This window comes from Pseudomonas sp. I8001 (assembly GCF_013385345.1).
Taxonomy (GTDB): Bacteria; Pseudomonadota; Gammaproteobacteria; order Pseudomonadales; family Pseudomonadaceae; genus Aquipseudomonas.
The window spans coordinates 106,823-212,768 of sequence record NZ_JACAQC010000009.1 but is presented as its reverse complement, the minus strand read 5'-3'; the positions used below and the strand labels follow the sequence as shown (position 1 = coordinate 212,768).

109 protein-coding genes and 4 tRNA genes are annotated in these 105,946 nt (G+C 59.5%); 79 read left to right on the top strand and 34 right to left on the bottom strand.

Translation table 11 applies throughout. The features are described from left to right. Nucleotides 1–201 precede the first annotated feature (201 nt). From birA to bfr, 49 genes are all read left to right on the top strand, one after another. Nucleotides 202–1,161 carry a bifunctional biotin--[acetyl-CoA-carboxylase] ligase/biotin operon repressor BirA gene (gene birA / locus HX839_RS09485; protein WP_003210105.1) on the top strand — a complete coding sequence of 320 codons (960 nt, stop codon included), beginning with the start codon at nucleotides 202–204 and terminating at the stop codon, nucleotides 1,159–1,161. Then, nucleotides 1,151–1,900 (top strand): pantothenate kinase, encoded by a 750-nt coding sequence (locus HX839_RS09480; protein WP_008436414.1) that lies wholly within the window; start codon nucleotides 1,151–1,153, stop codon nucleotides 1,898–1,900. The genes birA and HX839_RS09480 overlap by 11 nt, the downstream gene beginning before the upstream one ends. A gap of 7 nt (nucleotides 1,901–1,907) precedes the next feature. Beyond that, nucleotides 1,908–2,354, top strand: a complete 447-nt coding sequence (locus tag HX839_RS09475) for a hypothetical protein (protein ID WP_003210101.1) — start codon at nucleotides 1,908–1,910, stop codon at nucleotides 2,352–2,354. 143 nt (nucleotides 2,355–2,497) lie between these two features. Then, nucleotides 2,498–2,582, top strand: a tRNA-Tyr gene (locus HX839_RS09470). A 23-nt stretch (nucleotides 2,583–2,605) separates the two neighbouring features. Beyond that, nucleotides 2,606–2,679 (top strand) — tRNA-Gly (locus tag HX839_RS09465). Between the two features lie 26 nt (nucleotides 2,680–2,705). Next, nucleotides 2,706–2,781: transfer RNA gene (locus HX839_RS09460), tRNA-Thr, on the top strand. A gap of 163 nt (nucleotides 2,782–2,944) precedes the next feature. Continuing rightward, nucleotides 2,945–3,020 (top strand) — tRNA-Trp (locus HX839_RS09455). Nucleotides 3,021–3,065: 45 nt separating this feature from the next. Then, nucleotides 3,066–3,434 (top strand): preprotein translocase subunit SecE, encoded by a 369-nt coding sequence (gene secE, locus HX839_RS09450; RefSeq protein ID WP_003210099.1) that lies wholly within the window; start codon nucleotides 3,066–3,068, stop codon nucleotides 3,432–3,434. Nucleotides 3,435–3,443: 9 nt separating this feature from the next. Next, a complete protein-coding gene (gene nusG / locus HX839_RS09445; RefSeq protein WP_003176436.1) occupies nucleotides 3,444–3,977 on the top strand; it encodes a transcription termination/antitermination protein NusG in 534 nt (177 codons plus the stop codon). A 117-nt stretch (nucleotides 3,978–4,094) separates the two neighbouring features. Then, nucleotides 4,095–4,526: a 50S ribosomal protein L11 gene (gene rplK / locus HX839_RS09440; protein ID WP_003210097.1), complete on the top strand. Its 432-nt coding sequence runs from the start codon at nucleotides 4,095–4,097 to the stop codon at nucleotides 4,524–4,526. After that, on the top strand, nucleotides 4,526–5,221 hold the full coding sequence (rplA, locus tag HX839_RS09435; RefSeq protein WP_003176434.1) for a 50S ribosomal protein L1: 696 nt from the start codon (nucleotides 4,526–4,528) through the stop codon (nucleotides 5,219–5,221). Before rplK ends, rplA begins: the two co-directional genes overlap by 1 nt. Nucleotides 5,222–5,419: 198 nt before the next feature. After that, nucleotides 5,420–5,920, top strand: coding sequence for a 50S ribosomal protein L10 (rplJ, locus tag HX839_RS09430; protein ID WP_003210095.1), 501 nt, complete (start codon nucleotides 5,420–5,422; stop codon nucleotides 5,918–5,920). Nucleotides 5,921–5,998: 78 nt separating this feature from the next. After that, a complete protein-coding gene (rplL, locus tag HX839_RS09425; RefSeq protein WP_003210093.1) occupies nucleotides 5,999–6,364 on the top strand; it encodes a 50S ribosomal protein L7/L12 in 366 nt (121 codons plus the stop codon). Nucleotides 6,365–6,584: 220 nt separating this feature from the next. Next, a complete protein-coding gene (rpoB, locus tag HX839_RS09420; protein ID WP_008436421.1) occupies nucleotides 6,585–10,658 on the top strand; it encodes a DNA-directed RNA polymerase subunit beta in 4,074 nt (1,357 codons plus the stop codon). A gap of 64 nt (nucleotides 10,659–10,722) precedes the next feature. After that, nucleotides 10,723–14,922: a DNA-directed RNA polymerase subunit beta' gene (gene rpoC / locus HX839_RS09415; RefSeq protein WP_003210090.1), complete on the top strand. Its 4,200-nt coding sequence runs from the start codon at nucleotides 10,723–10,725 to the stop codon at nucleotides 14,920–14,922. Between the two features lie 216 nt (nucleotides 14,923–15,138). Further along, nucleotides 15,139–15,510 (top strand): 30S ribosomal protein S12, encoded by a 372-nt coding sequence (rpsL, locus tag HX839_RS09410; protein ID WP_002555494.1) that lies wholly within the window; start codon nucleotides 15,139–15,141, stop codon nucleotides 15,508–15,510. A gap of 118 nt (nucleotides 15,511–15,628) precedes the next feature. Next, on the top strand, nucleotides 15,629–16,099 hold the full coding sequence (rpsG, locus tag HX839_RS09405; protein ID WP_002555493.1) for a 30S ribosomal protein S7: 471 nt from the start codon (nucleotides 15,629–15,631) through the stop codon (nucleotides 16,097–16,099). Nucleotides 16,100–16,129: 30 nt separating this feature from the next. Next, on the top strand, nucleotides 16,130–18,235 hold the full coding sequence (gene fusA / locus HX839_RS09400; protein ID WP_003210087.1) for an elongation factor G: 2,106 nt from the start codon (nucleotides 16,130–16,132) through the stop codon (nucleotides 18,233–18,235). A 30-nt stretch (nucleotides 18,236–18,265) separates the two neighbouring features. Continuing rightward, complete coding sequence (gene tuf, locus HX839_RS09395; RefSeq protein ID WP_003210085.1) at nucleotides 18,266–19,459, top strand: elongation factor Tu; 1,194 nt, start codon at nucleotides 18,266–18,268, stop codon at nucleotides 19,457–19,459. A 141-nt stretch (nucleotides 19,460–19,600) separates the two neighbouring features. Continuing rightward, nucleotides 19,601–19,912 carry a 30S ribosomal protein S10 gene (rpsJ, locus tag HX839_RS09390; RefSeq protein ID WP_003210084.1) on the top strand — a complete coding sequence of 104 codons (312 nt, stop codon included), beginning with the start codon at nucleotides 19,601–19,603 and terminating at the stop codon, nucleotides 19,910–19,912. 81 nt (nucleotides 19,913–19,993) lie between these two features. Beyond that, the gene (gene rplC, locus HX839_RS09385) at nucleotides 19,994–20,629 is read left to right on the top strand and encodes a 50S ribosomal protein L3 (RefSeq protein WP_003194649.1); all 636 of its coding nucleotides are present in this window, start codon (nucleotides 19,994–19,996) and stop codon (nucleotides 20,627–20,629) included. Nucleotides 20,630–20,641: 12 nt separating this feature from the next. Next, complete coding sequence (rplD, locus tag HX839_RS09380) at nucleotides 20,642–21,244, top strand: 50S ribosomal protein L4 (protein WP_003210082.1); 603 nt, start codon at nucleotides 20,642–20,644, stop codon at nucleotides 21,242–21,244. Beyond that, nucleotides 21,241–21,540: a 50S ribosomal protein L23 gene (rplW, locus tag HX839_RS09375; RefSeq protein ID WP_002555488.1), complete on the top strand. Its 300-nt coding sequence runs from the start codon at nucleotides 21,241–21,243 to the stop codon at nucleotides 21,538–21,540. The genes rplD and rplW overlap by 4 nt, the downstream gene beginning before the upstream one ends. A 14-nt stretch (nucleotides 21,541–21,554) precedes the next feature. Continuing rightward, on the top strand, nucleotides 21,555–22,379 hold the full coding sequence (rplB, locus tag HX839_RS09370; RefSeq protein ID WP_003210080.1) for a 50S ribosomal protein L2: 825 nt from the start codon (nucleotides 21,555–21,557) through the stop codon (nucleotides 22,377–22,379). A gap of 16 nt (nucleotides 22,380–22,395) precedes the next feature. After that, nucleotides 22,396–22,671, top strand: a complete 276-nt coding sequence (gene rpsS, locus HX839_RS09365; protein WP_002555486.1) for a 30S ribosomal protein S19 — start codon at nucleotides 22,396–22,398, stop codon at nucleotides 22,669–22,671. 13 nt (nucleotides 22,672–22,684) lie between these two features. After that, nucleotides 22,685–23,017 (top strand): 50S ribosomal protein L22, encoded by a 333-nt coding sequence (rplV, locus tag HX839_RS09360; protein ID WP_003210077.1) that lies wholly within the window; start codon nucleotides 22,685–22,687, stop codon nucleotides 23,015–23,017. Nucleotides 23,018–23,030: 13 nt separating this feature from the next. Continuing rightward, on the top strand, nucleotides 23,031–23,717 hold the full coding sequence (gene rpsC / locus HX839_RS09355) for a 30S ribosomal protein S3 (protein ID WP_003176422.1): 687 nt from the start codon (nucleotides 23,031–23,033) through the stop codon (nucleotides 23,715–23,717). 12 nt (nucleotides 23,718–23,729) lie between these two features. Beyond that, entirely contained in the window at nucleotides 23,730–24,143 is a 414-nt protein-coding gene (rplP, locus tag HX839_RS09350; RefSeq protein ID WP_003210075.1) for a 50S ribosomal protein L16, read from the top strand. After that, nucleotides 24,143–24,334, top strand: coding sequence for a 50S ribosomal protein L29 (gene rpmC / locus HX839_RS09345; protein ID WP_002555481.1), 192 nt, complete (start codon nucleotides 24,143–24,145; stop codon nucleotides 24,332–24,334). The genes rplP and rpmC overlap by 1 nt, the downstream gene beginning before the upstream one ends. Nucleotides 24,335–24,336: 2 nt before the next feature. Then, nucleotides 24,337–24,603, top strand: a complete 267-nt coding sequence (gene rpsQ, locus HX839_RS09340) for a 30S ribosomal protein S17 (RefSeq protein ID WP_003176419.1) — start codon at nucleotides 24,337–24,339, stop codon at nucleotides 24,601–24,603. Nucleotides 24,604–24,626: 23 nt separating this feature from the next. Continuing rightward, nucleotides 24,627–24,995: a 50S ribosomal protein L14 gene (rplN, locus tag HX839_RS09335; protein ID WP_002555479.1), complete on the top strand. Its 369-nt coding sequence runs from the start codon at nucleotides 24,627–24,629 to the stop codon at nucleotides 24,993–24,995. 11 nt (nucleotides 24,996–25,006) lie between these two features. Continuing rightward, the gene (gene rplX / locus HX839_RS09330; protein WP_003210072.1) at nucleotides 25,007–25,321 is read left to right on the top strand and encodes a 50S ribosomal protein L24; all 315 of its coding nucleotides are present in this window, start codon (nucleotides 25,007–25,009) and stop codon (nucleotides 25,319–25,321) included. A 20-nt stretch (nucleotides 25,322–25,341) separates the two neighbouring features. Then, nucleotides 25,342–25,881, top strand: coding sequence for a 50S ribosomal protein L5 (gene rplE, locus HX839_RS09325; RefSeq protein WP_003210069.1), 540 nt, complete (start codon nucleotides 25,342–25,344; stop codon nucleotides 25,879–25,881). Between the two features lie 13 nt (nucleotides 25,882–25,894). Then, on the top strand, nucleotides 25,895–26,200 hold the full coding sequence (gene rpsN, locus HX839_RS09320) for a 30S ribosomal protein S14 (RefSeq protein ID WP_003176414.1): 306 nt from the start codon (nucleotides 25,895–25,897) through the stop codon (nucleotides 26,198–26,200). A 208-nt stretch (nucleotides 26,201–26,408) separates the two neighbouring features. Further along, complete coding sequence (gene rpsH, locus HX839_RS09315; protein ID WP_003186040.1) at nucleotides 26,409–26,801, top strand: 30S ribosomal protein S8; 393 nt, start codon at nucleotides 26,409–26,411, stop codon at nucleotides 26,799–26,801. Between the two features lie 12 nt (nucleotides 26,802–26,813). Further along, a complete protein-coding gene (gene rplF, locus HX839_RS09310) occupies nucleotides 26,814–27,347 on the top strand; it encodes a 50S ribosomal protein L6 (protein ID WP_003176412.1) in 534 nt (177 codons plus the stop codon). A 10-nt stretch (nucleotides 27,348–27,357) separates the two neighbouring features. Beyond that, nucleotides 27,358–27,708: a 50S ribosomal protein L18 gene (rplR, locus tag HX839_RS09305; protein WP_003186037.1), complete on the top strand. Its 351-nt coding sequence runs from the start codon at nucleotides 27,358–27,360 to the stop codon at nucleotides 27,706–27,708. A gap of 3 nt (nucleotides 27,709–27,711) precedes the next feature. Then, on the top strand, nucleotides 27,712–28,212 hold the full coding sequence (gene rpsE, locus HX839_RS09300) for a 30S ribosomal protein S5 (RefSeq protein ID WP_003186035.1): 501 nt from the start codon (nucleotides 27,712–27,714) through the stop codon (nucleotides 28,210–28,212). Nucleotides 28,213–28,214: 2 nt separating this feature from the next. Next, nucleotides 28,215–28,391, top strand: a complete 177-nt coding sequence (gene rpmD / locus HX839_RS09295; RefSeq protein ID WP_003186033.1) for a 50S ribosomal protein L30 — start codon at nucleotides 28,215–28,217, stop codon at nucleotides 28,389–28,391. Between the two features lie 4 nt (nucleotides 28,392–28,395). Beyond that, nucleotides 28,396–28,833 (top strand): 50S ribosomal protein L15, encoded by a 438-nt coding sequence (gene rplO, locus HX839_RS09290; protein ID WP_003210066.1) that lies wholly within the window; start codon nucleotides 28,396–28,398, stop codon nucleotides 28,831–28,833. Further along, nucleotides 28,834–30,162 carry a preprotein translocase subunit SecY gene (gene secY, locus HX839_RS09285; protein ID WP_003210064.1) on the top strand — a complete coding sequence of 443 codons (1,329 nt, stop codon included), beginning with the start codon at nucleotides 28,834–28,836 and terminating at the stop codon, nucleotides 30,160–30,162. 27 nt (nucleotides 30,163–30,189) lie between these two features. Then, nucleotides 30,190–30,306: a 50S ribosomal protein L36 gene (rpmJ, locus tag HX839_RS09280; protein WP_002555468.1), complete on the top strand. Its 117-nt coding sequence runs from the start codon at nucleotides 30,190–30,192 to the stop codon at nucleotides 30,304–30,306. A gap of 129 nt (nucleotides 30,307–30,435) precedes the next feature. Beyond that, complete coding sequence (rpsM, locus tag HX839_RS09275; protein WP_003210063.1) at nucleotides 30,436–30,792, top strand: 30S ribosomal protein S13; 357 nt, start codon at nucleotides 30,436–30,438, stop codon at nucleotides 30,790–30,792. A 30-nt stretch (nucleotides 30,793–30,822) separates the two neighbouring features. Beyond that, entirely contained in the window at nucleotides 30,823–31,212 is a 390-nt protein-coding gene (rpsK, locus tag HX839_RS09270; protein WP_002555466.1) for a 30S ribosomal protein S11, read from the top strand. 18 nt (nucleotides 31,213–31,230) lie between these two features. Continuing rightward, nucleotides 31,231–31,851 carry a 30S ribosomal protein S4 gene (gene rpsD / locus HX839_RS09265; protein ID WP_003210056.1) on the top strand — a complete coding sequence of 207 codons (621 nt, stop codon included), beginning with the start codon at nucleotides 31,231–31,233 and terminating at the stop codon, nucleotides 31,849–31,851. 22 nt (nucleotides 31,852–31,873) lie between these two features. Further along, a complete protein-coding gene (rpoA, locus tag HX839_RS09260; RefSeq protein WP_003176403.1) occupies nucleotides 31,874–32,875 on the top strand; it encodes a DNA-directed RNA polymerase subunit alpha in 1,002 nt (333 codons plus the stop codon). Nucleotides 32,876–32,916: 41 nt separating this feature from the next. Next, a complete protein-coding gene (gene rplQ, locus HX839_RS09255) occupies nucleotides 32,917–33,303 on the top strand; it encodes a 50S ribosomal protein L17 (RefSeq protein ID WP_003210053.1) in 387 nt (128 codons plus the stop codon). Nucleotides 33,304–33,550: 247 nt separating this feature from the next. Further along, nucleotides 33,551–34,999 carry a catalase gene (locus HX839_RS09250; protein WP_008436430.1) on the top strand — a complete coding sequence of 483 codons (1,449 nt, stop codon included), beginning with the start codon at nucleotides 33,551–33,553 and terminating at the stop codon, nucleotides 34,997–34,999. 155 nt (nucleotides 35,000–35,154) lie between these two features. After that, nucleotides 35,155–35,619: a bacterioferritin gene (gene bfr, locus HX839_RS09245; protein WP_003210048.1), complete on the top strand. Its 465-nt coding sequence runs from the start codon at nucleotides 35,155–35,157 to the stop codon at nucleotides 35,617–35,619. 68 nt (nucleotides 35,620–35,687) lie between these two features. On the opposite strand, the gene uvrA is transcribed toward bfr, so the two are convergent. Beyond that, the gene (gene uvrA, locus HX839_RS09240) at nucleotides 35,688–38,522 is read right to left on the bottom strand and encodes an excinuclease ABC subunit UvrA (RefSeq protein WP_003210046.1); all 2,835 of its coding nucleotides are present in this window, start codon (nucleotides 38,520–38,522) and stop codon (nucleotides 35,688–35,690) included. 178 nt (nucleotides 38,523–38,700) lie between these two features. Between uvrA and HX839_RS09235 the strand changes: the two genes are divergently transcribed. Both HX839_RS09235 and HX839_RS09230 read left to right on the top strand, forming a co-directional pair. Next, on the top strand, nucleotides 38,701–40,095 hold the full coding sequence (locus HX839_RS09235) for an MFS transporter (protein ID WP_008436436.1): 1,395 nt from the start codon (nucleotides 38,701–38,703) through the stop codon (nucleotides 40,093–40,095). A gap of 9 nt (nucleotides 40,096–40,104) precedes the next feature. Next, complete coding sequence (locus tag HX839_RS09230) at nucleotides 40,105–40,623, top strand: single-stranded DNA-binding protein (protein WP_003210042.1); 519 nt, start codon at nucleotides 40,105–40,107, stop codon at nucleotides 40,621–40,623. Nucleotides 40,624–40,714: 91 nt separating this feature from the next. Here the strand turns inward: HX839_RS09230 and HX839_RS09225 are convergent, their stop codons facing one another. After that, complete coding sequence (locus tag HX839_RS09225) at nucleotides 40,715–41,623, bottom strand: LysR family transcriptional regulator (protein WP_177040910.1); 909 nt, start codon at nucleotides 41,621–41,623, stop codon at nucleotides 40,715–40,717. A gap of 103 nt (nucleotides 41,624–41,726) precedes the next feature. On the opposite strand from HX839_RS09225, the gene tam reads away from it, so the two are divergent. Further along, a complete protein-coding gene (gene tam / locus HX839_RS09220) occupies nucleotides 41,727–42,488 on the top strand; it encodes a trans-aconitate 2-methyltransferase (RefSeq protein ID WP_177066978.1) in 762 nt (253 codons plus the stop codon). Here the strand turns inward: tam and HX839_RS09215 are convergent. Beyond that, nucleotides 42,472–43,413 carry a LysR family transcriptional regulator gene (locus tag HX839_RS09215; RefSeq protein WP_177020906.1) on the bottom strand — a complete coding sequence of 314 codons (942 nt, stop codon included), beginning with the start codon at nucleotides 43,411–43,413 and terminating at the stop codon, nucleotides 42,472–42,474. The genes tam and HX839_RS09215 overlap by 17 nt on opposite strands. A gap of 176 nt (nucleotides 43,414–43,589) precedes the next feature. On the opposite strand from HX839_RS09215, the gene HX839_RS09210 reads away from it, so the two are divergent. Genes HX839_RS09210 through HX839_RS09180 form a run of 7 tightly spaced genes read left to right on the top strand, consistent with a single transcriptional unit; the run spans nucleotide 43,590 to nucleotide 53,162 of the window. Continuing rightward, nucleotides 43,590–45,263, top strand: a complete 1,674-nt coding sequence (locus HX839_RS09210) for a DUF1302 domain-containing protein (RefSeq protein WP_256344700.1) — start codon at nucleotides 43,590–43,592, stop codon at nucleotides 45,261–45,263. A 38-nt stretch (nucleotides 45,264–45,301) separates the two neighbouring features. Beyond that, nucleotides 45,302–46,651, top strand: coding sequence for a DUF1329 domain-containing protein (locus HX839_RS09205; RefSeq protein WP_177066977.1), 1,350 nt, complete (start codon nucleotides 45,302–45,304; stop codon nucleotides 46,649–46,651). Next, nucleotides 46,651–47,706, top strand: coding sequence for a YCF48-related protein (locus tag HX839_RS09200; protein WP_177020908.1), 1,056 nt, complete (start codon nucleotides 46,651–46,653; stop codon nucleotides 47,704–47,706). The genes HX839_RS09205 and HX839_RS09200 overlap by 1 nt, the downstream gene beginning before the upstream one ends. Beyond that, nucleotides 47,703–50,123, top strand: a complete 2,421-nt coding sequence (locus HX839_RS09195; protein ID WP_177066976.1) for an RND family transporter — start codon at nucleotides 47,703–47,705, stop codon at nucleotides 50,121–50,123. Before HX839_RS09200 ends, HX839_RS09195 begins: the two co-directional genes overlap by 4 nt. Further along, entirely contained in the window at nucleotides 50,120–51,349 is a 1,230-nt protein-coding gene (locus HX839_RS09190; protein ID WP_177066975.1) for an MFS transporter, read from the top strand. Before HX839_RS09195 ends, HX839_RS09190 begins: the two co-directional genes overlap by 4 nt. 26 nt (nucleotides 51,350–51,375) lie before the next feature. After that, nucleotides 51,376–52,374, top strand: coding sequence for a fumarylacetoacetate hydrolase family protein (locus HX839_RS09185; RefSeq protein ID WP_177020911.1), 999 nt, complete (start codon nucleotides 51,376–51,378; stop codon nucleotides 52,372–52,374). Beyond that, on the top strand, nucleotides 52,371–53,162 hold the full coding sequence (locus tag HX839_RS09180; RefSeq protein ID WP_177066974.1) for a cyclase family protein: 792 nt from the start codon (nucleotides 52,371–52,373) through the stop codon (nucleotides 53,160–53,162). The genes HX839_RS09185 and HX839_RS09180 overlap by 4 nt, the downstream gene beginning before the upstream one ends. A 35-nt stretch (nucleotides 53,163–53,197) precedes the next feature. Here HX839_RS09180 and HX839_RS09175 read toward each other — a convergent pair whose 3' ends face one another. After that, nucleotides 53,198–53,752, bottom strand: coding sequence for a cysteine hydrolase family protein (locus HX839_RS09175; RefSeq protein WP_177066973.1), 555 nt, complete (start codon nucleotides 53,750–53,752; stop codon nucleotides 53,198–53,200). Between the two features lie 95 nt (nucleotides 53,753–53,847). Here HX839_RS09175 and HX839_RS09170 point away from each other — a divergent pair, with 95 nt between their 5' ends. The 3 genes from HX839_RS09170 (at nucleotide 53,848) to HX839_RS09160 (ending at nucleotide 56,851) form a co-directional block, all read left to right on the top strand. After that, nucleotides 53,848–54,828 carry a GlxA family transcriptional regulator gene (locus HX839_RS09170; protein WP_177066972.1) on the top strand — a complete coding sequence of 327 codons (981 nt, stop codon included), beginning with the start codon at nucleotides 53,848–53,850 and terminating at the stop codon, nucleotides 54,826–54,828. A 171-nt stretch (nucleotides 54,829–54,999) separates the two neighbouring features. Continuing rightward, nucleotides 55,000–56,109, top strand: a complete 1,110-nt coding sequence (locus HX839_RS09165) for a DUF3182 family protein (RefSeq protein ID WP_177066971.1) — start codon at nucleotides 55,000–55,002, stop codon at nucleotides 56,107–56,109. Next, a complete protein-coding gene (locus tag HX839_RS09160) occupies nucleotides 56,099–56,851 on the top strand; it encodes a S9 family peptidase (RefSeq protein WP_003210032.1) in 753 nt (250 codons plus the stop codon). Before HX839_RS09165 ends, HX839_RS09160 begins: the two co-directional genes overlap by 11 nt. On the opposite strand, the gene HX839_RS09155 is transcribed toward HX839_RS09160, so the two are convergent. The 5 genes from HX839_RS09155 to HX839_RS09135 all read right to left on the bottom strand — a co-directional run bounded on the left by HX839_RS09155 (nucleotide 56,838) and on the right by HX839_RS09135 (nucleotide 62,206). After that, entirely contained in the window at nucleotides 56,838–57,818 is a 981-nt protein-coding gene (locus HX839_RS09155) for a lysylphosphatidylglycerol synthase domain-containing protein (RefSeq protein WP_003210030.1), read from the bottom strand. The two genes, HX839_RS09160 and HX839_RS09155, sit on opposite strands and share 14 nt — an antisense overlap. Continuing rightward, nucleotides 57,796–59,094 carry a cardiolipin synthase ClsB gene (gene clsB / locus HX839_RS09150; RefSeq protein WP_177066970.1) on the bottom strand — a complete coding sequence of 433 codons (1,299 nt, stop codon included), beginning with the start codon at nucleotides 59,092–59,094 and terminating at the stop codon, nucleotides 57,796–57,798. Before clsB ends, HX839_RS09155 begins: the two co-directional genes overlap by 23 nt. Then, nucleotides 59,091–59,867: an endonuclease/exonuclease/phosphatase family protein gene (locus tag HX839_RS09145; RefSeq protein ID WP_003210026.1), complete on the bottom strand. Its 777-nt coding sequence runs from the start codon at nucleotides 59,865–59,867 to the stop codon at nucleotides 59,091–59,093. The genes clsB and HX839_RS09145 overlap by 4 nt, the downstream gene beginning before the upstream one ends. Next, nucleotides 59,864–60,790 (bottom strand): DUF72 domain-containing protein, encoded by a 927-nt coding sequence (locus HX839_RS09140; RefSeq protein ID WP_177020918.1) that lies wholly within the window; start codon nucleotides 60,788–60,790, stop codon nucleotides 59,864–59,866. The genes HX839_RS09145 and HX839_RS09140 overlap by 4 nt, the downstream gene beginning before the upstream one ends. Nucleotides 60,791–61,003: 213 nt before the next feature. Continuing rightward, nucleotides 61,004–62,206: an MFS transporter gene (locus tag HX839_RS09135; RefSeq protein ID WP_177035943.1), complete on the bottom strand. Its 1,203-nt coding sequence runs from the start codon at nucleotides 62,204–62,206 to the stop codon at nucleotides 61,004–61,006. Between the two features lie 177 nt (nucleotides 62,207–62,383). Between HX839_RS09135 and HX839_RS09130 the strand changes: the two genes are divergently transcribed. Further along, nucleotides 62,384–64,498 carry a mechanosensitive ion channel family protein gene (locus HX839_RS09130; RefSeq protein ID WP_177066969.1) on the top strand — a complete coding sequence of 705 codons (2,115 nt, stop codon included), beginning with the start codon at nucleotides 62,384–62,386 and terminating at the stop codon, nucleotides 64,496–64,498. Nucleotides 64,499–64,629: 131 nt separating this feature from the next. Here the strand turns inward: HX839_RS09130 and HX839_RS09125 are convergent, their stop codons facing one another. Further along, nucleotides 64,630–68,910 carry a DEAD/DEAH box helicase gene (locus HX839_RS09125; protein WP_177066968.1) on the bottom strand — a complete coding sequence of 1,427 codons (4,281 nt, stop codon included), beginning with the start codon at nucleotides 68,908–68,910 and terminating at the stop codon, nucleotides 64,630–64,632. Nucleotides 68,911–69,318: 408 nt separating this feature from the next. On the opposite strand from HX839_RS09125, the gene HX839_RS09120 reads away from it, so the two are divergent. The 4 genes from HX839_RS09120 (at nucleotide 69,319) to HX839_RS09105 (ending at nucleotide 73,497) form a co-directional block, all read left to right on the top strand. Then, nucleotides 69,319–70,209, top strand: a complete 891-nt coding sequence (locus HX839_RS09120; protein ID WP_008436463.1) for a sugar nucleotide-binding protein — start codon at nucleotides 69,319–69,321, stop codon at nucleotides 70,207–70,209. Between the two features lie 243 nt (nucleotides 70,210–70,452). Then, on the top strand, nucleotides 70,453–71,577 hold the full coding sequence (locus HX839_RS09115) for an ATP-binding protein (protein ID WP_177066967.1): 1,125 nt from the start codon (nucleotides 70,453–70,455) through the stop codon (nucleotides 71,575–71,577). A gap of 90 nt (nucleotides 71,578–71,667) precedes the next feature. Then, on the top strand, nucleotides 71,668–73,128 hold the full coding sequence (locus tag HX839_RS09110) for an ATPase domain-containing protein (RefSeq protein WP_177066966.1): 1,461 nt from the start codon (nucleotides 71,668–71,670) through the stop codon (nucleotides 73,126–73,128). A gap of 6 nt (nucleotides 73,129–73,134) precedes the next feature. Beyond that, entirely contained in the window at nucleotides 73,135–73,497 is a 363-nt protein-coding gene (locus HX839_RS09105; protein WP_177008878.1) for a response regulator, read from the top strand. A gap of 98 nt (nucleotides 73,498–73,595) precedes the next feature. Here HX839_RS09105 and HX839_RS09100 read toward each other — a convergent pair whose 3' ends face one another. The 5 genes from HX839_RS09100 to HX839_RS09080 all read right to left on the bottom strand — a co-directional run bounded on the left by HX839_RS09100 (nucleotide 73,596) and on the right by HX839_RS09080 (nucleotide 77,661). After that, a complete protein-coding gene (locus HX839_RS09100) occupies nucleotides 73,596–74,294 on the bottom strand; it encodes an OmpW family protein (protein ID WP_008436467.1) in 699 nt (232 codons plus the stop codon). A 96-nt stretch (nucleotides 74,295–74,390) separates the two neighbouring features. After that, entirely contained in the window at nucleotides 74,391–74,912 is a 522-nt protein-coding gene (locus HX839_RS09095) for a DUF3299 domain-containing protein (protein ID WP_177066965.1), read from the bottom strand. An 11-nt stretch (nucleotides 74,913–74,923) separates the two neighbouring features. Continuing rightward, nucleotides 74,924–76,189, bottom strand: a complete 1,266-nt coding sequence (locus HX839_RS09090) for an ABC transporter permease (protein WP_177066964.1) — start codon at nucleotides 76,187–76,189, stop codon at nucleotides 74,924–74,926. Nucleotide 76,190: 1 nt separating this feature from the next. Next, entirely contained in the window at nucleotides 76,191–76,901 is a 711-nt protein-coding gene (locus HX839_RS09085) for an ABC transporter ATP-binding protein (protein WP_008436477.1), read from the bottom strand. Between the two features lie 148 nt (nucleotides 76,902–77,049). After that, a complete protein-coding gene (locus HX839_RS09080; RefSeq protein WP_102369990.1) occupies nucleotides 77,050–77,661 on the bottom strand; it encodes a DUF2796 domain-containing protein in 612 nt (203 codons plus the stop codon). A gap of 135 nt (nucleotides 77,662–77,796) precedes the next feature. Here HX839_RS09080 and HX839_RS09075 point away from each other — a divergent pair, with 135 nt between their 5' ends. Then, the gene (locus tag HX839_RS09075) at nucleotides 77,797–78,144 is read left to right on the top strand and encodes a hypothetical protein (RefSeq protein ID WP_003209997.1); all 348 of its coding nucleotides are present in this window, start codon (nucleotides 77,797–77,799) and stop codon (nucleotides 78,142–78,144) included. A gap of 3 nt (nucleotides 78,145–78,147) precedes the next feature. Here HX839_RS09075 and trxA read toward each other — a convergent pair whose 3' ends face one another. The 3 genes from trxA to HX839_RS09060 all read right to left on the bottom strand — a co-directional run bounded on the left by trxA (nucleotide 78,148) and on the right by HX839_RS09060 (nucleotide 80,284). Continuing rightward, nucleotides 78,148–79,020, bottom strand: coding sequence for a thioredoxin (trxA, locus tag HX839_RS09070; RefSeq protein ID WP_003209995.1), 873 nt, complete (start codon nucleotides 79,018–79,020; stop codon nucleotides 78,148–78,150). A gap of 152 nt (nucleotides 79,021–79,172) precedes the next feature. Beyond that, nucleotides 79,173–79,829 (bottom strand): methyltransferase, encoded by a 657-nt coding sequence (locus tag HX839_RS09065; RefSeq protein WP_177021476.1) that lies wholly within the window; start codon nucleotides 79,827–79,829, stop codon nucleotides 79,173–79,175. Next, the gene (locus HX839_RS09060) at nucleotides 79,826–80,284 is read right to left on the bottom strand and encodes a YbaY family lipoprotein (protein WP_003209991.1); all 459 of its coding nucleotides are present in this window, start codon (nucleotides 80,282–80,284) and stop codon (nucleotides 79,826–79,828) included. Before HX839_RS09060 ends, HX839_RS09065 begins: the two co-directional genes overlap by 4 nt. A gap of 139 nt (nucleotides 80,285–80,423) precedes the next feature. Between HX839_RS09060 and nrdR the strand changes: the two genes are divergently transcribed. The 10 genes from nrdR to HX839_RS09010 all read left to right on the top strand — a co-directional run bounded on the left by nrdR (nucleotide 80,424) and on the right by HX839_RS09010 (nucleotide 87,842). Next, nucleotides 80,424–80,894 (top strand): transcriptional regulator NrdR, encoded by a 471-nt coding sequence (gene nrdR / locus HX839_RS09055; RefSeq protein WP_003209990.1) that lies wholly within the window; start codon nucleotides 80,424–80,426, stop codon nucleotides 80,892–80,894. Then, nucleotides 80,891–82,027 (top strand): bifunctional diaminohydroxyphosphoribosylaminopyrimidine deaminase/5-amino-6-(5-phosphoribosylamino)uracil reductase RibD, encoded by a 1,137-nt coding sequence (gene ribD / locus HX839_RS09050; protein WP_003209989.1) that lies wholly within the window; start codon nucleotides 80,891–80,893, stop codon nucleotides 82,025–82,027. The genes nrdR and ribD overlap by 4 nt, the downstream gene beginning before the upstream one ends. A gap of 34 nt (nucleotides 82,028–82,061) precedes the next feature. Beyond that, the gene (locus tag HX839_RS09045; RefSeq protein WP_003209988.1) at nucleotides 82,062–82,739 is read left to right on the top strand and encodes a riboflavin synthase; all 678 of its coding nucleotides are present in this window, start codon (nucleotides 82,062–82,064) and stop codon (nucleotides 82,737–82,739) included. Between the two features lie 16 nt (nucleotides 82,740–82,755). Continuing rightward, on the top strand, nucleotides 82,756–83,847 hold the full coding sequence (ribBA, locus tag HX839_RS09040; RefSeq protein ID WP_003209987.1) for a bifunctional 3,4-dihydroxy-2-butanone-4-phosphate synthase/GTP cyclohydrolase II: 1,092 nt from the start codon (nucleotides 82,756–82,758) through the stop codon (nucleotides 83,845–83,847). A gap of 90 nt (nucleotides 83,848–83,937) precedes the next feature. Next, on the top strand, nucleotides 83,938–84,414 hold the full coding sequence (gene ribE, locus HX839_RS09035) for a 6,7-dimethyl-8-ribityllumazine synthase (protein WP_003209986.1): 477 nt from the start codon (nucleotides 83,938–83,940) through the stop codon (nucleotides 84,412–84,414). Further along, nucleotides 84,411–84,911: a transcription antitermination factor NusB gene (gene nusB / locus HX839_RS09030; protein ID WP_003209985.1), complete on the top strand. Its 501-nt coding sequence runs from the start codon at nucleotides 84,411–84,413 to the stop codon at nucleotides 84,909–84,911. Before ribE ends, nusB begins: the two co-directional genes overlap by 4 nt. Before the next feature lie 18 nt (nucleotides 84,912–84,929). After that, nucleotides 84,930–85,883, top strand: coding sequence for a thiamine-phosphate kinase (thiL, locus tag HX839_RS09025; protein ID WP_177066963.1), 954 nt, complete (start codon nucleotides 84,930–84,932; stop codon nucleotides 85,881–85,883). Nucleotides 85,884–86,011: 128 nt separating this feature from the next. After that, nucleotides 86,012–86,629 carry a GTP cyclohydrolase II gene (ribA, locus tag HX839_RS09020; RefSeq protein ID WP_003209983.1) on the top strand — a complete coding sequence of 206 codons (618 nt, stop codon included), beginning with the start codon at nucleotides 86,012–86,014 and terminating at the stop codon, nucleotides 86,627–86,629. Next, nucleotides 86,626–87,045 (top strand): nuclear FMR1 interacting 1 family protein, encoded by a 420-nt coding sequence (locus HX839_RS09015; RefSeq protein ID WP_008436498.1) that lies wholly within the window; start codon nucleotides 86,626–86,628, stop codon nucleotides 87,043–87,045. Before ribA ends, HX839_RS09015 begins: the two co-directional genes overlap by 4 nt. Then, the gene (locus HX839_RS09010; protein WP_177066962.1) at nucleotides 87,045–87,842 is read left to right on the top strand and encodes a cobalamin-binding protein; all 798 of its coding nucleotides are present in this window, start codon (nucleotides 87,045–87,047) and stop codon (nucleotides 87,840–87,842) included. The genes HX839_RS09015 and HX839_RS09010 overlap by 1 nt, the downstream gene beginning before the upstream one ends. Before the next feature lie 107 nt (nucleotides 87,843–87,949). On the opposite strand, the gene HX839_RS09005 is transcribed toward HX839_RS09010, so the two are convergent. The 7 genes from HX839_RS09005 to HX839_RS08975 all read right to left on the bottom strand — a co-directional run bounded on the left by HX839_RS09005 (nucleotide 87,950) and on the right by HX839_RS08975 (nucleotide 95,742). Further along, nucleotides 87,950–89,845 carry a TonB-dependent receptor domain-containing protein gene (locus HX839_RS09005; protein ID WP_177066961.1) on the bottom strand — a complete coding sequence of 632 codons (1,896 nt, stop codon included), beginning with the start codon at nucleotides 89,843–89,845 and terminating at the stop codon, nucleotides 87,950–87,952. A 142-nt stretch (nucleotides 89,846–89,987) separates the two neighbouring features. Then, nucleotides 89,988–91,886, bottom strand: coding sequence for a 1-deoxy-D-xylulose-5-phosphate synthase (gene dxs / locus HX839_RS09000; RefSeq protein ID WP_177066960.1), 1,899 nt, complete (start codon nucleotides 91,884–91,886; stop codon nucleotides 89,988–89,990). Between the two features lie 110 nt (nucleotides 91,887–91,996). Next, on the bottom strand, nucleotides 91,997–92,884 hold the full coding sequence (gene ispA / locus HX839_RS08995; RefSeq protein ID WP_177028978.1) for a (2E,6E)-farnesyl diphosphate synthase: 888 nt from the start codon (nucleotides 92,882–92,884) through the stop codon (nucleotides 91,997–91,999). After that, nucleotides 92,881–93,123, bottom strand: coding sequence for an exodeoxyribonuclease VII small subunit (locus HX839_RS08990; protein ID WP_003209964.1), 243 nt, complete (start codon nucleotides 93,121–93,123; stop codon nucleotides 92,881–92,883). Before HX839_RS08990 ends, ispA begins: the two co-directional genes overlap by 4 nt. 88 nt (nucleotides 93,124–93,211) lie before the next feature. After that, entirely contained in the window at nucleotides 93,212–94,351 is a 1,140-nt protein-coding gene (locus tag HX839_RS08985; RefSeq protein ID WP_177051304.1) for a Fic family protein, read from the bottom strand. 415 nt (nucleotides 94,352–94,766) lie between these two features. Next, nucleotides 94,767–95,159 (bottom strand): MerR family transcriptional regulator, encoded by a 393-nt coding sequence (locus tag HX839_RS08980; protein WP_177066959.1) that lies wholly within the window; start codon nucleotides 95,157–95,159, stop codon nucleotides 94,767–94,769. Then, complete coding sequence (locus tag HX839_RS08975; protein ID WP_177066958.1) at nucleotides 95,098–95,742, bottom strand: NAD(P)H-dependent oxidoreductase; 645 nt, start codon at nucleotides 95,740–95,742, stop codon at nucleotides 95,098–95,100. Before HX839_RS08975 ends, HX839_RS08980 begins: the two co-directional genes overlap by 62 nt. Nucleotides 95,743–96,142: 400 nt before the next feature. Between HX839_RS08975 and HX839_RS08970 the strand changes: the two genes are divergently transcribed. After that, nucleotides 96,143–96,454: a DUF6124 family protein gene (locus HX839_RS08970; RefSeq protein ID WP_003219377.1), complete on the top strand. Its 312-nt coding sequence runs from the start codon at nucleotides 96,143–96,145 to the stop codon at nucleotides 96,452–96,454. A gap of 123 nt (nucleotides 96,455–96,577) precedes the next feature. Here the strand turns inward: HX839_RS08970 and fic are convergent, their stop codons facing one another. From fic to eat, 9 genes are all read right to left on the bottom strand, one after another. Next, a complete protein-coding gene (gene fic / locus HX839_RS08965; RefSeq protein WP_177008863.1) occupies nucleotides 96,578–97,699 on the bottom strand; it encodes a protein adenylyltransferase Fic in 1,122 nt (373 codons plus the stop codon). Between the two features lie 506 nt (nucleotides 97,700–98,205). Beyond that, the gene (locus tag HX839_RS08960; RefSeq protein WP_177021485.1) at nucleotides 98,206–98,982 is read right to left on the bottom strand and encodes an XRE family transcriptional regulator; all 777 of its coding nucleotides are present in this window, start codon (nucleotides 98,980–98,982) and stop codon (nucleotides 98,206–98,208) included. A 214-nt stretch (nucleotides 98,983–99,196) separates the two neighbouring features. Next, nucleotides 99,197–99,724, bottom strand: a complete 528-nt coding sequence (ppa, locus tag HX839_RS08955) for an inorganic diphosphatase (protein ID WP_003176323.1) — start codon at nucleotides 99,722–99,724, stop codon at nucleotides 99,197–99,199. A gap of 93 nt (nucleotides 99,725–99,817) precedes the next feature. Beyond that, nucleotides 99,818–100,648 (bottom strand): zinc-dependent peptidase, encoded by an 831-nt coding sequence (locus HX839_RS08950; RefSeq protein WP_177066957.1) that lies wholly within the window; start codon nucleotides 100,646–100,648, stop codon nucleotides 99,818–99,820. Between the two features lie 6 nt (nucleotides 100,649–100,654). Then, the gene (locus HX839_RS08945) at nucleotides 100,655–101,311 is read right to left on the bottom strand and encodes a DedA family protein (RefSeq protein ID WP_003219387.1); all 657 of its coding nucleotides are present in this window, start codon (nucleotides 101,309–101,311) and stop codon (nucleotides 100,655–100,657) included. Nucleotides 101,312–101,551: 240 nt separating this feature from the next. Then, nucleotides 101,552–102,010, bottom strand: a complete 459-nt coding sequence (locus HX839_RS08940; protein WP_003219389.1) for an N-acetyltransferase — start codon at nucleotides 102,008–102,010, stop codon at nucleotides 101,552–101,554. Nucleotides 102,011–102,102: 92 nt separating this feature from the next. Continuing rightward, on the bottom strand, nucleotides 102,103–102,951 hold the full coding sequence (gene eutC, locus HX839_RS08935; protein WP_087692359.1) for an ethanolamine ammonia-lyase subunit EutC: 849 nt from the start codon (nucleotides 102,949–102,951) through the stop codon (nucleotides 102,103–102,105). Further along, the gene (locus tag HX839_RS08930; RefSeq protein WP_008436522.1) at nucleotides 102,948–104,342 is read right to left on the bottom strand and encodes an ethanolamine ammonia-lyase subunit EutB; all 1,395 of its coding nucleotides are present in this window, start codon (nucleotides 104,340–104,342) and stop codon (nucleotides 102,948–102,950) included. The genes eutC and HX839_RS08930 overlap by 4 nt, the downstream gene beginning before the upstream one ends. 64 nt (nucleotides 104,343–104,406) lie before the next feature. Beyond that, nucleotides 104,407–105,855 carry an ethanolamine permease gene (gene eat, locus HX839_RS08925; protein WP_003219395.1) on the bottom strand — a complete coding sequence of 483 codons (1,449 nt, stop codon included), beginning with the start codon at nucleotides 105,853–105,855 and terminating at the stop codon, nucleotides 104,407–104,409. Between the last annotated feature and the right edge of the window lie 91 nt (nucleotides 105,856–105,946).

Genomic DNA, 105,946 nt, shown 5'->3' with positions numbered 1-105,946 from the left:
GTTTCCCCATGTGAGAGTAGGTCATCGTCAAGATTAAATTCCGAAACCCCTGATTGCTTATGCAGTCAGGGGTTTTGTTTTGGGCGGTCGGAAAATTTGGGCGGTCGAATTTCAAGCATCTTCAATGCTAACGTCCTGCCTTTCTATGCAATGGCCTAATGCATGGCTATCATGCGTGCCTCATTGTGAGGCGAGACCTGCATGCTGACGTTGTTGAAACTTCTAAAAGATGGTCGATTCCACTCCGGGGAGGCGCTCGGTGCTGCCTTGGGTGTCAGTCGCAGTGCTGTATGGAAGCAGCTTCAGCATCTCGAGGCGGAATTGGGTCTACCTATCCATAAAGTGCGCGGCAGGGGGTATCAGTTGGCTGCGCCCCTGATACTGTTAAGTGCCGATGAAATAGCTCGGCATGTACCTGTTCCTGCATGGCCTGTTCATATCTCTGACTCCATTGACTCTACCAATGCCGAGGCATTGCGGCTGATTGAATCGGGTCGCACTGCGCCATTTCTTGTGCTTTCAGAACAGCAAACTGCAGGCAGGGGAAGGCGCGGACGAAAGTGGGTCAGTCCTTTCGCTCAAAACGTCTACTACAGCCTTGTGATGCGGATCGAAGGCGGCATGCGTCAGTTGGAAGGGCTAAGCCTGGTGGTCGGACTTGCAGTTATGCAGGCGCTGCGCGACGCGGGTGTTCGTGGTGCAGGGTTGAAGTGGCCAAATGACGTTTTGGTCGGGCAGAAAAAGATCGCCGGAATTCTCCTGGAACTGGTCGGGGATCCCGCTGACGTCTGTCACGTCGTTATTGGTATCGGCATCAACGTGAACATGCAGAAGGCGGATGAGGTCGATCAGCAATGGAGCTCCGTACAGTTGGAGAGCGGCAGTGCTGTTGATCGCAACTACCTGGTAGCGCGTCTTGGAGTGCAGCTGCAGGCTTATCTTGAGCGTCACCAGGCATCTGGCTTTTCGGCAATCCAGGGTGAGTGGGAGCAAAGCCATTTATGGCAGGGCCGGCCTGTATCGCTCATCGCGGGCGTGAACCAGATTGACGGCGTGGTGCTGGGGGTCGATGGGCAAGGTGCATTGCGGTTGAGCGTGGATGGTGTTGAGAAAGTATATAGCGGTGGTGAGCTAAGCCTGAGGTTGCGTGATGATTCTTGAGCTCGACTGTGGGAATAGCTTTATCAAATGGCGGGTACTTGAGTCGGATAAGGCTCGTATCTTTGCCGAAGGTGTCGTTGGGTCGGATGCCTCGCTGATCGACAGCCTGTTCGCGCTCCCGGGGCTCGCGTTAAAAGACTGCCGGCTGGTGAGTGTTCGCGCTTCGGATGAGACAAGTCAACTGGTCGCTACCTTGGTCGAGGCATTTGGCGTCAAGGTGCTGTGTGCTGCTTCGGCGAGGCAGATGGGTGGGGTGCGGAACGGGTACGAAGATTTCGAGCGCCTGGGACTGGATCGTTGGCTCGCGATGCTGGGTGGGTTTCAGCTGGCGTCGGGCGCGTGCCTGGTGCTCGATTTTGGCACCGCCGCAACAGCAGACTTCATTTCCGCAGACGGTGAGCATCTCGGCGGTTTCATTTGTCCGGGGATGCCGCTGATGCGTAATCAGCTTCGAACACATACCCGCAAAATACGCTATGACGATATCGCCGCTGAACGGGCTCTTGAGGCGCTGTCTCCAGGGCGCACAACTGTGGAGGCGGTAGAGCGCGGCTGTACGCTCATGCTGAGGGGTTTTGTGTTGACCCAGCTGGAGTTGGCTCGAAGCTATTGGGGGAGCGATTTTACCGTCTTCCTTACCGGTGGGGACGCTGAGCTCGTGGCTGACGCTGTGCCTCACGGTAGGCTTGTTCCTGATCTGGTTTTTGTTGGCTTGGCGATGGCGTGCCCTTTGTCCTGAGGTTTTTATGCGTTGGCTGTTTCTGCTTTTGCTGGTCCTCAATGTCTTCTATTACATCTGGCATCAGCAGGAGGCCCCTCTGCGCGCTAAAGATGTCACGCCTTTGGCTCTCTATCGTGGTTCTCAGCAAGATATCCGCCTGTTGAGCGAATCGGCTGATGCGATGGTTCGGCGAGACAGGGCAAAAGCGCCTGATGCGCAGGCGATGTGCTTGTATATCGGCGGTTTGCCTGATCAGAAAGAGGCTCAATCCGTTGAGCAGCGCCTCACGAGCCTGGATATCAAGGTCAGGCTGCAGTCTCTGAACCTGCCTGATGCGTCGGGATACTGGCTGCGAGTGGCCCCTGAAAGCAGGCGTCTGGCCGATGATCTGCCCTTTGAAAACCTTGCTAATGAATTCAATGAGTTAAAACATAAAATAATGCCGTGCGAAGGCATTGCAACCTTCGAATAGTTTGCATAGAATGGCGCCCGCTTCGCAGTGAAGACCTTCTAGGTCGACAGGGTGAAGTGAAGGTCAACGCAGCTAACCTCATATTTTTTAATGAGAAAATGCTTGACAGAAGGCTGGCATGATGTAGAATGCCGGCTCGCTTAGGAGGGGTTCCCGAGCGGCCAAAGGGATCAGACTGTAAATCTGACGTCTACGACTTCGAAGGTTCGAATCCTTCCCCCTCCACCATTTTAGCGTGAGCTGCAAGCTCCGCGGGTATAGTTTAGTGGTAGAACCTCAGCCTTCCAAGCTGATGATGCGGGTTCGATTCCCGCTACCCGCTCCAAGTTTGCAGGTTGTGCAAGTTGTTTCGCTCTTGTAGCTCAGTTGGTAGAGCACACCCTTGGTAAGGGTGAGGTCAGCGGTTCAAATCCGCTCAAGAGCTCCATATAACAAGGCAGATATGAAAATATCTGCCTTTGTTTTAACAGCTACCTCCGGTTGAATATGCCCTCTCTCGCTGTTTTGTTTGGGTGGGTTTCAGGTCTGCAGGGGTTTGTTGTTGTAAAGTCTTTTTCAGATCGGCATAATTGTCGGCCTGATTTTGTTTTAGGTCAGTAGCTCAATTGGCAGAGCGACGGTCTCCAAAACCGTAGGTTGGGGGTTCGATTCCCTCCTGACCTGCCAGATTCACTTGGTGTGTCTGGCTTTCTTTTCACAGGATCTTCATAGATGACTCCTAAGGCTGAAGCTCAAGGCTCTCGCTTCGATCTGCTCAAGTGGCTTGTAGTAGTCGCTGTTGTGGTTGTAGGCGTTGTTGGTAACCAGTACTACTCTGGGTCGCCAATCCTGTACCGTGTCCTCGCATTGCTCGCCCTTGCTGCTGTTGCTGCCTTTGTTGGCCTGCAGACTGCAAAAGGCAAGTCGTTTGCGGTCCTGGTGAAGGAAGCTCGTACCGAGATCCGTAAAGTCGTTTGGCCGACTCGCCAAGAAACCACGCAGACCACGTTGATCGTGGTAGCTGTTGTTCTGGTTATGGCGTTGCTGTTGTGGGGGCTTGATTCCCTGCTCGGCTGGCTTGTTTCCTTGATTGTTGGCTAAGGGTGTCCCGTGGCTAAGCGTTGGTACGTTGTGCATGCTTACTCGGGTTACGAGAAGCATGTCATGCGCTCTTTGCTAGAGCGCGTAAAGCTGGCAGGCATGGAAGATGGCTTCGGCGAAATTCTGGTTCCCACTGAAGAAGTGGTTGAAATGCGTAATGGCCAGAAACGCAAAAGCGAACGTAAGTTCTTCCCTGGCTACGTGCTGGTTCAAATGGACATGAATGAGGGTACTTGGCACTTGGTCAAGGACACTCCTCGCGTCATGGGTTTCATCGGCGGTACCGCTGATAAGCCTGCTCCGATCACTGACAAAGAAGCAGAAGCAATTCTGCGTCGCGTTGCTGATGGTAGCGACAAGCCCAAGCCGAAGACGTTGTTCGAGCCGGGTGAGGTTGTTCGTGTCACAGATGGTCCGTTCGCTGATTTTAACGGCACCGTCGAAGAAGTTAACTACGAAAAGAGCCGGATCCAAGTGGCAGTGCTCATTTTCGGTCGCTCTACTCCGGTAGAGCTAGAGTTCAGCCAGGTCGAAAAAGTCTAGCTGAGCAAGCATCCCAACCCCGCAGCCTTAGGCTGTGGGGTTTTGTCGTCACTGGGATAAACGCGCAAGTAACCGGGGAGCCTTTCGAGGCGTTCGAACCCGTAATTGGAGTGCCTCATGGCCAAGAAGATTACCGCTTACATCAAGCTGCAAGTGAAGGCCGCTCAGGCCAACCCAAGCCCACCTGTTGGTCCAGCTCTGGGTCAGCACGGCGTGAACATCATGGAATTCTGCAAGGCCTTCAACGCCCGTACTCAGGGTATTGAGCCAGGTCTGCCGACTCCAGTGATCATCACTGTATACAGCGACCGTAGCTTCACCTTCGAAACCAAGTCGACCCCGGCTTCGGTTCTGTTGAAGAAAGCTGCTGGTCTGACTAGCGGTTCCGCTCGTCCTAACACCGTTAAGGTTGGCACCGTGACCCGTGCTCAGCTGGAAGAAATCGCGAAAACCAAAAACGCGGATCTGACTGCAGCTGATATGGATGCAGCCGTGCGTACCATCGCCGGTTCTGCTCGTAGCATGGGCCTTAACGTGGAGGGTGTGTAATGGCTAAGCTGACCAAGCGCCAAAAGGCTATCGCCGGCAAAATCGAAGCGGGCAAGTCCTACAATTTTGTAGACGCTGCTGCTCTGCTGACCGAGCTGTCGACTGTCAAGTTCAGCGAGTCTGTTGACGTTGCTGTAAATCTGGGCGTTGACCCACGTAAATCCGACCAGGTCGTTCGTAGCGCTACTGTGCTGCCACACGGTACTGGCAAGACCGTACGTGTAGCTGTCTTCACCCAAGGCCCAGCAGCTGAAGCTGCTCTGGCCGCCGGCGCCGATCGCGTTGGCATGGACGACCTGGCTGCCGAAATGAAAGGCGGCGACCTGAACTATGACGTCGTAATTGCTTCCCCGGATGCAATGCGCGTTGTAGGTCAGCTGGGTCAGATCCTTGGTCCACGTGGTCTGATGCCTAACCCTAAAGTCGGCACCGTGACTCCAGACGTAGCTACCGCGGTTAAAAACGCCAAGGCTGGTCAGGTTCGTTATCGCACCGACAAAAACGGCATCATTCACACCTCCGTTGGCAAAGTCGGCTTTGATGCCGTCAAGCTGAAGGAAAACGTTGAAGCCCTGATCGCTGATCTGAAGCGTATCAAGCCAGCTTCCTCGAAAGGTATCTACGTCAAGCGCGTTACCCTGAGCACCACTATGGGCCCAGGTCTGGTCATCGACCAAGGCTCGCTGGACGTATAAGACACAAATTGGCGCAAGTAATTGCGCCAATTGAAAGATTGGGGTCCCTGCCTGGCGGGGGCTATCCAAGACCGTAGGCGACGCAAGTCTTAAACCACAAGCCTACGCAGATGGTGCTCCCGGTTCCTTACCGAATCAGACACCAAAACGACATCCGGCCCAGGCCAGATGAAACGGTAACAAGCAGGAGTTAAACCCGTGGCAATTAATCTCGAAGACAAGAAGGCCATCGTCGCTGAAGTCAACGAGGCTGCCAAAGCTGCTCTGTCCGCTGTCGTGGCTGATGCCCGTGGTGTGACAGTAAGCGCTATGACCGGACTCCGTAAAGAGGCTCGTGAAGCTGGCGTATACGTACGTGTTGTACGTAACACCCTGCTCAAGCGCGCTGTTGCTGACACTGAATACAGTGTCCTCAACGACGTGTTCACTGGCCCGACCCTGATTGCGTTCTCCAAGGAACATCCTGGCGCTGCTGCCCGTTTGTTCAAGGAATTCGCCAAGGGTCAGGATAAGTTCGAGATCAAGGCAGCTGCGTTCGAGGGCAAGTTCCTCGCAGCTAACCAAATCGACGTACTGGCAACACTGCCGACCCGTAACGAAGCTATTTCTCAGCTGATGAGCGTGATTCAAGGCGCTACCAGCAAGTTGGCTCGTACTCTGGCCGCAGTTCGCGAGCAAAAAGAAGCTGCCGCAGCCTAAGGCTGAGCATCTCCTCTCGCGTATTTTTGTTTATTTCGATGGCCGCGTAGGCCGTCCCCCAATTCAGGAATTACAGCAATGTCTATCTCCCAAGACGATATCCTCAACGCCGTAGCTGAAATGTCGGTTCTGCAGGTTGTTGAGCTGATCAAAGCTTTCGAAGAAAAATTCGGTGTTTCCGCTGCCGCTGCTTCGGCTGGCCCAGCTGTTGCCGCTGTTGCTGCTGAAGAGCAAACCGAATTCAACGTCATGCTGCTGGAAGCTGGCGAGAAGAAAGTAAACGTGATCAAGGCAGTACGTGAACTGACCGGTCTGGGCCTGAAAGAAGCCAAGGCAGTAGTTGACGGCGCCCCTGCCCAGGTTCTGGAAGCAGTGTCGAAAGACGCAGCTGACAAAGCTAAAGCAGTGCTGGAAGAAGCAGGCGCTAAAGTCGAGCTGAAGTAAGCATCGACCTTGCGTCTCCAGCCCAAGCGTTAAGCTGAAGGCTGATGGCTGGTGGCTCTTGCCACCGGCCTTTTTCCGTTATTGGCAATCGACTCGGTCGTCGCCTATAACGCGCTGTAACCACCCGATGCGGTGGCGCAAACCATGGGGTTTGCAAGATTTTCTGGCTGCTCCCGTCGGGAGGGGCCAAACAAGCAGGTGACCAAGCTGGGGAACGCTGATGGCTTACTCATATACTGAGAAAAAACGTATCCGCAAGGACTTTAGCAAGTTGCCGGACGTCATGGATGTCCCGTACCTTCTGGCTATCCAGCTGGATTCGTATCGTGAATTCTTGCAGGCGGGAGCGACCAAAGATCAGTTCCGCGACGTGGGCCTGCATGCGGCCTTCAAATCCGTTTTCCCGATCATCAGCTACTCCGGCAATGCTGCGCTGGAGTACGTCGGTTATCGCCTGGGCGAACCGGCATTTGATGTCAAAGAATGCGTGTTGCGCGGTGTTACGTACGCCGTACCTTTGCGGGTAAAAGTCCGTCTGATCATCTTCGACAAAGAGTCGTCGAACAAAGCGATCAAGGACATCAAAGAGCAAGAAGTCTACATGGGTGAAATCCCCCTGATGACTGAGAACGGTACCTTCGTTATCAACGGTACCGAGCGCGTTATCGTTTCCCAGCTGCACCGTTCCCCGGGCGTGTTCTTTGACCACGACCGCGGCAAGACGCACAGCTCCGGCAAGCTCCTGTACTCCGCGCGGATCATTCCGTACCGCGGTTCGTGGTTGGACTTCGAGTTCGACCCGAAAGACTGCGTGTTCGTGCGTATCGACCGTCGTCGCAAGCTGCCGGCCTCGGTACTGCTGCGCGCGCTCGGCTATACCACTGAGCAAGTGCTGGACGCTTTCTATACCACTAACGTATTCCACCTGAGCGGCGAAACCCTCAGCCTGGAGTTGGTGCCTCAGCGCCTGCGTGGTGAGATTGCCGTTCTGGACATCCAGGACGACAAAGGCAAGGTCATCGTTGAAGCCGGCCGCCGTATTACCGCGCGCCACATCAACCAGATCGAAAAAGCCGGTATCAAGACGCTGGAAGTGCCTCTGGACTACGTCCTGGGTCGCACCACCGCCAAGGTCATCGTGCACCCGGCCACCGGCGAAATCCTGGCTGAATGCAACACCGAGCTGAACACCGAGATCCTGGCGAAAATCGCCAAGTCCCAGGTTGTTCGCATCGAGACCCTGTACACCAACGACATCGACTGCGGCCCGTTCGTCTCCGACACCCTGAAGATCGACTCCACCAGCAACCAATTGGAAGCGCTGGTCGAGATCTATCGCATGATGCGTCCTGGCGAGCCACCAACCAAAGACGCTGCCGAGACCCTGTTCAACAACCTGTTCTTCAGCCCTGAGCGCTATGACCTGTCTGCGGTCGGCCGGATGAAGTTCAACCGTCGTATCGGTCGTACCGAGATCGAAGGTTCGGGCGTGCTGTGCAAGGAAGACATCGTCGCGGTACTGAAGACCCTGGTCGACATCCGTAACGGCAAAGGCATCGTCGATGACATCGACCACCTGGGTAACCGTCGTGTTCGCTGCGTAGGCGAAATGGCCGAGAACCAGTTCCGCGTTGGCCTGGTACGTGTTGAGCGTGCGGTCAAAGAGCGTCTGTCGATGGCCGAAAGCGAAGGCCTGATGCCGCAAGACCTGATCAACGCCAAGCCAGTGGCTGCGGCGGTGAAAGAGTTCTTCGGTTCCAGCCAGCTCTCGCAGTTCATGGACCAGAACAACCCGCTTTCCGAGATCACCCACAAGCGCCGTGTTTCCGCACTGGGCCCGGGCGGTCTGACTCGTGAGCGTGCAGGCTTTGAAGTTCGTGACGTACACCCGACTCACTACGGTCGTGTATGCCCGATTGAAACGCCGGAAGGTCCGAACATCGGTCTGATCAACTCCCTGGCTGCCTATGCGCGCACCAACCAGTACGGCTTCCTCGAGAGCCCGTACCGCGTGGTGAAAGACGCACTGGTCACCGACGAGATCGTGTTCCTGTCCGCCATCGAAGAAGCTGATCACGTGATCGCTCAGGCTTCGGCCACGATGAACGACAAGAAAATGCTGATCGACGAGCTGGTAGCTGTTCGTCACTTGAACGAGTTCACCGTCAAGGCGCCGGAAGACGTCACCTTGATGGACGTTTCGCCGAAGCAGGTAGTTTCGGTTGCAGCGTCGCTGATCCCGTTCCTGGAACACGATGACGCCAACCGTGCGTTGATGGGTTCCAACATGCAGCGTCAAGCTGTACCGACCCTGCGCGCCGACAAGCCGCTGGTAGGTACCGGCATGGAGCGTAACGTAGCTCGTGACTCCGGCGTTTGCGTCGTGGCTCGTCGTGGCGGCGTGATCGACTCCGTTGATGCCAGCCGTATCGTGGTTCGTGTTGCCGATGACGAAGTTGAAACTGGCGAAGCCGGTGTCGACATCTACAACCTGACCAAATACACCCGCTCCAACCAGAACACCTGCATCAACCAGCGTCCGCTGGTGAGCAAGGGTGATCGGGTTCAGCGCAGCGACATCATGGCAGACGGTCCGTCCACCGATATGGGTGAGCTGGCACTGGGTCAGAACATGCGCATCGCGTTCATGGCCTGGAACGGTTACAACTTCGAAGACTCCATCTGCCTGTCCGAGCGTGTGGTTCAGGAAGATCGCTTCACCACGATCCACATTCAGGAACTGACCTGTGTGGCGCGTGACACCAAGCTTGGGCCAGAGGAAATCACTGCAGACATCCCGAACGTGGGTGAAGCTGCACTGAACAAGCTGGACGAAGCCGGTATCGTTTACGTAGGTGCTGAAGTTGGCGCAGGCGACATTCTGGTAGGTAAGGTCACTCCGAAAGGCGAGACCCAACTGACTCCGGAAGAGAAGCTGTTGCGTGCCATCTTCGGTGAAAAAGCCAGCGACGTTAAAGACACTTCCCTGCGTGTACCTACCGGTACCAAGGGCACTGTCATCGACGTACAGGTCTTCACCCGTGACGGCGTTGAGCGTGATGCTCGTGCGCTGTCCATCGAGAAGACCCAACTCGACGAGATCCGCAAGGATCTGAACGAAGAGTTCCGTATCGTTGAAGGCGCGACCTTCGAACGTCTGCGTTCCGCCCTGGTAGGCCACAAGGCTGAAGGCGGCGCAGGTCTGAAGAAAGGTCAGGACATCACCGACGAAGTACTCGACGGTCTTGAGCACGGGCAGTGGTTCAAACTGCGCATGGCTGAAGATGCTCTGAACGAGCAGCTCGAGAAGGCCCAGGCCTACATCGTCGATCGTCGCCGTCTGCTGGACGACAAGTTCGAAGACAAGAAGCGCAAACTGCAGCAGGGCGATGACCTGGCTCCAGGCGTGCTGAAAATCGTCAAGGTTTACCTGGCAATCCGTCGCCGCATCCAGCCGGGCGACAAGATGGCCGGTCGTCACGGTAACAAAGGTGTGGTCTCCGTGATCATGCCGGTTGAAGACATGCCGCACGATGCCAATGGCACCCCGGTAGACGTCGTCCTCAACCCGTTGGGCGTACCTTCGCGTATGAACGTTGGTCAGATCCTTGAAACCCACCTGGGCCTCGCGGCCAAAGGTCTGGGCGAGAAGATCAACCGTATGATCGAAGAGCAGCGCAAGGTCGCAGACCTGCGTAAGTTCCTGCACGAGATCTACAACGAGATCGGCGGTCGCAACGAAGAACTGGACACCTTCTCCGACCAGGAAATCCTGGATCTGGCGAAGAACCTGCGCGGCGGCGTTCCAATGGCTACCCCGGTGTTCGACGGTGCCAAGGAAAGCGAAATCAAGGCCATGCTGAAACTGGCAGACCTGCCAGAAAGCGGCCAGATGCAGCTGTTCGACGGCCGTACCGGCAACAAGTTTGAGCGCCCGGTTACTGTTGGCTACATGTACATGCTGAAGCTGAACCACTTGGTAGACGACAAGATGCACGCTCGTTCTACCGGTTCGTACAGCCTGGTTACCCAGCAGCCGCTGGGTGGTAAGGCTCAGTTCGGTGGTCAGCGTTTCGGGGAGATGGAGGTCTGGGCACTGGAAGCATACGGTGCTGCTTACACTCTGCAAGAAATGCTCACAGTGAAGTCGGACGATGTGAACGGTCGGACCAAGATGTACAAAAACATCGTGGACGGCGATCACCGTATGGAGCCGGGCATGCCCGAGTCTTTCAACGTGTTGATCAAAGAAATTCGTTCCCTCGGCATCGATATCGATCTGGAAACCGAATAACACGTGACGCGAATCGAGAGCGGGGCTGTTTAGCCCGCTCTCTGCTCCGCCAGGAGGAAAGGCCTTGAAAGACCTACTGAATTTGCTGAAAAACCAGGGTCAAGTCGAAGAGTTCGACGCCATCCGTATTGGGTTGGCATCGCCTGAGATGATCCGTTCGTGGTCGTTCGGTGAAGTTAAAAAGCCGGAAACCATCAACTACCGTACGTTCAAACCAGAGCGTGACGGCCTGTTCTGCGCCAAGATCTTTGGCCCGGTAAAGGATTACGAGTGCCTGTGCGGTAAGTACAAGCGCTTGAAGCACCGTGGTGTGATCTGCGAGAAGTGTGGCGTTGAAGTTGCACTGGCCAAGGTTCGTCGTGAGCGCATGGCGCACATCGAGCTGGCTTCGCCGGTTGCCCACATCTGGTTCCTGAAATCACTGCCGTCCCGTATCGGCTTGCTGATGGACATGACCCTGCGTGATATCGAGCGCGTTCTCTACTTCGAGAGCTATGTCGTTATCGATCCAGGCATGACCACCCTTGAAAAGGGTCAGCTGCTGAACGACGAGCAGTACTTCGAAGCGCTGGAAGAGTTCGGCGACGATTTCGATGCCCGCATGGGTGCCGAAGCTGTCCGCGAACTGCTGCACGCTATCGACCTGGAACACGAGATTGGCCGTCTGCGTGAAGAAATTCCGCAAACCAACTCCGAAACCAAGATCAAGAAACTGTCCAAGCGTCTGAAGTTGATGGAAGCCTTCCAGGGTTCCGGCAACTTGCCAGAGTGGATGGTGCTGACCGTTCTGCCGGTTCTGCCGCCAGACTTGCGTCCGCTGGTACCGTTGGATGGTGGTCGCTTCGCGACTTCCGACCTCAACGACCTGTACCGTCGCGTGATCAACCGTAACAACCGCTTGAAGCGTCTGCTCGACCTGTCCGCTCCGGACATCATCGTGCGCAACGAAAAGCGTATGTTGCAGGAAGCTGTCGATGCCCTGCTCGACAACGGTCGTCGTGGCCGCGCTATCACCGGTTCGAACAAGCGTCCTCTGAAATCCCTGGCTGACATGATCAAGGGTAAGCAAGGTCGTTTCCGTCAGAACTTGCTCGGTAAGCGTGTTGACTACTCCGGTCGTTCGGTAATTACCGTAGGCCCGACCCTGCGTCTGCACCAGTGCGGTCTGCCGAAGAAGATGGCTCTCGAGTTGTTCAAGCCGTTCATTTTCGGCAAGCTTGAAATGCGTGGTCTCGCGACTACCATCAAGGCCGCCAAGAAAATGGTCGAGCGCGAACTACCTGAGGTTTGGGACGTTCTCGCTGAAGTGATCCGTGAACACCCGGTTCTCCTCAACCGTGCACCGACCCTTCACCGTCTGGGTATCCAGGCGTTTGAACCGGTACTGATCGAAGGTAAGGCTATCCAGCTGCACCCGCTGGTCTGTGCTGCGTACAACGCCGACTTCGACGGCGACCAAATGGCCGTGCACGTACCGCTGACGCTGGAAGCCCAGCTGGAAGCGCGTGCGTTGATGATGTCGACCAACAACATTCTGTCGCCAGCCAACGGTGAGCCAATCATCGTTCCGTCGCAGGACGTTGTATTGGGTCTGTACTACATGACTCGTGAAGCGATCAACGCCAAGGGCGAAGGTCGTGTGTTCGCGGATCTGCAGGAAGTTGACCGTGTGTTCCGTGCCGGCGAAGCCGCACTGCACGCCAAGGTTAAAGTCCGCATCCACGAAACCATCAACGATCGTGACGGTGGCAGCGTCAAGAACACCCGTATCGTCGACACCACTGTCGGCCGTGCGCTGCTGTTCCAGGTTGTTCCACCTGGCCTGTCGTACGACGTGGTCAACCAGCCAATGAAGAAAAAGGCGATCTCCAAGCTGATCAACCAGTGCTACCGCGTGGTTGGTTTGAAAGAGACCGTTATCTTCGCTGACCAGTTGATGTACACCGGTTTTGCTTATTCGACCATTTCCGGCGTTTCCATCGGTGTTAACGACTTCGTTATCCCGGACGAGAAAGCCGCCATCATCGGTGCTGCCACCGATGAAGTGAAAGAGATCGAAAGCCAGTACGCCTCCGGCCTGGTAACCCAGGGCGAGAAGTACAACAAAGTGATCGACCTTTGGTCCAAGGCCAACGACGAAGTGTCGAAGGCGATGATGTCGAACCTCTCGAAAGAGCGTGTTATCGACCGTCATGGCGTGGAAGTCGATCAAGAGTCGTTCAACTCGATGTACATGATGGCCGACTCGGGCGCACGGGGTTCTGCTGCGCAGATCCGTCAGCTCGCCGGTATGCGTGGCCTGATGGCCAAGCCGGACGGTTCCATCATCGAAACGCCGATTACTGCGAACTTCCGTGAAGGTTTGAGCGTACTTCAGTACTTCATCTCGACTCACGGTGCTCGTAAAGGTCTGGCGGATACCGCGTTGAAAACCGCTAACTCCGGTTACCTGACTCGTCGTCTGGTAGACGTTGCGCAAGACTTGGTTGTGACTGAAGTTGACTGCGGCACCGAACACGGTCTGCTGATGACTCCGCACATCGAAGGCGGCGACGTTGTAGAACCGTTGGGTGAGCGCGTACTGGGTCGAGTAATCGCCCGTGACGTATTCAAGCCAGGTACCGAGGAAGTCATCGTTCCTGCCGGCACCCTGGTAGACGAGAAGTGGGTCGAGTTCATCGAACTCAACAGCATCGACGAAGTGATTGTTCGCTCGCCGATCAGCTGCGAAACCCGCTACGGCATTTGCGCCAAGTGCTACGGCCGTGACTTGGCTCGTGGTCATCAGGTGAACATCGGTGAAGCGGTCGGCGTTATCGCTGCCCAGTCCATCGGTGAGCCGGGTACCCAGCTGACCATGCGTACGTTCCACATCGGTGGTGCGGCAAGCCGGACCTCCGCCGCCGACAGCGTTCAGGTGAAGAATGGCGGTACCGTCCGTCTGCACAACCTGAAGCACGTTGAGCGAGTGGATGGCCACCTGGTTGCTGTGTCCCGTTCCGGTGAGCTGGCAATCGCTGATGACTACGGTCGTGAGCGCGAGCGTTACAAGCTGCCGTACGGTGCTGTGATTTCGGTTAAAGAAGGTGACAAGGTCGACGCTGGCGCAATCGTGGCCAAGTGGGATCCACACACTCACCCAATCGTTACCGAAATGAAAGGTACCGTGACCTACGTGGGCATGGAAGAAGGCATCACGATCAAGCGTCAGACTGACGAATTGACCGGTATGACCAACATTGAAGTACTCGACGCCAAAGACCGTCCAGCTGCAGGCAAAGATATCCGTCCTGCCGTGAAGATGGTTGATGACAACGGCAAGGATCTGTTGCTGCCAGGCACTGACGTTATCGCTCAGTACTTCCTGCCAGCCAACGCCCTGGTCGGTGTTGCGGATGGTGCGAAGATCGCGATCGGTGATGTTATCGCTCGTATCCCGCAAGAAACTTCGAAGACCCGTGACATCACCGGTGGTCTGCCGCGTGTTGCCGACTTGTTCGAAGCTCGTCGTCCGAAAGAAGCGTCGATTCTGGCTGAAGTCAGCGGCACCATCGCGTTCGGTAAAGAGACCAAGGGCAAGCGCCGCCTGGTTATCACCCCGAACGACGGTAGCGATCCGTACGAAGAGCTGATTCCGAAGTGGCGTCACCTGAACGTTTTCGAAGGCGAACAGGTAAACCGCGGCGAAGTTATCTCCGACGGCCCGAGCGATCCACACGACATCCTGCGTCTGCTGGGTGTGAGTGCGCTGGCCAAGTACATCGTTAACGAGATCCAGGACGTTTACCGTCTGCAAGGCGTGAAGATCAACGATAAGCACATCGAGACCATCCTGCGTCAGATGCTGCGTAAAGTTGAAATCGCTGAATCCGGCGATTCGAGTTTCATCAAGGGCGACCAGATGGAACTGACTCACGTACTGGTAGAGAACGAGCGCCTGGCGAACGACGAGAAATTCGTTTCCAAGTTCACTCGTGTGTTGCTGGGTATCACCAAGGCGTCGTTGTCCACTGAGTCGTTCATCTCGGCGGCCTCCTTCCAGGAGACCACTCGCGTACTGACCGAAGCAGCGGTAACCGGCAAGCGCGATTACCTGCGCGGCCTGAAAGAAAACGTGGTTGTGGGTCGTCTGATCCCGGCCGGTACCGGTTTGGCCTACCACAGCGAGCGTAAGCGTCGCCGTGAACTCGACAAGCCGTTGCGCGTAAGCGCCAGTGAAGTGGAAGCTGCACTGACCGAAGCGCTGAACTCAAGCGGTAACTGAGTTCTGCGGTAAATAAGACCGGGCCCTGGCAGCCCCGTTCGTCGGATCGAGACAGATTTGTCCCGGTTCGATGGAAGGGGAGGTCGGGGCCTTGCCTTGACTGGGGACAAGATCCTCTTTAGACTCTTGTACCCCTAAATTTGGCGGGAATTCGTTCCTGCCATTTTGCTTTTCTTGCAAGACAATAGCGTCGCAAGACAACAGTGGAGCTAGTAGATGGCAACTATCAACCAGCTGGTACGTCAGCCGCGTAAGCGTATCGTCGAGAAATCCGACGTGCCTGCGCTGCAGAACTGCCCGCAACGTCGTGGCGTATGCACTCGCGTGTATACCACTACGCCGAAAAAACCTAACTCGGCACTGCGTAAAGTATGCCGTGTGCGCCTGACCAACGGTTTCGAGGTTTCCTCGTACATCGGCGGTGAAGGTCACAACCTGCAAGAGCACAGCGTGGTACTGATCCGCGGCGGTCGTGTAAAAGACTTGCCAGGTGTTCGTTACCACACCGTACGCGGCTCCTTGGATACTTCCGGCGTTAAAGGTCGTAACCAGGGTCGTTCGAAGTACGGTACCAAGAAGCCTAAGTAGTAGCGGCTTTTTGTAAAACTGAATCATCTTATTTTCTGAGTCGATAAGAGTAAGGTCGGAGGCGTCCCGAAAGGGCACCGATTCCGAGCGAACCTGAAGACCGTTTGAGGGCTTATCCATGCCAAGAAGACGCGTAGCAGCCAAGCGCGAAGTGCTTGACGATCCAAAATACGGAAGCCAAATCCTGGCCAAGTTCATGAACCACGTAATGGAAAGCGGCAAGAAAGCCGTTGCCGAGCGTATCGTTTATGGCGCGCTGGAAAAGGTTAAAGAACGCAAGAACAGCGACCCCCTGGAAATCTTCGAGAAAGCTCTCGACGCCATCGCTCCGCTGGTCGAAGTGAAGTCGCGCCGTGTAGGCGGTGCTACTTACCAGGTTCCGGTTGAAGTTCGCCCGTCCCGTCGTAACGCTTTGGCAATGCGCTGGTTGGTAGACTTCGCCCGTAAGCGCGGCGAGAAGTCTATGGCCCTGCGTTTGGCTGGCGAACTGTTGGACGCTGCTGAAGGTAAAGGTGCTGCTGTTAAGAAGCGTGAAGACGTGCACCGTATGGCTGAAGCCAACAAAGCTTTCTCGCACTACCGCTTCTAATTCTAGCTTCACTAATTTTGCGAGGGCTTTATGGCTCGTACTACTCCGATTAGCCGCTACCGTAACATCGGTATCGTTGCTCACGTGGATGCTGGTAAAACCACCACCACCGAGCGCGTACTGTTTTACACCGGCAAAAGTCACAAAATGGGCGAGGTGCATGACGGCGCCGCGACCACAGACTGGATGGTTCAGGAGCAGGAGCGTGGTATTACCATTACTTCTGCTGCTATTACCGCCTTCTGGAAAGGTTCCGAGAAGCAGTACAAGGACGAGCACCGCTTCAACGTAATCGATACCCCGGGCCACGTAGACTTCACCATTGAAGTTGAGCGTTCCCTGCGTGTACTCGACGGCGCTGTCGTTGTGTTCTGCGGTACTTCGGGTGTTGAGCCTCAGTCGGAAACCGTATGGCGTCAGGCCAACAAGTACGGCGTTCCACGTCTTGTTTACGTAAACAAGATGGACCGTGCTGGTGCCAACTTCCTGCGCGTGATCGGTCAGATCAAACAGCGTCTGGGTCACACTCCGGTGCCAATCCAGTTGGCTATCGGTTCCGAAGACAACTTCCAGGGTCAGATCGATCTGATCAACATGGAAGCTGTTTACTGGAATGACGCTGACAAAGGCATGGTTCCTGTTCGTAAGCCTATCCCTGCAGAACTGCAGGAGCTGGCTGACGAGTGGCGTAACAACATGGTTGAGGCTGCTGCCGAAGCCAGCGAAGAGCTGATGAACAAGTACCTCGAAGGTGAAGAACTCACCAACGTGGAAATCAAGGCCGCTCTGCGTCAGCGTACTATCGCTGGTGAGATCGTTCTGGCTGTTTGCGGTTCTTCCTTCAAGAACAAGGGTGTTCCCCTGGTTCTCGACGCCGTTATCGACTACCTGCCTGCTCCAACCGACATTCCTGCTATCAAGGGTACCAACCCTGATAACGAGGAAGAAGAGATGGAGCGTCACGCCGATGACAGCGAGCCGTTCTCGGCTCTGGCGTTCAAGATCGCTACTGACCCATTCGTGGGTACTTTGACCTTCGTCCGCGTTTACTCGGGCGTGTTGGCCTCCGGCGACGGCGTGATCAACTCGGTTAAAGGCAAGAAAGAGCGTGTGGGTCGTATGGTGCAAATGCACGCAAACGCCCGTGAAGAGATCAAGGAAGTACGCGCTGGTGACATCGCGGCCCTGATCGGCATGAAGGACGTCACCACTGGTGAGACTTTGTGCGACGCTGCCAAGCCAATCATCCTGGTTCGCATGGACTTCCCGGAGCCGGTTATTTCGGTTGCCGTTGAGCCTAAGACCAAGGATGACCAGGAAAAAATGGGTATCGCTCTGGGCAAGCTTGCTCAGGAAGATCCATCTTTCCGCGTCAAGACTGATGAAGAGACTGGTCAAACGATCATCTCCGGCATGGGCGAGCTTCACCTGGACATCCTGGTTGACCGGATGCGCCGTGAGTTCAACGTCGAAGCCAACATCGGTAAGCCTCAGGTTTCCTATCGTGAGCGCATCACGAAGAACTGCGAAATCGAAGGCAAATTCGTTCGTCAGTCCGGCGGTCGTGGCCAGTTCGGCCATTGCTGGATCCGTTTTGCTCCTGCTGATGAAGGTCAGGAAGGTCTGCAATTCGTGAACGAAGTAGTGGGCGGTGTTGTTCCTAAGGAATACATCCCGGCTATCCAGAAGGGTATCGAAGAGCAGATGAAGAACGGTGTTGTTGCCGGCTATCCGCTCATCGGCCTGAAGGCGACCGTTTTTGACGGTTCTTACCACGACGTCGACTCCAACGAGATGGCGTTTAAGGTGGCTGCTTCCATGGCTACCAAGCAACTGGCCCAGAAGGGCGGTGGTGAGTTGCTTGAGCCAATCATGGCAGTAGAAGTCGTTACGCCTGAAGACTACATGGGTGACGTGATGGGCGACCTTAACCGTCGTCGCGGCATGATCTTGGGTATGGAAGATACGGTTTCCGGCAAAGTGATTCGTGCCGAGGTTCCGTTGGGCGAGATGTTCGGTTATGCGACCGACGTTCGTTCCATGTCTCAGGGTCGCGCAAGCTACTCTATGGAATTCAAAAAATACAACACAGCTCCGGCGCACATCGCTGAAACTGTATCCAAAAAACAAGGCTGATTCAGTCCTTTAGGCAAGGAGTTAATTGTCGTGGCTAAAGAAAAATTTGATCGTTCCCTACCGCACGTAAACGTTGGCACTATCGGCCACGTTGACCACGGTAAAACCACTCTGACCGCTGCTCTGACTCGCGTCTGCTCCGAAGTTTTCGGTTCGGCTCGTGTTGACTTCGACAAGATCGACAGCGCACCAGAAGAAAAAGCTCGTGGTATCACCATCAACACCGCGCACGTTGAATACAACTCGCTGATCCGTCACTACGCTCACGTTGACTGCCCAGGTCACGCTGACTATGTGAAGAACATGATCACCGGTGCTGCCCAGATGGACGGCGCGATCCTGGTTTGCTCGGCCGCTGATGGTCCGATGCCGCAAACCCGTGAGCACATCCTGCTGTCCCGTCAGGTAGGCGTTCCGTACATCGTGGTTTTCCTGAACAAGGCTGACCTGGTAGACGACGCTGAGCTGCTGGAACTGGTTGAGATGGAAGTGCGCGATCTGCTGAGCACTTACGACTTCCCAGGCGACGACACTCCGATCATCATCGGTTCTGCTCGTATGGCTCTGGACGGTCTTGACGACAACGAAATGGGCACCACTGCCGTTCGTAAACTGGTTGAGACTCTGGACAGCTACATCCCAGATCCAGTTCGTGTTATCGACAAGCCGTTCCTGATGCCAATCGAAGACGTATTCTCGATCTCCGGTCGTGGTACTGTTGTGACTGGTCGTATCGAGCGCGGTATCGTTAAGGTTCAAGATCCACTGGAAATCGTTGGTCTGCGTGACACTACCGTCACCACCTGCACCGGTGTTGAAATGTTCCGTAAACTGCTCGACGAAGGTCGTGCAGGCGAGAACTGCGGCGTTCTGCTGCGTGGTACCAAGCGTGACGACGTTGAGCGTGGCCAGGTTCTGGTCAAGCCAGGTTCGGTTAAGCCGCACACTACCTTCGAAGCTGAAGTGTACGTGTTGAGCAAAGAAGAAGGCGGTCGTCACACTCCGTTCTTCAAAGGCTACCGTCCACAGTTCTACTTCCGGACCACTGACGTGACCGGTAACTGCGAACTGCCGGAAGGCGTTGAAATGGTAATGCCAGGCGACAACATCAAAATGGTTGTCACCCTGATCAAAACCATCGCAATGGAAGATGGTCTGCGTTTCGCTATCCGTGAAGGCGGTCGTACCGTCGGCGCTGGCGTCGTAGCCAAAATCATCGCTTAATAAGTGATGACTTGAAAAAGCCCCCGCTCAGCGGGGGCTTTTTTATTGAGTTGACACCCATATGGGGCGTCTATAGAATTGCGCCTCCTTTTAACGGGCGTGTTGCGCTCGCTGGGAATAGCAGCCGGAGTCTGAAATCCAATGGCAAATCAGCAAATTCGTATCAGGTTGAAGGCTTTTGACCACAAACTGATCGACCAATCCACCCAGGAAATCGTGGAAACCGCGAAACGTACTGGTGCTCAAGTGCGTGGTCCAATTCCACTGCCTACCCGTAAAGAGCGGTTCACCGTTCTGGTCTCCCCGCACGTCAACAAAGACGCGCGTGACCAGTACGAGATCCGTACTCATAAGCGCGTGCTGGACATCGTCCTGCCAACGGATAAAACCGTTGATGCACTTATGAAGCTTGATCTGGCGGCCGGTGTGGAAGTACAGATCAGCCTCGGCTAAGACTTGGGTCTTAGTCGTGTAACGCTCTGAAATGGGCGGCCATAGCGGGTGAAAGCCCCGTACACTCATGAGGTTTACAACATGACTATTGGTGTAGTCGGTCGTAAATGCGGTATGACCCGTATTTTCACCGAAGAAGGTGTCTCCATTCCGGTCACGGTCATTGAGATCGAACCGAATCGCGTCACCCAGTTTAAAACTGAAGAAACCGATGGCTATCGTGCAGTGCAAGTCACTGTCGGCGAGCGTCGTGCTTCGCGTGTGACTGCTGCTCAAGCAGGTCACTTCGCTAAAGCAAACGTTGCAGCTGGTCGTACTGTCATGGAGTTCCGTCTTGAAGACGGCGACTACCAGGCTGGCGATCTGATCAACGCTGAAATCTTCGCCGCTGGTCAACTGGTTGATGTAACCGGTCAGTCCAAGGGTAAAGGCTTCCAGGGTACGATCAAGCGTTGGAATTTCCGTGGCCAAGACAACACTCACGGTAACTCCGTTTCCCACCGCGTCCCGGGCTCTATTGGCCAGTGCCAGACTCCTGGTCGTGTATTCAAGGGCAAAAAAATGTCCGGTCATATGGGCGCTGAGCGCGTGACCGTGCAGTCCCTCGAAGTAGTGCGCGTCGACGCTGAACGCAATCTGTTGTTGGTCAAGGGTGCTGTTCCTGGCGCTACTGGCGGCAACCTGGTTGTACGTCCAGCGGCCAAGGCTCGCGGTTAAGGGGAAGCTGACATGCAATTAAACGTAAATGACGCTCAAGCGATCGAAGTTTCCGAACTGACATTTGGCGGCGAATTCAACGAGACGCTGGTTCACCAAGCAGTCGTGGCCTACATGGCCGGCGGCCGTCAAGGTAGCAAGCAGCAAAAGACCCGTTCCGACGTTCGTGGTGGCGGTAAGCGCCCTTGGCGTCAGAAAGGTACTGGCCGCGCTCGTGCCGGTACTATCCGTAGCCCAATCTGGCGTGGCGGCGGTACCACTTTCGCAGCACGTCCACAGGATCACACCCAGAAGCTCAACAAGAAGATGTATCGCGCAGCACTGCGCTCCATCCTTGCTGAACTCGTGCGTACTGATCGTCTGGTCGTGGTTCAGGACTTCGCTGTTGAAGCGCCGAAAACCAAAGATCTGCTGAACAAGCTGAACGGCATGGGCCTGACTGACGTCCTGATCGTGTCTGAAGCTGTTGATCAGAACCTGTACCTGGCTGCTCGCAACCTGCCACACGTTGATGTACGTGACGTGCAAGGTTCCGATCCAGTTAGTCTGATCGCATACGACAAGGTGTTGATCACCGTGTCGGCCGTGAAGAAATTCGAGGAGCTGCTGGGATGAACCAGGAACGCGTATTTAAAGTTCTGCTTGGCCCGCACGTTTCCGAAAAGGCTACGGTTCTGGCTGACAAGAAAGGCCAGTTCGTTTTCAAGGTTGCAACTGACGCAACCAAGCTGGAAATCAAGAAGGCCGTCGAAAGCCTGTTCAGCGTGAAAGTAGAGCGTGTTACTACCCTGAATGTTCTGGGTAAGAGCAAGCGCACTGCTCGCGGTCTGGGCAAGCGTAATGACTGGAAGAAGGCAGTTATCTCCCTTCAGCCAGGCCAAGATCTCGATTTCAGCAGCAGTGCTGAGTAAGGAAGGGGTGCATCATGGCAATCGTTAAATGCAAACCGACTTCCCCTGGCCGCCGTTTTGTGGTCAAGGTGGTCAACCAGGAGCTGCATAAAGGCGCTCCTCACGCACCGCTGCTCGAGAAGAAATCGAAGACTGGTGGTCGTAACAACAATGGTCGTATTACCACTCGTCACATCGGTGGTGGCCATAAGCAGCATTATCGTCTGGTCGACTTCCGTCGCAACGACAAAGATGGCATCGCTGCCACTGTCGAGCGTATCGAATACGATCCAAACCGTACTGCTCACATCGCTCTGCTGCTGTACGCAGATGGCGAGCGTCGCTACATCATCGCCCCTAAAGGCGTGAGTGCTGGTGACCAGCTGATCGCAGGTGCTTTGGCACCGATCAAGCCGGGCAACGCTCTGCAACTGCGCAACATTCCAGTTGGTAGCACCGTACACGGCATCGAATTGAAGCCGGGTAAAGGCGCGCAAATCGCTCGTTCCGCTGGTGCTTCGGCTCAGCTGATCGCTCGTGAAGGTGTCTACGTGACCCTGCGTCTGCGCTCTGGTGAAATGCGTAAAGTATTGGCTGAATGCCGTGCGACCCTGGGCGAAGTCTCGAACTCCGAGCACAGCCTGCGTTCGCTGGGTAAAGCTGGTGCCAAACGCTGGCGTGGCGTTCGCCCAACCGTTCGTGGTGTTGCCATGAACCCGGTTGACCACCCACACGGTGGTGGTGAAGGTCGTACCTCTGGTGGTCGTCATCCGGTATCGCCATGGGGCTTCCCGACTAAGGGCGCGAAGACTCGTGGTAATAAGCGTACCGACAAAATGATCGTCCGTCGTCGCAAGTAAATAGAGGGATACGACAGTGCCACGTTCTCTGAAAAAAGGTCCTTTTATTGATCTTCACCTACTGAAGAAGATCGAAGTGGCGGCGGAAAAGAACGATCGCAAACCGGTGAAAACCTGGTCGCGTCGTTCGATGATCCTGCCACAAATGGTCGGTCTGACCATTGCAGTGCATAACGGTCGTCAACATGTTCCAGTTCTCGTGAACGAAGACATGGTCGGCCACAAACTAGGCGAGTTTGCCGGTACCCGCACATATCGTGGGCACGTGGCAGACAAGAAAGCCAAGCGTTAAGGGGTAAGGAACGATGGAAGTAGCCGCTAAGTTGTCGGGCGCTCGAATCTCCGCCCAGAAAGCCCGCTTGGTCGCCGACCAGATCCGCGGGAAGAAGGTGGGCGAAGCGCTCAACCTGTTGGCTTTCAGCAGTAAGAAAGCCGCCGAGATCATCAAGAAAGTGCTGGAGTCGGCCGTAGCCAACGCCGAGCACAACGAAGGCGCAGACGTTGATGACCTGAAGGTCAGCACCGTTTTCGTCAACGAAGGGCGTTCGCTGAAGCGCATCATGCCTCGTGCCAAAGGCCGAGCTGATCGCATCGTCAAGCGGTCTTGCCATATCACTGTCAAGGTTGCTGACAAGTAACGGAGTCGAAGAGATGGGTCAGAAAGTACATCCCATTGGCATTCGCCTGGGAATCGTCAAGGAGCACACCTCCGTCTGGTACGCAGACGGTCGGACTTATGCGGACTACTTGTTCGCTGATCTGAAGGTGCGTGAGTATCTCCAAGACAAACTAAAAAGCGCGTCCGTGAGCCGTATCGATATCCATCGTCCTGCTCAAACTGCACGTATCACCATCCACACCGCTCGTCCAGGTATCGTTATCGGGAAGAAAGGTGAAGATGTTGAGAAACTGCGCCAGGACCTGACCAAGCAAATGGGTGTGCCTGTGCACATCAATATCGAAGAGATCCGCAAGCCGGAGCTCGACGGTATGCTGGTTGCGCAGAGCGTAGCTCAGCAGCTGGAGCGTCGCGTAATGTTCCGTCGCGCTATGAAGCGCGCAGTACAGAACGCCATGCGCATTGGTGCCAAAGGCATCAAAATCCAAGTGAGCGGTCGTCTCGGCGGTGCTGAAATCGCACGTACTGAATGGTATCGCGAAGGTCGTGTGCCACTGCACACCCTGCGTGCCGACATCGACTATGCCAACTACGAAGCTCACACCACCTACGGTGTGATCGGTGTAAAGGTTTGGATCTTCAAAGGCGAAGTAATTGGTGGTCGCCAAGAAGAACTGAAACCACAAGCACCAGCGCCTCGTAAAAAAGCTGCTAAGTAAGGGGTACGCCAAATGTTGCAACCAAAGCGTACGAAGTTCCGCAAGCAGATGACAGGCCACAACCGTGGTCTGGCTCAGCGCGGTAGCAAAGTCAGCTTCGGCGAATATGCGCTGAAGTCTGTAGCTCGTGGTCGTCTCACCGCTCGTCAGATCGAGTCAGCGCGTCGTGCACTGACCCGTCACGTTAAACGTGGCGGCAAGATCTGGATCCGTGTATTCCCGGACAAGCCTATCTCCAAAAAGCCCCTCGAAGTTCGGATGGGTAAAGGTAAGGGTAACGTGGAATATTGGGTTGCCCAGATTCAGCCAGGCAAAGTCCTGTATGAAATCGAGGGTGTTACTGAAGAGCTGGCGCGTGAGGCTTTCGCCCTGGCTGCTGCAAAGCTGCCGCTCGCCACCTCCTTTGTTAAACGGACGGTGATGTGATGAAAGCGAATGAACTTCGTGAAAAATCCGCACAGCAGCTGAACGAGCAACTGCTCGGCCTGCTGCGCGACCAGTTCAATCTGCGTATGCAGAAAGCAACTGGCCAGTTGGGGCAGTCTCATCTGCTCTCGCAAGTTAAGCGTGACATTGCTCGCGTGAAGACTGTGCTCAACCAGCAGGCAGGTAAGTGATCATGGCTGAAGCCGAAAAGACTGTCCGTACGCTGACTGGCCGTGTTGTCAGCGACAAGATGGACAAAACCATCACCGTTTTGATCGAGCGTCGCGTTAAGCACCCGATCTACGGTAAATACGTTAAGCGTTCGACTAAGCTGCACGCGCACGACGAAACCAACCAGTGCCACATCGGCGACAAAGTCACTATTCGTGAAACTCGTCCGTTGGCCAAGACCAAGTCTTGGGCCCTGGTTGATGTTCTCGAACGCGCTGTGGAAGTCTAAGGACTAGGGGTCGGAGAAATTATATGATTCAGACTCAATCCATGCTCGATGTGGCCGATAACAGCGGCGCACGCCGCGTTATGTGCATCAAGGTGCTGGGTGGCTCCCATCGTCGTTACGCTGGTATCGGTGACATCATCAAAGTTACCGTGAAGGAAGCAATTCCTCGCGGTAAAGTGAAAAAAGGCCAAGTGATGACTGCTGTTGTAGTCCGCACTCGTCACGGCGTACGCCGTGCAGATGGCTCCATTATCCGCTTTGATGGCAACGCTGCTGTTCTTCTGAACAACAAGCAAGAGCCGATCGGCACCCGTATCTTTGGGCCAGTGACCCGTGAACTTCGTACTGAGAAGTTCATGAAGATCGTCTCGCTCGCCCCAGAAGTGCTGTAAGGAGATCCGACATGCAAAAGATTCGTCGTGACGACGAGATCATCGTGATCGCCGGCAAAGACAAAGGTAAGCGCGGTAAGGTGCTGAAGGTTCTTGCTGATGACCGTCTGGTCGTTAGTGGTCTGAACCTGGTCAAGCGTCATACCAAGCCTAACCCGATGTCGGGCGTACAAGGCGGTATCGTCGAGAAAGAAGCGCCACTGCACGCTTCTAACGTCGCCATCTTCAACGGCGAAACCAACAAGGCTGACCGCGTTGGTTTCAAAGTAGAAGAAGGTAAGAAAATTCGTGTCTTCAAGTCGACCCAAAAAGCGGTTGATGCTTGAACACTGCTAGGTAGAAGACCATGGCACGACTAAAAGAGATTTACCGGAAGGAAATCGCACCGAAACTTAAGGAAGAACTTAAGCTTTCGAACGTGATGGAAGTTCCGCGCGTTACCAAAATCACCCTGAACATGGGTCTGGGCGAAGCGATCGGCGACAAAAAAGTCATCGAGCACGCTGTTGCTGACCTGGAAAAGATCACCGGCCAAAAAGTCGTTGTGACCTACGCTCGTAAATCCATCGCTGGCTTTAAAGTCCGTGAAGGATGGCCGATCGGCGTCAAAGTGACTCTGCGCCGTGAGCGTATGTACGAATTCCTGGATCGTCTGCTGTCGATCTCCCTGCCTCGGGTCCGCGACTTCCGCGGCCTGAATGCCAAGTCCTTCGATGGTCGTGGTAACTACAGCATGGGCGTTAAAGAGCAGATCATCTTCCCGGAAATCGACTACGACAAGATCGATGCTCTCCGCGGTCTGGACATCACCCTGACCACCACTGCCAAGAACGATGATGAAGGCCGCGCTCTGCTGCGTGCGTTCAAATTCCCGTTCCGCAACTGATTGGAGTAGGACCATGGCCAAGATGAGCATGAAAAACCGCGAGCTGAAACGTCAGCTCACGGTTGCCAAGTACGCCAAGAAGCGTGCAGCACTGAAAGCAATCATCGTTGATCTGAACGCAAGTCCAGAAGCACGTTGGGAAGCTACAGTTGCTCTGCAGAAGCAGCCACGTGACGCAAGCGCTTCGCGCATGCGTAACCGCTGCCGCCTGACCGGTCGTCCACACGGCGTTTACCGCAAGTTCGGCCTCGGCCGTAACAAACTGCGTGAAGCGGCAATGCGTGGTGACGTACCAGGTCTGGTTAAAGCCAGCTGGTAAGTACTTTCGAAGTCTCGGTGGCCAGGATCGCAAGATACTGACCACCGGTGGCCTAGAATCTGGAACAAGCCCCTTTTGGGGCTTGTTTCATTTCCGGAGTGTGTCTAAAATACGCGGCTCGCCTGAGCCCGTGTGTTTTGTGCTCGGAGATTCTCGGCGACACGTAATGGCCGCAAGGCTAATTTTTTTGTATTAGGAGCGTCTAGCCATGAGTATGCAGGACCCGTTAGCGGACATGCTAACTCGTATCCGTAATGCCCAGATGGCTGAAAAGTCCGTCGTAAGCATGCCATCTTCCACGTTGAAGGTTGCTGTTGCCAAAGTCCTGAAAGACGAAGGCTACATTGCGGGTTATCAGATCAGCAGCGAAATCAAACCACTGCTGTCCATCGAGCTGAAGTACTTCGAAGGCCGTCCGGTCATCGAAGAAGTGAAGCGCGTTAGCCGTCCAGGCCTGCGTCAGTACAAGTCCGTTGATGATCTGCCAAAAGTTCGTGGCGGTCTCGGTGTGTCTATCGTCTCCACCAACAAAGGTGTGATGACGGATCGTGCTGCGCGCGCTGCCGGTGTCGGCGGCGAAGTTCTTTGCACTGTGTTCTAAGGGGGGATAAGCATGTCACGCGTCGCTAAGAACCCCGTTAAGCTGCCAGCCGGTGTCGAAGTAAAATTCGCAGGCCAACAGCTTTCGGTGAAGGGTGCCAAGGGCACTCTGGAACTGAACATCCATTCGTCCGTTGAGATCGTTGAAGAAGCTGGTGAGCTGCGTTTCGCTGCTCGCAATGGCGATCAACAAACTCGCGCAATGGCCGGTACCACTCGTGCGTTGGTAAACAACATGGTCCAAGGCGTAAGCCAAGGCTTCGAGCGCAAGCTCCAGCTGGTCGGTGTTGGTTACAAAGCGCAAGCAAAAGGCACGGTTCTGAACCTGGCCCTTGGCTTCTCGCACCCAGTGGATTACGAACTGCCGGAAGGCATCACCGCTGAGACCCCTAGCCAAACCGATATCCTGATCAAGGGTATTGATAAGCAGCTGGTAGGTCAGGTGGCCGCTGAGATCCGCGACTTCCGTCCACCAGAGCCGTACAAAGGCAAAGGTGTGCGCTACGCGGACGAAGTCGTCCGTCGTAAAGAAGCCAAGAAGAAGTAGGGCATAGCAAATGACCGACAAAAAAGTTACTCGACTGCGTCGCGCTCGCAAAGCACGCCTGAAAATGCACGAACTCGAAGTCGTGCGTCTCTGCGTGTTCCGCTCGTCGCAGCACATCTACGCCCAGGTCATCTCGGCCGACGGCAACAAAGTCCTGGCAAGCGCCTCGACTTTGGATAAAGAACTGCGTGATGGTGCCACTGGCAACATCGACGCGGCCACTAAGGTTGGCCAGCTGGTCGCTACGCGTGCTAAGGCCGCCGGCGTCTCGCAAGTGGCTTTCGACCGCTCTGGCTTCAAGTACCACGGCCGCGTGAAAGCGCTGGCTGATGCTGCTCGTGAAGCTGGGCTGGAGTTCTAAGTTATGTCAAATAACGACCAAAAGCGCGACGAAGGCTACATTGAGAAGCTGGTTCAAGTTAACCGCGTAGCCAAAACCGTTAAAGGCGGCCGTATCTTCACTTTCACCGCGTTGACCGTGGTAGGTGATGGTAAAGGGCGCGTTGGCTTCGGCCGTGGCAAGTCACGTGAAGTGCCTGCTGCGATCCAGAAGGCAATGGAAGCTGCTCGTCGCAACATGATCCAAGTTGATCTGAACGGCACTACTCTGCAGTACGCAATGAAGTCCGCTCACGGCGCTTCGAAGGTGTACATGCAGCCTGCCTCTGAAGGTACCGGTATCATCGCTGGCGGCGCTATGCGTGCTGTCCTCGAAGTTGCTGGCGTTCAGAACGTTCTGGCCAAGTGCTACGGCTCGACTAACCCGGTGAACGTGGTTCACGCCACTTTCAAGGGTTTGAAAGCAATGCAGTCTCCTGAATCCATTGCCGCCAAGCGTGGCAAAAGCGTCAAGGAGATCTTCTGATCATGGCTACCGTTAAAGTAACGCTGATCAAAAGCATGACCGGCCGCATCCCTAACCACAAATTGTGCGTTAAGGGTTTGGGTCTGCGTCGCATCGGTCACACTGTAGAAGTACTTGATACTCCCGAGAATCGCGGGATGATCAACAAGGCTTACTACATGCTGCGTGTCGAGGGTTAATTCGATGAAACTCAATGATCTGAGTCCAGCGCCGGGTTCCCGTCGCGAAAAGCATCGTCCGGGCCGTGGTATCGGTAGTGGTTTGGGCAAGACCGGTGGCCGTGGCCACAAAGGTCAGTCCTCCCGCTCCGGTGGCACCATCGCTCCAGGCTTTGAAGGCGGTCAACAGCCGCTGCATCGTCGCCTGCCGAAGTTCGGTTTCGTTTCCCTGAAAGCCATGGACCGCGCAGAAGTGCGTCTGTCCGAGCTGGCCAAAGTGGAAGGCGACATCGTTACCGTGCAGACCCTGAAAGATGCCAACGTGATCAACGTCAACGTACAGCGTGTGAAAATCATGCTGTCCGGTGAAGTGACTCGCGCTGTCACTATCGGCAAGGGAATCGGCGCCACCAAAGGTGCGCGTTCGGCTATCGAAGCAGCTGGCGGCAAGTTCGAGGAATAAATGGCTAAGCAAGGTGCTCTCTCAGCGCTCGGCAAAGGCGGTATGTCTGAACTTTGGGCTCGTCTGCGTTTTCTGTTCCTGGCGATTATCGTCTACCGAATAGGCGCACACATCCCGGTTCCAGGTATCAACCCGGACCGACTCGCAGACCTGTTTCGACAGAATGAGGGGACCATTCTTAGCTTGTTCAACATGTTTTCCGGCGGCGCGCTGGAACGGATGAGCATCTTTGCACTGGGGATCATGCCGTACATCTCGGCATCGATCATCATGCAACTGATGACCGCCGTCAGTCCGCAGTTGGAGCAGTTGAAGAAGGAAGGTGAGGCTGGCCGTCGCAAGATAAGCCAGTACACCCGCTACGGCACTGTCATCCTCGCCCTGGTCCAGGCTATCGGCATGTCCGTTGGCCTGGCCGGGCAGGGTGTTGCGTTCACTGGTGACTTTGGCTTCCATTTCGTCGCGGTATCCACATTTGTGGCTGGTGCGATGTTCATGATGTGGCTGGGTGAGCAGATTACTGAGCGTGGTGTTGGTAACGGTATCTCGATGTTGATTTTCGCAGGTATCGTTGCCGGTCTTCCGAGAGCGATTGGGCAGTCTTTCGAGTCTGCACGTCAGGGTGATATCAATATCTTCGCCCTGGTTGCCATCGGTTTGTTGGCAGTAGCGATTATCGGTTTTGTGGTGTTCATTGAGCGTGGCCAGCGTCGTATTGCTGTTCACTACGCCAAGCGTCAGCAGGGCCGCAAGGTCTTTGCCGCGCAGACCAGCCACCTGCCGCTGAAAGTGAACATGGCCGGGGTTATTCCTGCCATTTTCGCGAGCAGCATTTTGCTGTTTCCGGCTTCGTTGGGTGCCTGGTTCGGTCAGTCTGAAGGTATGGGCTGGTTGCAGGACATCTCGCAGTCGATCGCTCCTGGTCAGCCGTTGAATATTCTGCTGTTTAGTGCAGGGATTATTTTCTTCTGCTTCTTCTATACGGCGTTGATGTTCAATCCGAAAGACGTAGCGGAAAACCTGAAGAAGTCCGGTGCCTTTATTCCGGGTATTCGTCCAGGTGAGCAGTCTGCGCGCTACATTGATGGCGTTCTGACTCGCTTGACCATGTTCGGTGCTCTATATATGACGGCCGTCTGCCTGTTGCCCCAGTTCCTGGTGGTTGCAGCAAACGTTCCGTTCTACCTTGGCGGGACCTCGTTGCTGATCGTCGTCGTGGTTGTGATGGACTTCATGTCCCAAGTACAATCGCACCTCGTTTCGCACCAGTACGAATCCCTGATGAAGAAAGCCAACCTGAAGGGTTACGGCAGCGGCATGTTGCGCTGAGTACCCATAAGGTTCGAGGAGTTGGTGATGAAAGTTCGTGCATCGGTGAAAAAGCTGTGCCGTAACTGCAAGATTATTCGCCGCGAAGGTGTTGTTCGAGTAATTTGCAGCGCGGAACCGCGTCACAAACAGCGCCAAGGCTGAGTGTGATCCGCTTGAAGCCCGGCAGCTAGTGCGCTGCCGGGTTGATTATTTGTTATTACAGCGATATTATCTCGCGCCCTATTTCTTGGCTTCCGGGGCGTAGGTAGCTGTCAATTGGAGTCCCACTGAATGGCCCGTATTGCAGGCGTTAACATTCCAGATAACAAGCACACTGTTATCTCGCTGACCTACATCTATGGTGTTGGTCGCACTACTGCGCAGAAAATTTGCGCAGATACTGGGGTAAACCCAGCCGCAAAGATCAAGGATCTGAGCGACGAGCAGATTGAGCTGTTGCGTGGCGAAGTGGCGAAGTTCACCACTGAAGGTGACCTGCGTCGCGAAATCAACATGAAAATCAAGCGTTTGATGGACCTCGGTTGCTACCGTGGTCTGCGTCATCGTCGTGGTCTTCCAGTACGCGGTCAGCGTACCAAGACTAACGCGCGTACCCGTAAAGGTCCGCGTAAGCCGATCCGCAAGTAATCGCCCACGCGAATCGACAGGAAATTAATCATGGCAAAACCTGCTGCTCGTCCTCGTAAAAAAGTTAAAAAGACAGTGGTTGATGGCATCGCCCACATCCATGCATCTTTTAACAACACAATCGTGACCATCACCGACCGTCAAGGTAACGCGCTTTCTTGGGCTACCTCCGGTGGTTCGGGTTTCCGCGGTTCCCGCAAGTCCACCCCGTTTGCTGCTCAAGTAGCTGCTGAACGTGCTGGTCAAGCTGCGCTGGAATATGGCCTGAAAAACCTCGACGTCAACGTCAAAGGTCCAGGTCCAGGTCGTGAGTCTGCTGTCCGTGCATTGAACGGCTGTGGCTATAAGATCGCCAGCATCACCGACGTGACGCCAATCCCGCACAACGGGTGCCGTCCGCCGAAGAAGCGCCGCGTGTAATCCAGGAGATTGTAAAGAATGGCTCGTTACATTGGTCCAAAATGCAAACTCGCTCGTCGTGAAGGCACCGATCTCTTTCTGAAGAGCGGCGTGCGCGCGATCGAATCGAAGTGCAACATTGAAGCAGCACCTGGTATCCACGGCCAACGCCGCGGTCGCCAGTCCGACTACGGCACCCAACTGCGTGAAAAGCAGAAGGTCCGTCGTATCTACGGCGTTCTCGAGCGTCAGTTCAGCGGCTACTACAAAGAAGCTGCTGGCAAGAAAGGTGCAACCGGTGAAAACCTGCTGCAACTGCTCGAATGCCGTCTGGACAACGTTGTATACCGTATGGGCTTTGGTTCGACTCGTGCCGAATCCCGTCAGCTGGTATCGCACAAATCCGTCAGCGTAAACGGCCAAACCGTTAACGTCCCGTCGTACCAGGTTCGTGCTGGTGACGTGGTCGCGATTCGCGAGAAAGCAAAAAATCAACTTCGCATTGTCCAAGCTCTCGATCTGTGTGCCCAACGTGGCCGCGTAGAATGGGTAGAAGTAGACACTGAGAAGAAGTCGGGCGTTTTCAAGAACGTTCCTGCTCGCAGTGATCTGTCCGCCGACATCAACGAAAGCCTGATTGTCGAGCTCTACTCCAAGTAAGGGCTAGAAAATAGGTGCATCCATGCAGATTTCGGTAAATGAGTTCCTGACACCCCGTCACATTGATGTGCAGGTTGTCAGTCCAACCCGCGCCAAGATCACTCTCGAGCCTCTCGAGCGTGGTTTTGGCCACACCCTGGGCAACGCGCTGCGCCGCATCCTGTTGTCCTCAATGCCCGGCTGTGCAGTAGTCGAGGCCGAGATTGACGGTGTGCTCCACGAGTACAGCGCCATCGAAGGTGTACAGGAAGACGTAATTGAAATCCTGTTGAACCTTAAAGGTCTGGCTATCAAGCTGCACGGCCGTGACGAAGTTACGCTGACCTTGTCGAAGAAGGGTTCGGGGGTGGTTACCGCTGCCGATATTCAGCTGGATCATGATGTCGAGATCGTTAATCCCGATCACGTAATCGCTAACCTGGCGTCTAACGGCGCCCTGAACATGAAGCTCACCGTAGCTCGTGGTCGTGGTTATGAACCGGCCGACTCGCGTCAGAGCGATGAAGACGAAAGCCGCAGCATTGGTCGCTTGCAGCTCGACTCTTCGTTCAGCCCGGTTCGCCGTATCGCATACGTGGTGGAAAACGCCCGTGTCGAACAGCGTACTAACCTGGACAAGCTGGTTATTGATCTGGAAACCAACGGTACTCTGGATCCTGAAGAGGCTATCCGCCGCGCTGCAACCATTCTGCAACAGCAGTTGGCTGCGTTCGTCGACCTCAAGGGTGACAGCGAACCAGTGGTAATCGAGCAGGAAGACGAGATCGATCCGATCCTGCTTCGCCCGGTTGACGATCTGGAACTGACTGTACGTTCGGCTAACTGCCTTAAGGCGGAAAACATTTACTACATCGGTGATCTGATTCAGCGCACCGAAGTAGAACTGTTGAAGACTCCGAACCTGGGCAAGAAATCCTTGACTGAAATCAAGGACGTTCTGGCCTCCCGCGGTCTGTCCCTCGGCATGCGCCTCGACAACTGGCCGCCTGCAAGTCTTAAGAAGGACGACAAGGCGACTGCCTGATCGTCGTAATCACCGAACGTGAGTTTGGTAAGGAATGAACCATGCGTCATCGTAAAAGTGGTCGTCACCTGAGCCGTACCAGCTCGCACCGTAAGGCTATGTTCCAGAACATGGCGGTGTCGCTGTTCGAGCACGAGCTGATCAAAACTACACTGCCGAAAGCTAAAGAACTGCGTCGCGTTGCTGAGCCGCTGATTACTTTGGCCAAGACAGACAGCCTGGCTAACCGCCGTCTGGCTTTCGACCGTACTCGTTCGAAAGCTATCGTTGGTAAGCTCTTCAACGACCTGGGCAAGCGTTACGCTACCCGTGAGGGTGGCTACCTGCGCATCCTCAAGTGCGGTTTCCGCGCTGGTGACAACGCGCCTATGGCGTACGTTGAGCTGATCGATCGTCCAGTTGGCGGTGAAGCTGTATCCGCTGAGTAAGACGTCAGTCTGTAACGAAGAACCGGGCCTAGTGCCCGGTTTTTTGTGCGCGTTGAAAACTGGAATTACCTCGAGCGAATACACATTCAGCCCGTGCAGCTACTTTTGATATCCGTTCGGATGGATCGTTAGTTAATTTCTATCGATGGGTATGATTTAATAAATTTGATGGTGTCATCTTCCTGATCAATAATCGCTCCAAGCCGATTAGCCGGCAGTTCCAAGACTGACCTGAGGAAGATTGAGCATGAGCCAGAATAAAACCCTTACTACCGCCAGCGGCGCACCTGTCGCGGATAACCAGAATTCCCGTTCCGCCGGCCCACGCGGCCCGCTGCTGCTCGACGACTTTCACCTGATCGAGAAGCTCGCTCACTTCAACCGTGAAAACATTCCTGAGCGTCGTGTACACGCCAAAGGCTCGGGCGCTTACGGTACCTTCACCGTCACTCAAGACATCACGCAGTACACCAGCGCCAAGCTGTTCGATTCTGTGGGCAAGCAAACCCCGACTTTCCTGCGCTTCTCCACGGTGGGTGGCGAGCGTGGTTCGGCTGATACTGAGCGCGACCCGCGTGGTTTCGCGTTGAAGTTCTACACCGAAGAAGGCAACTGGGACATCGTTGGTAACAACACCCCGGTGTTCTTCATCCGCGACCCGCTGAAGTTTCCCGACTTTATCCACACCCAAAAGCGCCTGCCGCAAAGCAACCTGAAAAGTGCACAGATGATGTGGGACTTCTGGTCGCACTCCCCTGAGGCGCTGCACCAGGTCACCATCCTGTTTTCGGACCGTGGCATCCCGGACGGCTACCGTCACATGCACGGCTTCGGCAGTCACACCTACAGCTTGATTAACGCCAAAGGCGAGCGTCACTGGGTGAAGTGGCACTACAAGACCAAGCAAGGTATCAAGAACCTGGCGCCGGCTGACGCTGCACGCCTGGCGGGTACCGACCCTGATTACGCTCAGCGCGATCTGTTCGGTGCTATTGAGCGTGGTGACTTCCCGAAATGGCGCGTGTGCATTCAGATCATGACTGAGGCCCAGGCCAACGCTCACTACGAAAACCCGTTCGACGTGACCAAGACCTGGTCGCAGAAAGAGTTCCCGCTGATCGAAGTGGGTGAGCTGGAACTGAACCGCAACCCGCTGAACTACTTCGCTGAAGTTGAACAGGCGGCTTTCGGTCCAAGCAACATGGTCCCGGGTGTTGGCCTGTCGCCAGACCGCATGCTGCAAGGGCGCGTGTTCGCTTACGCCGATGCCCATCGCTATCGCGTAGGTACCAATCACCAGCAACTGCCGGTGAATGCGCCACGCAGCCCAGTCAACAGCTACCAGCGTGATGGTTCGATGGCATTCGGCTCCAATGGTGGTGCGGCCCCCAATTACGAGCCAAACAGCTACGCCGATGCGCCGAAGCAGGCTCCTCAGTATGCCGAGCCAGCCTTGGCCCTGAGCGGTGCGGCTGATCGTTACGATCACCGCGAAGATACCGACTACTACAGCCATGCCGGTGCGCTGTTCCGCCTGATGAACGATGAGCAGAAAGCCCTGCTGATCAACAATATCGCCGGCGCAATGGCGGGTGTTTCCAGCGACGTGGTGCAGCGCCAGTTGCAGTACTTCTTCAAGGCCGACCCGGCTTATGGAGAAGGGATCGCATCTGCACTGGGTGTATCGCTTAACTGACTCTAAACGATAAGCAGAACCGCCCTCATTTGGGCGGTTTTTGCGTTATTTAAGCTACTTTTCACCGGAAATCTTCACTTTTCTGCCGTTGGTCCCGTGACCTCCGGGTCATCATGGTTCAAACTACAGACTTTCAAGCAGGGAGATGTAGGGCGATGCAAGGTCACCCCGACGTAATCGATTACCTCAACACGTTGCTGACGGGCGAACTGGCAGCTCGTGACCAATATTTCATTCACTCGCGGATGTACGAAGACTGGGGCTTTACCGAGCTCTACGAGCGTATCAACCATGAAATGGAAGAAGAGGCACAGCACGCCGACGCACTGATGCGCCGTATCCTGATGCTCGAAGGCACGCCCCGTATGCGTCCCGACGACCTGGATACCGGCACCACGGTGCCTGAGATGCTCGCCAGCGACTTGCGCCTTGAGTACAAGGTCCGTGCCGCGCTCTGCAAGGGCATTGAGCTCTGCGAGCAGCACAACGACTACGTCACGCGGGAAATCCTGCGGGTGCAGTTGAATGACACCGAAGAGGATCACACCTACTGGCTGGAAAAGCAGTTGGGCCTGATCAAGCTGATTGGCCTGGAGAATTACCTGCAATCGCAGTTCTGATTCCTCCAGCTACTAAAAAGCCCCTGTCACTTACACGGTGACAGGGGCTTTTTCGTGGGGCTGAACAATCAGTCCTTGTCGCGAGCCAGCAGAGGCTTGAGGTAGAAGCCGGTGTGAGACTGCTTCATCTCCGAGACTTGCTCCGGTGTGCCGACCGCAATGATCTGCCCACCTTTGGAACCGCCTTCCGGCCCCAGGTCCACCAGCCAGTCGGCGGTCTTGATCACATCCAGATTGTGCTCGATCACTACCACCGTATTGCCGTGGTCACGCAGGCGATGCAGCACATCCAGCAATTGCTGAATATCCGCGAAGTGCAGGCCTGTGGTCGGCTCGTCGAGGATGTACAGCGTCTTGCCGGTATCACGCTTGGACAGCTCGCGAGACAGCTTGACCCGCTGGGCCTCGCCACCCGACAGCGTCGTCGCCGACTGACCCAGCTTGATGTACGACAGGCCAACATCCATCAGTGTCTGCAGCTTGCGCGCCAGGGCCGGTACCGCGTCGAAGAACACCCGCGCTTCCTCGATCGTCATCTCGAGGGTTTCGTGGATGCTCTTGCCCTTGTACTTGATCTCCAGGGTTTCGCGGTTGTAGCGCTTGCTCTTGCACACGTCGCACGGCACGTAGATGTCCGGCAGGAAGTGCATCTCCACCTTGATCAAGCCATCGCCCTGGCACGCTTCGCAGCGGCCGCCCTTGACGTTGAACGAGAACCGGCCAGGCCCGTAGCCACGGGAGCGCGATTCCGGCACGCCGGCGAACAGCTCGCGAATCGGCGTGAACAGCCCGGTGTAGGTCGCCGGGTTGGAGCGCGGTGTGCGGCCAATCGGGCTTTGGTCGATATCGACCACCTTGTCCAGGTGTTCCAGGCCCTTGATGCTGTCGTGAGCGGCGGCTTCCAGGGTGGTCGCGCCGTTCAGTGCAGTGGCACTCAACGGGAACAGCGTGTTGTTGATCAGCGTTGATTTGCCCGAACCGGATACACCGGTCACACAGGTCAGCAGGCCCAGCGGGATCTCCAGGTCTACATTGCGCAGGTTGTTGCCACGCGCGCCCTTGAGGTGCAGTGCCATCTTCTTGTTGCGCGGGGTGCGTTTGGCCGGCACGGCGATCTTCACGCGACCCGACAGGTACTTACCGGTCAGCGAGTCAGGATGCGCCATCACTTCAGCCGGCGTGCCCTCGGCGACAATATGCCCACCGTGAACACCCGCTCCCGGGCCGATATCGACCACATAATCGGCCAGGCGAATCGCGTCTTCATCGTGCTCGACCACGATCACCGTATTGCCGATGTCCCGCAGGTGCTTCAGCGTGCCCAGCAAGCGGTCGTTGTCCCGTTGATGCAATCCAATCGACGGTTCATCGAGGATGTACAACACGCCCACCAGGCCGGCACCGATCTGGCTGGCCAAGCGAATCCGCTGGGCTTCACCGCCGGAAAGCGTGTCGGCACTGCGGTCCAGCGACAGGTAGTCCAGGCCCACGTTGACCAGGAACTGCAGCCGTTCACGAATCTCCTTGAGGATCTTGTCGGCAATTTCCCCGCGGCGGCCCGTCAGTTTCAGCGTGCCGAAGTATTCGCAGGCATCGCCAATCGGCAGGTTGGTCACTGCCGGCAGGGTCTTCTCGCCAACCCACACATGCCGCGCCTCACGGCGCAGGCGTGTGCCACGGCAATCCGGGCAAGGCTGGGTGCTGAGGAACTTGGCCAGCTCCTCGCGCACGCTGGCGGACTCTGTCTCGCGGTAGCGCCGCTCCAGGTTCGGCACGATGCCTTCGAACGGGTGCGAGCGTTTGACGATATCGCCACGGTCGTTCAAATACTTGAAGTCGACGTTCTGTGAACCGCTGCCATGCAGGATGAATTTCTGCTGTTCGGCCGGCAGTTCGTTGAACGGCACTTCCAGGCTGAACTTGTAGTGCGAAGCCAACGACCCCAGCATCTGGAAGTAATAGACGTTACGCCTGTCCCAGCCACGTATCGCACCCTCCGCCAGTGTGAGGTCACCGTTGACCAGGCGCTTGATGTCGAAGAATTGCTTAACCCCCAGGCCATCACAGGTCGGGCAGGCGCCGGCCGGGTTGTTGAAGGAAAACAGCTTCGGTTCCAGCTCGCTGATGGCATGGCCGCAGATCGGGCAGGCGAAGCGCGCGGAGAAGATGATTTCTTCCCCGGGTTCGTCGTCCATCGGCGCCACCAGGGCAATGCCGTCTGCCAGCTTCAGCGCGGTCTCGAAAGACTCCGCCAGGCGCTGCTGCAAATCGGCACGCACCTTGAAACGGTCGACGACCACATCAATCGAGTGCTTTTTCTGTTTATCCAGCTTCGGCGCTTCGTCCAGCTCGTAGAGCTTGCCGTTGATGCGGGCACGCACGAAACCCTGGGCACGCAGTTCTTCAAAGACCGAAAGGTGTTCACCCTTGCGCTCGCGAATCACCGGTGCCAGCAGCATCAGCTTGGCGCCCTCCGGCTGGGCCAGCACCAGGTCGACCATCTGGCTGACGGTCTGGGCTTCCAGGGGAATGTCGTGGTCCGGGCACCGGGGAATACCCACGCGGGCATACAGCAGGCGCAGGTAGTCGTAGATCTCGGTGATGGTGCCCACGGTGGAGCGCGGGTTGTGGGAGGTGGATTTCTGTTCGATGGAAATCGCAGGCGACAGGCCTTCAATGGTGTCGACGTCGGGCTTTTCCATCATCGACAGGAATTGGCGGGCATAGGCCGACAGGGATTCCACGTAGCGGCGCTGGCCTTCGGCGTACAGCGTGTCAAACGCCAGGGACGACTTGCCGGACCCGGACAAGCCGGTGATGACGATCAGTTTGTCCCGTGGCAGGGTCAGGTCGATGTTCTTCAGGTTGTGGGTTCGAGCCCCACGAATCAGGATCTTGTCCAAGATGGCCTCGCACGGCGGGCGTAAATAATGCAGGAGTATACGGCTAAAGACTGGATGAATATACACTGTCAAAGTGCCGGGTGCAGCCTTACATGAAAGCTGCGCGGCAAAGCGCCGCATATACCCTCTCAATCGATGGGACTGGTAGAATCGCCGCCGGTTCACACGAGGTTTATCCATGCACGATCCCCACAGCGAACGCATGAGTGGCAGCGAGACCCGCGCAGCAAGCGGTCTGGCCCTGGTGTTCGCATTCCGTATGCTTGGCATGTTTATGGTGTTGCCGGTGCTGGCAACCTATGGAATGGATCTCGCAGGAGCGACCCCGGCCCTGATCGGCCTGGCGATTGGCGCCTATGGCCTGACCCAGGCGCTGTTTCAGATTCCGTTCGGCGTCATTTCCGACCGCATCGGCCGCCGGCCGGTGATCTACCTCGGCCTGATCGTCTTCGCCCTGGGCAGTGTGCTTGCGGCCAATGCCGACTCTATCTGGGGCGTGATCGCCGGACGCGTCCTGCAAGGCGCCGGCGCGATTTCCGCCGCCGTCATGGCACTGCTCTCCGACCTGACCCGCGAACAACACCGTACTAAGGCCATGGCGATGATCGGCATGACCATCGGTCTTTCGTTCGCCGTGGCGATGGTAGTTGGCCCGCTGCTGACCCGCGCGTTCGGCTTGCACGGCCTGTTCCTGGCGACGGGTGGCATGGCGCTGTTCGGCATCGTGATTGTCGCCTTCATGGTTCCGCATTCCACGGGGCCGTTGCAGCACCGTGAGTCGGGCGTCGCCAAGCAGGCATTGCTGCCGACACTCAAGCACCCGGACCTGTTGCGCCTGGATTTGGGTATCTTCGTATTGCACGCAATGCTGATGTGCAGCTTCGTCGCCTTGCCCCTGGCCCTGGTACAAAAAGCCGGGCTGCCCAAGGAGCAGCACTGGTGGGTGTACCTGACCGCGCTGCTGATTTCGTTCTTCGCCATGATCCCGTTCATCATCTACGGCGAGAAGAAACGCAAAATGAAACGAGTTCTGCTGGGCGCCGTCGCGACATTGATGCTCACTGAGCTATTCTTCTGGCAGTTCGGCGACAGCCTGCGGGCGCTGGTGATCGGCACGGTGGTGTTCTTCACCGCGTTCAACCTGCTGGAGGCTTCACTGCCTTCGCTGATCAGTAAGGTTTCACCGGCCGGCGGCAAAGGCACGGCGATGGGCGTGTATTCCACCAGCCAGTTCCTCGGTTCTGCACTGGGCGGGATCATGGGCGGCTGGATGTTCCAGCATGGCGGTTTGTCGGTTGTGTTCCTTGGATGCGCCGGGCTGGCTGCACTTTGGCTGGCCTTTGCTGTTACCATGCGCGAACCCCCATACGTCACAAGCCTGCGTCTGCCGTTATCGCCCGAAGCGATTCGTGAAGCCGGTCTGGTAGAGCGCCTGAAGGCCGTCGTTGGGGTAACAGATGCAGTCGTGGTTGCTGAAGAGGCGGCCATTTACATCAAATTGGACACCGAATTATTGGATCGCGCGACGCTCGAGCAACTGGTCAACCCAGTGCCGACAGCGCGCCCAGCCTAGGAGAACGTTATGGCCCGTGGGGTTAACAAAGTCATATTGGTCGGTACATGCGGCCAGGATCCCGAAGTTCGCTACTTGCCGAACGGTAACGCCGTGACCAACCTGAGTCTGGCGACCAGCGAGCAGTGGACCGACAAGCAAACCGGCCAGAAGGTCGAGAAAACCGAATGGCACCGTGTGTCGATGTTCGGCAAGGTTGCAGAGATCGCCGGTGAATACCTGCGCAAAGGTTCGCAGGTCTACATCGAAGGCAAGCTGCAAACCCGCGAGTGGGAAAAAGACGGCATCAAGCGTTACACCACTGAAATCGTGGTCGACATGCAAGGCACCATGCAACTGCTGGGCGGCCGTCCACAGGGCGACCAACAGGGCCAGGGCGGCATGTCCAACTCGGCACCGCGTCCACAGCAGCAGTCCCGTCCGCAGCCAACCCAGCAGCCACAGCGTGAGTCGCGTCCAGCGCCACAGCAGGCCGCTCCTCAGCCGGCAGCCGACTTCGACAGCTTTGATGACGATATTCCGTTCTAAGGTCGCTTGAGACCCAGAACTGTCGCGTAACACCAGAAAACCCCCGGTGGCCTTGGCCCCGGGGGTTTTTCATTGCGGACACGGCAAACCGCTAAACGTCAGTAGAAGCGGCGCTCACCACCAACTCCCGAAACCTCTCCAATACCGACGACGTATCACCTACCCGGGTAGCCAGGTGCAACGGCGCCACCAGGCTCCGGCACTCCGAAAGCTCCCGATAAACAATCCCGTCGCCCCGCAACCGTTGCATTGAGGCAGGCACAATCGAAACCCCAAGCCCCGCAGCCACCAGGCTCAACGTCGCCGTCATGCGCGGCGCCTCTTGCACAACCTGTGGGCTGAAACCTGCTTCGCGACACGCCACCAGAATCGCGTCATACAACCCAAGCCCCACCCGGCGGCGATACAGCACAAACGCCTCGGTGGCCAATGCCGCCAATGGCAGCGGCGTCGACGGGTTGATAGCCAGTGGATGATCGGTAGGGAGCGCCAGCAACATTGGCTCCACCAGAATTGGCTGGTCCTGCAACGCCTGCGTCCCGCTCAGCGGCGAGCGAATGAACGCCGCGTCGAGCTTTTCGTGCAGCAACGCGTCCAGCAGTTCACCGGTACCGGCTTCTTCCAGTACCACTGAAACGCCGACAAAGGTTTCCCGAAACAGGCGCAGTACGCTGGGCACAAACGGATGCAAGGCGGCAGAGCTGGTGAAACCAATCGCCAGGCGTCCGCGTTCACCTCGGGCGGCGCGGCGCACAATGTCGGCCACACCATCGACGCTGTCCAAGATATGCCGCGCCTCTTCCAGCAAGGCCAGCCCCGCAGTGGTCGGGCGCACGCCTCGTGGCAGGCGCTCCATCAGCACCACACCCAACTCGGCTTCAAGACTTTGCAGCAGGCGGGTCAGCGGCGGTTGCTGCATGCCCAGACGTTCTGCCGCGCGAGTGATATAGCCTTCTTCGGCAATCGCGACGAAGGCCCTGAGCTGCCTGAGTTCCAGCATAGGGATACTTTTCAGGTATGGGAGATGATCAATCGTGGCATTTGTTCTCATGGATCACAAGATTTAGGCTGTCCTCACTCCTCACAGAAGAAGGAATGCCGCAATGACCTGGTCAGCCAAGCAATACTCGATGTTCGAACAACAGCGCACTCGTCCCGTCCGGGATCTGGTAGCGGCCATCCCTGAGGGTGACGTGCGCACCGCTGTCGACCTGGGTTGCGGCCCGGGCAATTCGACTGAAGTCCTGGCTGATCGCTTTCCGCAGGCAGTGGTCACCGGCATGGACAGCTCTGATGACATGCTGGTGGACGCCCGCAAGCGCCTGCCCGCGTTGAACTTCGAATTGGCGGATATCGGCGCCTGGAACCCCGTGCAGAAATTTGACGTCATCCTCGCCAATGCGTCGCTGCAATGGCTGCCTGATCACGCCACGCTGTATCCGCATTTAGTCAATCAACTGACCTCCGGCGGCACCCTGGCGGTGCAGACGCCCGACAATCTTGACGAGCCGGCCCACAAGCTGGCGCGGGAAGTCGCGGCGGACGGCCCGTGGGCCGCAAAGATCGGCAGCGTCAAACACTATGAACGCCATACCGCGAGCTACTACTTTGAGTTGCTGAGCCAACACTGTTCCACCGTGGATGTATGGCGCACCACTTACCACCATCCGCTGGCAGGTTCCGCCGCGGTGGTGGAGTGGTTCAAGGGGTCGGCATTGCGTCCGTTCCTGGCGCCCCTGACCGAGTCAGAAAGGAACGCCTTCCTCGACGAGTACCTGGCGCGGATCACCAAGGCTTATCCAGCGCTGGCCGATGGCACCGTACTGCTGCCTTTCCCTCGGCTGTTCATCATCGCGACCCGTTGAACAACCCGGCCACGCGCTCGCTGTATTCCGCCGCCACTTCCTGAAGCAAGTGGCGCATCCAGCGGTGCGCCGGGTCGCTGTCGAGCACTTTGTTCCACAAGGTGAATTCGCGCAGCAGCGGCAATTCAAAGGGCGGCGCCAGTGCGCGCAATGACAGGAAGTCGCCATACAAGGTCGCCAGGCTTCTCGGGATCACCGCGACCCGTTGGGTGCCCACCAGCAGATGCGGCACCGTATTGAAGCTGCTGGTGGTCAACTCGACCCGGCGCGCCTGGCCATAACCCTGAAGGATTTTTTCACTGAAACTGGGTTCGCGGGCACTGCCGAAGTTGACCGCAATGTGCCCCAGGTTCAGGTATTGCTCCAGGCTGAGGTGCTCTCCCACCAGGCTGTTCTGCGACCAGACCACACACTGGTAGTCATCCTCGAACAACAACTCTTTGGCATGCAGATCCGACAGGTACTGATCGGGCATGATCACGAAGTCCACCTCGCCCTGGGTCAGCATTTGGTTGTAGTGATCGGAGGCGTGCTGGATGTCGAGGGTGATGTACGGCGCCCGTTGCTGCAGGCGTTGGGTCAGCGGGCCGAGAATGACCGTGGTCACAAAGTCGGTGGCGATCAACTTGAAGTGGCGCTTGCAGGTCAGCGGGTCAAATTCGGGCTTGTTGACGATCGTCGATTGAATATCCAGCAGCACTCGACGCACCGGCTCGGCCAGGCCTTGGGCGAGTGGCGTGGGCAACATCTTGCGCCCCACCTGCACCAGCAACTCATCATCAAAGTAATCGCGCAACCGCGCCAGCAAGCCGCTGGCCGCCGACTGGCTGACGTTCAGGCGCTGCGCTGCGCGCGTGATGTTCTGTTCGGTGAGCAGGGTGTCGAGGACCACCAGCAAATTCAAATCCAGGTGATGAAAGCGCATGGCCTTGCCTCCAGATGAGTATGGCGCGTTGTATCACTTTTTTTGGATGGATGGCATCCCGATAATCGATTGTTCGGATTGTTTGGCCCTCCCTATTATCGATTCCAGAAGCGGCAGGAGCGCCGGTTCTCAAAAGACCTTTCAAGACAAAAATAACAAGTCAGAGGTTGGTATTGATGAAACGGGACCGTATGAGCAGCGTCCGGCCGCCTTGCCAGTGGGCCACCCTTGCCGCAGCGCTTGCCGCAGTGGGCTGGGTCCATCACGCGGGTGCATTTGAAATCGACACTGGCGATTCAGACTTGCGTCTGCGCTGGGACAACACCCTCAAGTACAACGCTGCGTGGCGCGTCAAGGACCGGGACAGCAAACTCGTCAGCACGGTTAACCAGGACGACAGCGACCGTAACTTCGACAAGGGCCTGATCTCTAACCGGCTGAATATCCTGTCCGAATTTGATGCGCGCTATAACAACTTCGGCGCCCGCGTCAGTGCGGCCGGCTGGTATGACAGCGTGTATGAGGGCAGCAACGACAACGATTCGCCGGCCACCGCTAACCAGCGCTCAGTCAGCCATGACCACTTCACGGACGACACCCGCAAGCTTCACGGCAGCGATGCCGAGATCCTCGATGCGTTTGTCTTCGGCAAGGGCAACCTCGGCGAGCTGCCCACCAGCTTCCGCCTGGGCCGGCACACCGTGTTGTGGGGCGAAAGCCTGTTCTTCGGGGCCAACGGCATTGCGGGCGGGCAAGCACCGGTGGACATCATCAAGGCCACCTCAGTACCCAATACACCGTTCAAGGAATTGATTCGCCCGGTCAATCAATTCTCCGGGCAGGTCCAGTTGCGGCCGAACGTCTCGGTGGCGGCGTACTACCAGTTTGCGTGGGAAGAGAACCGCATCCCCGCCGTAGGCAGCTATTTTTCCACCTCGGATGTGGTGGGCGAGGGCGGTGAACGCTTGATTGTGGGTGGCCCGATCGGCCCCAACCAACAACCGCTGGCGTTCTTTCACGGCAAGGACATCAAGGCGGACGACAAGGGCCAGTACGGTCTGTCGCTGCGGTTTTCGCCTGAAGACTGGAACACCGATTTTGGTCTCTATGCGATCCGCTATCACGCCAAGGATCCGATGATTTACACCCGCGCCAATCCCGGCGGGCCCAACCCGTTGACCGGTCAACTGGGCGAATACCAACTGGTGTACGCCGAAGGGATTCGCGCATTTGGCGCCAGCTTCAGCACCTCGGTGGGCGATGCCAACGTTGCCGGTGAAGTCTCGGTACGGCGCAATACGCCGCTGGTGAGCGTGTCCCAGGCCAACCCGACGGGCCTGGGAGATAACGACAGCCATGCCTTGTACGCCGTGGGCAACTCGCTGCATGCCCAGCTCTCCAGCCTCTACTCGTTCAACAGCAACGGCATTTGGGATTCTGCCAGCCTGGCGGGTGAAGTGGCCTGGCACCGGCGCACCAGCATCACCAAAAACGCTGCCGCGCTCGACCCCAACAGCGAGCGCGATGCCTGGGGCCTGCGCATGAGCTTCACCCCCAACTTCTTCCAGGTGTACCCCGGCGTCGACCTGAGTGTGCCGCTGGGCCTGGGCTACAACCCGAAAGGGCGCTCGTCGGTGATCAGCAAATTCAACAACGGTGTGGGCGACAAAGGCGGCGATGTGAGCATCGGCCTGCAGCTTGAGTACCTGCAAACCTGGAAGGCCGGCCTCAACTACACGCACTACATCGGCGGCAGCGACAACTTCCTCGATAGCCGGAACGCCAACACCTATGGGCAACCGCTCAAGGACCGCGACTTTATTGCCTTTACCGTCCAGCGATCATTTTGATCGTGGCTGCATAACAACAATAAACAGAGGTGCGTTTCATGAAACTCCAACCGTTGATGCTCGCGGGTCTGTTGGTGGCCGTCGCGCCCGCAGGCTGGGCTGCAACCGACGCCCAGGCTCAGCAACTGAAGTCCACGCTGACCCCGCTGGGCGCCGAGCGCGCCGGCAACGCCGATGGCAGTATTCCCGCATGGGACAAGGGGTTTACCCAGGTTCCGGCTGGCGTCAACCCGGGCCCGCGCCTGCCGGACTACTTTGCCAGTGACAAACCGCTGTACTCGGTCACCGCGCAAAACGTCGCGCAGTACGCCGACAAACTCAGCGACGGGCAAAAAGCGTTGTTCGCCAAATACCCGACCTACCGCATCGACGTGTACCCGAGCCGGCGCACCGCCGCCGCGCCGCAATGGGTCTACGACAACACCCTGAAAAACGCCACAGGCGCGCACCTCACCCACGAGGGCAACACGCTGGAAGGCGCCAGTGGCGGCATTCCGTTCCCGATCCCGACTACCGGCGCCGAAGTGATCTGGAACCATCACCTGAGCTGGCGCGGCGTGGCCTGGAAGAACGACTACAACGTGTACGTGATCACCGCCAGCGGCCAGCGCATTCTTTCAGCCACAGTGCAGGCGCAGCGCGAGATGCCGTATTACTTCCAGGACGGTAAACCCGAATACAAAGGGGTGTACTGGATGACCCGCCTGGTCAACCTCGGCCCGCCGCAACGTGCCGGTGAAGCCTTGCTGGGCCGTGAGCCGCTGGATTACGCCAACGGCGGCCCGCAATCCTGGGTCTACCTGGCTGGCCAGCGCCGTGTGCGCAAACTGCCGGTGTCGTCTTACGACACGCCCACGCCCACCAGTTCCGGCGTGGCCAACTTCGACGAGGTCTCGGTGTTCACCGGCCCGCTCGACCGTTATGACTGGAAGATCGTCGGCAAGCAGGAAATGCTGATCCCCTACAACAGCAACAAGATCCTGCAACCGGCCAAGGACGACGCGATCCTTGGCGAGCGCTTCCTCAACCCCGACCACATGCGCTGGGAACTGCATCGGGTGTGGGTGATTGAAGGCAACCTGGTCGCCGGCAAACGCCACAGCATGCCCAAGCGCCGCTTCTACGTAGACGAAGACACCTGGATGGCCGTACTCGGCGACAGCTGGGACGCCAACCACCAACTGTGGCGCACCTACTTTCAACTGCCGTACCTGATGCCGCAATTGCCGGGGCTGGTGCGTGGCTTGTATGGCCAGTACGACCTGCAGACCGGAGCCTGGATGGCCCACAACGTGGTCACCGAAAAACGCGTGCACAACGATGTGGTCGCACCGTTCCCCGACAGTGATTTCAGCCCGGACGGCCTGGCTGCCGATGGTGTGCGTTGATGCGTGGGCAACCCGTATGGCTGGCGCTGGGCGTGTTGGCTATCTGCCTGGCAGGCCATGCCGCCGAGGCCCCCGTCAGTGATGTACTGCAGCGTCCGGCGTTGCAGGTGGCGGCACCGACCCAGGCGGTTCTCATCGATATCGCCCAGGCTGGAAAACGCCTGGTGGCCGTCGGTGAGCAGGGCTTGATCGTGCTTTCGGACGACGGCGGCAAACATTGGCGCCAGGTGCCGGTACCCACCAGTGCAAGCCTGACTTCGGTCAGCTTTGCCACCGCCTCGCAAGGCTGGGCAGTGGGGCATGCTGGCGTGGTATTGCACACCGTGGACGGTGGCGAAAGCTGGCACCTGCAACTGGACGGCAAGGCCGCCGCCCAACGCGTACTCGATGCCGTGCGTGCGACCCCGGATCCCTCCGCGCGGCAGCTCAAGGTGGCTCAAGGATTTATTGCAGACGGCGCAGACAAACCCTGGCTGTCGGTGCATTTCAGCAACGAGCGGGAAGGCACTGTGGTGGGCGCATTCGGCCTGATCCTGCATACCCAGGACGGTGGTGCGAGCTGGCAGTCCTGGGTCGATCGCCTGGACAACCCGGCGGGCAATCACCTGTACGCGATCGCTGCTCAAGGCCCACGGATGTACATCGCAGGAGAGCAGGGCACTTTGTGGACATCCGCAGACGGCGGCGCGCATTTCGTTCGGTTGCCGAGCCCGTATGACGGCAGTTTCTTTACCCTGAACCTGGCAGCCGATGGCACGGTCCTGGTGGCGGGATTGCGCGGAAATGTCTGGCGCAGTACCGATCAGGGCCAGCAATGGCAGGCACTGAACAACCCGTTCAGCAGCAGCGTGGTGGCGGCGCGTTCAGCCGGCGCTGGGGTGATGCTCGCGGACCAGAGTGGCCACCTTTTACTCAGTACCGAAGGCACTGCTTTACGTGAGCAAAGGCTGCCGGCCGTTGGCGCAGTGGCTTCCCTCAGTCAAGCGGGCGACGGCCAATGGGTCGTGGTGGGCGCACGCGGCATCAAGCGATTGGAACAGGTGAACGGGCAATGACGCATCTTCGTAATCCGCTCGACCTGCAGCGCGGCCCCGAGCACAGTCTCCAGGACTTCGACCGCCATTCCGGCTCGCTGATTGAACGGGCTTTGTTCAACCATCGCAGCCTGGTGCTGTGGCTGTGCCTGCTGTTGACCCTCGGCTTGGGCGTCGCCAGCACCCGCCTTGGGCTCAACGCCAGCTTTGAAAAAATGATTCCCACGGGGCATCCCTATATCGCCAATTACCTGGCCAACCAAAAGGAACTCACCGGGTTGGGCAACGCGGTACGCATCGCCGTCGAAGCGCCTGGCTCCTCCATCTACGACGCGCACTACCTGGAATTGCTGGCCCGTCTTAACGACAAAGTATTTTTGCTGCCGGGTGTCGACCGGCCCTTCATGAAGTCCCTCTGGACCCCCAACATGCGCTGGATGGCGGTGACCGAGGAGGGCGTGGAAGGCGGCCGGGTGATCCCCGATGACTACGATGGTTCGGCCAGCAGCCTGGAGACGGTGCGCCGCAACGCCACCCGCTCCGGTGAGATCGGCCAGACCATCGCCCTGGACGGCCACTCCAGCCTGATCTTCGTGCCCTTGATGGACATCGACGCGCAAACCGGCAAAGCCCTCGACTACAGCGCGTTGTCCCAACAGCTGGAGCAACTGCGCAGCGAGTTCCAGGCCCTGGGGCTGACAATTCACATCACCGGTTTCATCAAAGTGGTGGGCGACCTGATCGATGGGTTGCGCCAGGTACTGCTGTTCTTCGCGGCGGCGATTCTGATCGCCACGCTGATGCTCTACGCATTCACCCGTTGCCTGCGCAGCACCGTGTTGGTGATGGCCTGCTCGTTGATTGCGGTGGTCTGGCAACTGGGACTTGTGGCGTTGCTGGGGTTCGAACTCGACCCCTATTCAGTGCTTGTACCGTTCCTGGTATTGGCCATCGGCATGAGCCATGGCGCACAGAAAATGAACGGCATCATGCAAGACATCGGGCGCGGCATGCACCGGCAAGTGGCGGCGCGTTTCACCTTTCGGCGGTTGTTCCTCGCCGGCCTTACCGCTTTGCTGTGTGATGCGGTGGGGTTTGGCGTGTTGATGCTGATCGACATCAAGGTCATCCAGGACCTGGCATTGATCGCCAGCATTGGCGTTGCAGTGCTGGTGTTCACCAACCTGATCCTGTTGCCGATTCTCCTCAGCTATTGCGGCGTCAGTGCCCGGGCCGCCGCGCGCAGCCTGCGCAGTGAAGAGGCTGACCGGCACGGGCGCAAGCAACCGTTGTGGGTGTTCCTCGACCGCTTTACCCAGCGCCGTTGGGCCACCGGCACGCTGATGGTCAGTGCATTGCTGGCCGGCGGCGGCTGGTGGATCAGCCAGCAGTTGCAAGTCGGCGATCTTGACTCCGGCGCCCCGGAGCTTCGGGCCGACTCACGCTATAACCGCGACAACGGGTTTATGGTGGCTCACTACGGCGCCAGCAGCGATGTGTTCGCGGTGATCGTGCGCACACCTGACGGCGCCTGTTCCGACTACACCACCTTGATGCGCGTGGATGCCCTGGAGTGGCGCTTGCGCCAACTGCCGGGCGTGGAGTCCACGGCGTCGCTGGCCAGCCTGAACCGCAGCCTGTTGGTGGGCATGAGCGAAGGCAACCCAAAGTGGTATGACCTGACACAGAACCAGGCGCTGCTCAACTCCATCACCGGGCGGGCACCGCGTGAGCTGTTCAACCAGAGTTGCAACACCCTCACGCTCTACACCTACTTGCGTGACCACAAAGCCGTGACGCTGACGCGACTGGTGAACGAAGTCGAAGCCTTCGCCCAGGCCAATAACACCGCTGACGTGAAGTTCCTGCTGGCGGCCGGCAATGCGGGTATCGAAGCCGCGACCAATATCGTGGTCAAGCAGGCCAACCACGACATGTTGTACTGGGTCTACGGCGCGGTGATCGTGCTGTGCCTGCTGACCTTCCGCTCTTTGGCGGCGGTGGTCTGCGTGATTCTGCCGTTGATGCTCACCTCGATCCTGTGCGAGGTGCTGATGGTGTGGCTGGGCATCGGCGTCAAGGTCGCGACCCTGCCGGTGATTGCCTTGGGCGTCGGCATAGGAGTGGACTACGCGCTGTACGTCATGAGTATTTTGCTGGCGCGGCGCAAGGCGGGTGACAGCCTGTCCCGTGCCTATTACCAGGCGCTGCTGTTCACTGGCAAAGTGGTGATGCTGACCGGTGTCACCCTGGCAGTCGGTGTTGCCACCTGGGCATTTTCACCGATCAAATTCCAGGCAGACATGGGCATTTTACTGGCCTTCATGTTCCTGCTGAACATGCTCGGCGCACTGGTATTACTGCCGGCCCTGGCGCATTTCCTGCTGCCTGATGCACCTTCCGAACACCCGATAACAACAATAGGAAACCCTGCATGAACCCGTCCTCGCAAGCTGCCCCCGCGCCTCGCCCGCGCGGATCAGGCCCGTTGTTGTTGCTCGGCAGCTGCCTGCCGATTCTCGGCGGGGTGTTGATTGCCCCGGTGTTGCCGCGCATCGCCGAACATTTTTCCGGTACCGCCAACGTGGGGCTGATCGTGCCCATCGTGCTGACGTTGCCGGCGCTGATGATCGCGTTGTTTTCGCCGTTCGCCGGCTGGCTCTCCGACCGCGTCGGGCGCAAGCGCCTGCTGGTGCTGGCGATGTTGCTGTATGGCATCTGCGGGCCGCTGCCGCTGGTGCTGGACAACCTCGATGCGATCCTGCTCAGCCGTGCCGGCCTGGGCCTGGCGGAAGCGGCAATCATGACCTGCTGCACCGCGCTGATCGGCGACTACTTCGACGGCCGCGACCGGGTGCAACTGCTGTCGTGGCAAACCATCGTCACCTCACTCTCGGCCACGGCGTTTTTCATGCTGGGCGGGATCATCGGTGAGCACGGTTGGCGCCTGCCGTTTGCGGTGTACATCGTGGGCCTGCTGCTTGCGCCGTTGATGCACCTGGCGTTGCGCGAATCGTTGCGTGGCGCCAGTGCGGCGGTCGAAGTGGCGCTGGGCACGCGTTTTCCCTTGCGCTCGCTGTCGGTGATTTGCGGCATGACCGTGCTGGCGTCCCTGGGTTTTTTCATTGTTCCGGTACAAACCGGTTTCTTGCTGGAGCACATCGGCATTGATTCACCGCAGCGCATTGGCATGGCCATCGGCCTGGGCCATTCGGCGGTGTTTGTCGGTGCCCTGTGCTTCCGGCGCCTGAGCCGTTTCGGGCCGGGCTTGCTGCTGGCGCTGGCGTTTGTGGTCTCCGGCATCGGCATTTTGCTGCTGGCCAACGCCGTCGACTACCGCACGGCGGTCATCGCCGTCATGGTCAACGGCCTGGGCGGCGGGCTGGCATTGCCCACGGTGCTCAGCTGGGCACTTTCCACCCTGAGTTTCGAACACCGCGGCAAAGGCACCGGCCTGTTCAACGCGGGCTTTTTCGGCGGCCAGTTTGCCAGCCCGTTATTGGTCATGGCGTTGTCCGGTGCGTCCGATGGGCGTGTAGGCGCGGTGGCCATGGTCGGCTGGGGCCTGCTGCTGGCGGCCCTGGTTTCGCTGGTCGCGCCGTGGCTGGCCGGTGTGCGGCTGCTTGATCCGATTCAAGTGTCGGACGACATGGTCCTGCATTAACCGTTTAATTCCTTGAGGAATGCTCGATGAAACTCGCTACGTTGAAAAACGGCCTGCGTGACGGCCAGTTGGTAGTGGTCTCCAGGGACCTGCGCCATGCGGTAATCGCTCCGCCTTTTGCGACCTTGCAACAGGCGCTGGAGAATTGGGCCGAGGCCGAGCCGGTGCTGAGCCGGCACTACCAGTTGCTTAATCTGGGGCAAGCGCCCGAGTCGTTTGCGTTTGACCCCACACACGCCGCAGCGCCATTGCCCCGGGCTTATCAGTGGTGCGACGGTTCGGCGTTTCTCAACCACGCGCACCTGCTGCAAAAAGCCTTCAGCCTGCCGCCCATGGCCGATGAGCGCATTCCGTTGATGTACCAGGGCGCCAGCGACGACTTTCTCGGGCCCTGCGACGATGTGCCCTTGCCGGACGTGAATCACGGAATCGATTTTGAGGGCGAGTTCGCCGTGATCGTCGATGAAGTACCGATGGGCTGCCCCGCCGACCAGGCGTTGCAATACGTGCGGCTGGTGCTGTTGGTCAACGACGTCAGCCTGCGGGGCTTCCTGCTGCATGAAGTCAGCACCGGCTTCGGGTTTTTCCAGGCCAAGCCCTCGTCGAGTTTTTCGCCGGTGGCCGTCACCCCGCAAGCGCTGGGTGCCGCCTGGCACAACGGGCGGGTGTGCCTGCCCCTGAGCGTCACCTGGAACCAGAGCTGGTTCGGTGCGCCCCATGGCGCTGAAATGAGCTTCAGCTTCGCTGACCTGATCGCCCATGCCGCGCGCACCCGACGCTTGCGCGCCGGCACCATCATTGGCTCCGGCACCGTGTCCAATGTCGACCGCGCTGTGGGTTCGGCGTGTATTTCAGAGCGCCGGGCCATCGAGATGATTGACCACGGGCAGCCGCTGACCGGATTCATGAAGTTTGGCGACCGCATACGCATCGAAGCACTGGACAGCGAGGGCGAGTCGGTATTCGGCGCCATCGACCAGCGCCTGGTTGACTCCACCTTGCTCACTCAAGAGGCGCTTTCATGACTGAACGCAAACGTCGTCTGGTGGACCTGTCGGTCACCCTTGAAAACAACCCCTATACCGACCCGCCCCCGCTGCTGCCGAAGATCGAGTACGTCGACCACCAAGGCGGTATCCAGGAGCTACTCGCGATGTTTCCGGGCTTGTGTATCGACGATATGCCCGGCCAGGAGGCCTGGGCGGCCGAGCGCCTGAACATCACCACCCACAGCGGCACGCACATGGATGCGCCGTGGCACTACGCCTCGACCACCGATGGCGGCAAGCCGGCCTATGGCATTGATGAGATCCCGTTGGACTGGTGCCTGCGGCCCGGCGTAAAGCTCGACTTTCGCCACCTGCCGGACGGCCATGTGGTCAGCGCTGCACAAATCGAGGCGGAGCTGCAGCGCATCGGCCATGTGTTGCAGCCGCTGGACATTGTGCTGGTGAATACCCGTGCCGGTGCCTTGTTCGGCCAGCCGGGCTACCTGGACGCAGGCGTGGGGATCGGCCGCGAAGGCACCTTGTATTTGCTGGAGCGCGGGGTGCGGGTGGTAGGCACTGATGCCTGGAGTTGGGACGCGCCATTCAGCCATACCCGGGCGCGGTTTGCGGCCAGCGGTGACAGCTCGATCATCTGGGAAGGGCACAAGGCGGGAAGGGACATCGGCTATGGGCAGATGGAAAAACTGGCCAACCTGGACGCTCTGCCGGCCCACGGTTTTGAAGTGTCCTGTTTCCCCTACAAGATCAAACACGCCTCTGCCGGTTTTGTGCGGGCGGTAGCGATTTTCGAGGAAACCATTTAATCGGCGGCCTCCTGTGAGGCCGCACGGTTTCAGGTTTATTTTTGCGCGTTCAAATACGCTTCAGCCGACACCACGCTCGCATAAGCAAACCCCAGCGACGACATAAACGCCGCATGCACCTGGGCTGCCGGCACGACGCTGCCATTGAATTCCAGGTCCCGCGTGGCGCAGGCATCGTGGATCACGGTCACGCTGTAGCCCAGGTCCGACGCGGCGCGCACCACGCCGTCGATGCACATATGGCTCATGCTGCCCACCACCACCAGTTCGGTGATGCTGCGTTGTTCCAGCAGGGCCCGCAGGTTGGTTTCGCGGAACGCATTGACGAAATGCTTGAGCACCACGGGCTCGTCGGCCTGGTTCAGCACCTTGGGGTGCAGGTGTGCACCTTCCGAGCCCGGGGTGAAGAAGGGGGCATCGTCGGAGGTGAATTCGTGGCGTACGTGAATCACCGCATCGCCTGCCTGGCGAAATGCCTGTAGCACTTGCTGCGCCTTGTCTGCCGCCGCGTCCACTCCGTCTAGCGGCCACTTGCCCTGGGGGAAGTAGTCGTTCTGGATATCGATTAGGATGAGCGCTTGCTTGGCCATGTTGGTTTCCTTGTGAGGGTTGATGCGTCCAGTATCCTGGCTGGCGTGACGCCTGGGGATTGGCCGCACCGACAATAACAGAGGGAAAACTGACAATGGCGATCGTCGAGCTCGGCGTGCTGATCTACAGTGGTGCGCAAATGGCTGCCGTGCATGGCTTGACCGACCTGTTCGCGGTCGCCAACCGGATTGCGACCGAGCATCAGTCCGAGCAACTGCCGTCCCTGCGCATCAGCCATTGGCAGGCTGAAACAGGCGGTGCGCCGACCCGCGTATTCGACAGCCAGCCCGGCCCCGGGCACGCGCTGACGGCCTTGCTGATTCCACCCTCCATTGCCGGCTTTTCCGAGGGCCAGGCGTCCGCCGAATTGCTGGATTGGCTGCGCCAGCAACATCGGTCCGGGACCATTCTGGGCGGGGTGTGCGTAGGTTCGATCCTGATGGCGGAAAGCGGCCTGTTGGACGGTCGCAGCGCCACCACGCACTGGACGTCGGCCAAGTCCTTCGCCGCGCGTTACCCGGCGATTCGCCTGGAGGCCGACAAACCCATCGTCGACGACGGTGACTTGATCACCACCGCCGGCCTCATGGCTTGGTCCGAATTGGGCCTGCGCCTGGTGGACCGTTTGCTCGGCCCGAGCATCGCTGCCAGCACCGCGCGTTTCCTGGTGATCGAACACAGTGACAGCGCCAGTGAGTGCGGCAGTAACTTTGCGCCGATCCTTGCCCATGGCGACGCTGCGATTCTCAAGGTGCAACATTGGCTGCAGGCCAGCGGTGCGGTGGATGTTTCGTTGGCTGCCATGGCGCAGGAGGCAGGACTTGAGGAACGCACCTTCCTGCGACGGTTCCGCGCCGCCACCGGTTTGAAACCCACCGAATATTGCCAGCACCTGCGTGTCGGCAAGGCGCGGCAGATGCTCGAGTTCACCAACGGCACCATTGATCACATCGCCTGGACCGTGGGGTATCAGGACCCCGGCGCCTTCCGCGCCACCTTCAAGAAAATCACCGGGCTGGCGCCAAGTGATTACCGCAGCCGTTTCGGCGTGACGCCCACCAAGGCGCAAGCCTGAATCGTGCAGAACGCCGCGACACCTTGAGCACTTCGTGCAGAATAAAACAGGCCAAGTGCTATCGCTTTTCCCGCAACTGATTGATTCCCCTCGCGTTTAAACAAACGCCGCCTTGGCTTGATCCCTGCTACCGTTTCCTTACACACATGGCAGCAGAGCCAAGGGGGACGCATGACCCCGACAAATCGCAAAAAAATCGTGGTGGCGCATTCAATCCGTCCGCAAGCGCCATTGCACGAAGTGGAGACCAACCGCGCCCTGGCCCGTTGGCTGGCGCACGTCCTCGGGCTCAAATATGGCGGCAGCTATAACCCTGAGCAGCACAGTGGGCGCGACCTCTATCTATTGCCCACTCAGACGCTGGTCGGCGCGGCCCAGGCGCGGCAATTCGGCGTCAAAGGCCCTGAGGATCTGTGGGGCGGCTATGTCGATCACGATTTCATCTGCACCAAGGCCATCAGCCACGGTTTGCTGAATAAAAACGCGGTTGCGCCCGAAGGCTGGTCGCCGCTTTTTTCCGAGCGCATCCGCAATGTGGTGCTGGATGGGTTGAGTGTGCACGCCCTGGAAGATGCGCGGCCGGCGGCGACCCATTTGCTGTACACCGGGCCGATCCGTCTCAAGCCCGTGCATGCCTGCGCCGGTCGCGGCCAGGAAGTGATCCGCAGCCTCGACGAGTTCGACGCCATCCTCGCGCGCCCTGATGCGGCGCAATTGTTCAGCGACGGCGTGGTGCTGGAGCAGGACCTGAGTGACGTGGTCACCCACAGTGTCGGCCAGAGCTTTATCGGCGATCACGTCATCAGCTACTGCGGCGATCAATACCTGACCCGGGACGGGCAGGGCGAAGAGGTCTATGGTGGTTCCAACCTGTTGGTGGTCCAGGGCTACTACGAAGACCTGCTCAAGCTCGACCTGCCCGCTGACGTGCGCCTGGCCATCCAGCAAGCGCAGGTCTTCGATAACGCGGCGGATGAGGCCTATCCCGGGTTCTACGCTTCGCGGCGCAATTACGACATCGCCCAGGGCCTGGACAGCGACGGCCAACGCCGCAGCGGCGTGCTCGAGCAATCCTGGCGCATGGGCGGGGCCAGCAGCGCGGAAGTCGCGGCGCTGCAAAGCTTCGTCAACAATCCCGGGCTGCGGGCGATTTATGTCTCGTCGGTAGAAACCTACGTCGACCAGCCACTGCCCGCTGACGCGATCGAGGTGTACCGGGGCCCGGCAGAAAACAGCGACTTTCTTCTCAAGTACGTGACGGTCAAATCCTATGACGGCTAGAAGCGAAACCATTGCCATTGATATCGACGACGAACAGATGAGCGGGACCTTCCTCAGTCCCAAATCGAAAGTACCGGGGGTGTTGTTTGTGCACGGCTGGGGCGGGAGCCAGGAGCGTGACCTGGAACGCGCCAAGGGTATCGCCGGGCTCGGTTGTGTATGCCTTACATTCGACCTGCGCGGCCATGCCGGCAACGGCATTCCGTTATCTCGCGTCACCCGCGAAGACAACCTGCGCGACCTGCTCGCGGCCTACGACCGCCTGTTGTCACACCCGGCCATCGACACCTCGGCGGTGGCGGTGGTGGGCACCAGCTACGGCGGTTACCTGGCCGCCATCCTCACGTCACTGCGCCCCGTGCGCTGGCTGGCTTTGCGGGTGCCGGCGCTGTACCGCGACCAGGAATGGCTCAAGCCCAAGCGCGACCTCGATAAAGCCGACCTGATGGATTATCGCGGCACCTTTGTGCACGCCGAAACCAATCGCGCCCTGCATGCATGCGCGGCGTTTACCGGTGATGTGTTGATCGTGGAGTCGGAGACCGACGACCACGTGCCCCATGCCACCATCATGAGCTACCGCGCCGCCTGCCAGCAGACGCATTCGCTGACTCACCGGATTATCGACGGTGCGGATCATTCCCTGAGTGATCCGGTTTCCCAGCAGGCCTACACCTCGATCCTGGTGGACTGGATTACCGAGATGGTGGTGGGCGAGCGCTTGAGCATCATCCAGTCGTAGGCGTTTTCTTCACGCGCAATGCCTTGGCCTTGGCTTCGACCGCGAGGTACATCACCAGGGCCACCAGCAACGGCAGGATGAAGTAGATCGCGCGGTAGGCGATCAACCCCGCGAGCAGACTGCCGCGGGACGCTTCGTGCTGCAGCAAGGCAATGAACACTGCCTCCAGCACACCCAGCCCTGCCGGGATATGCGTGACCACCCCGGCAATGCTGCTGATCAGCAACACCCCGAGCACCACGGGGTAATCCAGTTGCTTGGGCAGCAGGGTAAAAATCACCGCTGCCATCAGCGACCAGTTCAGCGCGCCGAGCGCCAACTGCAACACTGCCATGCGCAGCGACGGCAGGCTGATTTCAATCCCGCGTATCGACCATGCACGCTTTTTCGACAAGCGACAGGCCAGCAGGTAACCCAGGCTCGCCAGTACCAACAGCACGCCGACGCCTTGCAACGCACCGCTGCTGAGCTTCCACCCCGGCGGCAATGTCACCAGCCCGCTGCTGAATACCGCGCCGGCAATCGCCATGTAGCCGAACCAGTTGGTGGCCAGGCTCAAGCCGAGGATCTTCGCGATGTTCCCGTTGCTCACCCCGAGTCGGGAATACAACCGATAGCGCATGGCGATGCCACCTACCCACGCGCTCAGGTTGAGGTTGAACGCATAGCTGATGATGCCCACCGGCAAAATCTGCTTCCAGCCCAACGGCTGGCGGATGTAGGTGCGACCGATCAGGTCGAAGCACGAATACACCAGGAAACTGCACAGGGTCAGCGCACCGGCGATGAGCAGCGTGCGCAGCTTGAAGTCGCCCAGGGTGTCGAGCACTTCGCTCCAGTCGATACGCCGGGCGAGCAGGGTGAACAACACGATCAGCACCAGGAAAAACACCACCGTCAGCGGTTTTTTCCAGCGTTTCAAGAAGCCGGGGCGAGCGCTTTCTTCAGCGATGCGAGCTTGGGTCATGATCCGCACGCTCCTCAAGAACGAAGGGTTTCAACCTCGGCTTGTGGGCCGGCAACCAGCCGGTCCACGACGGAAAATGCCGCAGCACATGGAACACCACGAAACCCACGGTCACCCGCCAGAACCAGCCGCGAGGCGCGCGGTTTTCCGGCATGGTCTTGCAGTGGTTCTGGCTCAGATATTCCAGGCGCTCGAACAACTGCTGGTTGAAGGCACGATCACGAACCAGCACATTCGCCTCCAGGTTCAGCGACAGGCTCAACGGGTCGAGATTGCTCGAACCCACCGTGCTCCACTCTTCATCCACCAGCGCCACCTTGCCGTGCAACGGACGCTGGCAGTACTCGTGGATCACCACGCCTTCCTTGAGCAAATAGTCATAGAGCATGCGTGCCGCCAGCTTGGCCAGCAGCACATCCGGCTGGCCCTGCATGATCAACTGCACGTGCACGCCGCGCCGCGCGGCATTACGAATTTCCCGCAGCAGGCGGTAGCCGGGAAAGAAATAGGCGTTGGCGATCACCACCCGCCGCTCGGCCTTGCGCAGGGCGTGCAGGTAGGCCTCTTCGATATCGGTACGGTGTTGCAGATTGTCCCGGTAGATCAGCCGTACCAGGCCATCGCCTTCGCCGGCAGCCCATGGCGACGGGCGTTGCTCGCGCCGCCAGCCGCGCCGCTTGCGCACACGCCGGCCACTTTGTGCGAGGGCGAAATGATGCAGGTCGGCGACTGCCGGGCCCTGCACCTGCACGGCATAATCCTGCTTGGCCTCGGGGCCGAAATCCCCCAGGTGATCCGCCGAGAAATTGATCCCGCCGATAAACGCCACACTGGCATCCACCACCACAATCTTGCGGTGCAGGCGGCGAAACCAGTTGGTGCGAAAACCCAGGGTCTTGGTGGCCGGGTCGAACATCTGCACGGTCACGCCGGCCTGGCTCAATTCGCTGAGAAACCCCGGTGTCAGCTCGCCACAACCAAAGCCATCGAGGCTGGCGACGACCTTGACGCCACGCTGCGCCGCCTCGATCAAAATGCCTTTGAGCTCGTTGCCGACCTTGTCTTCGAAAAGGATAAAGGTCTCCAGCAAGATCTCCCGCTGGGCCTGGCGCATCGCCTCGAACACTTTGGGAAAGTAGGCCTCGCCGTTCTCCAGCAACTCGATCTGGTTACCGCTCTGCCAGCCGTAATCCAGGTCCCGGGCCACGGCATCGTCCGGCGGTTGGTCGGTCGCGATGTGTTCCACCGCGACCTTTTCCAGTGGTGCGCTGTTCATAACTCGATCTCCACCGACAGCGGCGCATGGTCCGACAAGTGTGACCACGGGCGGCTGGTCAGGACTTGGGGCTGATGCACCTTGAGGTTGCGCACATAGATGCGGTCCAGCGGCAGCAGCGGCAGGCGCGCCGGGAAGGTGCGGGCCGGCTTGCCGTGGGTTTCGATAAACACTTCCCGCAGCCCGCAGTGGGCGAGATCGGCGCGCTGGCGCCAGTCATTGAAATCACCGGCGACAATCACCGGCGCGTCGGCGGGAATCTCGGCGACCCGCTGCGCGATCAGGCGCAGTTGCTGCTGGCGATGGACTTCCCGCAGCCCCAGGTGCACGCAGATGGCATGCACGTCCTGCACGTTGCCCGGCAAGCGCAGCACGCAATGCAGCAGCCCGCGACTTTCGTGGCCGCTCTGGGAGATGTCGAGATTGTCGTAGCGGATGATCTGGAATTTCGACAGCAACGCATTACCGTGGTCGCCATGGGGATACACCGCGTTGCGACCGTAGGCGTATTGCGGCCAGATACTGTCGGCGAGGAACTCGTATTGCGGCATGCTCGGCCAGTTGCTGTAGCGCTTGGGGTGGCGCTCGTGGGTGCCGTGGATTTCCTGGAGGAACACCACGTCGGCGGCCACACTGCGAATCGCCTCCCGCAACTCGGGCAATATGAAGCGCCGGTTGAGCGCGGTGAAGCCCTTGTGGGTATTGACCGTCAGCACCCTGAAGCGGGTGATGGTTTCGGTGGGCGTGGTTGGCATCAGTTCCGGATGGGTCATGACAGCACCCCCGTGTCCGGCAACTTGCCGGGTTCGGTGGCCAGTGCCTGGTCCAGGCCAAAACGCTGCAGTAATTGGCGCGCGTCGAAGGGCGCGCGCACCTTGATGTCGTTATCGAAGTAGCAAAACACCTCGCGCTGCTTGCGGGCGCGGGGTTTGTGCTTCGGGTCGATCAACTGTGCATCGGCGGGTTGTTTGCCGTGGCTCCAGCGTTCGATGCGATCGCCCCAGCGCTTGAGCGCTTCGGACGTATAGCCGCTGGCATACAGCGCTTTGTCCCCATGCAGGCGCAGGTACACAAAGTTGGCCGTGACGTCTTCCAGGTAGGGCCACTTGCCGGCTGTGTCCGCCACCACCAGGGCCACGCCGTGCTTGTCGAGCATCTCGACAAATTCCGGCACGGCGAAACTCTTGTGGCGAATCTCCACCGCATGGCGCAGCGGCTTTTTACCGTGGGCTTGCAGGCTCGCCTTGCCGTTCAGGCGCGGCTCATGCTCGCGGGCGAGGGCGGCGGCCTGCTGGGTAGTAGTGGGTAATTCGGCGAGAAAGGCTTCAAACAACGGCGGGTCGAATTTGAAACTGGGCGGGAACTGCCAGAGGATCGGCCCGAGCTTTTCCTTGAGTTCCAGCACCCCGGAGGCGAAGAAATTCGCCATCGGCTTGTGCACCTCCCGCAGCCGCAGGATATGCGTGATATAGCGCGGCGCCTTGACGCTGAACACAAACCCTTCAGGCGTGTCGCCATACCACTCGGCGTAGCGCTTGGGTGTTTGCAGCGCGTAGAACGAGCCGTTGATCTCGATGCTGTTGACCGCCCGTGAGGCAAACTGCAGCTCGCGCTTCTGGGTCAGGCCCTCGGGGTAGAAATCCCCCCGCCAGGGCGTGTAGCGCCAGCCGGAAATGCCGATATGAATCGCGGCCATGATGACTCCCGTGGGTTAACTGTGTGGTGACCTCCGTTTTAGGGTGACTGTGATGATCGGGAGAAAGTTTCGACGGTCCTACAGACGGCACCTCTCAAAATGTGGGAGCGGGCTTGCTCGCGAAGACGGTGGGTCAGTCGATATCTCTGTTGACTGACTTACCGCTTTCGCGAGCAAGCCCGCTCCCACATTGGGTTCTTTATCGCTGCGGGATCAGTGCCCGCCAACCACCCGGGTCGAGCTCTCGGCATACACCGGCCCCAGCCGGTCAAGGCGCCCGCTCCAGGCCGTCAGCGCCAAGGCCACCAACACCACCGAGCCGCCAATCCACGCCGTGTGGATCAAGCCCATGTGGGCGACGATCATGCCGCCGGCCCACGCGCCACCGGCAATCCCCAGGTTGAACGCCGCGATGTTCAGGCCCGAGGCCACGTCCACCGCATTCGGCGTGTGATGTTCCGCCTGGCGCACCACATACACCTGCAAGCCCGGCACGTTGCCGAAAGCGACCGCGCCCCACACCAGCACAGTGGCCAGGGCCAGCCACGGATTACCCGCGGTGAAGGTCAGCACAAACAACACGGCAGCGAGCAGGGCAAAGATGATTTTCAGGGCGCTGATCGGGCCGCGTTTGTCGGCCAGCTTGCCGCCCCAGATATTACCGATGGCCACCGAGATGCCATACACCAGCAACACCAGGCTGACGGTGCCGGCGCTGAAGCCGGAGATGTCCTGAAGGATCGGCGCCAGGTAGGTGAACGCGATGAACGAGCCGCCGTAACCCACCGCCGTCATGGCGTACACCAGCAGCAGCCGTGGTTGTTTTAATACTTGCAGTTGTTGCAACAGTGACGCGGGTTTGCTGTGGGCGATGTTTTTCGGTACGTAGAGCAGGCTGCCGATAAACGCGATCAAGCCCAGGGCCGAGACGGCGAGGAAGGTTTCGCGCCAGCCGAAGTGCTGGCCGATAAACGTCCCCAGTGGCACACCGGTCACCAATGCGACGGTCAGGCCGGTAAACATGATGGCAATCGCGCTGGCGGCTTTTTCCTTGGGCACCAGGCTTGTGGCGATGGTGGAGCCAATCGAGAAGAACACCCCGTGGGCCAGGCCGGTGACGATCCGTGCCAGTACCAGGGACTCATAACTCGGCGCTTGCCAGGCCAGCAGGTTGCCGAGGGTGAACAGCACCATCAGCGACAACAACAGCAGTTTGCGTGGCACTTTGCCGGTGAGGGCGGTGAGTACCGGCGCGCCGATGGCCACGCCCAGGGCGTAGAGGCTGACCAGCAGGCCGGCGGACGGCAAGTCGACACCCAGGTCGGCGCCGATGGTGGGTAACAGGCCAACGATGACGAACTCGGTCGTCCCGATGGCAAAAGCGCTGAGGGTCAGCGCGAGCAAGGCAATGGGCATGGCTGCAACTCCGGTGGGTTTCAATCAGGAGCGCAGTCTCGGGGTTCGGCTTGTGCGGAAAAAGACAGGTATTGGCATTTGATATTTGCCTGGGGCGCACGGATCGAAGTCTACGGGGAACGATCGGGCGTCAAACCCGTCAGTTCCTTACAGACCCTTCTGAAGGAGCCCGGTGTTTTGTTGAATTTAAAGACTGTGCTACTGCTCGGCACGCTGCTGTTCTGCGGCAGCGGCGCGCTGCAAGCGGCCACTGCCCCCGCGGCTCCAGCGCCTGCCGCCCCGGCCCAGCCGGAACTTTTGGTAGAAGGCGGCCTGCTCGGCGCCATCAGCTCCAGCATCGATGATGTGCAGGACAAACTCGACCTCAACCAGAACCTGGTCGACGCCTGGCGGCTGCGGGCCGACCGGGCGGCGGATGAGGTGGACAAGCTGGTCAACCAGCCGTCCGAACGTTCCTCGTGGAGCGTGGCCGGGGATTTCCTGTTGTTGTCCGGGGTGTGGATCGGCGCGTTCGCCGCGCTGACCCTGCTGGGGCGCTTTATCGTCAAGCGCCTGAGCCTGCAGCGGCATATCGCACCCCGCCAGCGCCTCCAGGCGTTGCTGGGTTACCTGATTCCCTACACGATACCGGCGCTTATCTGCCTGCCATTGACGCTCTACGTCAGCCACTTCCTGCCGACCTCGGTGGGCCGTGCGCTGGCGCTGTGTTTTGCCTACGCCACCAGCAGCGGCATTTTCTCCACCTCGATCCTGTTGTGCGTGATCGTCATGTTCAACGTCGGCCACAAGCGCCCGGCGGTGCAGATTATTCGGGACTACTGCCCCAAGCCGTTGTTCCTGATCGGCTTCCTTGCCGCCCTCAGCGATGCGCTGACCAGCCCACAGATCGCCCGTCAACTGGGGGGCAATATCACCGCCAGCGTCGCGATCTTCACCGGGCTGTTTGCCTCGGTGATCTTCGGCATGCTGGTGATTCGCCTGCGCCGTCCGGTGGCGCATTTGATCCGCAACCGGCCCCTGGCCCAGCGCCTGAAACACCCGGCGGTGCAGCAATCCCTGCGGGTGTTTTCCGGCCTGTGGTATTGGCCGATCCTGCTGATGGTGCTGGTGTCGGCGATCAACCTGATCGGCGCCGGCGACGACAGCCAGAAAGCCCTGCGCTGTGCGCTGTTCACCACGATCCTGCTGATCGGCACGGTGTTTCTCAGCACGGTGTTGCAGCACCTGTTCCAGTCCCGCAGCACGGTGGCGGTGCAGCGCAGCAGCGCCTACAAGGAACGGTTCCTCAGCCTGCTGCACGCGCTGTTGCGCATCGTGATGGCCATCGCCTTTATCGAAATACTCGGGCGTATCTGGGGCGTTTCGCTGTTTGAGTTTGCCCAGCGCAACTCCGTGGGCCGGGCCATCAGTGATTCCCTGAGCAGCATCGGTTTGATCCTGCTGGTGACCTGGCTGTTCTGGGTGGTGCTCGACACGGCGATTCAGGAAGCATTGAAACCCCCGGTCAACAAACGCTCCAGCCGCCAACCCAGCACGCGGGTGAAAACCATCCTGCCGCTGCTGCGCAACGCAGTGAAAATCATCCTGGTGGTGATCTGCGCGATCACCACCATGGCCAACCTGGGGATCAACGTCGCACCGCTGCTGGCGGGTGCCGGGGTGGTGGGCCTGGCCATTGGTTTTGGCTCCCAGCAACTGGTGCAGGATGTAATCACCGGGCTGTTCATCATCATCGAAGACACCCTGTCGATTGGCGATTGGGTGGTGCTCGACTCCGGCCACGCCGGTACCGTGGAGGGCCTGACCATCCGCACCCTGCGCCTGCGGGACGGCAAGGGGTTTGTGCATTCGGTGCCGTTCGGGCAGATCAAGGCCGTCACCAACCAGTCGCGGCAATTCGCCTATGCGTTCTTCTCGGTGCAGTTCACCTACGACACCGATGTCGACAAGGCCGTGGAACTGATTCGCGAGGCGGGGCAGTCGATCCGCGACGACGTGTTCCTCAAGTACAACCTGCAAGGGCCGCTGGAGGTATTTGGCGTCGACAAGATGGACCTCAACGGCGTGGTGCTGACGGCGCAGTTCCGCACGGTGTCGGGTGGGCAATATGCGGTGAGCCGCGCGTTTAACCAGCGCTTGAAAAAGCTTGTGGATAACTGTGCCTTTGTTCACTTCGCGCAAACTTATCCACAGCAGGTGATGCTGCCGCAGCGGGTCGGGCAGCAGGTGGATGAGCCGGAGGAAGAAGTGCCTTTGTCGGTGGTGCTTACCGAGCAGCCTAGAACCCAATAGTTTTGTGTTGAGGCCGCCGGCCTCTTCGCGAGCAAGCCCGCTCCCACATTCGACCGCATTCCAAGGGCGGAACCGGATTGAAAGTGGGAGCGGGCTTGCTCGCGAAGGCGTCATTACGGGCGCTGCACGAGTCAGCGCCTGATCAGTTTTTCCCGCACCAACCCGGCCTCCTGCTGATCCAACTCCAGCAACACCTGCTGCTTGCCGGCAATCTCCACCGCCGCCGGCAAACCATCCCGGTACACCAGCCGATTACCGCTCAACGCCGGCACCTTGCTACCCGGCAGCAGCGTACCGACCAGGTTCAGCGGATCCGCCCCACACACGGCAATCAAGCTTCCATCGTGAGGCCGCCGCCGAACTTCCCGCAGCAGCGGAATCGCTTCCGGCAACGCAAACTGTTCCCCCGCCAAACCACTCACAAACCGCCCGCCACGAATCTCGCCCCGGGCCTCCAGCCGGTGGAACGTACGCAGCAATTCGCGCCAACTGGGCAGCCAGTCCGCCTCGCGCTCCAGCAGGCGCCAGAACACCACCCCGTAGCGGCGCAGCAAGGTCATCGCCACATGCTCCAGCGTCTCGGCCGAGTGAGCCCCCGGACGTGTGCCATCCGCCACCGGCGCCCGCCGTACCAGGGCCCAACGCCCGGCATCGTCCATCCCGCCGACAAACGCGCCACGCCCGCGCCGACTGCTGCGGGCCTGACGTTTGCTCGCCGGCGTGGTCAGGGCGCGCAGGCCGGCAAAACTGTCGGCGTTCGCCAGCCCCGCGCCCACCAGTTCCTGCAACGCGGTTTCCAGTTCGCTGCGCAGCAGATGGGCTTCGTGGATCAATTCATCGAAAAACAGCGCGCCGTTTTCCCGCAGCGCCTGATGGACTTTCTGTGCCTTGGGCGACAGCTCGGTACTGTCCGGCGCTTCGGTCAGTCCACTCCACAATGGCACCTGGCTGCGGGGCAACAGCACCACTGGCGTGCTGCGCAGGGCCGTCGCGCCGGCCTTGTTGCTCAGGCGTGTCCACACCACTTTGCCGCTGCGGCACAAATCGTCCAGCCAGTGGGGCGCGTAATCCTTGATTCGTGCGCTGAGCAAATCGCTGTCCCAGGCCGAAGTGGCTGCGGCGTACCCTTCCAACTGCGCGACGATCTGCGGTAACACCGCGCTGCCCTGGCCGCGGGTGCCGTTCGACAGGTGCTGCCAGTCGAATAGAAAACGCATGAAATCCTGCAACGCCACCGGCTCGATTTCCCGGCGCAGACGCTTGACCGTGTAGCGGTGAATGCGCGCCAGCAGGTGGCGTTCGCACCATTGTTCGGCGCTGGCGCCGGGGCTGAAACGGCCGCGCAGCACGTAGCCTTCGCTCTCGAGCCGCGCGAGTGCCTGTGATACGTCGGCCACCGGCAAGGCCAGGGGCGCGGCGATCTCGATCAGCGTCAATGGGCCGAAGCCGCTCAGGCGCGCCCGCAGCACTTCCACCAAGGCTTCATCGAAGGTCCAGGGCCCATCGAAACCGGGCAACAGCGGCAGCTCGTTCGGGTAGATCGCCGTCAAACAGCTCAAGCGCTCCAGAGCGACCCAAACGGCCTGGTCGGTACCGCTCTGCAATCGGCTGGCGCGCCCACCGTCGGCCAGGGCTTGCAGCCATTCTGCCCACTGCGCCGTGACCTCCGATTCGGCAATGCACGCCAAACTCATCAGCGCTTCATGCATCTCGTCCAGGCCATTGGGCGCCGGCCAGGCTTCCTCGCACACACCGGCAATCGCTTCGGCATCCAGCGCGCCAAGGTCATCAGTGCTTTGCGGGTCGCTCCAGCGCCGGTTGAGCACGGCCTGGGTGCGGCGCTCCTCCAGCGGAGCGTCGTCGAGAAAGGTGTAGGGGCGGGCGCTGAGAATCTCTGCTGCGAGTGGCGACGGCGCCGGCAGATCACGGCTGATCAGGCGGATTTCGCCGCGCTCCATGCGCCGCAACAGGGCCAGCCAGCCTTCGCTGTCCATGGCCTCGTGCAGGCAGTCGTCGAGGGTTTGCTCCACCAGCGGATGCTCGGGCACTTCGCGCTCGCCGGCGAGGTTTTCCAGGCAAGCGATCTGGTCGGGGAACACACTGGCGATCAGGTCTTCACTCTTCATGCGCTGGATCTGCGGCGCCACCTTGCGCCCACCGGTGTAGCGCGGCAATGCCAGGGCCACCCCGGCATTCCAGCGCCAGCGCACGCCGAACAGCGGTGCATCCAGTACCGCCTGGATCAGGATGTGCTCGGCCGTGTTGCTGTTCAGGTAGCGCCACACCTCATCCAGCTCAAAGCTGTGACTGGTGGACAGCGACAACACGATCGCATCCTCGCTGGCGGCGGCTTGCAGTTCGAAGTTGAAGGTGCGGCAAAACCGCTTGCGCAGCGCCAGGCCCCAGGCGCGGTTGATGCGACTGCCGAACGGCGTGTGGATGATCAATTGGGTGCCGCCGGACTCGTCGAAAAACCGTTCCATGATCAACGTGTCCTGGGACGGCAGCGCGCTCAGCGCCAGCCGCGCCCGCGCCAGGTAATCCAGCAGTTGTTCGGCGCTGGCCAGGTTCAGGCCGAGGGTGCCGGTGAGCCAATCGAGCGCCGGTTGCAGGTTACCCGGCGTGGCGCCCAGCAGCGCGTCCAGTTGCCCCTGAAAACGCGCCACGGCAAACGACAACTCGGCACTGCGCCCCGGTGCTTCGCCGAGCCAGAACGGAATGGTCGGCGGCTGGCCGTGGGCATCCTCGACCCGCACCTTGCCGGGCTCCACTCGCAGGATGCGGTAGGAGGTGTTGCCCAGCTGGAAGATATCCCCGGCGATGCTTTCCACCGCGAAGTCTTCGTTGACGCTGCCGATGTTCAGGCTTTGCGGCTCAAGCAGCACGCTGTAGTCGGCGTTGTCGGGGATGGTGCCGCCGCTGGTCACGGCGGTGAGCTTGGCGCCCCGCCGACCACGCAGGGTGCGGGTGATGGCGTCGCGGTGCAGGTAGGCGCTGCGCAGGCCCTGGCGCCCGTTGTAGCCTTCGGCGAGCATTTGCAGTAGTGCCTGATAGTGACGCTCATCCAGCTCGGCGTAGGGCGCGGCGCGGCGGATCAGCGTGAGCAGGGCCTGTTCCTGCCATTCCTGGCAGCTGACTTCGGCGATGATCTGCTGGGCCAGCACATCCAGCGGCGCAACCGGGATCAGCAAGGTGTCCAGCTCGCCCCGGCGCACGCAGTCGAGGAGGGCGGCGCATTCGATCAGGTCGTCACGGGTGGTGGCGAACAACCGGCCCTTGGGCGTGCCGCCGACCTGATGCCCGGAGCGTCCGACCCGTTGCAGAAAACCGTTGATCGAGCCGGGCGAGCCGATCTGGCACACCAGGTCGACATCGCCGATATCAATCCCCAGTTCCAGCGACGCAGTGGCGATCAACACCTGCAGCTCACCGGCCTTGAGCCGTTGTTCGGCGTCCAGGCGCATTTCCTTCGCGAGGCTGCCGTGGTGGGCGGCGACGGCGGTTTTGCCCAGGCGCTCGCTCAAGTGCCGGGCCAGGCGTTCGGCCAGGCGCCGGGTGTTGACGAAAATCAGCGTGGTGCGGTGTTGCCTGGCCAGTTCGGCGAGGCGGTCGTAGACCAGCTCCCACACGTCGTTGGCCATGACGGCCGACAGCGGCACCGGCGGCACTTCGATATCCAGGTCCCGTGGGCGTGCGTGGCCGATATCGACGATCTCGCAAGGCCGGCCGGTGCCCACCAGAAAGCGCGACACCGCCTCGATGGGCTTTTGCGTGGCGGACAGGCCGATGCGGGTCAGCGGTTCGCTGCACAAACCCTGCAGGCGCTCCAGTGTCAGGGCCATGTGGCTGCCGCGCTTGCTGGCGGCGATGGCGTGGATCTCATCGACGATCACCGTGCGGGTGCTGGCAAGCATCTGCCGGCCGGAATCCGAGCCGAGCAACACGTAGAGCGATTCCGGGGTGGTGACCAGGATGTGCGGCGGGTGCTTGCGCATCAGGGCGCGGTCTTTCTGTGGGGTGTCGCCGGTACGCACGGCGGTGCGGATCGCCAGCGGTGGCAGGTCGAGGCGCTGCAAGTGCTCGGTGATGCCGGCCAGCGGGGTTTGCAGGTTGATCTGGATGTCGTTGGAAAGAGCCTTCAGGGGCGAGACGTAGACCACCAGCGTTTGGTCTGGCAGTTGGCCGCCATTGGCCAGGCCTTGGTGCACGAGATCGTCCAGCACCGCGAGAAAGGCAGTCAGGGTCTTGCCGGAGCCGGTGGGTGCGGCGATCAGTGTGGAGCGGCGCTGGCGGATCAGCGGCCACGCCTGGGCCTGGGCGGCGGTCACCGACGGGAACGTGCTGCGGAACCAGGTGCTGACGGCGGGGTGGAAACCGTTCAAGACCGTGTCCGTTGATTCAGGAAGGTTCATCCCCAATTTATGCGGCCGGCCCCGGCAACTTGCAACCCCGGGATGCATTCCCTGTGGTGAGGGATCTTGCTGCGGTAAGGGAGCTTGTTGTGGCGAGGGAGCTTGCAGTGGCGAGGGAGCTTGCTCCCGCTGGAGTGCGCAGCGCTCCCGCTTTTTTGGGGCCGCTACGCAGCCCAGCGGGAGCAAGCTCCCTCGCCACAAGAAGCTCCCTGGCCACAGCATGCTCCCTAGCCATAAAAAGGCTCTCTCTACTTAAAGCCCCCCCGGCCGCAATCGGCGGCGCACTTTATAAGTGACGGTTGCGCTACAAACCCGCAAAATGCAACGATTCTGGCAAATGCCAACGGCATGGCTCACAAGCCTGTCGATAATAACCATCGTTCCAAACAGACCGGGCCTGCTCAATCTATGCGAATGCGCCTTATGTTACTGGGCGGCGGGAATGCCCTCGGGCAGGCGCTGATTCGCCTCGGTGCGGAGGAAGACATCGGTTTCCTCGCCCCGCGCCCGCCCCAAGACGGCTGGGATGCCGCGAGCCTCACGCAACTGCTCGACGACACCCGTCCCGATGCCTTGATCAATCTCGCCTATTACTTCGACTGGTTTCAGGCGGAGACGGTCAGCGAGACACGCCTGGCCGCCCAGGAATATGCGATCGAGCGCCTGGCTGAACTGTGCCAGCACCACAGCATCACCCTGCTGCAACCGTCCAGCTACCGGGTGTTCGACGGCTCCCGCGCCACCGCCTACAGCGAGAAAGACGAACCCGTGCCCTTGGGCCTGCGAGGCCAGGCGTTGTGGCGCATCGAGCAGAGCGTACGCGCCACCTGCCCGCAGCACGTGCTGTTGCGTTTCGGCTGGCTGCTGGATGACAGCGTCGACGGCACCCTCGGGCGCTTCCTGGCCCGTGCCGAAAAACCTGACGAACTGCTGATGGCCGACGACCGCCGGGGCAACCCGACGCCGGTGGACGATGCCGCGCGGGTGATCATTTCGGTGCTTAAGCAACTGGATTGCGCCGCGCCGTTGTGGGGCACTTATCACTATGCCGGCCACGAAGCGACTACCCCGCTGGCGCTGGGGCAGGCGATCCTGACCGAAGCGCGCAACTTCCACCCGCTGGCCGTGGAAGCTCCGACCGCCCAGGCCCACGCCGCCCGTCCGGATGCAGCCGACGAGCCGCAACACGCGGTGCTGGCCTGCAAGAAAATCCTCCACACCTTCGGCATCAAGCCACGGGCATGGCGGGCCGGGCTGCCGGCGTTGCTCGACCGGTTCTATCGACACGGTCAAACATAAAAAAGGCGCCTGAAACAGGCGCCTTTTTTTGTGGCGGTGCGCGGACGGTTAAAAGTGATATGTGTTGGCAAGTCGGATGCGCCACGGGATACGAAAAATTTGAAACCTTTGGTGCGCCCGGTCATCCATGCCAATAGGGATTGATTGTGCTTACGGCTCGTTCAGCAAAAGCAAAAGTCTGCATTCAGAAGAAGACTTCGCCCATCCAGCCATGGGCAGCCTAAAAGAGGAGCCCCACCCATCATGGCAACACATTCTCCGGTGAATGGTTCGCCGCCGCCTCACGATGATGTGTATGAGGAAGCGCACGACCTGCAGTTCGCTTTGAGTGCCGCCGGGCTTGGTATATGGCGCCTGGATTTGACGACGGGCGAGCTGAAGAACTCGGCCACTTGCCGCCTCAACTTCGGACTCGAACCACAGATACCGTTCAGTTATGAACACATGCAGCGCCTGGTGCACCCCGAAGACAGAGGCCGAGTGGCTGACGCATGGGATCGCTCGATCGCTCAACGCTGCGCCTACGACGTTCACTACCGGATCGTCACGCCCCACGGTGAAACTCGCTGGCTGCACGTGTGCGCCAGAGCCCGTTACGCCGATGACGGTCAGCCCGTCGCGATGACGGGAACCGTTCAGGATGCGACCCAGGAGCAGTTACTGCAGTCGCAAAACATGGAAGCGCTGGGGCGGATAACGGGCCGCGTGGCTCATGACTTTAACAACCTGCTGACGGTGATCCGTTCTTCAGCAGATCTTTTGACGCGTCCGTCAGTATCGGAAGAGCGGCGGCTGCGCCTGGTGCAAGCCATTTCCGAGGCGGTAAAGCGTGGTTCTCACTTCACCAGCCAATTGCTGTCCTTCGCTCGCAGGCAAACCCTCCATCCCGCACCGCTGGACGTCAATTCAAGCACGTTGGCCATGGCCGATACGATTGCTTTGCGGGTTGGCACAGGCATCAACGTACGCATCGAGTCCACAGCAGCACCCTGCGTTGTTCACGTTGACCCAGAACAGTTTGAAACCGCCATTCTCAATATGCTCATGAATGCCCGAGACGCCATGCCTGATCACGGTGAGGTGGTCATCCGTGTTGAGTCGATGGACCTTATCCCTGCGTCCAATGGTCATGCCCTTATGAACGGAAGTTACGTTGCCGTCTCCATCACAGACAATGGTTCGGGTATCGCACCGCTCAACCTCGACAGAATCTTTGAACCGTTTTTCTCCACCAAAGGCAACGGCCAGGGAACCGGGTTGGGGCTCAGCCAGGTATTTGGTTTTGCCAAGCAGTCAGGGGGGGAGATCAGGGTAGAGAGTCGTCCTGGTCAGGGAAGTACGTTCACGCTTTATTTGCCCCGCGCTTGAACGGGCTGAGTGGATAGCCCGATTGCACAAATGGAGTTAGCATCGTAAACCTTCGGCTCAAGAGCCTGTTGTTCACATCAGGGTTGCATTGTGGAAAAGCTAAATCGCCTTCAAAGCGGAATAGAAGGGCTGGATGCTCTGCTCAAGGGTGGGCTAGTCGCAGGTGCCTCCTACATCATCCAGGGGCGCCCGGGATCCGGTAAAACCATCCTCGCCAATCAGCTGGGGTTTAACCATGCGCGCAATGGGGGCCGTGTACTGGTCGCCACGTTGCTGGCCGAATCCCACGACCGTTTATTTCAGTTCCTCTCGACCCTGAACTTCTTTGATGTTTCCCGGGTGGGGGCTGAAATTCAGTTCGTCAGTGCGTTTGACACCCTTGAGAACGAAGGTCTCGATGAGGTGGTCAAGCTGCTTCGGCGTGAGATCAGTCGCCAGAAGGCCACCGTGTTAGTGGTCGATGGCTTGCTCAATGCACGCTCCAAGGCTGACTCGCCCATCGACACCAAGAAATTCATTTCCGAGCTGCAAGGGCACGCTGCGTTCGCCGGTTGTACGGTGCTGTTTCTCACCAGTTCCCGGTTGGACGACGGCAGTCCCGAGCACACCATGGTTGATGGTGTGATCGAGATGGGTGAAGAGCTTCACGGCAGCCGTTCAGTGCGCCGTATTCAACTGCGCAAGACTCGCGGCAGTGGTGCACTGACCGGATTGCACGAGTGTGAAATCACCGACGATGGCCTGGTAGTTTATCCGCGTCTGGAAAGCCTCTACAGCCATCCGTCTTTACCTGACAGTGCCGATCTGACGCGTATCACCAGCGGCATCGGTTCGCTGGACGCCATCATCGGCGGTGGCCTGCACAGTTCCTCCGTTACCCTCGTCATGGGGCCTTCCGGCGTCGGGAAAACCACGTTGGGGCTCAGGTTTATCGCTGAGTCGACAGTGGAAGCGCCGGGCCTGCATTTCGGTTTTTATGAAAGCCCGCAGCGGTTACGCCTCAAAGGCCAATCGCTGGGTATTGATATCAAGGGTATGGAAGAAAGTGGTGCGCTGAGTCTTGCCTGGCAACCCACGACAGAAGGCCTGCTCGACGGTCTCGGCGCACGGCTGCTGAAAATGGTTGAGGAAAAGGGCATCAAGCGCCTGTTCATCGACAGCTTGAGCGGCATGACCCGAGTGTCGACGAACCCGGCACGTATCACTGATTTCTACAGCGCCCTGATGAGCGAGCTTCGTGCCCGTGGCGTAACGGTGTTTGCCTCATGGGAGATGCGTGACGTTTTTGGTTCGGAGGTCAGCTCTCCAACCCCGGACCTCTCCAGTATTGTCGATAACCTGCTGCTGATGCGTTTCTTCGAGATTCAATCTGAACTAAGAAGAATGCTTTCGATTCTTAAGGTACGAGACAGCTTCTACGATCCTTCGCTTCTTGAAGTGGTAATCCATGAACACGGCGTTGACTTGAAGAAGGCATCAAGAAATGCATTGGCTGTCGCTGATGATTCCTGGCGGCCGGGCTCAACGTCCAAAGTCTCTGATTCGGGTTGAATTGACATGACCACCATCCTGGTCGTCGACGACGAGTATTTGATCGCTGACATTCTCGGCTATGCGCTGGAGGATGAGGGGTACATGGTCGTAAAAGCGAGCAATGGCCAGAAAGGACTCGAGGTCCTGGAGCGCGAGCGGCCAGCGTTGATCATCACCGATTTCATGATGCCGGTCATGGACGGCCTGGAGTTTGCCGAAGCGGTTCGCGCCCTGCCGGCAGTCAATCACCTGCCCATCATCCTGATCAGCGGAGCCCAGGCTCATATTGGTATGGAGCGGTCGGACTTGTTCAATGCAGTGTTGAAAAAGCCGTTCAACATTGACTTGGTCATCGCTGAAGTTCGCCAGCTCCTGGCTGAAGCCTGATTCGCAGCACACGGGCGTGTGCGTGGCTTCTGATTGGCGCTTGCCTCCATGGGAAGCCTCACAAAAAAGGCCCTGTACAACAGGGCCTTGGGTAGAGCCTAGAACTTGTAGCCAATACCGACCATGTACACCATCGGGTCAACATCCACATTCACCTTGGCCCGAGTGCCCTGGCCCAGGGCGTTGTTGTCCACGGTGGCCTTGGTGCTGATGTCGATGTAGCGCGCCTGGGCGTTGATCATCCACTTGTCGTTGATCATGTAGTCCGCACCGATCTGCGCCGCCCAGCCCCAGGAGTTTTCCGCCTTGAAGTTGCTGAAGCCGGCCTCCTGGGCGCGACCGCCAACGTGCTCGTCGTAGATCCAGGTGTAGTTGATACCGGCGCCGATGTACGGCTGGAATACCGACTTGCTGTCCAGCGGGTAGTACACGACGCTGAGGGTCGGCGGCAGGTGTTTCAGCGAGCCGAGCTTGCCGTTGGCCGGGGCCAGGGCGGTGTTCTTGATCTTCACATCGTGCTCGAACGGTGTGGCCGCCAGCAGTTCGATACCCCAGTGGCTGGTGAACATGTAGGCGAAGTTCAAACCCAGCTGAGTGTCGCTGCTCATGGTCGCCTTGCCGCCCAGGTTGGTCCCGGCCAGCGGGCCCTGGTCAACCTTGACACTGCTGCTGTCCGCTTTCGGGTTGACGGTGATGGCACCGGCGCGAATCAGGATGTCACCCGCTTCGTGAGCGTGGGCAACAGGGGCGACGAGGGCGAGCGCGACAAGCGACGCGCCGAGCAGGGACTTGTTCATGGGAGCTCCAAAGGACGTTATTAATTGCTTGTGTCCAATGGTAAAGATCGTAACGTTCGAGCTTTTGACTCAGCTCAATGAAAGCGCAATCACGGGTTATTCCTGCAACTCGTACACATAGATCTTGTCGGCATCCATCTGGTAGCCGGCATCGGCCAGTTCACTGCTGGACGGTTTGACCTGCATCTGGCCTTCGATCCAGTACGGCTGATACAACTCGTCGAGCTTCACGCCGACTTCGCTTTTGACATGCACGATCTGGTTCGACGGCGGTGGCGGCACGTGAATGCAGGCGCCGAAATACGGCACCAGCAGGAACTCCGTGGTGCGGCCTTCCTCGCTGACTTCCAGCGGCACGATATAACCCGGCAGGCGGATGTGCTTGCCGTCCAGGCTTTGTACGACCGGCGCGTTGGGCAAGTCCTGCTTGGCGGCCGGCGCTGACTCCACCGACAACGCATCGGCCATGCCCGACAAGTCGTGCAGCGGTTTCATGTTGGGGATTTCCGGCGGCGCGTCCGGCGGGATCATCTCCTGCCACGACAGGTCCTTGGGCTGGTCTTCAGCCCACACGGGCAGGGCCGCCAGCAGTAACAGTGCGAGCACGGCGCGACGCATCAACAGCTTCCTCATAAACGTATCGACAGGCCGTCGGCCAACGATTGCCGGTAGGCGCGCCAGGCTGGCACGCTGCCCATCAGCAGGGCTGCGACGAGAATACCGCCCAACAAAGTCCATTCATATTCGCTCGGCAACGACAGCGGCAGGTCCAGGCCGTAATTGGCCTGCAAATACCCGCGCGACGCGGCGATGCACACATACAGCAGCCCGACGCCGGCGATCACGCCCGACAATGCCAGGGCGAAGGCTTCGAAGATCAGCAAGGTCGCAATATGCCAGGGCCGCGCGCCCACCGAACGCAGGATTGCCATTTCCCGACGGCGCTCGTTGAGGCTGGTGAGGATCGCGGTGAGCATGCCGATCAAGCCGGTCAGTACCACGAACAGCGAGATCACGAACAGCGCTTTTTCAGCGGTGCCCATCATGCTCCACAGCTCTTGCAACGCCACGCCTGGCAGGATCGCCAGCATCGGCTCGCCACGGAACTCGTTGATCTCCCGTTGCAGGGTGAAGGTGGAAATCTTGTTGTTCAAACCGAGCATGAACGCGGTGATGGCTTGGGGCGTCAGGTCCATGTTGCGGGCCTGATCGGCGCTGATCCGGCCTTTGCCCTGGGCCGGTACGCCGTTGTGCCAGTCGATGTGAATCGCTTCCATGCCGCCGAGGCTGATATGCAGTGTGCGGTCCACCGGAGTGCCGGTGCGCTTGAGAATGCCGACCACGGTGAAGGGCTTGTCATCGTGCTTGACCAGGCTGACCACCGCCACGCCGTGGGCCAGCACCAGCTTGTCGCCGAGCTTGTAATGCAGCGCGTCGGCCACTTCGGCGCCGAGCACCACTTCGAATGGATCGGTGGCGAAGGCGCGGCCGCTGGCCAGTTCCAGGTTCTGCCGGCGGCCGTATTGGTAGTGTTCGAAATAGGATTCGTTGGTGCCCATCACGCGGTAGCCACGGTGGGAGTCGCCGAGGGAAATCGGGATCGCCCATTTCACCTGCGGGTTGGCCGCGAAGTGCTCGTAGCTGTCCCAGCGAATGTTGTTGGTGGCGTTGCCGATGCGGAACACCGAATACAGCAGCAAATTCACCGAGCCGGAGCGCGCGCCGACGATCAGGTCGGTGCCGCTGATGGTGCTGGCGAAGCTGGCGCGGGCTTCGGTGCGTACCCGTTCCACCGCCAGCAACAGGCACACCGACAGGGCGATGGCGAAGGCGGTGAGGATCGCGGTAAAGCGGCGGTTAGCCAGGCTGGCCATGGCTAGTCGAAACAAATACATCTCAAACCTCTGCGGGCGTGGCGGCGCGATTGAGTTCGGCCAGCGACAGGTTGCGGTCGAACAGCGGCGCCAGGCTCTGGTCATGGCTGACGAACAACAGGCTGGCGCCTGCTTCGCGGCATTCGGCGAACAGCAACTGAATGAAGGCCTCCCGGGCGTCGTAGTCCAGGGCCGAGGTCGGCTCGTCGGCGATCACCAGCTCCGGCTGGCCGATCAGCGCACGGGCAGCGGCCACCCGTTGTTGTTGGCCGATGGACAGGGAGTCGGCGCGGCGCTCCAGCAGGCTCTTGTCCTTCAGGCCCAGGTGGGCGAGCAAGGTCGCGGCAGCCTGGTCGACGCTGCCGTGACGCTGGATTGCCCGCTGCGCCCGTAACGTTGAAAAGTGGCAGGGCAACTCGACGTTCTCGCGCACCGAGAGAAACGGCAACAGGTTGAACTGCTGGAAGATGTAGCCGGTGTGGTCGACCCGGAAACGGTCGCGGGCGCCGGCCGAGAGTTCGGTCAGTTCCTGGCCCAGTAGGCGGATGCTGCCCCGGCTGGGCTTTTGCACACCGCCCAGCAGGCCGAGCAGGGTGGTCTTGCCACTGCCGCTGGGGCCCTTGAGGAACAGGGTTTCCCCCGGCTCCAGGCGGAACGTGGGGATGTCCAGCAACTGTGGGTGACCGGGCCAATTGAAGCCCAGGTCAGACAGTTCGATAAGTGCTTGGGTCATAGGGAGGTCAGTGGTCTGGCTCGATTTGGATGATGACACCGATCAACGGTAGGAGCTGGCTTGCCTGCGATGGCATCACCGCAGTGTTTCTGGAGCACCGCGGCGTCTGCATCGCAGGCAAGCCAGCTCCTACAGTGTGGTGTTTACATCAGAATTTCAGGGTGGCTGCTGTGGCCGTCGCTTCCACACCCTGCTGGCCGCTCGGGCCAATGAGTTGTACCTGAATTTTCTGGGTGGCGGGGAAGGTCTTGAACACCTGGGTCAGGTCGAGGTTGCTCAGGGCGGTCGGCGTGGCGCAAGTGAACTGGTAGTGAGCGTGGATTTCGCTGTGGTCGTGGTGATGTTCGTGGGCGGCGGCGCCTTTGCCATCGGTGGCGTGGTCGTCATCGTCTTCATCGTGGTCGGCTTCAGGCTTGTCGCCGAACAGCGGGCTGTTCAGTTCCTGGGTGCTGATCACGCAACCGGCGGCCTTGGGCAGGCTGAACAGCACCAAAGGTTGCTCCAGTTGCTTGCGGGCGGCGGCGACCTTGGCTTTGTCGGCAGGCGTGGTGGCGAGGTGTTCAAAACCCACCAGGTTCATCGCCGGGCTGTCCAGTTCCAGCTCCAGGGCCTGGCCGTCGAGCACCGCATTGAGGCGACCCACGCCGTGTTCGTGGGCACCGAGGCTGCCGTGCTCGTGATCATGGTCGTGCTCGTCGGCAGCCTGGGCGATGGCCAGTGGCAACAGGGCAAACGGCAAAGCAAGCAGCAAACGGCGCATGGTGGAGCTCCCGGACAAAGATGAAAGTTTTGTTATGTGATCTTATAACAATTTTGCGAGGAGTTTGACCGCCTGCTTGGCGTAGCGCAAGACGCGTGGGAGCATGCTCGTCAGAAAAGTGCGGGAGTAAGTGCGATGTTGAGAATTCGTGGAACCGTCGGTGACCTGCCGGTGGACTTGACCCTGGAGCTGGATGACGGCGACTGGGCCCGGCTGGGCGCGCAGTTGCAGGCCAGCAAAACCCCGAGCGCCGAACCGGTAGTGACGCCGGCGGCGGGTAACCTGGACGAGAGCCTGTGGCAGGCCGCCCAGGATTTGCTGCGCAAGGCCGGGCAACTCAACGGCCTGGAATTGCTTGATCAGCTGGAAGGCCTGGCCGGCAGCGCCTCGGCGGGCAAGCGCCTGCTGGTGCGCCTGCGCCATAGCGCCAAGGTCAAGGTAGCCAGCGGCGGGGATACGCCGCTGTACAGCTGGATCGAGTAAGGCTTAATACAGCGCGGCGAACAGCTTGCGGCGGTACACCGTGACAAGCGGGTGATCGTTGCCGAGCAGTTCGAACACCTGCAGCAGCGTCTTGTGGGGCAGGCCTTCGCTGTAGCTGCGGTTGCGGATGAACAGCTTGAGCAAGCCATCCAGCGCGGCGTCGTATTGCTGGCGCGCCAGTTGTTGCACGGCCAGTTGGTACACCGCCTCGTCATCCTGCGGGTTTTGCGCCAGGCGGGCTTTCAGGTCTGCGGCGTCCGGCAGGTCGGCGGCCTGGCGCAGGAAAGTGATCTGCGCCTTGGCGCCGGCCAGTGCGGCCTTGTGATCATCGCTCTTGACGGCGTCGAGCACGGTTTGCGCTTCGCCCAGTTCACCGCGCTCGGCCAGGCAGCGTGCGTACAGGATCAGCGCGGCGGCGTTGGTGTTGTCTTCGCCAAGCAGGGTGACCAGCACGGCCTCGGCGTCGGTGATACGGCCTTCGGCAAACAGCGCCTGGGCCTGCTCCAGTGGATCGGCAGCCGCCGGTGGTGGCATCTGCACATGGGGCTCCAGCATCGCGCGCACGGCGGATTCAGGCTGCGCACCGGCAAACCCATCCACTGGCTGGCCATCCTTGAACAGCACCACGGTCGGCAGGCTGCGAATGCCAAAGCGCGAGACCACGTCCGGCTCGGCATCGCAATCGACCTTGGCCAGCAGCAACTCACCCTGATAACTCTCGGCAATCTGCGCGAGCATCGGCATCAACGCCTTGCACGGCGCGCACCACTCGGCCCAGAAATCCACCAGCACGGGTTTTTCGAAGGAGTTCTGGATCACCGCCTGATCGAAGGTGGCGGTGGTGGCATCGAAGATGTACGGCGTGGGCTCACTCATGGGGAATCTCGAAGAAAGCAGGGGATGGGGCAACTATAAGGGTTGGTGGGGTTAGCTGAAAGCGGGGCGGTCTCAGGATCGCAATCGCAGGCAAGCCAGCTCCCACAGGGGAATGCATTTCAAATGTGGGAGCGGGCTTGCCCGCGATGCTCTCAAGCGCGCTGCGAATGGTACAGGCTCACCTTGCGAAACTCCCACGGCTCGGCCAGGTCGGGCAGTGTCAGGGCGTCGAGGATACCCAGGCGCTGATACTCCGGGTGCTGGAAGTCCCGAACCCGGGAATCGGCGACCAGCGCTTCGCGGCCGCGTGTCAGGAATTGATCCAGCAGCGGCAGGTTCGCCCGGTCGTACAGCACATCGGCGACCAGGATCAGGTCAAACCGGTCGGCTTCGGTGAAGAAGTCTTCTGAATAGCCCAGTGTTACGCCGTTGAGTTCGGCATTCGCCCGGCAGGCAGCCAGGGCCAGCGGATCCAGGTCGCACGCCACCACTTCCAGCGCTCCGGCCTTTACCGCGGCAATCCCGGCAACACCCGAACCTGCGCCGAAATCCAGCACCCGCTTACCCGCGACCCACTCGGGGTTGGCCGCCAGGTATCGCGCCAGCGCCAGGCCACTGGCCCAGCAAAAGCTCCAGTACGGCGGCTCATGCAGGATGCGCCGGGTTTCTTCGGGGCTGAAGGCGCGGTCCATGTTGTCGGCGTCCAGTAACCACAGCGACAACTCGGTGCCTGGCAGCGGGCAGGGCACCAGTTGGGCGTCGCCGATCAGTTCGCTCAGTGCGCGTTGCAGGTCCAGCGGTGGCGTCATGGTGCGGGAACGAGTTGCAGCGGCCCGGTGGTCTGGGTGATCGCCTGGGTGATGCGCACCGGCGGCAGGTGCAGGATCAACTGGCCGGACTGGCTGGCGCGACCACGCAATTCAACGCGCCCGCCCGCCGGGAACGCTTGCGGGTTGAAGCGCAGGCGGAAGGCCAGGGGCTTGTTGTTGCCGATCAGCACGCTGCTTGCCAGCAGTTGTTGCGGGCGCGAACGGTCGTCGATCACCAGCAGCGCCAGTTCGACTTCCGCACCCGCCGGTATACCGTTCAATTGGCCGCTGACTTCACGCTGATAAGCGGGCAACGGGCCGAGATCTTCTTCCACACCCGGCAGTTTTTTCTCTTGTTGCGGTGCCGGAGCCGGCGCCGCAGGTTTTGGGGCATGGCTGCTGCAGGCGACCAGAAAACCGAGCAACGTGAGCAAAACAAGTGGTCGTAACTGCATGTACGGCTCCAGAAAGGACAAAATCCGTGGCTTAAAAAATATGAAACATAATAGTCAGCCTATATACCGTAAAGGCTATGGCTTGTCTTGCCACAGGGATGCGCTACCATGGCCCTCCCATTTTTTGTTGCCTGCCACCATGCACTGTCCCTTCTGCGGTGCCAACGACACCAAGGTCATTGACTCGCGTCTGGTCGCCGAGGGCGAACAGGTGCGTCGCCGGCGTGAATGCCTGGCCTCTGGCTGCGGTGAACGTTTCACCACCTTCGAAACCGCCGAACTGGTATTGCCACGTCTGATCAAGACCGACGGCAGTCGCCAGCCTTTCGACGAAGAAAAACTGCGCGCCGGAATGCAGCGCGCCCTGGAAAAACGCCCGGTGAGTGTCGAGCGGCTGGAAGCGGCACTGGTGCATATCAAGCACAAGCTGCGCGCCACCGGCGAGCGCGAAGTCAAATCCCTGGTGGTTGGAGAACTGGTGATGGGCGAGCTGCAAAAGCTCGACGAAGTCGCCTATATCCGTTTCGCCTCGGTGTATCGACGCTTCCAGGACCTCAACGAGTTCCGCGAAGAGATCGACCGCCTGGCCCGTGAGCCGGTAAAAGAATGAACCCACCTTCGGCAGAACAAGCGGTACTCGACGCCCATTACATGGCCCGTGCCCTGGAACTGGCGCGCAAGGGCCTGTACACCACCCACCCCAACCCCCGGGTTGGCTGCGTGATCGTGCGTGACGGGCAGGTTGTCGGCGAAGGCTGGCACGTGCGCACCGGCGAACCCCATGCGGAAGTCCATGCCCTGCGGGCAGCGGGCGACAAAGCCCGGGGCGCCACGGCCTACGTGACCCTTGAACCGTGCAGCCACCACGGGCACACACCGCCCTGCGCCGATGCCTTGGTGAATGCCGGCCTGGCCCGTGTGGTGGCAGCGATGCAGGACCCGAATCCGGAAGTCGCCGGGCGTGGCATGCGCCGCCTGGCCCAGGCCGGGATCGAGACCCACAGCGGCTTGCTGGAAAACGAAGCGCGGGCGCTTAACCCGGGCTTTCTCAAGCGCATGGAGCATGGCCTGCCGTTTGTGCGGGTCAAGTTGGCCATGAGCCTGGACGGTCGCACCGCCATGGCCAACGGCGAAAGCCAATGGATCACCGGCCCGGCCGCCCGTGCCGCTGTGCAGCGCCTGCGGGCCCAGGCCAGTGTGGTGCTGACCGGCGCCGACACGGTGCTGGCCGATGGTGCTCGCCTGACCGTGCGCGCCGCCGAACTGGGCCTGGATGAAGAAACCACCGCCCTGGCGATGTCCCGTCCGCCGCTGCGTGTGCTGATCGACGGCCGCCTGCGGGTGCCGCTGAATGCGCCGTTCTTCAAGGCTGGCCCCGCGCTGGTCATCACCTGCGTGACGCCGGACAACCAGTACCCCACAGGCCCCGAGTGCCTGGTGGTGCCGGGTGTCGACGGCCAGGTCGACCTGCGTTCCGCGCTGGTGGCCCTGGCGGCCCGTGGTGTCAACGAAGTGTTGGTGGAAGCCGGCCCAAGCCTGGCGGGTGCCTTCGCCCAGCAAGGGCTGGTGGACGAGTACGTGATATTCGTCGCCGGCAAGTTTCTTGGCTCTGCCGCCCGGCCTTTGCTGGACTGGCCGCTTGAGAAACTGGCCGACGCCCCCCAACTCAAGATCACTGAAATGCGCGCTGTTGGCGATGACTGGAGAGTCACTGCCATCCCTCTGCCATCAGCGAGCGTATAATTCCCGGCCTGCGCCACGTCTTCAGGAGAACGGCATGTTCACCGGCATTATCGAATCCATCGGCAGCATCCGTGCAATGACCCCAAAAGGCGGCGACGTACGCCTGCTGGTTGAAACCGGCAAGCTCGACCTGAGCGACGTCAAACTGGGCGACAGCATCGCCGTCAGCGGTGTGTGCCTGACCGTCATCGAATTGCCTGGCAACGGCTTTGCCGCCGATGTCAGCCGGGAAACCCTGGACTGCACCGCGATGAACGACCTCAAGAGCGGCAGCCCGGTGAACCTGGAAAAAGCCCTGACCCCGACCACCCGCCTCGGTGGGCACCTGGTCAGCGGCCACGTCGACGGTGTCGGCGAAGTGGTTGCTCGCAGCGAAAACGCGCGTGCCGTGGAATTTCGCATTCGCGCACCGAAAGAGCTGGCCAAGTACATCGCCCACAAAGGCTCGATCACCGTCGACGGCACCAGCCTGACCGTGAACGCCGTGAATGGCGCCGAATTTGAACTGACCATCATTCCCCACACCCTGAGCGAAACCATCATGGCGTCGTACCAGCCGGGTCGCCGGGTGAACCTGGAAGTCGACTTGCTTGCCCGTTACCTGGAGCGCCTTCTATTGGGCGATAAGGCCGCAGAGTCTGACTCTCTTCAAGGGCCCGCCGGGAACATCACTGAAAGTTTTTTAGCCGCTAACGGCTACCTTAAATCCTGACCCAAGGGGGTGCCGCGTGGCGCTCAACAGCATCGAAGAACTGGTTGAAGACATCCGCCAAGGCAAGATGGTCATCCTCATGGATGACGAAGACCGCGAGAACGAAGGCGACCTGATCATGGCCGCCGAGTGCTGCCAGCCGGAACACATCAACTTCATGGCCAAGCACGCCCGTGGCCTGATCTGCATGCCGATGAGCCGCGAGCGTTGCGAGCTGCTGAAGCTGCCGTTGATGGCGCCGCGCAATGGTTCCGGGTTTGGCACCAAGTTCACCGTGTCCATCGAAGCCACCACCGGTGTCACCACCGGCATCTCCGCTGCTGACCGCGCCCGCACCGTACAAGCCGCTGCCGCGAAAGACGCCAAGGCCGAAGATATCGTCAGCCCGGGCCACATCTTTCCGCTGATGGCCCAACCGGGTGGCACCCTGGCTCGCGCCGGCCACACCGAAGCGGCCTGCGACCTGGCGCGCATGGCCGGTTTCGAGCCGAGCGGTGTGATCTGCGAAGTGATGAACGACGACGGCACCATGTCCCGTCGCGCCGAGCTGGAAGAATTTGCCGCGCTGCACAACATCAAGATCGGCACCATTGCCGACCTGATCCACTACCGGATGATCCACGAACGTACCGTTCAGCGGATTGCCGAGCAGCCGCTGGACAGCGAACTGGGCCAGTTCAACCTGGTGACCTATCGTGATTCCGTGGAAGGCGACGTGCACATGGCCCTGACCCTGGGCACCATCTGCGCTGAAGAGCCAACCCTGGTGCGGGTGCACAACATGGACCCGCTGCGCGACCTGCTGATGGTCAAGCAACCGGGGCGCTGGAGCCTGCGGGCCGCGATGTCCGCGGTGTCCGAGGCCGGCAGCGGTGTTGTATTGCTGCTGGGCCATCCGCTGGATGGCGACGTGCTGCTGGCGCATATCCGCGAAACCGCCGACCACGCGCCGGTGAAAAAACCGACCACCTACAGCATCGTCGGGGCCGGTTCGCAGATCCTGCGGGACCTGGGCGTGCGCAAAATGCGCCTGATGAGTGCGCCAATGAAATTTAATGCCATATCCGGTTTCGACCTGGAAGTAGTAGAATACGTGCCCTCCGAATAAAGGCCGGCGTTGTTTGCCCCTTGTTCGCGGTTCAAATATCACTGAGGGGCGCGCACTAAGCGCGTCCCGGCTCTTTAAGAGATTTGTCGAATGACCCTGAAGACCATCGAAGGTACCTTCATCGCCCCCAAAGGCCGCTATGCCCTGGTGGTTGGCCGCTTCAACAGCTTCGTGGTTGAAAGCCTGGTAAGCGGTGCCGTGGATGCCCTGGTTCGCCACGGTGTGAGCGAAAGCGACATCACTATCATCCGCGCTCCTGGCGCCTTCGAAATTCCACTGGTTGCGCAGAAAGTTGCACAGCAGGGTGAATACGCGGCGATCATCGCCCTGGGCGCGGTCATTCGTGGCGGCACTCCGCACTTCGAATACGTGGCTGGCGAATGCACCAAGGGCCTGGCCCAGGTGTCCATGGAGTTCGGCGTGCCGGTCGCCTTTGGCGTGCTGACCGTTGATTCCATCGAACAAGCCATCGAGCGTTCCGGCACCAAGGCCGGCAACAAAGGTGCTGAAGCTGCCCTGTCCGCCCTGGAAATGGTCAGCCTGCTGGCGCAGTTGGAGGCCAAGTGATTAGCGACGACAGCGATCAGTTCAACCCCCAGGACCCGCGCCCGGCAGACGCCGGCAAGCCATCGAAAAGCGAAAAGCGTCGTTCGGCCCGCCAGCTCGCGACCCAGGCTTTGTACCAGCGCCACATGGCGAAAACCTCGCTGAACGAAATCGAGGCGCAGTTTCGCGTCGACAACGATTTCAGCGCGGCCGATGCCAGCTACTTCCACGACATCCTGCACGGTGTTCCGGCCAACCTGGCGGAGATCGACGCTGCACTGACGCCGTGCCTGGACCTGGCGATCGAAGAGCTGGACCCGGTTGAACTGGCCGTACTGCGCCTGTCCACCTGGGAACTGCTCAAGCGCGTCGACGTGCCTTACCGCGTTGTGATCAACGAAGGGATCGAACTGGCGAAAGTCTACGGTTCCACCGACGGTCACAAGTTCGTCAACGGCGTGCTCGACAAGCTGGCCCCGCGCCTGCGTGAAGCCGAAGTGAAGGCGTACAAGCGCTAACTGGCGCTTGCTGACGCAATGGGCGAGTTTGAGCTGATCCGCAACTACTTCGCCGCCGCGCCCTGTGCGCAGGGCGGCGAAGGCATTGCACTGGGGATTGGCGACGACTGCGCCTTGCTGGCTGTTCCTCCCGGGGAACAGCTGGCGATTTCTACCGATACCCTGGTGGCCGGCGTGCATTTTGCCGACCCCTGCGATCCGTTTCTGCTCGGCCAGCGCTCGCTGGCCGTAGCAGTCAGCGATCTGGCGGCCATGGGCGCCAATCCCCTCGCGTTTACCCTTGCCCTCACCACCCCGACGGTTGATGCCGATTGGCTACAACGCTATGCCCAGGGCTTGAACGCCATGGCGCAGGTTTGTGGCGTGGTTCTGGTAGGTGGCGACACCACCCGTGGGCCGCTGAGCCTGACCATGACCGTGTTTGGCCGGGTGCCGGCGGGCCAGGCCTTGACCCGCAGCGGCGCGCGGCCCGGCGACTTGCTGTGTGTGGGCGGTGAGCTGGGTAACGCAGCGGGCGCCTTGCCGCTGGTCCTGGGGCAGCGCACGGCGGAGGCGGCTATCGTCGAGCCACTGCTGGCCCATTACTGGTCGCCGCAACCGCAGTTGGCGCTGGGCTTGGCGTTGCGGGGCAAGGCCACGTCTGCCATGGATATTTCCGACGGCCTTTTAGCTGATTGCGGGCATATCGCCAAGGCGTCGGCTGTCAGCTTGTTGATCGAGCAGCAAAAACTGCCGTTGTCCGCCGCCTTGCTGGCGTTCGTCGGTGAGGCGGATGCCCGGGTGGCCGCGTTGAGCGGGGGGGACGACTACGTACTGGCGTTCACCTTGCCGCCCGCCGAACTGGCGCCGCTGTTGGCCGCCGGTGTGCCGGTCCATGTAATCGGCCGGGTCGAGGCGGGGCAGGGCGTTACCCTGCTGGATGCGTCTGGCCTGGACGTCACGCCAGCCATTCGTGGCTATCAACATTTCTGACACCCATAGAACCAAGCTGAAGGCCAATCGAACCTATTGATCTTTATCAGCGATAATTCAGCTTAAGCGTCTGTAGGAACCTACTGTTACAATCCCTCCCCTGTGAAATCTGAAATCAGGAGCACAAGGTGCCCGTCGTTTTCGTCGCCGCTTCCAAGCTGCCAACCCCTTTTGCCACGTTCACCATGAATGGCTTTCTTGAAGAAGCCACCGGGCGCGAACACGTTGTTCTCAGCCTCGGTGACGTGGCGGACGGTGCCCCGGTCCTCGGTCGCGTGCACTCCGAGTGCCTGACCGGCGATGCGCTGTTCAGCCAGCGCTGTGACTGCGGCTCGCAACTGGAAGCCGCCCTGCAGGCCATCGCCCGCGAAGGCCGTGGCGTGTTGCTGTACCTGCGTCAGGAAGGCCGTGGCATTGGCCTGCTGAACAAGATCCGCGCCTATGAGTTGCAAGATGGCGGCGCCGACACTGTGGAAGCCAACGAGCGCCTCGGTTTTGCCGCTGACCAGCGCGACTATGGGATCTGCCTGCCGATGCTCCAGCACCTGGGCGTCAAATCCCTGCGGCTGATGACCAACAACCCGCGCAAGGTCAAAGCCTTGACCGACATGGGCATCACCGTCGCCGAGCGCGTGCCGCTGCACACCGGCCACAACCCGCACAACAAGCTCTACCTGGCCACCAAGGCCAGCAAGCTCGACCACATGATGGGCAACGAGCACCAGGGCGAGGCCGATCGGGCGTGACGCGCGGCCAGGTCAAGCGGCGGCTGTCGTTTAACTGGTGGCAATACCTGGCGTTGGCGCTGGCGCCGTTGTTTGTGATCAACCTCGTGTTTGGCAAGGCCGAGCCTTTGCTGCCGGTGCTGGCGATGCCGTTTTTTATCGCCGGCGTAGCCTCGATGTTTGTCAGCCTGCGTTACTTTCACGGCTATAAACACGCGCTGATCGCCACCGGCAAAGCCCTCGATACCCCTGAAGAACCGGCTGCCTGGATCACCCTCGCGGCCCGCCGTCGTGTGGCGTTGCTGGTGGCTGCACTGCCGGCCTGGGTCGGCGCGCTGGCAGTGTTTGTCGGGCTGGAAGCGGTGCCGCTGTTTCTGTTGGCATTGTCGACCCTGGTGCTGTTCTACCTCTACCGCATCCCGCGCCAGTTGGGTTGATGCGCGTCTGGCTGGCGGTGTGGCTGCTGGTTGTCGCGGCCCAGGCTGCGGCGGTTGAGCGGGTGGTCAGCCTTGCGCCTTCGTTGTCTGAAATCGTCGTTGAACTGGGGGCCGCCGATTTGCTGGTGGGCGTGCTGGATGGCGGCGAGCGGCCACAGGCGTTGGCGAACGTGCCGTCTGTGGGCAACTACGGGCAGTTGGACATGGAACGGCTGCTCAGCCTCAAGCCCGACCTGATCCTGCTTTGGCCCGGCAGCGTCGGCCCGGGCCCGCGTGAACAGCTGCAACGCCTGAACATCCCGGTATTTGTCGCCGAACCCCACAGCCTCGAACAACTCACCTCACAGGTCGAAACCATTGCCCGGCAACTCGGGCGGGATGACGCCGGCCGGCAATTGGCCGCGCAGTTGCGTCAGCGCTTGGCCGAATTGCGCTCGCGCTATCACCGGGCCGAGCCGTTGCGGGTGTTTTATCAGGTGTGGAACCAGCCGCTGTACACCGTGGGTGGCGGGCAGATCATCAGCGATGCGCTGAGTGTGTGTGGCGCGCGCAATGTGTTCGATGACCTGAAATTACCGGCACCGCAGGTCAGCATTGAGTCGGTGTTGCAGCGTAATCCCGAGGTGATTCTGGCGGGCGATCAAGCGCAGCTGGATGCCTGGAAGGCCTGGCCCCAGGTGGCGGCGGTAGCGAACGGGCATTTGCTGCTGGTGCCCGACAAGGGCCTGGAACGGCCCAGCGGACAGATGCTGGAAGCGGTGGCGCGGTTGTGTCAGGTTCTTGCTCCGGGGCTGTGAGACCGCTTTCGCAGGCAAGCCAGCTCCCACATTTGACCGAGTCGTCTGGATAAGCACGGTCCCCTGTGGGAGCCGGGCTTGCCCGCGATGAGGCCGGTGCAGACGACTTAGAGTTCCGGCGTCCAGGTCACCCCGAACATCAGTGCCCGGCCTTCTTCCCGATAGCCATATTGCTGGCCTTGATACTGATACAGCGCCCGGCTGTAGTCCTTGTTCAGCAGGTTATCGAGCTTCATTTCCAGCGTGACTTCATGGTTCACCGCCCAACTGCCCCGTAGCCCCAGCAAGCCATACCCGCCCAGGCGTTGCTGGTTCGCCGCATCGTCATAGCTGCTGCTGACCGCTTGCCAGCTGGCGCCGACGCCGAATTGATCGAATTGGCGATCCAGGTCCAGGCTCAGGGTGCGCCGGGCTCGACGCGCCAGTGTGCGCCCGGTGTCGCGGTCGCGTGGGTCGATCAATGCAACGGCGAGGCTGCTTTGCCAGCCGAACAGTTCTTGCTTGAGCGCCGCCTCGAAGCCGTTGATGCGTGCGGCGCTGACGTTTTGCGGGCCGTTGCTGGCAAACACGATCGCGTCCTGAATATCGGTGCGGTACAGCGAGGCTTCCAGTCGGCTGCTGTCGCTGAGCTGGCTGCGCCATTGCACTTCGTAGCTTTTCGATGTCTCGGGCTTGAGGTTCGGGTTACTGTTTTTGAAGCCGAATTCGTCCGGGTAGTAGAGGTCGTTGAACGTAGGCGCGCGGAAGCCTTCGCTGTAGCTCAGCAACAGATCATTGTCCGGGTTCAGCGGCAGGGTGAAGGTGCCGCTCCAACTATTGTGGCCGCCGAACTGTTGGTTATCGTCGCGACGCAGGCCCAGTTCAGTGGAAAAGGACTGGGCTTGAAAACGGTGCTGGATAAACGCCGCTCGATTCCAGCGACTGTCTTCGGCGAACGCTGTGCTGCTGTTGACCTGGTCCTCGTACCAGTCGCCGCCCAGTATCAGGCTGTTCTGCTCATTGAGGGTCAGGTCGTTCTGCCAATTCAGTGAGTTGCGGTAAGTGTTGAACACGCTGCGTTCGGTGCTGAGCTTGTCCCGGGTTTCTTCGCGGTTTTCGCTGTGGCCCGCTTCCAGCCGGGACTTCCACGTGTCATTGATACGCGCGTCAACATAGGTGCTGACACTGCTCACGGTGAAGTGGGTGTAGGGCTTTTGCTGGAAGCTTTGGAAGGTGGTCGAATCGAAGCGACCGAACGGGTTGTCGAATTCGCTTTTGCCGCGGTTATCCAGCACGTTCACACCCGCTTCGAGGTCATCGTTGAAGGCATGGCTCAGGCTGAAACTGATGGCCTGGTTGCGATAGGTGTCATGGTCGCGGTCGCTGGGATAGGAGTCGTACGTGCGATTGATTCCGGCCGTGTCATCCAGGCTGGCGCCGAGGTTGAAGCGGGTTTGCGCATCGCCGCCGGACAAGCCCAGGCTGCGTTCCCACGTCTGGTTGCTGCCAAATCCCACATGCAGGCGGGGTTGCAGGCCGGACTCGTTACCACGCCGGGTGAAAATCTGGATCACCCCGCCAATCGCATCGCTGCCGTAGATCACCGAGCGCGAACCACGCAGGACTTCCACGCGTTCGATCTGCTGGATGTTCAGGTGCTGCAGGTTGCTGTCGCCGGAAGTCGAGTTGCCGATGCGCTGGCCGTCGACCAGCACCAGGCTCTGGGCCGACTTGGTGCCACGAATGTAAACGCTTGCCAGACTGCCACGGCCACCGGCCTGTGAAACCTGCACGCCGGGCACGCGGCTGAGCAAGTCGGTCACGCTGGTGGGTTGCAGGCGGTCGATGTCGTCGCGGGTGAAGACGGTGTTGGCGGCGCTGCTGTCGTTGCGCGCCTGGACCTGGCGGTTGGCGCTGATCACCACGTCGGGCAGCTTGAGGGCTTGGTCGCGTTCGAGACTGTCGGCGAGCAGGTCGGTGGCGGGCAGTAACAGAAGGGGCAGGGCGAGGCGAAGGCGGTTCATGGGCTGTCCGTAGCATTTGAAGTTGGCATAAAACAAATGTGGGAGCGGGCTTGCTCGCGAAGGCGCAGTGTCAGTCAACACATCTGTCGACTGACCCAGCGCTTTCGCGAGCAAGCCCGCTCCCACATTTTTAATCGCGTTTCTACAGGCCCAGCAGGGCCATGCGCTGACGAACCGAAGCTTCGATGCCCGCCTCATCCAGCCCGCACTCAGCCAGCATCTGCGCCGGCTTGGCATGCTCGACATACACATCCGGCAGGCCCAGGTGCAGCACCGACTTGAGGATATTCTCCCGCGCCAGGAACTCACTGACTGCCGCACCGGCGCCGCCCATGACGGCGTTTTCTTCGATGGTCACCAGCAGCTCATGGCTGCCGGCGATCTCGCGCACCAAGGCCTCGTCCAGTGGCTTGACGAAACGCATGTCTACCACCGTGGCGTCGATCTTCTCGGCCACTTTCAAGGCTTCAGCCAATTGCACGCCGAACACCAGCAAGGCAACGCCGCTGCCCTGACGGCGGACGATACCCTTGCCGATTTCGATAGGCTCAAGGTCCTTTTCGATCACCGCATTCGGACCATTCCCACGCGGATAGCGCACAGCCGCCGGGCCGTTGTACAGGTGGCCGGTGCTGAGCATCTTGCGCAGTTCGTTCTCGTCGCTCGGGGTCATCACCAGCATGCCGGGGATGCAGCGCAGGTACGAGAGGTCGAAGCTGCCGGCATGGGTCGGGCCGTCTTCGCCCACCAGGCCCGCACGGTCGATGGCGAACAGCACGTCGAGGTTCTGCACCGCGACGTCATGAATCAACTGGTCATAACCGCGTTGCAGGAACGTGGAGTAGATCGCTACCACCGGCTTGGCGCCTTCACAGGCCATGCCCGCGGCGAAGGTCACCGCATGTTGCTCGGCGATGGCCACGTCAAAATAGCGCAGCGGGAAACGCTCGCTGAACGCCACCAGGTCGGAACCTTCCTTCATCGCCGGGGTGATGCCCACCAGGCGCGGGTCGGCGGCGGCCATGTCACACAGCCATTCGCCGAACACACCGGAATACTTTGGACCGCTGGGCTTCTTCGGCGCGGCGGCCGGGGCGTTCAGCGGTTCCAGCTTGGTGATCGCGTGGTAACCAATCGGGTCGACTTCCGCCGGGGCGAAGCCTTTGCCTTTCTTGGTCACGATATGCAGGAACTGCGGGCCTTTAAGGTCACGCATGTTGCGCAGGGTGGCGATCAGGGTTGGCAGGTCATGGCCGTCGATCGGGCCGATGTAGTTCCAGCCCAGCTCTTCGAACAGGGTGCCGGGAACCAGCATGCCCTTGGCATATTCTTCGGTACGACGGGCAATTTCCCACGCGCCGGGCAGACGCGAGAGCACCTTCTTGCTGCCTTCGCGCATGCTGGCGTAAGTGCGGCTGGAGAGGATTTTTGCCAGGTAATTCGACAGGCCACCGACATTGCGCGAGATCGACATGTCGTTGTCGTTGAGGATCACCAGCATGTTGGCATCCACTTCCGGCGCGTGGTTCAGCGCCTCGAAGGCCATGCCGGCGGTCAACGCGCCATCACCGATCACCGCAATCGCCTTGCGATCGCTGTTCTGCAGGCGGGCGGCAATCGCCATGCCCAGCGCTGCACTGATAGAGGTGCTGGAGTGGCCGACGCCAAAGGTGTCGTACTCGCTCTCGGAGCGGCGCGGGAAGGCGGCGATGCCATCCTTCTGGCGCAGTGTGGCCATGCGCTCGCGGCGTCCGGTGAGAATCTTGTGCGGATAGGCCTGATGACCCACGTCCCACACCAGCCGGTCGTCCGGAGTGTCGAATACGTAATGCAGCGCAATGGTCAGCTCGATGACGCCCAGGCCGGCACCGAAATGCCCACCGGTCTGGCCGACCGTGTAGAGCAATTCCAGGCGCAACTCATCGGCCAGGGTTTCCAGCTCGGCTTCACCCAGGCGGCGCAGGCCGGCTGGCGTGTTGGCACGGTCCAGCAGGGGCGTGGCCGGGCGCTTGCGGGGAATCTCTTGAAACGTCGTGGGCATCAGGCGAATCGTTATAGGTATAGAAGAGGCGGCAGTTTACCTCAAGCATCGCAAACTGCCCACGCAGAGCGCCGAACTTGGCTGATATGCGGTGGAAAAGGCCGCTGTTGTCAGTGGCGACGTTCGACGATATACCGCGCCAGGTCACGCAGTGGCTCGGCAGCCGCGTCGAAAGGTCGCAGGGCATCCAGGGCCTGGTCCCGCAGCTCCAGGGCGTACGCCTTGGCGGCTTCCAGCCCGAGAAGCGAAGGATAAGTCGGCTTGTCCCGTGCGATATCAGCACCCTGGCGCTTGCCGAGGGTCGCGGTATCGCTTTCAACGTCGAGAATATCGTCCTGCACCTGGAACGCCAGGCCAATGGCCCGCGCGTAGGTTTGCAGCGCCGCCAGTTGCGCCGCTTCGGCACGGCCACTGGCCAGGGCGCCGAGGTGCACGGCGGCCTCGATCAGCGCGCCGGTCTTGTGGCGGTGCATGTATTCCAGGGCTTGTTGATCGAGCTTCAAACCGACCGAGCCCAGGTCAATCGCCTGGCCGCCGACCATGCCGGCAGGCCCTGCGGCCAGCGCCAGCGCGGTAACCATGCGCAGACGGATCTCGGCGTTGACGCTGCTCAGGCGCGGGTCCAGCAGGGCGCTGAACGCCAGGCTTTGCAGGCCGTCACCGGCGAGAATCGCGCAGGCTTCATCAAAGGCTTTATGGGTAGTGGGTTGGCCGCGACGCAGATCGTCGTCGTCCATCGCCGGCAAATCGTCGTGTACCAGGGAGTAAGCGTGGATCAACTCCACCGCACAGGCGGCGCCGTTGGCTTCCTCCGGCTGGGCGCCGAGGGCTTCACAGGCCGCATAGGCGAGCAACGGGCGAACGCGCTTGCCACCGTTCATCACGCTGTAGCGCATGGCCTCATACAGGCGGTTCAGCTCAGGGCTGGGCGCGACAAACAGCGGATCCAGCGCAGCATTGACCCGGGCCTGGCTGCCGGCCTGATAAGCGTCGATCATTCAGGCTGTTCCGCATCGAAAGGTTCTTCGGCCAACTCCCCATCGCGTTCCAGCAACACCTGGACCTTCTGCTCCGCCTGCGCCAGGGCGCTCTGGCAGTCGCGGGTCAGGCCGATGCCTTGCTCGAATGCGGTCAACGAGTCTTCCAGCGACAACTCGCCGTTCTCCATCCGCTCGACCAGGGTTTGCAGGTCGGCGAGGGATTGTTCGAAATCGAGTGCAACTTTTTTGCGGGCCATGGCGGCTATTCCGGTAGACGGTAAACCGGCGCGACACTAGCAGACATGGGGGATTGGGGCAAATGAGTGGGGGGATTTGCCTTGTAAATCAATCGCCTTGGGTGTTGATTTGATAGCGGGTGCTGCGGCCGCCGCCGGGTAGCCGAACCAGGCAGTTTTTTTCCAGAAGATCGGCCAGATGTCGGGTCGCCGTTGCCTTGGACACTTTGGCCACCGCTTGATATTGGGCCGCGCTGATCCCGTGCTCAAAGCCCTTCTCGCCGCCGTCGAGCAAGCGATTCAAGACTTTTGTCTGCTCGGCGCTGAGTGCGTGGTCTCGATGCCGTTGCCAGAAGCGAGTTTTACCCAGCACCCGGTCGATCCGCGCCATCGCCTGCTGCAGGCTACGAAGCAGGGTTTGCAGGAACCACTCTAGCCAATCGGTGACATCCAGCGTGGCTTTTTGACTGGTTTCCAGTGCACGGTAATAGCCTGCCCGGTCTTCAAGGATGCTTGCCGACATGGCGTAGAAGCGGATCGCCTGGTTCTCCGCCTGGGCAAGCGCGAGGTCAGTAATAGCCCGCGTCAGACGACCGTTGCCATCATCGAAGGGGTGCAGGGTGACGAACCAGAAATGCGCCAGGCCTGCGCGGAGCAATGGGTCAAGGGCCGCATGATTCCGGCTGGCTTCAAACCATTCGATGAAATCGTCCAGCGACTGCTCCAGTCCTTGGCGGGGTGGGGCCTCGAAATGCACAGTGGGTCGGTCCAGTCGTCCCGACACAACCTGCATAGGCTCATCCCCCCTTAACGCGCCTACGTTCAAGCCGTGGGTGGAAAAGCGGGCTTCCTCGGCGGGAAACAACCATCGATGCCATTTGAATAGACGGGTGAGGGTAAACGGTTGAGCAAACTGTTGCGTGGCGTCCAGCATCAAGTCAGCCAGACCCTCGCTGCGCCGGCTCACGGAGCCGTCTTGCAATAGCTCCAGGCCCAGGCGCCGGGCCAAAGAGGAACGTACCGAGCCCACATTCAACTGCTCACCCTCGATTGCCGAGGAGGTCAGAATGTTTTGCAGCAACGCATCCAGTTCATTCTCCGAACTCTGTGCCTGGCTGACCGAACCGAGCATGCCCAGCAACTTTCCTTGCGCCTGCGTGCACTCGCGCAACAACGCTGCGAGGCGCTCTGGTTGCCAGTGAAAGTGCGGCCAGTCGGGTTGTTGCCAGATCCAGTTCGGGTGATCCATGGAGGCATGCTCGGTATGTGAGCCGAATAGAAGGCTTATTCGGCTCATTTGGTGAGCCGATTGTGTGAGCGATTCGGCTCACTGTCCAGTCAGATGCGCATATCAGGTACAGCGCCGCCTCATCACTGGCCAGGAGGATCGCCTGTTCCATAACCTTTGGCGCAGTACTCGCCAGCTCATCAATTCGCTGGCTGTCGCCCCCAGGCTTTCAAACAGCTTGCCGGCGTCCTTGAAGATCTCCTGCACTTGCTTGATGGCGTCCCACACGCCGGTAATCGCCGTCCAACTTCCCGCCAGCACGCCATTGCCAATCGCGCTCGAAGTGGACCTTTCCCAGTGCGGCCGGAAACCACTCCATTTTTTGCGAAGCTTTTTCTGTTCCGAGCCGCTGCCCGGTACTACGTAAAACAGCGGTTCAGCTCATTGACGGCAGTGGCGTTTTCAGTGGTGCGGTGCATTGGCCCTGAGCATCCTTGAGACTGGCCTCAAACTCGACCAGTCCTCCATGCATCTTCTGCAATGCCTCGATCTGCCGCACCAACTCCTGCTTCTTGTTGGCGATCGCCTTGTCCGCCAGGCCCCAGGGCAGCCCATCACCGTGATGCCCACCCAGAATTGCCTGCAACTCCTTGAGCTTGAAACCCAACTGCTGGGCGCACTTGATGAACGTCAGCAGTTCGACACTTTGCGTGGAGTAAAATCGATAACGACCTTCCCGCTGCGGCGGCGGCAACAGGCCGATGGCCTCATAGTGACGAATCGCTTTGATGGTTGTGCCCGATAGTTGCGCGGCTTTGCCGATGTACATGAAAAGTCCTTTTCCCAAAGAGTGCGCCGGCCTGTTTCAGCCACTGTTCCCGCTGTGCTGGCGTAGAGCCCAACACCGGCCCGAACAGCAACGTCTTGATCGGCTGAATGCCACAAAACGCCAGTGTTGTCTTGCGCATCTGATGCAGCGCGGGCATGCGGTAGAACCACCTGTAATACCACGCTGGCGTGTCCAGGGTCACCAGCAAATGCGCAGTTCGGCCCTTCAGGAGTTTGTCGGGGAAGGCTTTGCCTTTGCGGTATTTGAAGGCGAAACCAGACAGGAGAATTCGGTCGATAAAGCCCTTCATCAAAGCCGGGATGCCACCCCACCAGATGGGGAAGACAAACGTCAGGTGATTGGCCCACAGGATGTCGGATTGGGCGTTGAGCAGGTCGGGTTCCAGGGGTTGGGTTTGGTTGTAGCCGTTGTGCAGGATGGGATCGAAAGTCAGGTCGCCGAGGCGCAGGACGCGCACTTCGTGACCGGCGGTTTTGGCCGAGGTGATGTAGGTGTCGGTGAGGGCAGAGCAGAAGCTGGTGCGGGAAGGGTGGCCGAGGATGACCAGGATGCGTTGGCTCATGGTGGTGGGGATCCTGAAAGTTGGGGGTTCAGGGTGAGGTGTGACCTTAGGGGGAGAGTCAAGAAGAGGCGGTGATTGGGAATGGCCAGGAAGACTGATCCCTTTCATTTGCAGGACGTTTCCTAGAGAATTCCAAGCGCTTGCGCCAGCAAAATCCCGCGACTAGTCTGCGTTCCGTCACTGCATATTCGGTGATCGGGTTTAGTCGCCCGGATTCGATTGGCGCACGATCAGTTCATGAGTCAGGCCGTTTTTCGCCTGCACTTTTATGGTGGCTGTGCGCAGGGCGCCCTCGGGCGCGCCGGGTTTCCAATCGACCGGTCGACTAACCTGCGTACAGCTGCCACCTTCGTTTAGTCGCGAAGCGTGGTGGCTCCAAATGTTTGATTGGAGATTTACCATGGTCAAAGTTACCCCCGATCCACCCGCATTCCATAAAGCCTTACTCCGCGACACTGATGCCTCGCGTCGAGTGATCGATCACTACCTTAAAGCGCCGGACGCGCAGCCTTCACCCAACCCGTTTACCGTCGATGACGAACTGAGTTTCGAAGATGCCCTGGCCCATGCTGCCGAGTTATTGCATTGCGCCGTGGCAACCGCCCAGGCGTCGACCGAGCCGCTGAATGGCGCACAGCGGGCGGTGATGCATTTGGTGGAAATGTCGAAGGTGGTGGTGGATCGAGCGCTGGACTGTTTACAGCCGAGGTGAGGATCCTAAGCCGACACTGAGGTAACGATGCATTTGGTCAGCAACCTACTGACCAAATGCTAATCATCACGGCTCAGGGGCGCAGATCCCGGCAGACGATTGTCATCGAGTAAAGCTCTCCCCTCAGGCGTAGGGCTTGAAGTCGTTGTTGTCGCGAGTGAGTAACTGCATCAGCTTGGGATGGATGAAGAGCTTTTCCTTGCCAACCTGAACCTCTTGCAGAACGCCGATGGCGACTAGTTCTTTGAGGTAACGGGAGGCTGCTTGACGCTGGGCAATCTGTTTGTCGACGACGTTGCTGATGCGGCAGTAGGGCTGTTCGAAAATGACGTCTACCAGCTCGCGGGAATAGGTTTTCGGCAACTGCTCACGAACAAACTGGGTGGTGTGCTCGGACAGGCTGCGAATAGCGGCAATTTTTGCACAAGTCCAGCGTGCTGTTTCTTCCACAGCGCTGAGCATGTACAGCAGCCAAGGCTCCCAGGCTTGTTCGCGAGTGACATCAAGCAACAGGCGGTAGTAATCGGCTCTATGGGCAATGATGTAACGGCTAAGGTAGAGAATCGGTAGATTCAGCAGACCTTCCTGGATCAGGTACAGGGTGTTGAGCACTCGCCCGGTACGGCCATTGCCGTCGGTGAATGGGTGAATGGCTTCGAATTGATAGTGACTAACCGCCATACGTACTAATGGATCCAGGTCGGTCTCGTTGTGCAGGAAGCGCTCCCAGTTGGCGAGCATGTCACGTAAGCGATCTTCGCCTTCCGGTGGGGTATAGATGATCTCGCCGGTTCGGTCGTTGGCTAGCTGGACTCCTGGCACCCGGCGTATATCCATGTTCACGCCTTTAAGCGTGCGGCAGATTTCGACTGCAGTACCGCTGGAGAGTGGGCGGTCGGCCAACGATTGATAACCTTTCTGCAGGGCTTTGCGGTAGCGCAGTGCTTCCTTGGTCGCTGGGTCTGCGTGGCTATCTCCATCCTGAGCATGCTGAAAGAGCAAATCCGTGGTGGTGACGATACTTTCGATCTCTGAGCTGTCCTTGGCCTCCAGCAATGGAATGGTGTTGATCAGCATTGTCTGGTTAGGGATCAGCTCAGCCGCTTGCTTCAATTCGGCCAGGGCTGTGCGGGCCTCAATGCAGCGTTTGAGCACTGCATGGGTTTCCAGAACAGTTGCCGGTGGCAAAGTGGGAAGCTGGTTGTAGGGCTTGTCAGCCTGCCAGGGAAGGTGGGATGCGGTCATGGATGGGGCTCGGTCTTTGACTTATCCGTCTAAAGGTAAGAGGGGCTCATCAGGGCGCCCTTTCGTGGCGTCAGTGTAAACATGCGTGCACTACGTGTCGCTATATTTTGATTTCTGCGACACGTCTTGATGTTATGTCGTTGGTAACGACAGGTATGCGAAACGTGTTCTTGGAACGGGCTTTTAGCGACGTATCAGGCGAATGTCCTGAGGATGGAAAAGACGGCTTGCGTGCCTTGGAGCGGTTGGCGCGTTCTCAAATAGCTCGATGCCTGGCAGGTGTAGCGCATTTCTTCCAGGCATTAAAAAGCCGGCTTGTGGCCGGCTTCTCGGGGACTGGTTCAGCTTATTTTTGGTAAACCTCACCAGCCTTCAAATCGTTCACCCAGGCTCGCACCCAGATGATAAGGGGCATCAGCGGGAACTCCTCCGCATCGCCAGGCAGGGCGGACCGGCTTCACGCCAACCCCCTGCCAAATGTGCGGCGGATAATACCCACATTCGCCTCAATTTCCCAGCTCCGGATCCGATTTAGAGCCTTCGTAGCCCAATAAATGCTCATCCAGCGGCACCGGCGGGCGGCGGTTATTCAGTGTCGCCCACCAGAACACCCAACCCAGAATCTCAAAGTTCTGCTCATGCCGCTGCTCATAGGTCAAAAACTCGTCCGGATGCTCGGCGCTGTTGTGGCTGCGCATCCGCAGGCCACCTCCTGGACGGTTGTAGAGGTATTTGATTCGCAGCATTCCGTCGTGCTCTACCGCGTAGATTTCGCCATCGATGATCTGTTTGCGGCCACAGTCGATGGCAAGGGTACTTCCGTCCTGGATGATGTCGATCATGCTGTTGCCGACCATGTAGGCCCCGAGCGCCCGCTCCGGGCTTACACCGATGGCTTCAAGGGTGTGCAGGGAGAGGCGGATGCTTTCGGTCGAGGTGAAGGTGGGGTGGAGGGGGATCTCCACGTCGATTTTTACCGGGCCCGAGACCGGGTGGGTGATGTAGTTGCCGCTGGTCTCGCGGGCGATACGGTGGGAGGTGTCTGCATCGGATCCTTCCAGCAGGTAGTTGGCGGGTGGATGTTTGGGGCCTTCGCCTGTGCGCAGCCAACGGCTGGTGACGCACAACAATTCTGCGAACTCGTTGAGCCGGCCCATGGGGACGCCGCGTTTGAACCAGTTGTTTACGTGTTGAGGCGTAACATCGCGGTTCTTGGCGAAGTCGGAAGCGGAAAGATGAACTTCCCGTAATAGCGCTCTTAAGCGATCACCTGATGTATTCATAAACGCAGAGTTTACTGGCCGTAAAATCAGATCAAATAAACCATGCGTTGAGTTGCTGTATGTAGGTGTTTCCTTATCGCAGGACTATTCTGCTAGTTGATTAAGCTAGTTAAACAATTGCTGTAAATATGTTTATTAAAGTAGCCGGATGTTTATGTTTTTCCCACAAAAAAAGCCCCGATTAATCGGGGCTTTTTCAGAGCGAATAGCGGTATCAGCCTTTGTAGGCAGCGACCGACTTCATGATCTCGGCGCGGGCGGCGTCTGCATTGCCCCAACCGTCGATCTTCACCCATTTGCCTTTTTCGAGGTCTTTGTAGTTCTCGAAGAAGTGTTTGATCTGTTCCAGCAGCAGTGGCGGCAGATCGGTGTATTCCTTCACGTCGACATACAGCTGGGACAGCTTGTCGTGTGGTACTGCGATAACTTTGGCATCGCCGCCGCCGTCGTCAGTCATGTTCAGGATGCCGACCGGGCGGGCGCGGATAACCGAGCCTGGGGTAACCGGGTAAGGGGTCACGACCAGCACGTCGAGGGGGTCACCGTCGTCTGCCAGGGTGTTGGGGATGAAACCGTAGTTGGCCGGGTAGAACATCGGGGTGGCCATGAAACGGTCAACGAACAGGCAGTCGCTGTCTTTGTCGATTTCGTATTTGATCGGCGCGTGGTTGGCCGGAATCTCGATGGCGACGTAGATGTCGTTCGGCAGGTCTTTGCCAGCCGGAATCTTGCTGTAGCTCATTGGGCGTTGCCCCCGTAGTTGGCCATGGAACATGGCCGGATTGGCCTAAAAGTGGCGGCGATTATAGGCATATTCTGACGCCGATGCCATGCGTCAGACGTCGTAGGGCGCTTGGCGTTCCGTCTGATACCGCACGTCGCCGGCCTGCAGTTGGTGCAGGCGCGCCAGGGGATCCTGACGGTAGAAGTGGCTCAGTTGCTCGTACACCTGTGGATAACTGCTGACCAGTAAATCCGGGGCACTGAAGAAATATTCGCTGGTGACGGCAAAGAACTCGGCCGGGTTTTCCGCGGCGTAGGGGTCGATGGCCGTTTCGGCGTCAGGGTTGCGGTCGAGCTGGTGGTTGAGGTCGTCGAAGGCGCTTTGCATGACGCTGGCCCATTCCTGCACGCGCATGTCGTGGTGCAGGGGGGGCAGGCCGTTGGCGTCGCCGTTGAGCATGTCCAGCTTGTGGGCCAGTTCGTGAATGACCAGGTTGTAGCCTTCCCAGTTGCCGCTGGCCAGTACGCCGGGCCACGCAAGGATCACCGGGCCCTGTTGCCAGGCTTCGCCGCTGTGCTCGCCGTCCCACTCGTGTTCCACGCCGCTGGCGTCGCGATGGCGCTGCGGGCTGAGGAAGTCGTCGGGGTACAGCACGATCTCGTGGAAGCCCTGGTACCAGTCGAGGTCGCCAAGGTTCATCAGCGGCAGCTGTGCCTGGGCGGCGAGCAGCAGGCGCTGTTCCTGGTGCAGTTCGACGCCGGGCAGGGCGGTGAGGTGTTTTTCGGCGAGGAACACCACACAGGCTTCCCGCAGCCACTGGTCTTGCTCGGCAGTGATGCCGTCGAGGAACGTCAGGTGGTGGCGCACCCGTTGCCACGTTTCATCGGCAATCGGGTGCTTGGCCAGCAGGCGCCGGCGACGCCAGGCGCTGAGGGACCACATAGCCGGTTACTGCGGCTTGGCTTCGGAAGAGCTGCGGCCGAAGCGGCTGCGGAACACGCCGATGATCATCGGTACCAGCGACAGCAGGATGATGAACACCACCAGCAGCGACAGGTTTTTCTTGATGAAGGGCACGTTGCCGAAGAAGTAGCCCAGGGTTACCAGGCCGCCGACCCACAGGATGGTGCCGAACACGCTGAAACCGAAGAAGCGCGGGTAAGGCATCTTGGCGATGCCGGCGACGAACGGTGCGAAGGTCCGCAGGATCGGCAGGAAGCGCGCCAGGGTCACGGTTTTGCCGCCATGCTTGTCGTAGAAGTCGTGGGTCTTTTGCAGGTAGTCGCGGCGGAATATTTTCGAGTTGGGGTTGCTGAACAAGCGTTCCCCGGCCGTTCGTCCGATGACGTAGTTGGTACTGTCGCCCAGGATGGCCGCGAGCATCAGCAAGCCGCCCAGCAATATCGGGTCCATGCCGCCGCCTGCGGCGATGGCGCCGGCAATAAACAGCAAGGAATCACCCGGCAGGAAGGGCATGACCACCAGGCCGGTTTCGCAAAAGATAACCAGGAACAGAATGGCGTAGATCCACACTCCGTAGTTTCTCACCAGCATGTCGAGGTACACGTCGAGATGCAGGATAAGGTCGAGCGGGTTGAAATCCATGGAGGGCACCTGTGTGAATGGCCTGGCTCAGCGGGCCTGTGCGGAGGCTTCGGGTAATAAGGGCTACAAGGTAGTGGCGTATTTCTTACGACCCTGAAAGGTCCGCATTATACGGATAGAGTTGTGAAAAGCGTGCTGGTTTTGTAGCGGGGAATGTCGCGAAAGCGATCTGATTGTAGACACAGCGTCAGTGTGGGAGGGGGCTCCCACAACAGATGTATGAGGTTTGGTTAATAGTTGTCAGTCATCGCTGATCGCAAGCACGTAATTCTTGAACTCGGTGTCTTCCCGAAAACCGATGGACTCATAGGTTTTCTGCGCCACCTGGTTGTCGCTGCTGGTGGACACACGCAGGCGCACGGCTTGAGTTTCCTTGGCCATCTTCTTCGCGGTACGCATCAGGTTGTCGGCCACCAACTGCCGGCGTGCGTCTTCGGCGACGTAGATGTCGTTGAGGATCCACACCCGCTTGAGGGACAACGATGAAAAGCTTGGATACAGCTGGCAAAAGCCAAGCAGTTTCTTGTCGTCATCGTCGGCCAGCGCCAGGTAGATCACGGACTCCTTGCGGCGCAGGCGTTTTTCCAGGAAGGCGCGGCTCGAATCAGGAAACGGCAGCGCGCCGTAAAACTCGCGGTATTTGACGAAAAGCGGGGTCAACAGGTCCAGGTGTTCCAGGGTCGCTTGAGTAATCCGCATGCCAGGCCTCAACTTCCAAATGGGGTATGACCACACAAGCGGCCGTGTCTCGATGCTGCCTAAAGCAGAGAAAAAGCGCAATCGTGCAGGGATCAGTCCTTCGGTGGGCTGAGCAGGAAGTTTCCTTTCATCAGGTCGGGATCATCCGACTCGAGGGTTTGTACCTGCGCTTCATCCTTGAGGTTGACCCCCGACAACTGCCGGCGACAGGCCTCCCGCATCAAGTAAAGCAGGCGGTGAGCGGCCATGCCGTAGCTCAAGCCTTCCAGGCGCACATTGGAGATGCAGTTGCGGTAGGCGTCAGTGAGGCCGACCTTGGGGTTGTAGGTGAAATACAGCCCCAGGCTGTCCGGCGAGCTGAGCCCCGGCCGCTCGCCGATCAGGATCACCACCATTTTTGCCCCGAGCAACTGGCCGACTTCATCCGCGACGGCGACACGGCCCTGCTCCACCAGAATCACCGGTGACAGCGACCAGCCTTCAGCGTGGGTTTGTTCCTCCATGCGTGTAAGAAACGGCAATGTATGTTTATGCACCGCCAGGGCCGACAAGCCATCGGCCACCACCACCGCCAGGTCCACGCCGCCGGGGTTGGCTTCGGCATAGTCCCGCAGGGCCTGGGCGGATTCATCACTGAGGCGGCGCCCAAGGTCCGGGCGTTGCAGGTAGCTGTGACGGTCGACGGCGGCGCTGTGCAGCAGCAGGCTGTCGCGGCCACGCTCCGCCAATTGGCTGCTGAGCCCTGCATGATCAAACGGCAGGTGTACCGCGTCGCGGGCCTGGGCATGGGCGAACTGGAAATCCAGCTGCGCGCCGGTAGGCATGCTGGTGCCGGTGCGGCCCAGGGCAATCCGCGCCGGGGTCAGGCGCCGCAGCTCAAGCCACGGGTTGTCCACGTTGTTTTCCGGGGTGTCGATGTGCACGGGCGGTTCCTTCTTCATCCCAGTTGCGCCAAGGCGTGGCGGAATGCCGGTGGCAGGCTGTTGCCGAAGTGCACCTTGCCGTCGGCTTGCGTGAAGATGCCCATTTTCGCCAGCCACTGTTCAAACTCCGGTGCCGGCTTTAAACCCAATGTTTGGCGGGCGTACAGCGCGTCGTGAAATGAAGTGGTCTGGTAGTTGAGCATGATGTCGTCGGAGCCCGGGATGCCCATGATGAAGTTGATCCCGGCCACGCCCAGCAGGGTGAGCAGGGTGTCCATGTCGTCCTGGTCGGCTTCGGCATGGTTGGTGTAGCAGATGTCGCACCCCATGGGCACGCCCAGCAGCTTGCCGCAGAAGTGGTCTTCGAGGCCGGCGCGGATGATCTGCTTGCCGTTGTACAGGTACTCGGGGCCGATAAATCCTACGACCGTGTTCACCAAAAACGGCTTGAAATGCCGGGCGACGGCATAGGCGCGGGTTTCGCAGGTTTGCTGGTCGACGCCAAAGTGTGCGTTGGCCGACAAGGCGCTGCCCTGGCCGGTTTCGAAATACATCAGGTTTTGCCCGAGGGTGCCGCGGTTCAGGCTCAGGCCCGCGTCGTAGCCTTCCTGCAGCACGCTCAGGCTGATGCCGAAACTGGCATTGGCCGCCTCGGTGCCGGCGATCGACTGGAACACCAGGTCCAGCGGCACGCCACGGTTGATGGCTTCGATGGAGGTGGTGACGTGGGTCAGCACGCAGGCCTGGGTCGGGATTTCATAACGCTGGATGATCGCGTCGAGCATTTCCAGCATCGCGCAGATCGAGGCGATGCTGTCGGTGGCCGGGTTGATGCCGATCATGGCGTCGCCGTTGCCGTAGAGCAGGCCGTCAAGAATGCTCGCGGCGATACCGGCCGGCTCATCGGTGGGATGGTTGGGCTGCAGGCGGGTGGACAGGCGCCCGCGCAGGCCCATCGTGCCGCGGAACTGTGTGACGACGCGGATTTTCTGCGCCACCAGTACCAGGTCCTGCACACGCATGATCTTCGATACGGCGGCGGCCATTTCCGGTGTCAGCCCGGGCGCCAGGGCGCGCAGGCTCTGTTCGTCGGCCGCGTCGCTGAGCAGCCAATCCCGCAAACCCCCGACGGTCAGGTGGCTAACCACGGAAAACGCCTGTTTATCGTGGGTATCGATAATCAGCCGGGTGACTTCGTCGCTTTCGTACGGGATCAACACTTCTTCGAGAAAGTGCTTCAACGGAATGTTGGCCAGGGCCATTTGCGCCGCGACCCGCTCGCCATCGTTCTGGGCGGCAACACCCGCCAAAAAATCCCCGGAGCGGGCCGGGCTGGCCTTGGCCATCACGTCCTTGAGGCTGTCGAAGCGGTAGGTCAATACACCGACCGCGTGGGAAAAGCTTGCCATACAGAGTCTCCTTGTCGACGCGGGCTGAATGTGAGTAAAGCGCCCGCGCCGAGGTTTACGGCGTTTAGTGCAAGGCGGCCTCTGCGGCCTGGATCGCCGCAAATTCTTCTTCCGGCGTGCCTGCTACCAAGTGATGCCGACTGTAGAAAGCAAAGTAAGCAATTAATACTCCATAGATGATCGCGGCGCCAATCACCACGCGCGGATCCACCAGAAAGCCCGCCACAACAGCGATGCAAGCCAGTACCAGGGCGACGCCCGAGGTGAAGATGCCGCCCGGAGTACGGTAAGGGCGGTCCATTTTGGGGCGGCGGATGCGCAACGTGATGTGCGCGGCCATCATCAGCACGTAGGAAATGGTTGCGCCGAATACGGCGACCAGGATCAGCAAATCGCCTTGGCCGGTCAGCGACAGGCCGAACCCGATGATGCCGGGGATCACCAGGGCCAGTACCGGTGCCTTGCTTTTGTTGGTCTGCGACAGCTTGCGCGGCAGGTAGCCGGCGCGGGAGAGGGCGAAGATCTGCCGGGAGTAGGCGTAGATGATCGAGAAGAAGCTCGCGATCAGCCCGGCCAGGCCCACCAGATTGACGAAGTGGCCCATCCACGTGGAGCCGCCGTAGGCTTTGGACAAGGCTTCCACCAGCGGATTGCCCGATGCCATCAACGCGTAGGCGCCAGCACCGCCGGGGGCGATCACCAAAATCAGCAGGGCGAAGCTGGTCAGCACCACAATGGCGCCGATCAGGCCGCGGGGCAGGTCGCGTTTGGGGTTCTTGGTTTCTTCGGCGGCCAGGGGCACGCCTTCGACCGCAAGGAAAAACCAGATCGCATAGGGAATCGCCGCCCACACGCCGACATAACCGAAGGGCAGGAAAGAGCTGGCGCCCTTGGCCTCGGTCACCGGGATGTCCAGCAGGTTGGCGACACTGAAGTGCGGCACCATCGACACCAGGAACACACCCAGGGCAATCGCGGCGACGGCGGTAATCACAAACATCAGCTTCAGCGCTTCACCCACGCCGAAGATGTGGATGCCGATAAAGATGATGTAGAACGCCAGGTAGATCATCCAGCCGCCAATGCCGAACAGCGACTCGCAATAGGCGCCGATAAACACCGCGATGGCGGCGGGGGCGATGGCGTATTCGATAAGGATCGCGGTGCCGGTGAGGAACCCGCCCCAGGGGCCGAACGCGCTGCGGGCAAAGCCGTAGCCGCCGCCGGCGGTAGGGATCATGGAAGACAGTTCGGCCAGGGAGAAACACATGCACAGGTACATGGTGGCCATCAGCAGTGTGGCGAGGAACATACCGCCCCAGCCACCCTGGGCCAGGCCGAAGTTCCAGCCGGCGTAGTCGCCGGAGATGACGTAGGCAACACCGAGACCGACTAATAGTACCCAGCCGGCAGCGCCTTTTTTCAGTTCCCGTTGTTGGAAGTATTCGGTGCCGACCTTTTCAAAGTCGACGGAAGACCCGGACGCCGGAGCGCCATTCGGTTCGCTGGGCATGATGGAATCCCTTTCTTATTGTTTTATCCCGGCTTACTTAAGTAAGCCGAATGAGTAGCAAGGTCTTGTGAAGATCAAGTGTGGGAGCGGG

What these genes read in the sequence shown, in the direction of transcription:
- rpmJ (WP_002555468.1), top strand. Translation starts at nt 30,190, where the DNA reads ATGAAAGTTCGTGCATCGGTGAAAAAGCTGTGCCGTAACTGCAAGATT.
- HX839_RS08980 (WP_177066959.1), bottom strand. Translation starts at nt 95,159, where the DNA reads ATGTACATCGGCAAAGCCGCGCAACTATCGGGCACAACCATCAAAGCG.
- HX839_RS09090 (WP_177066964.1), bottom strand. Translation starts at nt 76,189, where the DNA reads ATGTATTTGTTTCGACTAGCCATGGCCAGCCTGGCTAACCGCCGCTTT.
- rpsG (WP_002555493.1), top strand. Translation starts at nt 15,629, where the DNA reads ATGCCAAGAAGACGCGTAGCAGCCAAGCGCGAAGTGCTTGACGATCCA.
- HX839_RS09230 (WP_003210042.1), top strand. Translation starts at nt 40,105, where the DNA reads ATGGCCCGTGGGGTTAACAAAGTCATATTGGTCGGTACATGCGGCCAG.
- rpsL (WP_002555494.1), top strand. Translation starts at nt 15,139, where the DNA reads ATGGCAACTATCAACCAGCTGGTACGTCAGCCGCGTAAGCGTATCGTC.
- HX839_RS09200 (WP_177020908.1), top strand. Translation starts at nt 46,651, where the DNA reads ATGCGTGGGCAACCCGTATGGCTGGCGCTGGGCGTGTTGGCTATCTGC.
- rpoA (WP_003176403.1), top strand. Translation starts at nt 31,874, where the DNA reads ATGCAGATTTCGGTAAATGAGTTCCTGACACCCCGTCACATTGATGTG.
- HX839_RS09155 (WP_003210030.1), bottom strand. Translation starts at nt 57,818, where the DNA reads ATGACCCAAGCTCGCATCGCTGAAGAAAGCGCTCGCCCCGGCTTCTTG.
- secE (WP_003210099.1), top strand. Translation starts at nt 3,066, where the DNA reads ATGACTCCTAAGGCTGAAGCTCAAGGCTCTCGCTTCGATCTGCTCAAG.
- rplL (WP_003210093.1), top strand. Translation starts at nt 5,999, where the DNA reads ATGTCTATCTCCCAAGACGATATCCTCAACGCCGTAGCTGAAATGTCG.
- rplK (WP_003210097.1), top strand. Translation starts at nt 4,095, where the DNA reads ATGGCCAAGAAGATTACCGCTTACATCAAGCTGCAAGTGAAGGCCGCT.
- ribE (WP_003209986.1), top strand. Translation starts at nt 83,938, where the DNA reads ATGACCCTGAAGACCATCGAAGGTACCTTCATCGCCCCCAAAGGCCGC.
- HX839_RS09045 (WP_003209988.1), top strand. Translation starts at nt 82,062, where the DNA reads ATGTTCACCGGCATTATCGAATCCATCGGCAGCATCCGTGCAATGACC.
- rpsD (WP_003210056.1), top strand. Translation starts at nt 31,231, where the DNA reads ATGGCTCGTTACATTGGTCCAAAATGCAAACTCGCTCGTCGTGAAGGC.
- HX839_RS09170 (WP_177066972.1), top strand. Translation starts at nt 53,848, where the DNA reads ATGGCGATCGTCGAGCTCGGCGTGCTGATCTACAGTGGTGCGCAAATG.
- rpsQ (WP_003176419.1), top strand. Translation starts at nt 24,337, where the DNA reads ATGGCTGAAGCCGAAAAGACTGTCCGTACGCTGACTGGCCGTGTTGTC.
- rplX (WP_003210072.1), top strand. Translation starts at nt 25,007, where the DNA reads ATGCAAAAGATTCGTCGTGACGACGAGATCATCGTGATCGCCGGCAAA.
- HX839_RS08950 (WP_177066957.1), bottom strand. Translation starts at nt 100,648, where the DNA reads ATGTGGTCCCTCAGCGCCTGGCGTCGCCGGCGCCTGCTGGCCAAGCAC.
- HX839_RS09210 (WP_256344700.1), top strand. Translation starts at nt 43,590, where the DNA reads ATGAAACGGGACCGTATGAGCAGCGTCCGGCCGCCTTGCCAGTGGGCC.
- HX839_RS09005 (WP_177066961.1), bottom strand. Translation starts at nt 89,845, where the DNA reads ATGAACCGCCTTCGCCTCGCCCTGCCCCTTCTGTTACTGCCCGCCACC.
- HX839_RS08930 (WP_008436522.1), bottom strand. Translation starts at nt 104,342, where the DNA reads ATGGCAAGCTTTTCCCACGCGGTCGGTGTATTGACCTACCGCTTCGAC.
- HX839_RS09085 (WP_008436477.1), bottom strand. Translation starts at nt 76,901, where the DNA reads ATGACCCAAGCACTTATCGAACTGTCTGACCTGGGCTTCAATTGGCCC.
- rplV (WP_003210077.1), top strand. Translation starts at nt 22,685, where the DNA reads ATGGAAGTAGCCGCTAAGTTGTCGGGCGCTCGAATCTCCGCCCAGAAA.
- HX839_RS09165 (WP_177066971.1), top strand. Translation starts at nt 55,000, where the DNA reads ATGACCCCGACAAATCGCAAAAAAATCGTGGTGGCGCATTCAATCCGT.
- rpsN (WP_003176414.1), top strand. Translation starts at nt 25,895, where the DNA reads ATGGCCAAGATGAGCATGAAAAACCGCGAGCTGAAACGTCAGCTCACG.
- HX839_RS08990 (WP_003209964.1), bottom strand. Translation starts at nt 93,123, where the DNA reads ATGGCCCGCAAAAAAGTTGCACTCGATTTCGAACAATCCCTCGCCGAC.
- rpsM (WP_003210063.1), top strand. Translation starts at nt 30,436, where the DNA reads ATGGCCCGTATTGCAGGCGTTAACATTCCAGATAACAAGCACACTGTT.
- HX839_RS09225 (WP_177040910.1), bottom strand. Translation starts at nt 41,623, where the DNA reads ATGCTGGAACTCAGGCAGCTCAGGGCCTTCGTCGCGATTGCCGAAGAA.
- HX839_RS09175 (WP_177066973.1), bottom strand. Translation starts at nt 53,752, where the DNA reads ATGGCCAAGCAAGCGCTCATCCTAATCGATATCCAGAACGACTACTTC.
- rplO (WP_003210066.1), top strand. Translation starts at nt 28,396, where the DNA reads ATGAAACTCAATGATCTGAGTCCAGCGCCGGGTTCCCGTCGCGAAAAG.
- HX839_RS09060 (WP_003209991.1), bottom strand. Translation starts at nt 80,284, where the DNA reads ATGCAGTTACGACCACTTGTTTTGCTCACGTTGCTCGGTTTTCTGGTC.
- HX839_RS09100 (WP_008436467.1), bottom strand. Translation starts at nt 74,294, where the DNA reads ATGAACAAGTCCCTGCTCGGCGCGTCGCTTGTCGCGCTCGCCCTCGTC.
- rplP (WP_003210075.1), top strand. Translation starts at nt 23,730, where the DNA reads ATGTTGCAACCAAAGCGTACGAAGTTCCGCAAGCAGATGACAGGCCAC.
- rplF (WP_003176412.1), top strand. Translation starts at nt 26,814, where the DNA reads ATGTCACGCGTCGCTAAGAACCCCGTTAAGCTGCCAGCCGGTGTCGAA.
- HX839_RS09480 (WP_008436414.1), top strand. Translation starts at nt 1,151, where the DNA reads ATGATTCTTGAGCTCGACTGTGGGAATAGCTTTATCAAATGGCGGGTA.
- rplW (WP_002555488.1), top strand. Translation starts at nt 21,241, where the DNA reads ATGAACCAGGAACGCGTATTTAAAGTTCTGCTTGGCCCGCACGTTTCC.
- HX839_RS09235 (WP_008436436.1), top strand. Translation starts at nt 38,701, where the DNA reads ATGCACGATCCCCACAGCGAACGCATGAGTGGCAGCGAGACCCGCGCA.
- HX839_RS08945 (WP_003219387.1), bottom strand. Translation starts at nt 101,311, where the DNA reads ATGGATTTCAACCCGCTCGACCTTATCCTGCATCTCGACGTGTACCTC.
- HX839_RS09065 (WP_177021476.1), bottom strand. Translation starts at nt 79,829, where the DNA reads ATGACGCCACCGCTGGACCTGCAACGCGCACTGAGCGAACTGATCGGC.
- ispA (WP_177028978.1), bottom strand. Translation starts at nt 92,884, where the DNA reads ATGATCGACGCTTATCAGGCCGGCAGCCAGGCCCGGGTCAATGCTGCG.
- HX839_RS09140 (WP_177020918.1), bottom strand. Translation starts at nt 60,790, where the DNA reads ATGGCCGCGATTCATATCGGCATTTCCGGCTGGCGCTACACGCCCTGG.
- rpoB (WP_008436421.1), top strand. Translation starts at nt 6,585, where the DNA reads ATGGCTTACTCATATACTGAGAAAAAACGTATCCGCAAGGACTTTAGC.
- HX839_RS09190 (WP_177066975.1), top strand. Translation starts at nt 50,120, where the DNA reads ATGAACCCGTCCTCGCAAGCTGCCCCCGCGCCTCGCCCGCGCGGATCA.
- nrdR (WP_003209990.1), top strand. Translation starts at nt 80,424, where the DNA reads ATGCACTGTCCCTTCTGCGGTGCCAACGACACCAAGGTCATTGACTCG.
- rplE (WP_003210069.1), top strand. Translation starts at nt 25,342, where the DNA reads ATGGCACGACTAAAAGAGATTTACCGGAAGGAAATCGCACCGAAACTT.
- HX839_RS09145 (WP_003210026.1), bottom strand. Translation starts at nt 59,867, where the DNA reads ATGACCCATCCGGAACTGATGCCAACCACGCCCACCGAAACCATCACC.
- HX839_RS09095 (WP_177066965.1), bottom strand. Translation starts at nt 74,912, where the DNA reads ATGCGTCGCGCCGTGCTCGCACTGTTACTGCTGGCGGCCCTGCCCGTG.
- HX839_RS09475 (WP_003210101.1), top strand. Translation starts at nt 1,908, where the DNA reads ATGCGTTGGCTGTTTCTGCTTTTGCTGGTCCTCAATGTCTTCTATTAC.
- HX839_RS09185 (WP_177020911.1), top strand. Translation starts at nt 51,376, where the DNA reads ATGAAACTCGCTACGTTGAAAAACGGCCTGCGTGACGGCCAGTTGGTA.
- HX839_RS09120 (WP_008436463.1), top strand. Translation starts at nt 69,319, where the DNA reads ATGCGAATGCGCCTTATGTTACTGGGCGGCGGGAATGCCCTCGGGCAG.
- rpsH (WP_003186040.1), top strand. Translation starts at nt 26,409, where the DNA reads ATGAGTATGCAGGACCCGTTAGCGGACATGCTAACTCGTATCCGTAAT.
- HX839_RS08960 (WP_177021485.1), bottom strand. Translation starts at nt 98,982, where the DNA reads ATGAATACATCAGGTGATCGCTTAAGAGCGCTATTACGGGAAGTTCAT.
- trxA (WP_003209995.1), bottom strand. Translation starts at nt 79,020, where the DNA reads ATGAGTGAGCCCACGCCGTACATCTTCGATGCCACCACCGCCACCTTC.
- thiL (WP_177066963.1), top strand. Translation starts at nt 84,930, where the DNA reads ATGGGCGAGTTTGAGCTGATCCGCAACTACTTCGCCGCCGCGCCCTGT.
- HX839_RS09250 (WP_008436430.1), top strand. Translation starts at nt 33,551, where the DNA reads ATGAGCCAGAATAAAACCCTTACTACCGCCAGCGGCGCACCTGTCGCG.
- eutC (WP_087692359.1), bottom strand. Translation starts at nt 102,951, where the DNA reads ATGAAGAAGGAACCGCCCGTGCACATCGACACCCCGGAAAACAACGTG.
- rpmD (WP_003186033.1), top strand. Translation starts at nt 28,215, where the DNA reads ATGGCTACCGTTAAAGTAACGCTGATCAAAAGCATGACCGGCCGCATC.
- rpsK (WP_002555466.1), top strand. Translation starts at nt 30,823, where the DNA reads ATGGCAAAACCTGCTGCTCGTCCTCGTAAAAAAGTTAAAAAGACAGTG.
- HX839_RS09215 (WP_177020906.1), bottom strand. Translation starts at nt 43,413, where the DNA reads ATGCGCTTTCATCACCTGGATTTGAATTTGCTGGTGGTCCTCGACACC.
- rpsC (WP_003176422.1), top strand. Translation starts at nt 23,031, where the DNA reads ATGGGTCAGAAAGTACATCCCATTGGCATTCGCCTGGGAATCGTCAAG.
- rpsE (WP_003186035.1), top strand. Translation starts at nt 27,712, where the DNA reads ATGTCAAATAACGACCAAAAGCGCGACGAAGGCTACATTGAGAAGCTG.
- rpsJ (WP_003210084.1), top strand. Translation starts at nt 19,601, where the DNA reads ATGGCAAATCAGCAAATTCGTATCAGGTTGAAGGCTTTTGACCACAAA.
- tam (WP_177066978.1), top strand. Translation starts at nt 41,727, where the DNA reads ATGACCTGGTCAGCCAAGCAATACTCGATGTTCGAACAACAGCGCACT.
- HX839_RS08975 (WP_177066958.1), bottom strand. Translation starts at nt 95,742, where the DNA reads ATGAGCCAACGCATCCTGGTCATCCTCGGCCACCCTTCCCGCACCAGC.
- birA (WP_003210105.1), top strand. Translation starts at nt 202, where the DNA reads ATGCTGACGTTGTTGAAACTTCTAAAAGATGGTCGATTCCACTCCGGG.
- rplD (WP_003210082.1), top strand. Translation starts at nt 20,642, where the DNA reads ATGCAATTAAACGTAAATGACGCTCAAGCGATCGAAGTTTCCGAACTG.
- HX839_RS09195 (WP_177066976.1), top strand. Translation starts at nt 47,703, where the DNA reads ATGACGCATCTTCGTAATCCGCTCGACCTGCAGCGCGGCCCCGAGCAC.
- HX839_RS09180 (WP_177066974.1), top strand. Translation starts at nt 52,371, where the DNA reads ATGACTGAACGCAAACGTCGTCTGGTGGACCTGTCGGTCACCCTTGAA.
- HX839_RS09075 (WP_003209997.1), top strand. Translation starts at nt 77,797, where the DNA reads ATGTTGAGAATTCGTGGAACCGTCGGTGACCTGCCGGTGGACTTGACC.
- eat (WP_003219395.1), bottom strand. Translation starts at nt 105,855, where the DNA reads ATGCCCAGCGAACCGAATGGCGCTCCGGCGTCCGGGTCTTCCGTCGAC.
- HX839_RS08940 (WP_003219389.1), bottom strand. Translation starts at nt 102,010, where the DNA reads ATGCGGATTACTCAAGCGACCCTGGAACACCTGGACCTGTTGACCCCG.
- rpmC (WP_002555481.1), top strand. Translation starts at nt 24,143, where the DNA reads ATGAAAGCGAATGAACTTCGTGAAAAATCCGCACAGCAGCTGAACGAG.
- secY (WP_003210064.1), top strand. Translation starts at nt 28,834, where the DNA reads ATGGCTAAGCAAGGTGCTCTCTCAGCGCTCGGCAAAGGCGGTATGTCT.
- ppa (WP_003176323.1), bottom strand. Translation starts at nt 99,724, where the DNA reads ATGAGCTACAGCAAGATTCCGGCTGGCAAAGACCTGCCGAACGACATC.
- HX839_RS08970 (WP_003219377.1), top strand. Translation starts at nt 96,143, where the DNA reads ATGGTCAAAGTTACCCCCGATCCACCCGCATTCCATAAAGCCTTACTC.
- HX839_RS09205 (WP_177066977.1), top strand. Translation starts at nt 45,302, where the DNA reads ATGAAACTCCAACCGTTGATGCTCGCGGGTCTGTTGGTGGCCGTCGCG.
- HX839_RS09105 (WP_177008878.1), top strand. Translation starts at nt 73,135, where the DNA reads ATGACCACCATCCTGGTCGTCGACGACGAGTATTTGATCGCTGACATT.
- clsB (WP_177066970.1), bottom strand. Translation starts at nt 59,094, where the DNA reads ATGAACAGCGCACCACTGGAAAAGGTCGCGGTGGAACACATCGCGACC.
- rplN (WP_002555479.1), top strand. Translation starts at nt 24,627, where the DNA reads ATGATTCAGACTCAATCCATGCTCGATGTGGCCGATAACAGCGGCGCA.
- fic (WP_177008863.1), bottom strand. Translation starts at nt 97,699, where the DNA reads ATGACCGCATCCCACCTTCCCTGGCAGGCTGACAAGCCCTACAACCAG.
- dxs (WP_177066960.1), bottom strand. Translation starts at nt 91,886, where the DNA reads ATGCCCACGACGTTTCAAGAGATTCCCCGCAAGCGCCCGGCCACGCCC.
- fusA (WP_003210087.1), top strand. Translation starts at nt 16,130, where the DNA reads ATGGCTCGTACTACTCCGATTAGCCGCTACCGTAACATCGGTATCGTT.
- HX839_RS09160 (WP_003210032.1), top strand. Translation starts at nt 56,099, where the DNA reads ATGACGGCTAGAAGCGAAACCATTGCCATTGATATCGACGACGAACAG.
- rplC (WP_003194649.1), top strand. Translation starts at nt 19,994, where the DNA reads ATGACTATTGGTGTAGTCGGTCGTAAATGCGGTATGACCCGTATTTTC.
- rplQ (WP_003210053.1), top strand. Translation starts at nt 32,917, where the DNA reads ATGCGTCATCGTAAAAGTGGTCGTCACCTGAGCCGTACCAGCTCGCAC.
- rplA (WP_003176434.1), top strand. Translation starts at nt 4,526, where the DNA reads ATGGCTAAGCTGACCAAGCGCCAAAAGGCTATCGCCGGCAAAATCGAA.
- ribD (WP_003209989.1), top strand. Translation starts at nt 80,891, where the DNA reads ATGAACCCACCTTCGGCAGAACAAGCGGTACTCGACGCCCATTACATG.
- rplR (WP_003186037.1), top strand. Translation starts at nt 27,358, where the DNA reads ATGACCGACAAAAAAGTTACTCGACTGCGTCGCGCTCGCAAAGCACGC.
- HX839_RS09080 (WP_102369990.1), bottom strand. Translation starts at nt 77,661, where the DNA reads ATGCGCCGTTTGCTGCTTGCTTTGCCGTTTGCCCTGTTGCCACTGGCC.
- HX839_RS09115 (WP_177066967.1), top strand. Translation starts at nt 70,453, where the DNA reads ATGGCAACACATTCTCCGGTGAATGGTTCGCCGCCGCCTCACGATGAT.
- HX839_RS09135 (WP_177035943.1), bottom strand. Translation starts at nt 62,206, where the DNA reads ATGCCCATTGCCTTGCTCGCGCTGACCCTCAGCGCTTTTGCCATCGGG.
- rplB (WP_003210080.1), top strand. Translation starts at nt 21,555, where the DNA reads ATGGCAATCGTTAAATGCAAACCGACTTCCCCTGGCCGCCGTTTTGTG.
- HX839_RS09010 (WP_177066962.1), top strand. Translation starts at nt 87,045, where the DNA reads ATGCGCGTCTGGCTGGCGGTGTGGCTGCTGGTTGTCGCGGCCCAGGCT.
- bfr (WP_003210048.1), top strand. Translation starts at nt 35,155, where the DNA reads ATGCAAGGTCACCCCGACGTAATCGATTACCTCAACACGTTGCTGACG.
- HX839_RS09125 (WP_177066968.1), bottom strand. Translation starts at nt 68,910, where the DNA reads ATGAACCTTCCTGAATCAACGGACACGGTCTTGAACGGTTTCCACCCC.
- HX839_RS08985 (WP_177051304.1), bottom strand. Translation starts at nt 94,351, where the DNA reads ATGGATCACCCGAACTGGATCTGGCAACAACCCGACTGGCCGCACTTT.